Source organism: Hydrogenophaga sp. T2, from assembly GCF_049843535.1.
Taxonomy (GTDB): domain Bacteria; phylum Pseudomonadota; class Gammaproteobacteria; order Burkholderiales; family Burkholderiaceae_C; genus Hydrogenophaga; species Hydrogenophaga crocea.
Genome location: NZ_JBBHZJ010000009.1, coordinates 171895 through 262505 on the forward strand (window position 1 = coordinate 171895; position 90611 = coordinate 262505).

Genomic DNA, 90611 nt, shown 5'->3' on the forward strand with positions numbered 1-90611 from the left:
CGACACGTGGCTTCCACTGCGAGACGACTCCGACGACGATGAGGAAGCAAAGAACACAGGCCTGTTCGAGACGCTATGAAACTTGAACACATCGACGAGCCTCGGCTTCGCTTCCAGAGCGGCGAGCACATCTGTCCGCGACGCGGCATCACGGCGTACGGCGCCTTCGACCGTTCCATGGGAACGAGGCGAACCGATGTCATCGTGGGAAGCGTCGGGAGCGCAACCTGCAACGAGGCGCTAGATCGCTGGGTGACGAGGTGCGCGTCCGAGATTCCCGGGATGGAGAACGCCAGGCAGCCAAACCTCCGCGTCATGTTCCCAGGCATGAACTTGGGACACGGCTTCGATGCGACGCTCAAGTTCAGCCAAGACCTGGCGCGGACGATCAAGACGCGCGAGGTCGATGAGATCGTGGCGATCGCAGATCGGCGGACGCGAGTCACCAAGGCGATCGAGCTGTACTACGAGCACATCAAGTTTCTCGCGCAGAACCGCCCAGTGGATGTCGTGGTCTGCGTCATGCCCGAGGCGCTGTTCAAGGTTATCTCGACCGACGAGCGCGGCCCAGCAGAAGAAACGCTGGAGGCCAGCGTCGAAGTGGCTTCCGAGCTGAACTTCCGTCGTGCGCTGAAGGCGCGGGCCATGCATCTCGGCAAGCCGCTTCAGTTGATCCGTGCAGCTTCGCTTGAAAGCAACAAGCGTGGCCAGCAGGACGATGCCACCAAGGCATGGAACTTCTGCACTGCGCTGTACTACAAGGCCGGACCGCGAGTTCCTTGGAAGCTCCAAACCGATGATCGCCGGCCAAGCTCGTGCGCAGTGGGGATCGCCTTCTACCGAAGCCGCGACCGGCAGGTGCTGAACACGAGCCTGGCGCAGATATTCGATGAACTTGGCAACGGGCTCATCCTGCGAGGTACGCCGGTTGACATGTCACGGGACGATCGCACCCCACACCTCAGTGCCAATCAGGCGTACGACCTGTTGACTGCGGCACTCAACGAGTACCGTGTGGCGCTGCGAGCCTATCCAGCGCGGATCGTAGTCCACAAGTCGTCCAACTTCTCGGCGGACGAGATCGCCGGGCTGACGCGGGCGGCGAACGACCTGAGGATCGACACCGTCGACTTGGTCACCGTGATGGACTCTAAGCTGCGGCTGTTCCGAGAAGGCAACTATCCACCGTACCGTGGCACTCGCATTGCAATGGACGCGGACCGTCACATCCTCTATACGCGCGGGTCGGTTTGGTACTACCAGACCTACACGGGGCTCTACATACCGCAGCCGATCGAGCTTCGAATCGTTCGCTCGGAGGAGTCGCCGTCTTTCATCGCCCGCGAAATCCTGGGCCTGACCAAGATGAACTGGAACAACACGCAGTTCGATGGCAAGTACCCGGTCACGCTTGGGTGCGCGCGCAAGGTGGGCGAGATCATGAAGTACCTAGAAGACGGCGACTCGCCACAGATTCGGTACGGGTTCTACATGTAGTTCGCTGTCCTCCAACCGTGTTGCTGGCCTTGCAGCGGCAACGGCGGGCGCTCCTTTGGCGAAAGGAGCAGGCGGGACAAGTAGATGTGGCGATCGCGGTGACGACGAACCATTTGCGATGCGACGTTTGGAGTCAGTCGCCACACAGAGCGGAACAAGCGAGTCGGTGACGGGTACATCTACGAACCATTTCAGGACTTGGTCCTCAGTGCAGCATGAACGTTGTTCAGCCTCATGCGCCTGGTCGAGAATTCACTTCAGAACACCGATGCGAAGCGGGTCATTGAGGCGATGGAACTAGGCATGCAGCGAGCCAGGTCTTACGCCCGCGAGGCGCGCCATCTCCGGACTCTGATGAACGCTGAAAAGTACTGAGCTGGCTGCGGATGCTGGAAAGCAGGACTCAAACAAATGGGGGGTTCCAAGCGGCGATCAAGGGCCGGTATTAGCGGCAGTGGTCGGTCAGACGCCGAACGGCGAATGACTCAGATCAGTCTGAAGCTGTCACCGCATGAGCATCACTGAGACACCACGGCATACACATAGCCCATTACTGCTCTTCGGCAAGCGCCTTTCGCGTTGTAGTGTCACGAACTGACGATCATGCGGGGCGGACTTCCTCCAGGTCGGCTCTAGACTGACTGCAGACGTTCAACCCGGTGGAGCGCGTGACGGCTGGTGCGTACAAAGGAGACGCTTGTGGTAGGCGCGGGCACACACGTTGTGCTCATTCTCGGCGCCTGTTCCTGAAACGTCCTTCATTAAGCAGTGCTAGACGAAGAGCAAGGCTGTAACGCGCATCGTCGTCGGCGACGACAATCGTTCTTCTCAGCAGACTTCCAGCACCACACGCACCCGATCTCCGCATTCGATCTCGGGGTCGTGCATCGTCCGGGGCTTGAAATGCTCTTCGAACGACTTGGCTGACTTCCACGTCGCCACGTTGACGTAAGTGACGCCGTCACCGCCGATGGGCAGGCTCCTCATCGATTCAGGCAACTCGTTCGAGTTGCTGACCTTCGTCAGTGTCTCCGAGACAAAGTCTGCGTGATCTGGCTTCTCGCGGTTGTATGCCGCGAGGAACGCCGCTTCCTTCTCCGGCCGCACGGAGCGGCGAATCAACACAATCACCACGAAGTTCTCCCTGTCCGCGCGCAGCAGCGCGCTGATGGTCTAGACGATGCGGCCCGCCATAGCAAGCCTCGGCGTTCCCGCTGCGCAGCGCAGCACTACGGCGCTGGCGGCAGGGCATTTACCAGGGCGGCAATCGCGTCTTCGAAGCGCTTCAACGTGTCAGCAGAGAGTTTCGGCACGATCACATGCTGCTGCGCCAGGAAATGCCCTGCAACGCGCCCGTGATCGAACTCCCCGGCAACTCGCTCGATGCGCTTGACGATGCGATCTTGACCCTTGAGATCCTCCATCTTGAGCGATTGCTTCATCGCGCCGTTGTAGATGGCCAGATACTCGTCTGGCTCAAACAGGTCCTCAATGTCGGCGCCCTTGACCTGGCAAAACTGTTCGACGCTGAGAACATTGCTGGCCTTGAGGCGGCCCTGCGCGACGGCGGCGTCGATGCGCTGGCGCTGGGCCTTGCCATCGAGCAGCACCACGATGTCCAGCTTGCCGCCGAGCAGCGCGATGAAAGTCGGAATGTTTGTGGCGCCGCCTGCCGGCAGGAGGCGACAGTTCGTTGGGAATGCCGCGCGGCTGAGCGATCCCAAGTGCGACGAGAAGGCAACCAAGTAGATGAAGTCCGACGTGCCTTCCAGCAGGATATTCCGGTTCCCGATGAACAGGTTCTGCGCAATGTCGTAGCCAAGCGCGGCCTGCAGCGGGAACAGCGTGTCCGGGTCGGACGTGGTGCCGGCGTCGTTGGTTGCGACGGCGCCGAGGTCCGGCCCCTTGTCTTCGATAATGCGCACGCGGCCCAGTGATTCCGTCCGAACCATGAAGGGCGAGTGCGTCGTGTACACCACCTGCCTGCCGCCCGTGAGGTTCGTATCAATGGCGTCGAGCAGGTCCTTCTGCGCCCGCGCGTGCAGGCTGAGGCCCGGTTCATCCAGCAGCAGGATCAGGTTCTTGTCCTTCTGGAACTCGAAGAACGATGCGATGAAAGACACGAACCACCTGAACCCGGTGGAACGGCGGTCGAGGCGGTTGCTGAAATCATGCCGCGTGTCCTCGACTCGGAACTGCAAATAGCGCTCGGTCTGACCGTTCGCCTGCCGCTCGGGCTCGATCTTCACGACGAGCTTCAGGTGTTGGTTCTGCTTCCAGTTGGCTTTCACCATCCGCGTTAGCAAGCTGGAGATTGCCTCCAGTTCAGCATTCGATTGCTCGAAGTCCCAGGTCTCGACGTTTGTCGGCGCCACCTTGGCCAACTTGAGAAAGTCGGCGGCGGCTTGAATTTCCTCGTCCGCCGACGGCGTGGTCAACGCGGGCATCACCTCGCCGGCAAGGCTGTAGCGTCCGCGCAGTTGCGAGTACTGGCTGAAGTAGAAGGTCTTCGGAATCAGGGGACGCAGTATCTTCTCCAGCGCCGCGGTGAGCGACTTAGATCCGTCCAGCACTGACTCAAGCTCGGCCTTGGCCAGCTTTGCCGCTTGGGCATCCGGCGTGGGCTCACCGCTCTCGCTCTTCTCCGCTGTGGCCGCCGTCAACTCCTCCAACAGTTGTTGCGCGTTGTCCGCGCCGGCGACCTTGGGGCCGAGCAGACCGGCATCGATGTGCTGATCGCTGAACCACTTGACGAACCGGGCGTGGTCGATGGGCAGTTGCAGTTGCAAGTCGCCTTCATACTTGCGGAAGGCGGAAAGCTTAGGTGCGCTCAGCACACCTTGCCCGAACTGTCCGTCCAGCGTGGCCATTTCTTCGGCCGAGAGCGTGAACTCCGCGGTGATCGGCACCGCATCGTCGATCTCGCCGGAAATCTCGTGCTGCTTCTTTAGCCAGCGCGGGTAGTCATCCAGCAGGACGAGCGGACAGGGCTTTGCCGGATTCAAGCGATGCAGCGCTTCGATGGTGGATGACTTGCCCGCCTCGTTCTTGCCGACGATGCAGGTGCTGTCGGCTACGTCAATCGGCCCAGAGTCGATGACGTTGCGAAACAGACGGACTTGGAACGACTTCAGGCGCATGGGCGACTCCCTGGCTTCTTGGTCTTGCAGTTCGGCGCGCTGCCCCACCGACCACCCGGCCTGGATGGGGCATCGGAGCGCTTACTTCCTCCTGTTGCCTTTAGGGCGCTGGTAGGGAAGCTTGAGCGACATATTAAGGCTTCGGTCGTCGATAGCTCCTGGGTGGCCGATGTTCTCGTGAGCAGTCACCAGAGGCAATATGTCCGAGCGACCGCACCCGCTGCAGTGCGGACCTTGACGCGCTGCCTAAGCTTCAGTGCTCGGGCGCGTCCCTTGGCCCAAGGCCACGGATGCACGGACTGACCGGTGCATGGTTGGGCTGTAGAACTATCTGTGACCTGAGCGATTGACCACATTGCGGGCAGATGTGGCGATCCGGCTCTATCGGGATCGGCCGGATCCCGCGTTTGAGAGAAAACCCCTCGTGGCCCGCCCGAGAGGGCCACTCCCGGTACTTTTGAGAGCCGAGAGAAATCTCCCAGCCCCCCGCAATCCCGCGCCCCGCCTCGCGTTCACCCAACAAAAAAGCCCCTGCACTGCAGGGGCTCCAGACTCGCTGGCGGAGAGAGAGGGATTCGAACCCTCGATACAGGAGAACCTGTATGCCGGATTTCGAATCCGGTGCATTCGACCACTCTGCCATCTCTCCGTGTCGAAGCCCGCGATTCTAGCAGGCTGAAGACCCGGGTTCGCACGGCCCGCGCACGCCGCTTGCCAGTGCGACAATGCGCCGACTTCCAGCCCCTACATGCTCGTCGACACCCAACCCGCCACGCACCAGCACGCGCCAGCCGCCCCCGAGGTGCGCGACGCCTGGGTCAATGCCCAGCTCATTGGCGTCTTGATGGATCACCTCGGGCCGACGGTGCTGGCCTCGGCGGTCTTCGTGCCGGTGCTGGCCATGCTCATGTACGGCGAGGTCTGGACGCCGGGCCTGGCGCTCTGGGTCCTGGCGATGCTGGCCATGCTGGGCTTTCGCTACCACCTCATCGGCCTGTACCGCCTGCGGCACGACAGCGTCGAAGGCCCGCAGCGGCAGCAGTTCATCGACCGCTACCGCTGGACCTGGCCCGCCGCCGCCGTGCTCTGGAGCGTGCCCGTGGCCCTGAGCTACCTGCAGGCCGATTTCATCACCCAGTTCGCGTGCGCGCTGCTGGTGCTGGGCCAGGGCCTGCTCACGCTCAACGCCTACAGCGCCTACCTGCCGGTCTACCGCACCTACACGCACGGCCTCGCGGGCTCGGTGCTGGTGGGGTTGCTGGTGGGGGCCTTCCTGCACATGCACCAGCCCGACGTGGTGCGCTCCACGGCCATCTTCATGCTGCTGCTGCTGTCGTTCTGGTTCCTGCTGCTCATGGCCGGCGCGCGGCTGCATCAGGTGCACCGATCGAGTTTCGAGCTGCAGTTCTCCAACCAGGAACTGATCGACTCGCTGACCCTGCAGACGCGCGCCTCGCTGCGGGCCGTGTCCACCAAGAACCGTTTCCTGGCCTCGGCCGCGCACGACCTGCGCCAGCCGGTGCACGCGCTGAGCCTGTACGCCGACTGGCTCGCGAGCGAGCCCGAGATGGCGCGCGACATCGCGCCACGCATCCTGCAGTCCACGCGCGCCATCAACGAGCTGTTCGACTCGCTGTTCGACCTCACGCGCATCGATGCCGGCAACTACAAGGTGCGCCTGCAGCACGTGGAAGTGCAGAAGCTGTTCGCCGACCTGCGGCTGCAGTTCGAGCCCGTGGCCTCGGGCAAGCAGCTGCAGCTGCGCACGCGTGCCCACCCGATCACGCTGTGGTCCGATCCGGTGGTGCTGCGCCGCATTCTCGGCAATCTGGTGTCGAACGCCTTGCGCCACACCCAGCGCGGCGGCGTGCTGATCGCCTTGCGCCAGCGCAAGGACATGGTGGTCTTCGAGGTCTGGGACTCGGGCGTGGGCATCGCACGCGAGCACCAGCAGGCGATCTTCCAGGAGTTCTTCCGGGTGTCGCAGCACCAGGGCACCGAGGACAGCCTGGGCTTGGGGCTCACCATCGTGTCCAAGCTCGCGGCGCTCATGGGCTACCAGCTTGCGCTGCAGTCGGAGGCGAACCGCGGCAGCGTGTTCCGCGTGATGCTGCCGGCCTACACGCAGCAGGCGCCGGGCGAACAGCCCCAGCCCACCGTCATCCAGGCCAGCGCGGCCTGAGGCAGCCCCGCGGCCGAATCGCGGGTTCGTTCAGCTCAAAGATCGAGCAGGCCGGCGGTGCGGGCCAGGTGGCTGGCCTGCGAGCGGCTCTTCACGTTGAGGCGGCGGAACAGGCGCCACAGGTGCACCTTCACCGTGTGTTCGCTGATCTGCAGTTGTTCGGCGATGTCGCGGTTGGACAGGCCACGGTCGAGCATGACCAGCAGCTGCTTCTGGCGCTTGGACAGCTTCTCGGGAATGGTGGGGGCGTTCTCGTCCTCGATCTCGTCGGCGAGGAATTCGCGCAGCACCTTGGCGATCTGGGCCGCGCCCGCGGATTTCTCGACGTAGGCATCGGCGCCGGCTTCGCGCGCGAGGTCTTCGTAGTCGGAAGAAGGCGAGGCCGACAGCACGATGAGCGAGGCGTCAGGCAGCATCTGGCGGATCTCGCGCACGCCGGACACGCCGTTGGTGTCGGGCAGCTTGAGGTCCAGGCACACGAGTTCGGGCTCGCCATGTTCGGCGATGGCCTTGCTCACCGAGGCCAGCCGCTCGAGTTCGACGACCTGGGTCGAGGCGCGCAGGCGGCGCAGCAACATGACCACGGCCTCGCGCATCAGCGGATGATCGTCAATGACAAAAATACTCATGTCGCAGGGCGCACTTCATGATTTGGACTGACAGCGCAGCATAAAGGCATAACTGTCGTTTGGCGAGGGCGGCAATCCCCCGAAAGAGGGCGCGCGCTCGGCGAGCCGGGCGTGCAGCGCCGCGGAGCGGGGGATTGTGACCCAATTCAGGTGCCGGCTTCCCGCATTGCCTTGAGCGCAATCGTGACGCCTTCCACATCATCGGGTGCGATCAACTGTTGCGCCATTGCATCGAGCGCAACAGATCCCTCCCGCTGCAGGCGGGCCATGGCCTGGGCGGCGTCGCGCGGCGCGGCGAAGCCGCGGCTTTGCAGCAACACCGCGCCCTTGGCGTCGGTGAGCTTGAAATAGAACTGGCCGTCCTTCTCGCGGTACTGTTTGAAGGCCGGCAGTGCCGCCTTGGCGGCCTTGGCCGGGCCGCCGGACGGCGCGGCCTGGCGGTCGAGCGGGCGCAGGCCCACGGCGTGGCGCAGGCGCTGGGTGAAGGGGGTGGCGATGGCGCGGGCCTTCTCGGCCCCCATGCGCAGGGTCTGTTCGATGCGCGCCGGATCCTGGATCAGCGCGTCGTAGACCGCGCGCAAGGGCGCGATCTCGCGGTCCAGGCGCTCGAACAGCAACTGCTTGGCCTCGCCCCAGGCGATGCCCTCGGCATAGGCCTTGGCCAGGGCGGCGGTTTCGTCGGCGCTCGCGAAGGCCTGGTAGAGCTGGAACAGCGCCGAGCCCTCGGTGGCCTTGGGTTCGCCGGGTGCGCGCGAGTCGGTCACGATGCCCATGATCAGCTTGCGCAGTTGCTCGCGCGGCACGAACAGGGGGATGGTGTTGTCGTAGCTCTTGCTCATCTTGCGGCCGTCCAGGCCGGGCAGCGTGGCGACCTGCTCCTCGATGACCGCCTCCGGCAGCGTGAAGTGCTCGCCATACAGGTGGTTGAAGCTCGAGGCCATGTCGCGCGCCATCTCGATGTGCTGGATCTGGTCGCGCCCCACGGGCACCTGGTGGGCGTTGAACATCAGGATGTCGGCCGCCATCAGCACGGGGTACATGAACAGGCCCGCGGTCACGCCGTCGTCGGGCTCGGCACCGGCTTCGTGGTTCTTGTCGACCGCGGCCTTGTAGGCGTGCGCGCGGTTGAGCAGGCCCTTGCCGGTCACGCAGGTGAGCATCCAAGTGAGCTCGGGGATCTCGGGGATGTCGGACTGGCGGTAGAAGGTGACCTTCTCGGGGTCGAGCCCGCAGGCCAGCCAGGTGGCCGCGATCTCCAGCGTGGAGCGTTGCACGCGCGCCGGGTCGCCGCTGGTCTTGATCAGCGCGTGGTAGTCGGCGAGAAAGTAGAAGCTCTCGACGTTGTCCAGGCGGCTGGCGCGCACGGTGGGCCGGATGGCGCCCACGTAGTTGCCCAGGTGGGGCGTGCCCGAGGTGGTGATGCCGGTGAGGACGCGTTGCGTTTTCATGGGGAGCGGGTTCAGAGCAGGAGCAGTCGCACGGGGGTGAGCAGCCATTCAATGGCGGTGCCCGTGAGGGTCATGAGCGGGCGCAGCCAGTAGTCGCCCACGAGGCCGGTGACCACGAGGGCCAGCACGATGAAAAAACCGTAGGGCTCCACGCGCGACACGGCCACGGCCTGCTTCCAGGGCAGCAGGCCCACGAGGATGCGTCCGCCGTCGAGCGGGGGCAGCGGGAACAGGTTGAAGGCGAACATCACGAGGTTGACCGTGACGCCCGCACGGCCCATGTCGAGCCAGAAGCGTTCGTTCACGCCGAGCGCGATCAGCACATAGACCAGCAGCACCCAGCCGATGGCCTGCACCAGGTTCGAGGCCGGGCCGGCGAGCGCGACCCAGATCATGTCGCGCTTGGGGTTGCGCAGCCGCCCGAAGTTGACCGGTACCGGCTTGGCGTAGCCGAACAGGAACGCGCCCGCCGTTGCGAAGTACAGCAGCAGCGGCATGGCGATGGTGCCCAGCGGATCGATGTGCTTGACCGGGTTGAGCGTGACGCGGCCGAGCTGCCAGGCCGTGGGGTCGCCGAAGTGGCGCGCCACGTAGCCGTGCGCCGCCTCGTGCAGCGTGATGGCGAACAGCACCGGGATGGCGTAGAGGGTGACCGTCTGGACGATGAGGGCGAAATCCATGCGTGGATTGTCCCAGACGCCGGGTCAGAGCCCGAGCGGCGCGAGCGCGCCCTGGCCTTCGCGTACCACCTCGGGCTCGCCGCCCGTGCCCATGGGCACGAGGTCGAGCACGGTGGTGGGTTCGAGCGCGCAGGCGCCGGCGTCGATCACGGCGTCGATGTCGTGCTGCAGCCGCTCGCGGATGGCCTCGGGGTCGTTGAGCGGGTGCTCGTCACCGGGGAGGATCAGCGTGGTGGCCAGCAGCGGCGCGCCGTGCAGCTGCAGCAGGTCGAGCAGCGCGCGGTGCTCGGGCACGCGCAGGCCGATGGTCTTGCGCGACGGGTGGCTCACGCGGCGCGGCACTTCCTTGCTGGCTTCGAGGATGAAGGTGTAGGGGCCGGGCGTGGCGAGCTTGAGCAGGCGGTACTGGCGGTTGTCCACCTTGGCGTAGCTCGCGAGCTCGCTGAGGTCGCGGCACAGCAGCGTGAGGTGGTGCTTGTCGTCGACCTCGCGGATGCGGCGCAGCCGGTCGGCCGCGGCCTTGTCGTCGAGCTGGCAGGCCAGCGCGTAGCTCGAATCGGTGGGCACGGCGATGACGCCGCCGCGCTCGAGCAGCGACACCGCCTGCTTGAGCAGGCGCGGCTGGGGGTTGTCGGGGTGCACGCTGAACAGCTGCGACATGGCTCAATCCTCCGGCGGTGCGATGGGCAGCGAACGGCTGCGGGTGGCGCGCCAGCCGCTCACCGCGCCGCACAACACGATGAGGGCGATGCCGGTGAGCTCCACCGCCCCCGGCACGTGGGCGAACACCAGCCAGCCGAACACCATGGCGAAGGCGATCTGCGCATACAGGTACGGCGACAGGGTGGAGGCCGGCGCACGCTGGAACGCCATGATGAGCATCAGGTGACCCACCGTGCCCATGCTGCCCACGAGCACCAGCAGGCCGAAGGTGCGCGCATCGGGAATGGCCTGCCACACGAAGGGCAGCAGCGCGCTCGACACGAGCGCGCCCACCCAGCCGGTGTAGAGGTGCATGGTCAGCGGGTCTTCGGTGCGGGCCATGCGCGCGGTGAGAATCTGGAACCAGGCGCTCATGAACACCATGGTGAGGGGCAGGATGCTCGCCCAGCCGATGTCCTCGCCCTCGGGCCGCACCACCAGCAGCACGCCCGCGAAACCGCCCGCCACCAGGGCCCATTGCCAGGCCGACACGCGCTCGCGCAGCACGGTGGCGCCCAACAGTGTCACGGCCAGCGGCGTGAACATGAGAATGGCCGTGAACTCGCCCACCGGCATCTGCTGCAGCGCCACCACGCCCATGAGGCTGAGCGAGAGCAACAGCGCGCCGCGCAGCAGCTGGAAGCGCGGGTGCGCGGTGCGCCAGGCGGCGCGCCCGCGCAGCGGCAGCAGCACCGCCGTGGTGGCCACGGCGTGGAACAGGTAGCGGAACCACACGATCATGAGCACCGGCATCACGGCGCCCACCAATTTGACGGTGGTGTCGAGCAGGCCGAAGCAGGCCGTGGCCGCGACCGCCAGGCCGATGCCTGCGAGCGTGCGGGTCGGAAGCAGGGCGGCGGCGGTGTTCATGCTTGGGGGGGCGGCTCAGGCTTCGGGCGCGTCCACGGGCAGGCGCTGCTCGCGCGCCGTGAGCCAGCTCGCACTGGCGCCGCACACCACGATGAGCGCGATGCCCGCGAGCTCGAGCGCGCCCGGCACATGGTGGTAGACCACCCAGCCGCACAGCATGGCGAAGCCGATCTGCGTGTACAGGAACGGCGAGAGCGTCGAGGCCGGCGCCCGCTGGAACGCGAGGATCAGCAGGAAGTGGCCCACGGTGCCCATGAGCCCGACCAGGCACAGCTGCGTGAGCGTGCGGGCGTCGGGCACGGCCTGCCACACGAAGGGCAGCGCCGCGCTGGCCACCAGGGCACCGACCCAGCCGGTGTAGAAGTGCAGGGTCATCGGGTCTTCGGTGCGCGCCATGCGCGCGGTGAGGATCTGGAACCACGCATAGAGGAACACCAGGGTGAGCGGGATCAGCGCGGCCCAGCCCACCACGCCGGCCCCGGGCCGCACCACCAGCAGTGCGCCCGCGAAGCCGCCCGCCACCAGCAGCCAGCGCAGGGGCTTCACGCGCTCGCCCAGGAACAGCGCGGCCAGCAGCGTGACGGCCAGCGGCGTGACCATGACGATGGCGGTGAACTCGCCCACGGGCATGTACTGCACCGCGAGGAAGGACATGCCGCTCACCGAGAGCAGCAACAGGCCGCGCAGCAGCTGGAAGCGCGGGTGTTCGGTGCGCCAGAGCGAACGCCCGCGCAGCGGCAGCATCACGGCCGTGACCGCCACGGCGTGGAAGGCGTAGCGGAACCACACCGCGAGCAGCACCGAGACCACCGCGCCCACCACCTTCACCGTGGTGTCGAGCACCGCGAAGCAGGCGGTGGCCGCGACGAGGAAGCCGATGCCGGCGAGCGCCTGGCCAGGCCGTGGGGCGCTGGCCATCAATGGACCCGCTCGGCCAGCAGCGACCACACCGGCGTCACGCTGCCGGGCAGGTCGGGCAGCTTGCCCAGGTCGGTGTGGCTTTCGTCGGGGCTGTGGAAATCGCTGCCGCGCGAAGCGGCCAGACCGAACTCGGCGCAGAAACCCGCGTACTTGGCGTATTCGGACGTGCTGTGCGCGCCCGTGACCACCTCGCACGCCTGGCCGCCGTGCTGCCTGAACTCGGAGAACAGCGCGTACTCCTCGGTGGGCGTGAACTTGTAGCGGCCCGGGTGGGCGATCACGGCCACGCCGCCCGCGCCCGTGATCCAGCGCACCGCGTCGCCGAGCGCGGCCCAGCGGTGCGGCACGAAGCCGGGCTTGCCTTCGGTGAGGTACTTGCGGAACACCTCGGGTACGTCGCGGCACACGCCGCTGTCGACCAGGTGGCGCGCGAAGTGCGAACGCGAGATCAGGTCGGGGTTGCCCACGTAGCGCAACGCCCCTTCGAATGCGCCCTTGATGCCCACCTGGGCCAGGCCGTCGGCCATTTCGCGTGCGCGCTGCTCGCGCCCGCCGCGCGTGGTGCGCAGGCCATCGAGCAGGGCCGCGTTGCCGGGGTCCATGCCCAGGCCCACGATGTGGACCGTGGTGCCCGCGAAGGTCACCGAGATCTCGACGCCCGTGAGGTAGGGCAGGCCCAGGTCGCGCGCCGCGGCCATGGCGCGGTGCTGACCGCCGAGCTCGTCGTGGTCGGTCAGGGCCCAGAGCTCCACGCCGTTGTCCTTGGCGCGCGCGGCCAGCACCTCGGGTTCGAGCGTGCCGTCCGAGAGGGTGGAATGGCAGTGCAGGTCGGCGTTGAGCAAGGGGTTCACCCGGGCGATTTTAGGTGCCGCGCCATGTCCCCGCTGTCGCCGTTGTCACCGCAGCGGCCCCGCTCAGCCGGTGTTGCGCAGGCCGGCCGCGATGCCGTTGATCGCGATGTGGATGCCGCGGCGCAGCTTGCCGTCGTCGTCGTGCGCGAGCGCGCCCGCGCGGTGGCGGCGGATCAGCTCGACCTGCAGGTGGTGCAGCGGGTCGATGTAGGGGAAGCGGTGCTCGATCGAGCGGCGCAGCGCGGCGTTGCCGGCCAGGCGCTCGGGCTCGCCCGTGATCAGCGCCAGCGCGTCGACGGTGCGCTGCCACTCGGCCTCGATGGCGCTGAACACCTTGCGGCGCAGCGCCTTGTCCTCCACCAGCTCGGCGTAGAGCGAGGCCAGGGCCATGTCGCTCTTGGCCAGCACCATGTCCATGTTGGAGAGCAGGGTGCTGAAGAACGGCCAGTCGCGGTGCATGCGCTTGAGCAGCGCGGCGTGTTTGGGGTCTTCGGCCACGAAGGCCTGCACCGCCGAACCGAAGCCGTACCAGCCGGGCAGCGTGAGCCGGCACTGGCCCCAGCTGAAGCCCCAGGGAATGGCGCGCAGGTCTTCGATGCGGCCCGTGGCCTTGCGGCTCGCGGGGCGCGAGCCGATGTTGAGCTCGGCGATCTCGCGGATCGGCGTGGCGCCGAAGAAGTAATCGGCAAAACGCGGCGTGTCGTAGACCAGGGCGCGGTAGGCCGCCATGCTCGCGCGCGACAGCGCTTCGGCGGCCTTGAGGAAGGCGGGCGAGGCCTCGCGCGTGGGCTGCAGCAGCGTGGCCTCGAGCGTGGCCGCCACCAGGGTTTCGAGGTTGCGCCGGCCGATCTCGGGGTTGGCGTACTTGGCGCCGATCACCTCGCCCTGCTCGGTCAGGCGGATCTGGCCGCGCACCGTGCCGGGGGGCTGCGCGAGGATGGCCTGGTAGCTCGGGCCGCCGCCCCGGCCCACGGTGCCGCCGCGGCCGTGGAACATCCTCAGGCCGATGGCCTTTCCGTTGCCCGCATTGAGCTCGTCGAACAGCTTCACGAGCGCCGTCTCGGCGCGGTAGAGCTCCCAGTTGCTCGTGAAGATGCCGCCGTCCTTGTTGCTGTCGGAGTAGCCGAGCATCACGTCCTGCTCGCCATAGCCGTCGGCCGCACCGCGCTGGACCATGGCGCGCACGCCCGGCAGGTCGTAGTAGGCGCGCAGGATGGGCGCGGCGTTTCGAAGGTCCTCGATGGTCTCGAACAGCGGCACCACGATCAGGTCGGCCACCGCGCCCTGCGCCAGCGTGCCGCGCACCAGGCCGGCTTCTTTCTGCAGCAGCAGCACCTCGAGCAGGTCGCTCACGGTCTCGGTGTGGCTGATGATGGCGTGGCGAATGGCGGCGGCGCCGAAGCGCTCGCGGCCGCTGCGCGCGGTCTCGAAGATCGCGAGCTCGCCCTGCGTGTGCGCGCTGTAGGCGGTGCCGGGCACGCGCAGCGGGCGCACGTCGTTGAGCGCGCGCAGCAGCACGGCGCGCTTGGCGTCCTCGCCGAGTGCGGCGTAATCGGGCTCGATCTGTGCCGCCGCGAGCAGCTCGGCGACCACCGCTTCATGCTGGTCGGAGCTCTGGCGCAGGTCGATGGTGGCGAGGTGGAAGCCGAACACCTCGACCGCGCGGATCAGCGGGCGCAGGCGCGCGTCGATCAGGGCCGCGCCGTGGTGCGCGCGCAGCGAGGCCTCGATGGTGCGCAGGTCGGCGAGGAATTCGGCCGCGTCCGCATAGGCGTTCTGCGGCGCCACCGCGTGGCGCGCGGCCTCGCCGCCCGTGAGTGCCTTGAGCGTGGCGGCCAGGCGCGCATACATGCCGGTGAGCGCGCGGCGGTAGGGCTCGTCCTGGCGGTGGGCGTTGGTGTCGGGCGAGCGCTCGGCCAGGGCCTGCATCTCGGCGCTCGCGCCCACCAGCATGCCCGACATGGACAGCTCGCCACCCAGCAGGTGCACCTGCGTGAGGTGGTGGCGCAGCGCGAGATCGGCCTGGCGCTGCAGCGCAAGCTCCAGCGTGGCCGCGGTGACGTTGGGGTTGCCGTCGCGGTCGCCGCCGATCCACTGGCCCATGCGCAGGAAGGGCGCCACGGGCCGGCCCAGCCCGGCCTCGAGCTCGGCGTACAGGCGCGGGATCTGCGACAGGAAGGTGCTTTCGTAGTGGCTCAGCGCGTTCTCGATCTCGTCGGCCACGCTGAGCTTGGTGAAGCGCAGCAGGCGCGTCTGCCAGAGCTGCGTCACACGCGCGCGCATCTGCGCCTCGATGGCGGCCTGCTCGCGCGGCAGGGCCTGATCGCGCTCGGCCAGCAGCCGCGCGATGTCGCGCTCGGCGTCGAGGATGCTCTTGCGCTGCACCTCGGTGGGGTGGGCCGTGAGCACGGGCGACAGGTGCGCTGCGGCCAGGGTGTGCGCCACGGCATCGGGCGTGAGGCCCGCGGCCTGCAGGCGCTGCAGCGCCAGGCCCAGGCTGCCGGTCTGCAGGCCCCCCGCGCGCTCGTGCACCGCGCGGCGGCGGATGTGGTGGCGGTCTTCGGCCAGGTTGGCGAGGTGGCTGAAATAGGTGAAGGCGCGGATCACGCTCACGGTCTGGTCGGCGCTGAGCGACTTGAGCAGCTTCTTGAGCGCCTTGTCGGCCGCGCGGTCGGCGTCGCGGCGGAAGGCCACCGAGAGCTGGCGGATGCGTTCGATGAGCTCGAAGGCCGCAGCCCCTTCCTGCTCGCGGATCACGTCGCCCAGGATGCGGCCCAGCAGCCGGATGTCTTCGATGAGGGGGCGGTCCTTGTCGTCGCGCCGGGCGGCGCGCGGAATCGTTCGGCTCATGGGGGGCTCGCGCGGCGGCGAGAGGGCGGGGACGAGGGGCGGAGACAGCGGGGCGCATGCTAGCATCGACCGCGAGCCCGCGGGTTCCGAACCGATTACCAACCGCCGGACTCTCACGGGCGCTTGTTCCCGCCAGTGTCTGCATGCCCATGTCCCAGTCCACGCCCCAGGCCATCACCATCGCCACCCGCGAAAGCCGTCTTGCGCTGTGGCAGGCCGAACACGTGAAGGCCCTGCTCGAAGCGCGCGGCCACCGCGTCACCCTGCTGGGCATGACCACGCTGGGCGACCAGATCCTCGACCGCACCCTCTCCAAGGTGGGCGGCAAGGGCCTGTTCGTCAAAGAGCTCGAACTTGCGCTCGAAGACGGCCGCGCCGACATCGCGGTGCACTCGCTCAAGGACGTGCCGATGGAGCTGCCGCCCGGCTTCGCACTGGCCTGCGTGATGGAGCGCGAAGACCCGCGCGACGCCTGGGTCTCGCCGCACTGCGCTGGCCTGGCCGATCTGCCGCCGGGCGCGGTGGTGGGCACCTCGAGCCTGCGCCGCGTGGTGCTGCTGCGCGACGCGCTGCGCACCCTGGGCCGTGGCGACGTGCGCATCGAACCGCTGCGCGGCAACCTCGACACGCGGCTGCGCAAGCTCGACGAAGGCCAGTACCACGCCATCGTGCTCGCGGCCGCGGGCCTCAAGCGCCTGGGCCTGGGCGCGCGCATCCGCGCCATCTTCGAGCCCGAACAATCGCTGCCCGCGGCCGGCCAGGGCGCGCTCGGCATCGAGGTGCGGGCCGACCGCCACGACCTGATCGAGGCCCTGCGCCCGCTGGCCCACCAGGCCACCTGGCTGCGCGTGGCCGCCGAACGCACCGTCTCGCGCGCGCTCGGTGGCAGCTGTTCCATGCCGCTGGCGGCCCATGCCGACTGGCTCGGCGAACGGCTGCGCCTGCGCGGGGCCTGGGGCGAGCCCGAGGGCCAGGCGCCGCTGCTGCGTGCCGAGGCCGTGGCCGAGGTGGCCGACCTGCCCGCTGCCGAGGCCTTGGGCGCGCGCGTGGCCGAGGCGCTGCGCGCCGGCGGTGCCCACGCGCCCGCACAGGAGGCCTGAGCCGTGCCCGCGCCGATCGACGCCCGGGCAGACGCAGGGCGCGTGCAGCGCGTCGTCGTCACGCGGCCCGAGCCCGAGGCCACGCGCTGGGTGCAGGCGTTGCGCGAGCGCGGCTGGACCGCCGACGCCTGGCCGCTGCTGCGCATCGCCGATCCCCACACCGGCCCCGAGCGCGACCGGCTTGCCCACTGGCGCAAGGCCTGGACCTCGCAGGACGCGCTGATGTTCGTGAGCGCGGCCGCGGTGCAGCGCTTCTTCGCCGACACCCTGTCGCCCGACAACGGCAGCACGCGCTTCTGGGCGCCCGGCCCGGGCACGGCGCGCGCGCTGTCGCAGGCGCTGTGGCCGCTGGGCATCGGCGAAGACCGCATCGACATGCCGCCGCGCGAGGCCAGCCAGTTCGACTCCGAACACCTGTGGCCCGTGATCGCCGGGCAGGTGCAGCCAGGCCGGCGCCTGCTCGTGGTGCGCGGCGCGTCCGAAGGCGGCGCCGACGGCAGCCTGCCGGGGCAGGGCCGCGAATGGTTGATCGAGCGCTGCCGCGCGGCCGGCGTCGAGGTGGAGGCCTGCGTGGCCTACCGCCGTGAGCTCATCGAGCCCGGCCCGGCCGACTTTTCGCGGCTGCGTGATTTCACGGGCCGCGGCCAGGTGTGGCTGATCAGCAGCAGCGAGGCCCTGCAGGCGCTGCAGGGCCACTGGCCCCTGGGCGCGCGGGCCGCTGCGCTGGTCACGCACCCGCGCATCGCCGAGGCCGCGCGCCTGCTCGGTTTCGCCGAGGTGGTGCAGGCCCGTCCGGCCCTGGCCGACGTGATGCGCGCCCTAGAATCCTGGAACGGTTCCCCATGAACGCCGCTGTCCCCGATCCCACCCCGTCTTCCTCGGCGCCCGCTGCGGCCCCCGCCGGCCCGGGCCCCGCGGCCGACCGGCCGCGCGCCGCCAATGGCCTCGTGCTCTTCGTGCTGGCCGTGGCGGTGGTGGCGCTGGTGATGTGTGGCCTGCTCTGGCAGCGCCTGGGCTTCACCCAGGAAGAACTCGCGCGGCGCGCGCGCGACGCCGAGGCCCAGGTGGTCGAAGCGCGCACCTTGGCCTCGCAGGCCGAAGCGCTCACCCAGGAGCTGCAGGCCCGCCTGAGCGTGGCCGAGGTGCGTCTGTCCGAGGTGAGCCTGCAGCGCAGCCAGCTCGAAGAACTCATGCTCTCGCTGTCGCGCTCGCGCGACGACAACCTGGTGCAGGACCTCGAGGCCAGCCTGCGCGTGGCCCTGCAGCAGGGTCAGCTCACGGGCAGCGCGCAGCCGCTGATCTCGGCCCTGCAGGCGGCCGACCAGCGCATCGCGCGCGCGGCGCAGCCGCGGTTGAACCCGGTGCAGCGCGCCATCGCGCGCGACATCGACCGCATCCGTGGCGCCGCGCTGGCCGACATCCCCGCGCTCGCGAACCAGCTCGACGAGCTCGTGCGCCAGGTCGACGCCTGGCCCACGGCGAACGCGGTGGGCCAGGCGGCGCCGGCCACGCGCACGCGCGCCGCGGTGGCGCGCGAGCCGGCGGTCGAAGCCGCTGCATCCGGCGCCGGCGACGCGCCGGCCCCGGGGGGGGCCGACGGGACCGCACCCGGCGCCTGGCAGCAGGCCGTCGCGCGCTGGAACGCGTGGTGGTCGGCCACCTGGGAGCACACGTTGCGGCAGGCGCGTGACCTCGTTCGCGTGAGCCGCATCGACCAGCCCGAAGCCGCGCTGCTGGCGCCCGAACAGGCCTTCTTCCTGCGCGAGAACATCAAGCTGCAACTGCTCAACGCGCGCCTGGCGCTGCTGGCGCGGCAGCTGCCCGCGAGCCAGGCCGACGTGCTCGCGGTGGAGAACCTGCTGCGGCGCTACTTCGACACGCGCTCGCCAGCGGTCAACAACGCGCTCGGCAGCCTCGGCCGCCTGCGGCGCGACCTGGTGGCGCAAGACCTGCCGCGCCCCGACGAGACGCTCGCCGCGCTTGCCGCGGCGGCGCGGGGCCGCTGATGCGCTCGCGTCAACGTGGCGCCATGCGCAGCGTGTTCTGGCTGCTGGGCCTCGCGGCGCTGGCGGTGGCGCTCGCACTGCTCGTGGGCAACAACCGCGGCACGGTCACGCTGTTCTGGCCGCCATGGCGCTTCGACGTCTCGTTCAACTTCTTCCTGTTCGCGCTCATCGCGGGCTTCGTGCTGGTCTACGTGGCGCTGCGCGCGCTGGCCGTGGTGCGCGAACTGCCCACGCAGGCGCGGCGCTGGCGCAGCCTGCAGATGGAACGCGCCGTGGTGGGCTGGGTGCTGGACGCGCTCGCCAACCAGCTCGCCGGCCGCTTCGTGCGCGCGCAGGGCGCGGCGCGCAACGCGCTGCAGCACCTGCAGGGCAGCACCAGCAACGACTGGCCGCGGCGCGCGCAGCTCGAGGCGCTGGCCCACCTGCTCGCCGCCGAAAGCGCCCACGCGCTGCAGAACCGCGCCCAGCGCGACGAGCACCTGCAGGCCGCGTTGCGCCCCGAGGTGGCCAAGGCCTCGCCCGAAATGGCCGAGGGCGCGCTGTTGCGCGCCGTGCGTTGGGCCGTGGAAGACCGCGACCCCGAGGCCGCGCGCAGCCGCCTGGCCGAGTTGCCGCAGGGCGCAGCGCGGCGCATCCAGGCCTTGCGCCTGAAGCTGCGCGTGGCGCGCCTGGGCGAAGCCACCGACGAGGCGCTCGAAACCGCGCGCCTGCTCGCCAAGCACCGCGCGTTCTCGCCCGAGGCCGCGGCCAGCATCGTGCGCGGGCTCGCGCTCGACGCGCTGCGCGATGCCCACGATCTCGCCCAGTTGCAGCGCGTGTGGGATGGGCTCGACGACAGCGAACGCGGCGTGCCCGCGGTGGCGCTCGCCGCGGCCGACCGCGCCCATGCGCTGATGGGCCTGGACGCTGCGGGCGACGAGGGTCTGCGGGCCGACACCGCGGCGCGCGTGCGGACCTGGCTCGAACCGTTGTGGGAACAGTTCGGTGCGCTCGAGGCGGGCCAGCAGGCGCGGCTGGCGCGTGTGTTCGAACCCGAGCTCCAGCACCTGGACGCGGCCGGCCTCGCGCGCCTGGAGAACCTGCAGCGCCAGTGGCCGCAGAACCCGCACCTGCAGTACCTGGCCGGCCAGGCCTGCCTGCACCGCCAGCTCTGGGGCAAGGCCGCCCAACTGCTGGGCCAGGCCCGCCACGGGCTCAGCGACACCACGCTGCAGCGCCGCACCTGGCGCGCGCTCGCGCGCCTGGCCGAAGAGCGCGGTGACAGCGCCGCGGCGGGCGAGGCCTGGAAGCAGGCGGCCTTGCTCGACTGAACGGCGGCCGCTGTCGCGGCGGGCGCCTGGCCCGGGGCCGCAGGCCCCATGAAAAAAGCCACCGTGAGGTGGCTTTTTGTCGGGCGCGCAGCGCCGCAGCGCCGCGCGGGCCGGGGCTCAGCGGGTCTCGAACGGCAGCACGACCTGGCTCAGGTCCTTGCGCGTTTCCACCAGCACCAGCGGGCCCTCGTCGAGCACGACCACGGGCTTGGGCTCGCGCGGCACGTGGACGGGCTTGGGCTCGGCAGCGATCGCGGCCTGCGCCTGGGCCACCTTCTCGGTGTCGGAGTTCACCCACTCGAGGCCGCTGGCCGCGGCCACGGCCTGCAGCTCGGGCACGCTGAGCGTGTAGGCCTGCACCGCGGGCATGGCGCGCGCGGTGGTCGGCGCCGCGGGGGCTGCCGGCGCGGGCACGACCGCCGGGGCGACCGGCGCGGGGGCGGCCACGGGCGCCGGGGCGGCGCTCACCGGGACGGGTGCGGCCACCACCGGCGCCGCGGGTGCGGCGGTTGCCGCGGCCGGAGCGGGCATGGTGAAGTAGCTGCGCACGGGCGCTGCGTCCTGCTCGGCCGCGGTGTCGGCCACCTCGGCCATGGGCTGGGTGTCGCCGGCTTCGGCGGGGGCTTCGCCGCCTTCGCGGGCGGGGCGCTCGCGGCGATCGCCACGGCGGTCGCGGCCATAACGGTCGCGGCTGCGGCGCTCGCGCGGGGCTTGCTCGTCAGCGGCCTCGGCACCGCCTTCGGGCGCATTCGACGCCTCGGCCAGGGGCAGTTCGGCGTTCTCGTCGGCGCGCGGGGCGTCCTGGTCCTCGGGGCGGCGGCGCTCACCGTCGCGGCCACGGCCGCGGCCGCCGCGTTCACCACGCTCGCGGCGCGGCGGCTGCTCGGCACCCTCGGCGGCTTCGCCCGCGAGCACGGTCTGGGCCAGTTCGTTCGTGGTGTCGGCGGGAGCGGCCTCGCGGCGCTCGCCGCGGCGTTCACCGCGGCGGCCTTCGCCTTGTCGCTCAGGGCGTGCCTGCTCGCTGCGCTGGCCTTCGGCGCCAGCGTCGCGCGGGGTCGCGCTGTCGCGCTGGCCTTCGCGCTGGCCGTTGCGGCCTTCGGGACGGGCTTCGCCGTTGCGTCGGTTCTCGCCGCGGTTGCCACGCGGCTGGCCTTCGGCGCTGGCGTCGCGCGGGGCCTGGCCTTCGCGCTGGCCGTTGCGGCCTTCGCGGTTGTCGCGGCCCTCGCCACGTTCACCACCGCGCTCGCCACCGCGGCCGCCGCGGCGGCCACGGCCGCCATCGCGGCCGCCTTCACGGCGGCTCTCGGTGCGCGCGCCTTCGCGCGCGGCCGGCGTGGCAGTGGCCGGCGCGGGCGCGGCCGGCGCGGGCGCGACGCCACCACCGAACAGGCCCTTGAGCCAGCCGAAGAAGCCCTTTTCAGCCGGGGCAGCGGCCACCGGGGCCGGGGCGGCCACGGGGGCGGCCACCGGCGCGGGCGCAGGCTGCTCGGGCTTGGGCACGGCCACCGGCGCGGGCGCGTCGGGCAGCACGCCCTTGATCACGGGCTCCTGCTTGTTGGTGCGTTCCTGGCTGCGGCGCGTGAAGCTGGCCACGTCGTCGACTTCCTCGGCGAGCTTGTAGCTCGAGTCGAGGTTGTCCAGGCGCGGGTCGTCGTGCTTGAGGCGCTCGAGCTTGTAGTTGGGGGTGTCGAGCGACTTGTTGGGCACCAGCAAGACGCTGATGCGCTGCTTGAGCTCGATCTTGGTGATCTCGGTGCGCTTCTCGTTGAGCAGGAAGCTGGCGACCTCGACCGGCACCTGCACGAGCACGGCGGCCGTGCTGTCCTTGAGCGACTCTTCCTGGATCACGCGCAGGATCTGCAGGGCCGAGGACTCGGTGTCGCGGATGTGGCCGGAGCCGCCGCAGCGCGGGCAGGGGATGGACGCGCCTTCGTTGAGCGCGGGCTTGAGGCGCTGGCGGCTCATTTCGAGCAGGCCGAACTTGCTGATGGAGGCGAACTGCACGCGGGCGCGGTCCTGGCGCAGCGCGTCGCGCAGGCGGTTCTCGACCTCGCGGCGGTTCTTGCTCTCCTCCATGTCGATGAAGTCGATCACGATCAGGCCGCCGAGGTCGCGCAGGCGGGCCTGGCGGGCCACTTCGTCGGCGGCCTCGAGGTTGGTGCGCGTGGCGGTTTCTTCGATGTCGCCGCCCTTGATGGCGCGCGCCGAGTTCACGTCCACCGCCACCAGGGCTTCGGTCTGGTCGATCACGATCGCGCCGCCGCTGGGCAGCTGCACGATGCGGCTGTACGCGGTCTCGATCTGGTGCTCGATCTGGAAGCGGCTGAACAGCGGCGCGTCGTCGCGGTAGCGCTTCACGCGGTGCCCGTGCTCGGGCATCACGTGGCTCATGAACTGGTGCGCCTGCTCGAAGATGTCATCGGTGTCGATGAGGATCTCGCCGATGTCGCTGTTGAAGTAGTCGCGGATGGCGCGGATCACCAGGCTCGATTCCTGGTAGATCAGGAAGGCGCCCTTGCCCGATTGCGCGGCGCCGTCGATCGCGGTCCAGAGCTTGAGCAGGTAGTTCAGGTCCCACTGCAGCTCGGGCGCTTCGCGGCCGATGCCGGCGGTGCGCGCGATGATGCTCATGCCGTTGGGGTACTCGAGCTGGTCGAGCGCGGCCTTGAGCTCGGCGCGTTCGTCGCCCTCGATGCGGCGCGAGACACCGCCGCCGCGCGGGTTGTTGGGCATCAGCACCACGTAGCGGCCGGCCAGGCTGATGAAGGTGGTGAGGGCGGCGCCCTTGTTGCCGCGCTCTTCCTTCTCGACCTGGACGATGAGCTCCTGGCCTTCCTTGATGACGTCCTGGATGCGCGCCTGCGACGGCGACACATTGCCCTGGAAATACTGGCGCGCGATTTCCTTGAACGGCAGGAAGCCGTGGCGGTCTTCGCCGTAGTCGACGAAGCAGGCTTCGAGCGAGGGCTCGACGCGCGTGACCACCGCCTTGTAGATGTTGCCCTTGCGCTGCTCGCGCCCTTCGATCTCGATCTCGTAGTCGAGCAGTTTCTGCCCGTCCACGATCGCCAGGCGGCGCTCTTCGGCCTGCGTGGCATTGATCAGCATGCGTTTCATGTTGCGTTCCCTTCGTGCTGCACACACGGCGGCGCTCGGGCCGAATTGCCCGGGCCGCCCGTCAGGCCGGGAAGCCGCACACGCAACGAACGCAGGAGGAATTGCCGGAGAGCCGTGACCGGGCGGTGGGTGGCGTCGCGCGCATCGGGCGCAGCGGCACCATGGCCGGGTCGGGCATGGGCGCGTGGAGTCGGATGCAGGGCAAAGGGCCTCGAGGGCCGCCGGCGACCAGGGGTCGGTGGCGGGATCGGGCCGGGTTCTTTGCGGTGTCTCTTCGTCCTCGCTCAGGCCCCGTTGCGGGTGGGCCTGGGCGATCGGGGTATTCCGTTGTCTGTTCGTTGTGGGTCTGCGGATTCCACCTCGGCGTCCACCGGACGGTGGGTGGCTGGCGGTGCAGTGGATCGCACCGGGAGCCGCCCTCGGGCCGGGTGCCTTGGCTGGCCACCTTCCCCCATTGCAGGCTGCCGGCATCCCCGGACCAGCCCGTGCCGCCGTGGCTGCCTTAAACTCCAAGGCAAATCAACCACTTACAGCACACAATGGGCGCCGCGCATTATAGACACGTCCCCACTGGCGTGGTGCGCCCATGAATCCGCCTGCAGCCCCCGCCGTTCGCCACCTCACCGTCGATGAGGAATCCCAGGGGCAACGGCTCGACAACTTCCTCATCCGCGAACTCAAGGGCGTGCCCAAGACGCACGTCTACCGGATCATCCGGTCCGGCGAGGTGCGCCGCAACAAGGGCCGCGTCAGCGCCGACGACCGCCTCAATGCCGGTGACGTGCTGCGCATTCCGCCGATTCGGCTGTCGGCGGCAATCGAGGCCAAGGCCGAAAAGCCGGCGCCGGCGCGCGAATTTCCGGTGGTCTACGAGGACGATGGCCTGTTGGCGATCGACAAGCCGGCCGGCGTGGCGGTGCACGGCGGCAGCGGCGTGAGTTTCGGCGTGATTGAACAATTGCGCAGGGCGCGGCCGGCGGCGCGCCTGCTCGAATTGGTGCACCGGCTCGACCGCGAAACCAGCGGTTTGTTGCTGATTGCAAAGAAGAAAAGCGTGCTGAAGGCCGTTCAGGACCAATTCCGCGAACGCGAAACCGGCAAGACCTACCTCGCGCTGGTGGTGGGCAGCTGGCCGGCGCGCAAGAAGGTCATCGATGTGCCGCTGCACAAGTTCCTGCTGGCCGATGGCGAACGCCGGGTGCGTGCGACCACCGCCGACGACCCCGACGGCATGCGCGCGATCTCGCTGGTGAAAGTGGCGCAGCAATGGCCGGCCGGCGCCGACGGCCGCCCGGCGCTGAGCCTGCTCGAGGTGACCATCAAGACCGGCCGCACCCACCAGATCCGCGTGCACCTCGCGAGCGCGGGCCACCCGATCGTCGGCGATGACAAATACGGTGATTTTGAAATCAATCGTCAATTGGCGCGGGCCGGTTTCAAACGCATGTTCCTGCACGCCTGGCGATTGCACCTGCGCAACCCGCTGACGCAGCAGCCGTTGGCCCTGTCGGCGGAATTGCCACAGGAATTGAAAAGTTGCATTGAGGCGCTGTGATTCGCGAATAGAATGCCGGCGTGCCGGTGAATGGCCGCGGCCAACAACGCCGGGTTGAGCACGAACCCTCCCCCTAGCAGAAGGACCGACCAATGGCAACGTATTCCGAGTTGATGGCGCAGGCGCAAAACCTGATGGCGCAGGCCGAACAAGCGCGCAAGGCCGAACTGGCCAGTGTGATTGCCGATATCAAGGCCAAGATGAAACAATTCGGCATCACGCCGGCCGATCTGGGTGGCGCTGCGCCGGCGGCGGGCGGCAAGCGCGCGGCCAAGCCGGCGTCGGCGCCCAAGTACCGCGGCCCCAACGGCGAGCTCTGGGCCGGCGGCCCGGGCCGCAAGCCGCAGTGGGTGCGCGACGTGCTCGCGGCCGGCAAGAGCCTCGACAGCTACCGCATCTGATCGCCGCCACGGCAATCGCCCCCCAAGGCCCGCCCGCTGGGGGCCTTTTTTTCTGGCGATCGCCCACCCAGGCCCGCTTCCCGCGGGCCTTTTTCATGGGTGCGCGGCGCTGATGGTTATGCTCGCGCGATGCATCAGGTTCTGTTGGTTTGCATGGGCAACATCTGCCGTTCGCCGCTGGCGAGCGCGGTGTTGCAGGCCGAGGTGGCGCGTCGCGGCCTGCAGCAGCAGGTGGGGGTGGATTCGGCCGGCGTCTACGACGGCCACGCCGGTGAAAAAGCCGACAGCCGCGCGCGCAAGCTCGCCCGGGCGCGCGGTTACGAGGCCATCGAACGCGAGCGCGCGCGTGGCGTGACCGCGCAGGATTTCGAGCGCTTCGACCTCATCCTTGCCATGGACCGCAGCAACCTGCAGCGGCTGCAGCAGGTGAGCCCGCCCGAGCACAGGCACAAGCTCCACCTCTACCTGGCCTACGCGGGCCAGGGTGACACCGAGGTGCCCGACCCGTACTACGGGCCGCTCGAGGGGTTCGAGCTCGTGCTCGGGATGTGCGAACGCGCCAGCGGCCCGGTGCTCGAGCGCCTGCTCGGCGCGCCGGTTCAGACCCGGTAGTGGTCGCGGTACCAGCGCACGAAGCGCGTGATGCCTTCGGCCAGCGGCGTGGCTGGCGCAAAACCCACCCAGTCGTGCAGCGCGCGCGTGCTCGCGTAGGTGGCGGGCACGTCGCCGGGCTGCATGGGCAGCAGGCGTTTGGCGGCCTCACGGCCGGTCGCGCGTTCGATGCAGGCGATGAAATCGAGCAGCTGCACCGGGTCGTGGTTGCCGATGTTGAACACGCGGTGCGGCGCGCCGCCCTCGGTCTCGGGCGTGGCGGGCTTGTCGAGCACGCGCAGCACGCCTTCCACGATGTCGTCGATGTAGGTGAAGTCGCGCTTCATGTCGCCGTGGTTGAACACGTCGATGGTGCGGCCTTCGAGCACGGCCTTGGTGAACGAGAAATAGGCCATGTCGGGCCGGCCCCAGGGCCCGTACACCGTGAAGAAGCGCAGGCCCGTGGCGGGCAGCCGATAGAGGTGGCTGTAGGTGTGCGCCATCAGCTCGTTGGCTTTCTTGGTCGCGGCGTACAGGCTCACCGGGTGGTCGACCGGGTCGGTTTCTTCGAACGGCATCTTGGTGTTGCCGCCGTACACGCTGGAGCTGGACGCGTACACCAGATGCTTCAAGCCCTGCGCGCGGCAGCCCTCGAGCACGTGGCCGAAGCCCGTGAGGTTGCTTTCGAGGTAGGCGTGCGGGTTCGTGATCGAGTAGCGCACGCCGGCCTGGGCGGCCAGGTGCACCACGGCGTCGAAGGGCTGGCCGGCGAACAGCGCCTCCATGCCCGCGCGGTCGGCGAGGTCGAGCCGCTGGAAGCGAAAGCCCGGCAGCGCCTGCAGGCGCTCGAGCCGGGCCTGTTTGAGCGCCGGGTCGTAGTAGTCGTTGAGGTTGTCGATGCCGGTGACGGTGTCGCCGCGCCCGGTCAGGCGCAGCGCCGTGTGCATGCCGATGAAGCCGGCGGCGCCGGTGAGCAGGATGTGCATCCCGTGATGGTAGCGGCCAGCCGCCCGCCGACCACGCCCCGCCAGTGGCACCGAGGAACCGGCTTTGCCGGGCCTCAGGTGTCGCCCCCTTGAGGGGGGCGCGCGCAGCGCGGCGGGGGTGGGCCCTTTAGTCTGCCCAGATCACGGGCTTGCCGCTGCGCTCCCAGGCCTCGTAGTGGCGCGCGTACACGTCTTCGATGCGGTTGCGCTTGACCTTGAAGGTCGGCGTGATCATGTCGTTGTCGACCGTCCACGGCGTGCTCACCACCACGATGCACTGCAGCTGCTCGTGCGGGTCGAGCGAGGCGTTGATGCGCTGGCGGTGCTCGGCGAGCGAGCGTTCGTAGGCGCCGCGTTCGTCGAGGCTCTTGAGGCGCTGGGCCGCGTCGGGCGTGAGCATGACGATGCCCAGCGGCTGGCCCAGGTTGGCGCCGGTGACCACGCAGGCCTCGATGCCCTCGTGCATCACGAGCTTGTCCTCGATGGGCGCGGGCGCCACGTACTTTCCCTTGCCGGTCTTGAACAGGTCCTTCACACGGCCCGTGATGCGCAGCAGGCCGCCGGCGTCGATCACGCCCTTGTCGCCGGTCTTGAGCCAGCCGTCGGCGGTGAAGGCCTCCTGGCTCTTCTCGGGTTCCTTGTAGTAGCCGAGCATGAGCGCGCGGCTGTGCATCTGGACCTCGCCGGTCTGCGGGTCGATGCGCTGTTCGACACCCGGGTAGGTCGGGCCCACCGTGCCCTGCTGGTTCTTGCCCGATTCGGTGATGTGCGAGAGCGCGAGGTTCTCCGTCATGCCGTAGCCCTCGTTGATCGGGATGCCCAGCTTCGCGTACCACTGCAGCAGCGCGGGCGGCATGGGCGCGGCGCCGCCCGCGGCGAACTTGCACTGGTCCAGGCCCAGGGCCTTCTGGATCTTCTTGCGCACGATGCCGCCCAGCAGGGGGATGCGCAGCAGCCGGTCGAGCTTGGCCGGCGGCATCTTGGCGTGGATGCCCTGCTGGAATTTCACCCACAGGCGCGGCACCGAGAAGAACACCGTGGGCCGCGCGCGCTGCAGGTCGGCTGCGAAGGTGTCGAGCGATTCGGCGAAGAAGATGTGCATGCCGGTGCGCAGCCAGCCGTGCTCCACGAGCATGCGTTCGACCACGTGGGCCAGCGGCAGGTAGCTGAGCATGCGGTCGTTCTGCGTGAGCGGGATGCGCGCCAGGCCCTTGTCGAGCGCCCAGGCGAAGTTGCCGAAGGTGTGCATCACGCCCTTGGGCATGCCCGTGGTGCCCGAGGTGTAGATCAGCGTGGCGAGATCGTCTTCGGTGCGCACCGGGCGCCCTTGCAGCGGCGCGGTGCGCGCGCAGATCGCGTCCCAGCCTTCGTAGGCCTCGATCGCGTCCACCGGCGAGAGGGGGTAGCTGATGCAGGGCAGGCCAGCGGGCACGCCGGGCTTCATGCCCTCCCAGCCATCGAGCTTGCCCACGAACAGGGCTTTGGATTCGCTGTGCGCGAGGATCTGGCGGATGGTCTCGGGCGCGAGCGTGGGGTAGAGCGGCACCGACACGTAGCCCGCCATCCAGATCGCGAGGTCGCTCATCATCCACCAGGCGCAGTTCTTGGACAGGATGGCCACCTTGCTGCCCGGCGCCCAGCCCTGCGACTGCAGGTGCGCGGCCATGCGGCGCACCTGGTCGGCGATCTGGCCCCAGGTGAAGTCCTGCACCGCGCCCGCGCCCATGGGCTGCGTCAGGGCGATGCGGCCGGGGGCGCTCTGCTCCCAGTGGTACAGGCGTTGCAGGGCCAGCAGCTCGTCGGCGATCTTCGCGCTCATCGGGGTCATCTCCTTGGTTGTCGTCAACCTGTCGAGCCTAGCGAGCCCCCCGGGTTCCCTGCAGTGGGTTTTCCCGTGTCGTCTGCGCTTTGGAGAGCTCTCTCCAGAGCCCTTATGCTGCGGTGCATGAGCGACAACGAACTCCAGATCCTCGAAGGCGTGGCCGGCGAGCCCGGCGCGCAGCCCGTGGCCAGTGTGATCGTGCTGCACGGCCTGGGCGCCGACGGCAACGACTTCGTGCCCATCGCCCAGGCCTTCGACCTCTCCGCCATCGGCCCCGTGCGCTTCGTGTTCCCCACCGCGCCGGTGCGCCCCGTCACCCTCAATGGCGGCTACGCCATGCGCGCCTGGTTCGACATTTTTCCCCCGAGCCCCGACCCGTCCCAGCCGCGCCGCGAAGACGAGCCCGGGCTGCGCGCCTCGCAGCGACAGGTGCAGGCCCTGATCGATCGCGAGGTGGCGCGCGGCGTGCCCGCGCAGCGCATCGTGCTCATGGGGTTTTCACAGGGCTGCGCCATGACGCTGCTCACCGGTCTGCGCGCGCCGCAGCGGCTCGCGGGGCTGGTGGCGCTTTCGGGCTACCTGCCGCTGCCCGGCACCACCGCGGCCGAACGCAGCGCGGCCAACGCCCAGGTGCCGGTGTTCCTGGCCCACGGCGAAGACGACGAGATCGTGGTGCTGCCGCGCGGCGAGGCGGCGCGCGACACGCTGCAGGCCCTGGGCCATGCGGTCGACTGGCACACCTACCCCATGGGCCACAGCGTGTGCCCCGAGGAGGTGGCCGACATCAACCGCTGGTTGCTGCGCGTGCTGGCCGCTGCCGCCTGAGCCAGGCCAGCAGCGGGCCACCGTACAGGATCAGCGCCAGCGCGGCGCCGATCAGGGGCAGGGCGACGAACACCCAGCCGTTGAGGCGCTCGCCCCCGAGCCACACGCCCACCGCAAGCGCCACCACCGGGTTCACGAACGAGTAGCTGCCCGCGAGCGCCGCGCTGGTGTTCTGCAGCAGCCAGAGGTAGGCGTTGAGCGTGACCATGGTGCCCAGCACCACCAGGTAGACCCAGGCCAGCGCCGACACCGCCGAGACCTGCGCGAACTGAAAGCTGCGAGCCCCGGGCTCGAACAGCAGCGCGGCCACCGTGCCCAGCAGGCCGCCGAGCAGCCACTGGGCGGCCGATGCCATGGCCGGTGCGGGCAGCGTGAGCTTGCGCGAGGCGTACGAGCCGACGCTCCAGGCCAGCGGCGCGCCGAAGGCGCACAGCGTGCCGAGCAGGGTGGTGGAGAAATCGCCCTCGAGCGCGAGCAGCAGCGCGCCCGTGGCGCCCAGCACCAGGCCGATCCAGCTCGTGACGGGCACACGTTCGCCGCCCCAGCGCGTCCAGAGCGCGAGCCACATCGGCATGGTGGTGACCACCGTGGCCATCAGGCCCGAGCCGATGCCCGCCTGCTGCGCGAGCACCACCAGCGCCATGGCCGCGAAGGCCATGAGGCCGCCGATCAGCGCGCTCGCGCGCCACTGTGCGGCCGTGGGCCAGGCCAGGCCCTGCCAGCGCGCGATGGCCAGCATGGCCAGGCCCGCGGCGAGGAAACGCACGCCGTTCATGAGCACCGGCGGCAGGGTCTGCATGGCCACGCCGAGCGCGTAATAGGTGGTGCCCCAGACGATGTAGACGATGAGCAGGGCCCCGGCGACCCCGAAACGGTTGAAAATGGACGGCATGCGGCCACCTGGCGTGGAAAATGTCCGGCGAAATGCCGTGGGGCCGTATTTTGATCAGAACTGAGCCAGCATGCAAGCAAATATCCAGCTCGACGACACCGACGCCAGAATTCTTACGGCGCTGAGCGCCGACAGCCGTCGTTCGTACGCCGATGTGGCGGCCGAGGTGGGCCTGTCCACGGCCGCGGTGCACGAGCGCGTGAAGAAGATGCTCGAGCGCGGCGTGATCGAGCGCTTCTCGCTGCGCATCGACCCCGAGCGCGTGGGCCTGCATTTCACCGCCTTCGTGGCCATCCGCAACGACGGCGGCGCGCACTGCCGCGACATCGCACCGCGCCTGCGCGAACTGCCCGAGGTGCTGGAGCTGCACAGCGTGGCCGGCGAGTACGACTTTCTCGCCAAGGTGCGCACCACGCACGCCCGCGGGCTCGAAGACGTGCTCTACCAGATCAAAGCCATTCCGGGCGTGGCGCGCACCACCAGCACCGTGGTGCTCAACACCGAGTTCGAAGAACGCCCGCTGCGTTGGCCCGGCAGCGCGCCCGCGGCCTGAGCCGGTGCCGGTTCAGCCGCCGGCCACCAGCGAGGCCGCCAGGCGGTTGTGCCGCTCCACCAGCGGGCCCAGGTCCACGGTGGTGGGCTGGCCGTCTTTCACGAGCACGCGGCCATGCACCACCACGTGCCGGGCCGCGGGGCTCGCGCACAGGAGCAGCGCGGCCAGCGGATCGTGCACCGCGCCGCCGGCCAGCGCCAGCGTGCCCAGGTCGAACAGCGCGAGGTCGGCGCATCGGCCCGGCTGCAGCGAGCCGATGTCGTCGCGCCCCAGCACGCGCGCGCCGCCGCGCGTGGCCAGCCAGAGCGCGTCGCGCGCGGTCATCTCGGCCGGGCCCAGGTCGCAGCCGAAGAAGCGGCGGCCCGCGCGCTCCTCGGGCGGCTGCATGGCGCGGCCCACGCGCGCGAGCAGCATGGCCTGGCGCGCTTCGTTGAGCAGGTGCGCGGCGTCGTTGCTGGCGCTGCCGTCCACGCCCAGGCCCACGGGCACGCCCGCGTTGCGCATCCGCCGCACCGGCGCGATGCCCGAGGCCAGGCGCATGTTGCTGCAGGGGCAGTGGGCCACGCCGGTGCGCGTGGCCGCGAACAGCGAGATGCCTTCGTCGTCGAGCCGCACGCAGTGCGCGTGCCACACGTCGTCGCCGAGCCAGCCCAGCGCCTGCGCGTACTGCGCGGGCGTCTTGTTGAACTTCTCGCGGCTGTAGGCGAGGTCGTGGTCGTTCTCGGCCAGGTGGGTGTGCAGGCGCACGCCCTGGCCCTTGAACGAGCGCGCGAGCGCGGCGCTCTCGCGCATGAGCGCGGGGCTCACCGAAAACGGCGAGCACGGCGCGAGCGCGACCTGCAGCAGCGCGCCCGGGCGCGGGTCGTGCCAGGCCTCGATCAGGCGCTGGCTGTCGCGAAGGATGTGGGCCTCGTCTTCCACCAGCGCGTCGGGCGGCAGGCCACCCGCGCTCTCGCCCACGCTCATGCTGCCGCGCGTGGCCACGAAGCGCATGCCCACCGCCTGCGCGGCCTCGATGCTGTGATCGAGCCGCGCGCCGTTGGGGAACAGGTAGAGGTGGTCGCTCGACGTGGTGCAGCCCGACAGCAGCAGCTCGGCCATGGCCACCTGGGTGGACACGCCGATCATCTCGGGCGTCAGGCGCGACCAGATCGGGTAGAGCCCGCGCAACCAGCTGAAGAGCTCGGCGTCCTGAACGCCGGGCACGGCGCGCGTGAGGCTCTGGAACATGTGGTGGTGCGTGTTCACGAGGCCGGGCAGCACGATCTGCCCGCGCGCGTCGATCACCTCGTCGGCCCGCTGCAAGGCCGGCGGCAGCTCGGCCGCGGGGCCGATCCACTCGATGAAGCCGTCGCGCGCGAACAGGCTGGCGTCGCGCCATTCGGCGCAGCGCGTGAGGTCGTCGTGGTCGAAGCAGGCGAGGTAGGCGGCGCGGTGGACGAGCAGGGTGGGCATGGCGGGTGGAGCGCAACGAGGGCGCGGCAGACAGCCCGAGCGGGCGGGCCCATTGTGTGGCATGGACGCGTGGCCGCTCCATTGAGCGCCGGTGATGCATTGGTCATCGCGATCGCCGACAGAACGGGCTTCGAGGCCTCAACCGGCCCAGCGCGGGTTCGATACAGCGTGTACATCCACCGCGATGTGAAGCCCATCCATCCATCTGACGGGAGTCCCCATGAGCACACTGCAAGGTTTCTTCACGGCGTTGGCGGTTCTGGTCGCTGCCTCGGCCACCCCGGCCTTGTCCCAGACAGCCGACCCCAAGGCCACGATCGCCGAGCTGGACGGTCGGCTGGCCCAGATCGGTATCCCGCGCATCGAAGGCACGGACAGCGTGGCGGGCAAGGAGGTGCCGGCCATCTACTTCGGTGCGCGCAAGATCAACAACAACTTCGACGTCGTCGATGGGCTGCGCAAGTCGCACCAGGCCACCGCCACCATCTTCGTGAAGGCCGGCGACGAATTCGTGCGCGTGAGCACGAATGTGCTCACGCCCGAAGGCAAGCGCGGCATCGGTACCCAGCTGGCGCGCAACGCGGCGTACGAGGCGTTGGTCAAGGGCCAGGGCTACTGCGGCGTCATCGACGTGCTCGGTACCGCCTTCGACGCCTGCTACAACCCGATCCGCGATGCTGGCGGCAAGGTGATAGGCGCCAGCTACATCGGACACAAGAAGTGAGCGGGAGTCATCCATGAAGGTCCTCAGTTCCCTGAGTCAGTGGTGGGGCCGCATGAGCGTGCGCCGACAGTTGTACGGATCCTTCGCTGGCGTGCTGCTGATGATGGCGGGCGTGGGCCTCGCGGCCATGATGGGCCTGCAGGCGGTCCACACCGAGGCGCTGGCCTTGTCCCGCAAGTGGCTGCAGGGCGTGAGTGGCGTCGCGAACGCGCGTGCACTGCTGGTGGAGCACCGCGACCTCGAGATCAAGCACAGCCTTACCGGCGATGCCAGCTACCACGCCGAATACGAGGCCAAGATGGGCGAAGCGGCCAAGCGACTGCAGGTCCAGTTCGACGCCTACCGCTCGCGTGTGGCCGGAGCCGCCGAAGCCGAACTCGACGCGCGGACCGCCGAAGCCTGGCGCGCCTACCAGAATGCGTCGGCCAAGGTGGTTCAACTGGGCCGCGACCACCAGCAGCAGGACGCCGCCGATGTGGCCGATGGCTTGGCGAGCATGGCGTTCGACGAGGTGATGGCGGCCTTCGATCGCCTGTACGCGCACAATCTGGAGGGCAGCGAGGCCGCCGCCGCCACCATCGAGACGGTCTACGGCACGGCGCGCACCGGAATGCTCTCCCTCCTGGGCGGCGCCCTGGCGGTGAGCCTGCTGCTCGCCACGCTGATCGTGCGTCAGTTGCAGCGCCAGCTCGGGGGCGAGCCCCGCGTGGCAATGGAGCTGGCGCGCGCCGTCGCCGAAGGCCGGCTGGACACACCGATCGTACTGAGGGACGGCGACACCGGCAGCCTGCTTTGCTGGCTCAGGACCATGCAGCACAACCTGGCGCAGGCGGTGGCCGAAGTGCGCCGCTGCTCGGATTCGGTGTCCCATGCCAGCAGCGAAATCGCCGCCGGCAACCACGACCTGTCGGGCCGCACCGAGCGGCAGGCCAGCGAACTGCAGCAGACCGCGGCCACTATGGAGCAGCTCGGCACCACGGTGCACCACAACGCCGACAACGCGCGCCAGGCCTGCCAGCTCGCGCAGGGTGCCTCCGGCGTGGCGGTGCGCGGCGGCGAAGTGGTCGGCCGCGTGGTCGAGACCATGAAGGGCATCAACGAGAGCAGCCGCCGCATTAACGACATCATCGGCGTGATCGACAGCATCGCATTCCAGACCAACATCCTGGCGCTCAACGCCGCGGTGGAGGCCGCGCGCGCGGGCGAGCAGGGGCGGGGCTTTGCGGTGGTGGCCAGCGAAGTGCGCAACCTCGCCAAGCGCAGCGCCGAGGCCGCGAAGGAGATCAAGGCGCTGATCGGCACCAGCGTTCAGCGGGTCGAGCAGGGGTCGGTGCTGGTCGATCAGGCCGGCGCCACCATGCAGGAGGTGGTGGCTGCCATCCGGCGTGTCAACGACATCGTCAACGAGATCAGCGCCGCGAGCGCCGAGCAAAGCCACGGCGTGACCCAGGTCGGCGCTGCCGTCGCGCGCATGGACCAGAGCACGCAGCAGAACGCGGCGCTGGTGGAGCAAAGCGCCACCGCCGCCGACAGCCTGCAACTGCAGGCGACGCAGCTGGTGCAGGCGGTTGCGGTGTTCCGGCTCGCGGCCTGAGCGCGGCAAGGCCTGGCCGCAGGACGGCATGCCGGGCCTGCGTCGACAATGCCGGCTGGTCCGATCGAGCGCGTCGGGCCGACAACCGACCGGAAACATCATCGATATGCGATTGCCCGACGACCCCCGCGCCCTGCTGCGCCACCTCTACGATGCCGCGGTGCGCCGCGCGCTGCCGCTGCACAACACCGCCGCCTTCCTGCCGCCGCCGCCCAAGGGCCGCACGGTGGTGATCGGCGCGGGCAAGGCCGGTGGCGCCATGGCGCAGGCGGTGGAGGCGCTGTGGCCGGCCGATGCGCCGCTGTCGGGGCTGGTGGTCACGCGCTACCACCACATCCCGCCGCGCCCCGCGGGCCTGCCCGAGCGCATCGAGGTGGTCGAGGCCTCGCACCCCGTGCCCGATGCCGCGGGTCTCGCGGCCGCGCAGCGCATCCTGAAGCTCGTGCAGGGCCTCACGGCCGACGACCTGGTGCTGTGCCTGATCTCGGGCGGCGGTTCGGCCCTGCTCACGCTGCCTGCCGATGGCCTCACGCTCGACGACAAGCAGCGCATCAACCGCGAGCTGCTGCTCAGCGGCGCGCACATCGGCGAAATGAACACGGTGCGCAAGCACCTCTCGCGCATCAAGGGCGGCCGGCTCGCCGCTGCCTGCGCGCCCGCGCAGGTGGTCACGCTCACCATCAGCGACGTGCCCGGCGACGACGTGAGCGTGATCGCCAGCGGTCCCACGGTGGCCGACGCCAGCACCTGTGCCGACGCGCTCGCCATCCTCGACCGCTACCGCATCGCCGTGCCCGCGCCGGTGCGCGCGGCGCTCGAACGCGGCGGGCTCGAAACGCCCAAGCCCGGCGATGCGCGCCTCGCGGGCCACCAGACGCACCTGATCGCCACGCCGCAGCAAAGCCTGGAGGCCGCGGCCGAGGCCGCGCGCGCGCTCGGCCTCCAGGCGCACATCCTGAGCGACGAGATCGAAGGCGAGTCGCGCGAGGTCGGCAAGGTGCACGCGGCGCTCGCGCGCTCGGTGGCGCTGGGCCGCAGCAGTTTCGAAGCGCCCTGCGTGATCCTGAGCGGCGGCGAGACCACGGTGACGGTCAAGCCGCGCCCCGACGGCGCGCCCAAGGGCCGCGGTGGCCGCGCGGGCGAGTTCTGCCTGGGCCTGGCCCAGGCCCTGGGCGGCCAGGAACGCGTGTGGGCGCTCGCGGCCGACACCGACGGCATCGACGGCGTGGAGGACAACGCGGGCGCGCTGGTCACGCCCGACACGCTCGCGCGCGCCGCGGCGCTGGGCCACAAGGTCAGCGACCACCTCGAACGCAACGACGCCTATGGCTACTTCGCGGCCATCGGCGACCTGGTGGTGACCGGGCCCACGCACACCAACGTCAACGATTTCCGCGCGCTGCTGATCCTCTGATCGCGACGCGCGGCCCGGGCGACGGGTGGCGGGCCGGCGCGTCGGGCGCTGGAATATGCTGTACATCCATACAGCCTTTTCGGCGCCTGCCATGACCGACACCACCATCCCCGTGGGCCTGCTCAAGGGTCGCGGCGTGAGCTTTCGCCAGCCGCACCGCTTCGAATCCGCGCAGCGCCATCCTTTCGACGACGGCTGGGGCACGCTCGACCAGGCCCAGGCCGAAGAACAGTCCGCGCCCGCCACCAGCGTGAGCTGGGAGGACGCGCGCAGCGCCATCACCACCAACGCCTCGCCCGACATCGGCTTCCTGCACGGGCTCAACCCCTACCGCGGCTGTGAGCACGGCTGCGTGTACTGCTACGCGCGGCCCAGCCACAGCTACCTCAACCTCTCCCCCGGTCTCGATTTCGAGACCCGGCTCATCGCCAAGCGCGGCCTCGCCGAGGTGCTCGCGCGCGAGCTGCAGCGCCCGGGCTACCGGCCCGAACACATCGCCATCGGCACCGTGACCGACGCCTACCAGCCGATCGAGCGCGAACTCAGGCTCACGCGCGCCTGCCTGGAGGTGCTCGCGCGCGCCCAGCACCCGCTGGCCATCGTCACCAAGGGCAGCGGGGTCGAGCGCGACATCGACCTGCTCGCGCCCATGGGCGCGAACGGGCTGGCCGCGGTCTACGTCACCGTGACCACGCTCGATGCCCGGCTCGCGCGCGTGCTCGAACCGCGCGCGGCGGCGCCGCACCGGCGCCTGCGCACCATCCGCACCCTGGCCGAGGCCGGCATCCCCGTGGGCGTGAGCGTGTCGCCGCAGATCCCCTTCCTCAACGAAGACATGGAGCAGGTGCTCGAGGCCGCGCGCGAGGCCGGCGCGCGGCGCGCCTTCTACCAGGTGCTGCGCCTGCCCTGGGAGCTCTCGCCCATCTTCCGCCAGTGGCTCATGCAGCACTGCCCCGATCGCGCGGGCCGCGTGATGGCGCGCATCCAGGACATGCGCGGCGGTCAGGACTACGACAGCGACTTCGGCACCCGCATGAAAGGCAGCGGCCCCTGGGCCGACCTGCTGCGCCAGCGCTTCCACAAGGCCTGCACGCGCCTGGGTTACCAGCAGGAGCGCACGCCCTTCGACACCACGCGCTTCACGCCCGGGGCCTTGTCGGCCCAGGGTCAGCTGTTCTGATCGATCAGCGCGAGCGCGTCGTCGGCCCAGTAGCGCACGGCGTTGTAGTAGCCCTCCCACACGCAGCCGTTGCAGCCGCGGCCACAGCAGGTGGTGGGCTCGGGCGGCGGCGCGCGCAGGGCCTGTTCGAGCGCGATGCCTTCGCGCTGCGCGCGGTGACGCAGGTGCGCGATCAGCGCGTGCGCGGTGGCAAGGTCGGCCGGCATCAGGTCGGCGGCGCGGATGCGGCGGAAGCGCTTTTGCTCGCGGCCTTCGAACCGCCCCGTCTCGTTGAACATGGCCGCGGGCCGCACCCACAGGCCCTGCGCGCCGTAGAGCGCGCGGTACAGCACCAGCGGCTGCAGCGTCTCGCTGCAGCGCACGGTGTCGATCACCTCGTACCAGCCGCCCTTGTAGTGGCGGTACAGGCCCGGCGGGGTCGGGGTCAGCGGGGGCAGATCGTGGTCGGTCACGCGGGGACGGGGGCAGGGGAAGCTGGGGGTATGGGGCGGTCGGGCGCGAGTGTAGGGTGTGGCCAGGCCGGGAGCGTGATGCGTGGGCGCAAGCGGCCTTCGCGCCACGCCGCCTGCCACACGGGCAGCGTGGCGCGCGGGTCGTCGCCCAGCCCGCGCACCACACAGGCCGTTGCTGCGCCCGTGGCCGCGGCCTGCGCCAGTTGCTCGGGCGTCAGGATGCCGCCGATCGCGACCACCGGCAGGCCCGCCATGCGCACCCACCAGGCGAGGTTGTCCAGGCCCTGCGGCGCCCAGGGCATGGCCTTGGTGAGCGTGGGCCACACCGGGCCGCAGGCCACCATCGCGGGCGCCGCGCCGCGCGCGCGGCACAGTTCCCACAGGCTGTGCGAGCTCAGGCCCAGTTGCAGGCCCAGGGCCTGTGCGGCCGCGATGGCCGCACGCTCGGTCTCGTCGAGCGACAACCAGTCTTCCTGCCCCAGGTGCAGCGCGGGCGCGCCGATGGCGAGCGCGCTGCGCCAGTGGTCGTTGACCACCAGCGTGGCGCCGTGGGCCTGCGCGGCGCGCAGCGCCTCGCGCAACTCGGGCACGAGCGCGGGGTGGTCGCGTTCGGCCTTGATGCGCAATTGCACCAGCCTTGCGCCGGCCTCGGCACAGGCGCGCACGCGCGCCGCGCTGTCGACGATGGCGTAGACGCCCGGATCGGGCCGCGCGTCGCGCGGCGGCACCCAGGGGATGCGGCGGTCGCCGCACGAGAGCACAGGCAGGTCGGCCGCACTGGCGTGGTCGGGCAGGCGCGCGAGCACCGCGGCGTCGGCCGCCACCCAGCCCTGCGCCAGCGCGGCCTCGAAGCGCGCCGCGTGGTCGGCAGGCCCGCTGCGCGGGCGCGCGAGCCAGCCTTGCGCGTGCGGCGTGTCGAGCCAGTCGTGCGTGTCGCCCGTGATCACCACGGCCGCGGCGCCGCGCGCGCGCAGCACGCGCGCGAGCATGGGCACGGGCGTGTGGCCCGCGAGCAGGTTCAGCCGCGCGGCGGCTTCGCGCGCGCCGATGCGCAGCACAGGGGCGTGACGCATGGCGGGCCTCATCCGATCAGCAGCGGCCGGCCGGCCACGGGTGTGCTGGCCACGGCCATGTCCTGCGGCGCCATCACGCCGGCCTCGAAGGCCAGGCGGCCCGCGCGCACCGCGTCGCCGAAGGCGCGCGCCATGGCCACCGGGTCGCGCGCCTGAGACACGGCCGAGTTGAGCAGCACGGCGTCGAAGCCGAGCTCGAGCGCCTGCGCCGCGTGCGAGGGCGCGCCGATGCCGGCATCGACCACCAGCGGCACACCAGGCAACCGCGCGCGCAGCGTGCGCAGTGCCCAGGGGTTGAGCAGACCCTGGCCCGAGCCGATCGGCGCGCCCCAGGGCATGAGCAGCTCGCAGCCCGCGTCGAGCAGGCGCTGACAGCTCACGAGGTCGTCGGTGCAGTAGGGGAACACCGCGAAGCCCGCGCGCACGAGCTCGGTCGCGGCCTCGAGCGTGCCCCAGGGGTCGGGCTGCAGCGTGTGTTCGTCGCCCACCACCTCGAGCTTGATCCAGCGCGTGCCATGCAGCTCGCGCGCCATGTGGGCCAGGGCCACGGCTTCGCGCGCGCTGCGGCAGCCCGCGGTGTTGGGCAACAGGCGCAGCCCGCGCGCGCGCAGTTCGGTGAGCAGTTCGGCCAGGAAGCCGTTGTCGCCCGCGGCCGCGAGCGTGCGCCGCAGTCCCACGGTGACCACCGCCGCGCCGCTGGCGGCGATCGCGTCGCGCAGCACCGCGGGCGAGGGATAGCCCGCGCTGCCGATCATGAGGCGGCTGGGCAGGGTCTCGCCGTAGGCGGTCCAGGTGTGGCTGGCGGTGGGCATGCGATCCGGCGCCGGGCCGCCCCAAGCCGGATCAGCCCCCTCGGGGGGCAGCGACGACAAGGAGTGCGGAGCGTGGGGGTTCACGTTCAGCCTCCGACGATGGCTTCAAACGTGACGACCACATCGCCCGCGCGCAGCGGCGTTTGCGCGCGCGCCTCGCGCGGCACGAAACGCGCGTTGAGCGCGGTGGCCACGCGCGCGGGGTTCACGCCCTGCTGGTCGAGCAGGGCCGCGAGGGTGAGGCCCTCGGGGCAGGGCAGCGGGTGGTCGTTGAAGTGCACGGTGGCCTCAGGCGGTTGCGGTGTCATGGGGGTTCTCCAGGCCTGCGGCGGCGAGCGCGTCCTGCACCAGCGCGGGGGCGATCAGCCAGCCGTGGCGGAACAGGCCGTTGAGGCGCAGCAGGCCGCTTTCGTGGTGCACGAAGGGCAGGTGGTCGGTGCGCGCGGGGCGCAGGTGGCTGTCCAGGCGCTCGATGCGCGCCTCGGCGAGTTCGGGCACCAGGCTGTGCGCGGCGCTCAGCAACTCCACGGTGCTGCGCAGGCTCGGCGCCGAGGTGTCTTCGCTTTCGATCTCGCTTGCGCCCACCACGATGCGTCCGCCCGGGCGCGGCACCAGGTAGACGCGGTGGCGCGGGTGCAGCAGGCGCAGCGGCCGCGCCAGTGGCACGCCGGGCGCGTGCAGCCACACGAGTTCGCCGCGCACGCCGCGCAACGCCACCTGTGGCCGCGCGCCCAGGCCGCGCGTGTCCACCGCGAGCTCGCAGCGGTGTTCGCGGCCGTGGCTGTCGCGCAGCCGGCCCGGGTCCACGCTGTCGATGGCGGTGCCCCAATGCCAGCGCACGCCCGGGGCCTGCTCGGCCAGCGCCTGCAGCAGTTCGGCGGGCAGCACCTGGCCTTCGCCGGGCAGGTGCCAGGCCAGCAGGCCGGGCGCGAGCGCGGGTTCGAGCGCGCGCTGCTGCGCCGCGTCGAGCGGCTCGGGGGCCGGGGCTTCGGGCACGGCCGCGATGCGCGCCAGCACGCGCGCGGCCGCGCCGCGGTCGCTGCCGTGCGCGAGCAGCAGGCTGCCCGCTGTGCGCACCAAGGGCTCGGCGCCCCCGAGCGCGGCCCCGATGGCCTGCCAGCGTGGCAGCGAGCGCCAGCCGAGCCGCGCGATGCGCGCATCGGCGTGGTCGAGTTCAGCGATGGGACTGAGCATGCCTGCGGCGCTGAAGCCCGCCGCGCCGGAACGCCGGCCTGGGGAACCCCCACCTGTATGGGCCAGGGGCGGTGGACACGGGCCGTCGGCGGGATCGAACACGCTCACCGAATGCCCGGCATGCGCGAGCCGCCAGGCCATGAGCCGGCCGGCGACACCCGCACCCGCAATGGCGATGCGGCTCATGATTGCCGAAGCGTGTCCACCGGCACGTAGAACGCGCCGCCCGCGGCCTTGAACTCGGCCGACTTCTCGGCCATGCCGCGCTCGGCGTACTCGCGCACGTCCTGCGTGATCTTCATCGAGCAGAACTTGGGGCCGCACATGGAGCAGAAGTGCGCTTCCTTGCTCGAGTCCTTGGGCAGGGTCTCGTCGTGGTAGGCCTCGGCGGTGTCGGGGTCGAGCCCGAGCGCGAACTGGTCGCGCCAGCGGAACTCGAAGCGCGCCTTGCTCATGGCGTCGTCGCGCGCGCGTGCGCCCGGGTGGCCTTTGGCGATGTCGGCCGCGTGGGCCGCGATCTTGTAGGCGATGATGCCCTGCTTGACGTCGTCGCGGTCGGGCAGGCCCAGGTGTTCCTTGGGCGTCACGTAGCACAGCATGGCCGTGCCCATCCAGCCGATCATGGCCGCGCCGATCGCGCTGGCGATGTGGTCGTAGCCCGGCGCGATGTCGATGGTGAGCGGGCCCAGCGTGTAAAAGGGCGCTTCGTGGCAGTGCTTGAGCTGCTCGTCCATGTTGGCCTGGATCAGGTGCATGGGCACGTGGCCGGGGCCTTCGATCATGGTCTGCACATCGTGCTTCCAGGCGATCTGCGTGAGTTCGCCCAGCGTGCGCAGCTCGGCGAACTGGGCCTCGTCGTTGGCGTCGGCGCCGCTGCCGGGGCGCAGGCCGTCGCCGAGCGAGAAGCTCACGTCGTAGGCCTTCATGATCTCGCAGATCTCTTCGAAGTGCGTGTAGAGGAAGTTCTCCCGGTGGTGGGTGATGCACCACTTGGCGAGGATGGAGCCGCCGCGCGAGACGATGCCGGTGCGCCGCTTGGTGGTGAGCGGAATGAAGGGCAGGCGCAGGCCCGCGTGGATGGTGAAGTAGTCCACGCCTTGCTCGGCCTGCTCGATCAGCGTGTCGCGGAACACCGCCCAGCTCAGGTCTTCGGCCACGCCGCCCACTTTTTCGAGCGCCTGGTAGATCGGCACCGTGCCGATGGGCACGGGTGAATTGCGCACGATCCAATCGCGCGTGGTGTGGATGTTCCTGCCCGTGGACAGGTCCATCACCGTGTCGCCGCCCCAGCGGATCGACCACACGAGTTTTTCGACTTCTTCCTCGATGCTCGAGGTGACCGCCGAGTTGCCGATGTTGGCGTTGATCTTCACCCCGAAGTTGCGGCCGATGGCCATGGGCTCGAGCTCGGGGTGGTTGATGTTGGCGGGAATGATCGCGCGCCCGCGTGCCACCTCGTCGCGCACGAACTCGGGCGTGATCCGCTCGGGGATGTGCGCGCCCATCGGGTTGCCGCGCAGGCGCGCCTCGCGCTCGGCGTCGCCCAGGTACTCGTGCATCCAGTCGCGGCGGCCGTTCTCGCGGATCGCCACGTACTCCATCTCGGGCGTCACGATGCCCTGCCGCGCGTAGTGCATCTGGGTCACGTTGCGGCCGGTCCGGGCGCGGCGCGGCGTGCGCTGCAGCGCCGCGGCCTCGGCGCGCAGCGCGGCGAGGCGCTCGGCCGCACTTGAATTCGGGGCCTCGTGCTTCGCACCATCGTCGAGCGCCTGGCGTTCACGGCCCGCGTAGGCCTCGGTGTCGCCGCGGGCGTCGATCCAGGCCGCGCGCACCGGCGCCAGGCCCTGGCGCACGTCGATCTGCGCCGTGGGGTCGGTGTAGGGGCCCGAGGTGTCGTAGACCGTCACGCGCTCGCCGTTGGTGAGCGCGATCTCGCGCATGGGCACGCGCACACCCGGCAGTGAGCCGGGCACGAAAACCTTGGTCGAGGCGGGAAAGGGCTCGCGCGTGAGCGTGAGCAGCGGGGCAAAGGGGTCGGGGGCGTTCATGGCGGTCTCCAGAGGGCGGGCAAACACGGCGGGGTGTCTGCTCCGGAGGACCGCCAACCAGGGCGCGCCACGGGCCCTGCGCCCACCAAGGGCCTGGCCATGACACGCCCGGTATGGGCATGCGCTCTTCTTTCGCCGGTACTAGCCGGATCAAGTTCACGGGTTCGGCTTCACAGCCATCTCAGCGCGGGCCTTTGCAGGCCGGTGCACCCCGGAGCAGCGCGCAGTGTACGCCGCGCTTGCGGGGTGGCGTCAAGTCAGGCCTTGCCGCAGGCCTGCAGGTAGCGCGGCTCGTTCTCGAGCACGTGGCCGCGCAGCAGCGCCGCGGCCTTGTCGGCATCCTGCGCTTCCACGGCGTCGACCAGCACCTGGTGGCTCGACACCGCGTTGCTGATCGGCGAGCGATGCCGCAGCGCGGTGAGCTGGTGGCGCAGCAGTTCGTAGCTCGCGCGCAGGTACTGGTTGTCGCAGCACTCGAAGAAGGCGTGGTGGAAATTCATGTCGATGCGCGCCAGGGCCGGCAGGTCTTTGGCGCGCTCGGCCACCTTCATCTCCTTCACGCACTGCGCCATGCGCTGCAGCAGCGCCTGCGGGTGCGTGGCCATGGCCTCACGCAGCGCCTCGATCTCGACCATGGCGCGGAACTGCAGCAGGTGTGCGAGCTGCTGCGGCGACAGCGTGAACACGAAGGTGCCGCGCTGCGGATGGATCTCGACCAGGCCCTGCGACTGCAGACGCACCAGCGCTTCGCGCACCGGCGTCTTGCTCACGCCCATGCGCGCCGCGAGCTGCGCCTCCGAAACCTGTTCGCCCAGCTTCAGGTCGCCCGTGACGATGGCCTCGCGGATGCGTTCGCCCACCACATCGGTGAGCAGGCGGGGGCGTTGCAGTTCAAGGGCGGCGTTCATGGGGATGAGGCTCGTGAGGCCGCGAGTATAGGGTTATTGCTGATTTGAGATCTGAGATATCAGATACGATAGCCGACACCGCGTCAAGCAGAACAACCCGGAGACACGCCTTGAGCTCCCCGCCTTCCGCCGCGCCCGCGCATCCGCTGGCGCGCGCTTTCCTCGCCGCCAACCGCTGGGCGCTGATCGGCCTTCTCGGTGTGATGGCCGTGCTGGTCATCGGCAATGTGATCACGCGCTACGCGTTCGGCCATTCCTATCCCTGGGTGGAAGAGGCCACGCGCTACATGATGATCTGGGCCGCCTTCCTCGGCGCCGGTCCTGCGCTGCGCGTGGGCGGGCACATCGCGATCGACACCTTGCAGGTGGCGCTGCCGCCCGCGCTGGCGCGCCTGCTGCGCGCCCTCATCGTGCTCATCGTGGCGGCCACGCTGGCCCTGGTGCTGTGGCTGGGCATCGAATACGTGGACTTCGCCTGGTACCAGGAGTCGCCCGTGCTGGGCTGGTCGCTCGGCAAGGTCTACCTCGCGCTGCCGCTGGGCGCGGCGCTGATGCTGGTGCACCTGGCCATGGTGGCGCGGCGCTGGATTGTCCAGGGCGAATGGGAGCGGGTCGAGGGCTTCGACCCCCAGGCCCTCTGAGCACGGAGCACGCACGATGACGACCGTTCTCGGCCTGGTGTTTCTCGCCCTCATGGTGCTGGGCGCACCCATCGCCTTCGCCATGCTCATCGCCGGCCTCGTGGCCGTGTGGCTCAAGCCCGGCCTGAGCGAACTGGTGGTGATGCAGAACCTCTTCAGCGGCCTCGACAGCTTCCCGTTGATGGCCATTCCCTTCTTCATCCTCGCGGCCGAGCTCATGACCGGCGGTGCGCTCACCGACGTGCTGCTCAGGTTCGCCGCGCGGCTCGTGGGCATGCGCCGCGGCGGCCTGGGCCACGCCAACATCCTCACGCTCACCTTCTTCTCGGGCATCAGCGGCTCGGCGCTGGCCGACGCCGCAGGCCCGGGCGCCATGCTGATCAAGATGATGCGCAAGGCCGGCTACCAGGACGCGTACGCGGCCGCGCTCACCGCGAGCACCGCCATTGTGGGACCCATCATCCCGCCCTCGATCATCATGATCGTCTACGCGCTGACCGACACCAGCGTGACCATCACCGGCCTGTTCCTGGCGGGCGTGGTGCCGGGCTTTCTGATCGCGCTCTCGCTCATGGTGGTCAACCACTGGATCAGCGTGAAGCGCGACTACCGATCTTCGCCCGACCTGATCGACCCTGCGCCGCTGCTGCGCCTGTTCTGGCGCGCGCTGCCCGCGCTCATGCTGCCGGTGATCATCCTGGGCGGCATCCACCTGGGCATCTTCACGCCCACCGAGGCTTCGGCCGCCGCGGTGCTCTACGCGCTGATCGTGGGCCGCTACGTGTACGGCACGCTGCGCTGGTCCATGCTGCCCGACATCCTGTTCCGCTCGGCGCTGATGACCGCGTCCATCCTGTTCATCGTCGCGACCTCGGCGGTGTTCGCGTGGGTGCTCACGGTGGGTCAGATCCCGCAGCAGATGGCGGCCTGGATCGCGGGCATGCAGCTCTCGCCGATCGAGCTGCTGATCGCGATCAACGTGCTGTTGCTGCTCGTGGGCATCTTCATCGAGCCGCTGCCGGGCGTGATGATCATGGTGCCCATCCTCGCACCGCTGGCCGAGGCCGCGGGCCTGAACCCGCTGCACTTCGCGATCGTGGTGATCGTGAACCTCACGCTGGGCATGGTCACCCCGCCCGTGGGCGGCCTGCTGTTCGTCACTTCGGCCGTCTCGGGCGTGCGCATGGGCCCCATGGTGCGCGAGATGGCGCCCATGCTGGCGGCGCTGTTCACCGTGCTCGCGCTGCTCACCTTCGTGCCCGCTTTCTCCACCTGGCTGCCCAACCTGCTGGGCTACGCCCACTGACCCTTCCCCCAAGACCCACCACCGCAAGGAGACATCCCGTGAAACTGCACCGCAAGCACTTCCTGACCGCCGTGGCCGCCGCTGCGCTGGCCTTCGGCGCCGGCCCGGCCTTCGCGCAGAAGGTGCTCAAGTACACGCACTTCCAGCCCGCGGGCAACGACCAGCCCAAGCACGCCGCCGCGCTCGCCTTCAAGGAGCACGTGGAGAAGGCCACCAACGGCTCGATCAAGGTCGAGCTCTACCCCGCGGGCCAGCTCGGTCCCGCGCAGCAGGTCATGGAAGGCCTGCGCCTGGGCTCGGTGGAGCTCGCCGTGGTGCACGACGGCGGCATCCCCGGCGTCTACAAGACCTTCAACATCTTCGGCCTGCCCTTTCTGTTCAACGACCACGCGCACGCCTACGCGGTGCTCGACGGCAAGTTCGGCCAGGAGCTGGCAGAAGACATGCGCAAGCGCACGGGCATCCGCCTGATGGGCTACGCGGACAACGGCATCCGGCACTTCACCAACAGCAAGCGCGCCATCCGCACGCCCGAGGACATGAAGGGCCTGAAGATCCGCGTGCAGCCCAGCCCGGTGTTCGTGAAGCTGGTCGAATCGCTGGGCGCGAGCCCGACCGCGATCGATTGGGGCGAGCTGCCCGCTGCGCTCGCGCAGGGCACGGCCGATGGCCAGGAGAACGGCGTCACCAACATCATGGCGGCCAGCCTGTTCCAGCACCAGAAGCACATCACGCTCGACGGCCACGTATACAGCCTGCACGCCTACATGGTGAGCGAGCGCTTCTTCAACGGCCTGAGTGCCGCGGAGAAGCAAGCCGTGACCGAGGGGGTGGACAAGGCCAAGAAGATCCACCGCGACATGACGCGCGCGCAGGACCTCTCGGCCAAGAAGGTGCTGACCGAGAAGGGCATGACGGTGACCGAGCTCACGCCGGCCGAGATCGACCGCTTCCGCAAGGTCGCCCAGCCCGTGGTGCGCGCCTACCTCGAAGCCGAGGTGAGCAAGGAGTGGACCGAGAAGCTGCTGCAGGCCGCGGCGACCACCAAGTGAGCGGGCGTCCGACCCTCGACCGCCTGGTGGTGGCCCTGGACGACGGCTACGCCGCTTACGACCAGGAAGAGGCGCTGCTGGCCGAGGTGGGCGCGCGCTTCGAGCTGCGCCCCTGCCGCCGCAACGAAGACGCGGCCATCGCCTCGGTGGCCGACGCCGACGTGCTGCTGGTGCGCGAGTCGCCGGTGACGCGGCGCGTGCTCGAGGCCGCGCCGCGCTGCCGCGCGGTGATCCGCTACGGCATCGGCGTGGACAACATCGACCAGGCCGCCGCGCGCGAGCGCCGCATTGCGGTGGCCAACGTGCCCGACTACGGCACCGACGAGGTCAGCTCGCAGGCCGTGGCGCTCGCGCTCGCGGTTTCGCGCCGCATCGGCCTGCACGACGCCGAGGTGCGCGCGGGCCGCTGGTCCACCGGCGTGCTGCAGCCCATGTACCGGCTGCGCGGCCGCACCCTGGGCCTGGTGGGCTTCGGCCGCATCGCGCGCATGACGCTGGACAAGCTCGCGGGCTTCGGCTTCGGCCGCGTGCTGGTGCACGACCCCAAGAGCGAGCTGCCCGCGGGCGTGCAGCGCGTGGACATGGACACGCTGTGTGCCGAGGCCGATGTGATCTCGCTGCACGCGCCGCTCAACGAACACACGCGCCACCTGCTCGATGCGCGCCGCATCGGCCTGATGCGGCCCACCGCCATCGTGGTGAACACCGCGCGCGGCGGGCTGGTCGACGCGCAGGCGCTGTACGAAGCGCTGCGCGAGCGCCGCATCCTGGGCGCGGGACTCGATGTGTTCGAGCAGGAGCCGCCGGGCGCGCACCCCATCTTCACGCTGGACAACGTGGTGGTGACCAACCACATGGGCTGGTACAGCGAAGAAGCCATGCGCGAGCTGCAACGCAAGACCGCGCTGGAGGCCGCGCGCGTGCTGCGTGGCGAAGAACCCCTGCACTGGCTCAACCGCTGGTGAATTCCTGAACGACGACTGGAGTGGAAATGGACAAGCAATTGCAGACCCTGATCGACGGCTTCAACCAGGTGGCCGTGGCCTCGGTGGCCGACGCCGTGGACAAGGTCTGTGGCCGCCGTGGCTACATGGCGAGCGACATCAAGCCGCGCATCAACGACAAGCGCATCTGCGGCCCGGCGGCCACGGTGCTCGAAGCGGCCACCGATGAATTCGTACCGCCGCAGCACGCGCTGGACCTGATCGACGAGGCCGAGGCCGGCAGCGTGATCGTGATCAGCATCGAAGGCGGCGAGCCCGATGTGGCGGTGTGGGGCGGGCTGATGACCGCGGGCGCGGTGGCCAATGGCCACGCGGGTGCGGTGCTCGACGGCGGCGTGCGCGACCTCACCGAGATCCGGCGCGACTACGGCTTTCCCGTGTACGCGCGCGACGTGAGCCCCGCCACCACGCTGGGCCGCTATCGCACCGTGGCCTCGCAGGTGCCGGTGCGCGTGGCCGGTGTGATCGTGCACCCGGGCGACATCGTGGTGGGCGACGTGGACGGCGTGGTGGTGGTGCCGCGCGAGCAGGCCGCCGAGGTGCTGCGCGTGGCGCGCGAGATCGACGAGCGCGAGCTCGAGCAGGCCCGACTCATCATCGCCGAGAAGTCGCTGCGCAAGGGCCTTGCCAAATATGGCCGCATCTGAGCCCAAGCCAGCCACGCCCGGGGCCGCGGACATCGTGGCCTACGGCGAGGCCATGGTGGAGTTCAACCAGACCGGCGAGGGCGGCGGGCGTCAGTACCTGCAGGGCTTTGGCGGCGACACCTCGAACTTCGCCATTGCCGCGGCGCGCCAGGGTGCGCGCGTGGCCTACCTGAGCGCGCTCGGCGACGACCCCTACGGCGCGATGCTGCGCCGCCTGTGGGACGAGGAGGGCGTGGACCACACGCACGTGGTCACCGACCCGTCCGCGTTCAGCGCGATCTACTTCGTCACGCACGGCGAGCGCGGCCACCAGTTCAGCTTCTTCCGCACCGGCTCGGCCGCGAGCCGCATGACGCCTGCCACGCTGCCGCGCGCGCCCATCGAGGCCGCGCGCGTGCTGCACCTGTCGGGCATCTCGCTCGCGATCTCGCCGAGCGCCTGCGACACGGGGTACGCGGCGATCGACTGCGCGCGCGCCGCGGGCACCTGGGTGTCGTTCGACACCAACCTGCGCCTGAAGCTGTGGAGCGTGCAGCGCGCGCGCGCCGTCATGAGCGACGTGATCGGCCTGTGCGACATCTGCCTGCCCAGCTACGACGACGTGGTGGCCATCACCGGCCTCACCGAGCCCGACGCGCTGGTGGACCATTGCCTGCGCCTGGGCGCGAAGACCGTGGCGCTCAAGCTCGGCGAGCAGGGGGCGATCGTGGCGAATGCGCACGAGCGCCACCGCATTGCGCCCGCGGCCTGCCGGCCGGTGGACGCCACCGGGGCGGGGGATGCGTTCGGCGGTGCCTTCGTGGCGCGCCTGGTGGCCGGTGACGGCCTGGCCAGTGCGGGGCGTTACGCGGCCACGGTGGCGGCGCTGTCGACCGAGGGCTATGGCGCGGTGGCGCCGATCCCGCGCGCCGCGCAGGTGCGCGCGCTCACACAGGCCGCAAGCCATCCCGCGGCGGATCGACCGCGGTCAGCCGGCTGAGCTTGCGCCGGGCGCCGGGGCTGAGTCGCGCGAACGTGCGCACGACCTCGGCCGTCGACACCGCCTGGGCGTGGTCCGGCAAGGCGGACCGTGCCTGCGCCAGCACCGCCGCATTGCCCAGCACCCAGCCGATGCCGTCCACGATGCCGCGAAGGATGTGGGGCGCGGCCGCCGTGGCGGTGGCGCTCAGGCGCTCGCGGGCGCGCTGTTCGGCTAGGTCATCGAGCGTGAGCAAGCGGCGGCGGATGTCGAGCAGTGTCTGCGCGCTGCTCTCTTTGAGCCGCTGCATGGCCTCGCGGCCCCCGTCCTGTGATCCCGAGTCCTCCAGGTGTTCGTCGATCCGCCTCTGCAAGGCGGCGCACTCGGCTTCCGATTGGCTCAGCCGCCTGTGCTGCCGCTGCTCGGCCGGGGTCAGGAATTCGTGGCTCATGAACAGCCCGCGGTCGACCTGGAAAGCCACGTTCCAGAAGTCGCACATCGCCGCGTCGAGGTACTGGCGCCAGTCGGCGGGCAGATGCCCCGAGTTGCCCACGCGCCGGGCGAGCCGCTCAAGCCCGTCCACCAGTCGCCGGAGCTGGGCGAGCGAGCGAGGGTCGAGGCCTTTGCGTTCACCGGGCGCGAGGTCGATCACGCTCAAGCGCTCAGGGACGCCGTCGCCGTCGCCCTCGGTGAACATGAGGTTGGTCCAGTTGTTGCTGCCGCAGCCGTCGGGGGCGAGGTGGTCGTGCAGGCCCACCAGGGGCCCCACCACGAGCGTGGCGCCGATCGCGCGGCCGATCGCCGGCTTCGCCAGGATGGCGGTGCGCTGCTCCCGGGGCGCATCGCTGATGGACACGCCGCGGATGGCCTCCTGCCGCACGACCACGCCACCCACCTCGAGCGACGACTGGATCTTCTGCAGGGGAGCCAGGCGGTCGGGTGAGGCCTTGGCGGTCTTCAGGCGCTGCACCTGTCGCGGGGTGGGTGCGTCGGACACGTGGTGGCCGAAGCCAAACGGCAGGGCCTGGGCGGCGGTGCTGGCCAGGTGGTCGAGCGCGCCATAGACCTGCAAGGTGGCTCTGGCTTGCGCCGGGTCTTCGACCTTGACGATCTCGTCGACGCGCACCGCTTGCCGCTTGGGCTCGGCCACCTGGAAGGCGGGCGGGGTCTTGGGGTCGCCGGCGTCACGGTGGATGCGTGGAATGCGGGGCGGGTCGTCGGGCGCCCGGCGCGCGCGCGGGGCTTGCAGCAAGGGGCTGGATTCGGAGGATCCGACGAGGCTGGAGGCATCGGACACATCGGATGCATCGGATGCGTCAGTTGCGTCGGATGCCGACCGCTCGGCCGCGCGCGCCGGTGGCTGGGCGCGCGCCTTGGCAAACACGCTCTGCGTCTGCAGCAACTGGGTGCTCACGATCAGGGCACCGCTGGCGCCGTTCTTGGACAGGGCCGCGGTCTGCAAGGGTTTGGCGGCCAGATCGCCCCGGAGTTGCTCGCGCACCGCCTCGCGGTGCCGCTCGTAGGCCATCACGGCATCCACGCGTGACCATTCGAGGCAGAGCTCCTGGCGCAAGAGCTGCAGGTAGCGCCGGGTGTGCGAGCGTTCCTCGAACGTGGGCACCACCGCGTCGATGCCCGCGATCTGGCGCTTGAGCGCGGCGTGGCAGGCCTGGCGCTCGGCGGCGCTTGCCGGCACCGGCTCACGGCTGCGTGGGGTGGACAAAGCGCTGCTGGCCGCGCAGAAGTGGCGGAAGGCGCGCTTGACCGCACGCGGCTCGGGATCGTCGATGCCCAGGGTGTGCAGCAGCGCCTCGCAGTGGCGCTGGGCGCGCGCCTGGCGGTACGCGTGGAGCTCGGTGCGGTAACGCAGGCGGTCGGTCAGGGCCAGCAGCCTGCTGGGCCGGGTCGCCGGGGCGGGTGCCAGCCCGCGTGCGGGCGCGGTCGGCAGCAGGCCCATCGGCGCCCGGCGCGGCACGGGCGCTGCCTTGGTGGGGCCGGGGGCCGGTACGTGGCGGCTGTTGGGTGTCATGGTGGGGCCGATCGGGAACCTGAGGTTGTTCTGGGTTACGTGCTCGACACCCTGGTTCCGCGGTCCGTCGCCCTGCGCCCATTGCCCAGGTTCATCCCCTGCTTGCGGTGGCACAGCGCGGGCCGTTGCGGCACAGTGCGAAGTCCCCGACCCATTTCCTCAGGAGGCGCCCATGAAGAACAACCCCGTCGGCTGGTTCGAGATCTACGTGCAGGACATGCCGCGTGCCCGCGCCTTCTACGAGGCCGTGTTCCAGGGCGCGCTGAGCCCGCTGGCCAGCCCCGAGGGCGATGCGTCGGGCACCGAGATGTGGGCCTTTCCCTCGGGCATGGACACCTACGGTTCGCCGGGCGCGCTCGTGAAGATGCCCGGCTACCCCTCGGGCAGCGGCGGCACGCTGGTGTACTTCTCGTGCGCCGATTGCGCCCAGGAGGCCGGCCGCGCCGGCGCGCACGGCGGCAAGGTCTTCAAGGACAAGTTCTCCATCGGCCCGTACGGCTTCGTCGCGCTGGTGACCGACACCGAAGGCAACCTGATCGGGCTGCATTCCCTGGCCTGAGCGGCCTGCAGGCCGGGCGCGGCGTTCAGTCGAGCAGCGAGCGCAGCACCGGCTGCTGGCTGCGGCGCAGCCGCGTGGTGCGCTGGAAGAACAGGCTGTTGGGGATGCGCAGGTGCGTCGGCTCCTGGCCGTCCACCGGGTCTTCGCGCAGCGTGGTGTAGATCAGGTTGATGTCCATCACCTCACCGGCCAGGCCGGGCTTGTCGCCGCCTTCGAGCAACTCGATGTGGTCGTGCAGGCCGAAGGGGCGCGAGGTGTAGATCAGCACCGCCGAGAAGATGTTGGAGAGCACGCTCCAGGCCGCGAAGAAGGCCACGGCGCCCACGGCCACGAAGCCCGAGAACGCGGTCCAGATCACGGTGGCCGACACACCCACGCGATCGAGGATCCACAGCAGCGCCGCGCCCACGAGCAGCAGCGTCACGAGACGCTTGGTGCCCACGACCAGCTCGAGCGGCACCTGCTTGTCGGCGCTCACGCGCGAGATGAAGCGGTGCAGCAGCGAGCGCAGCAGCAGCATCAGCAGCACGATCAGCGCGATCTGCAGGCCAACGGTGATGAGTTCGATCCAGGGGAGGGCCCAGGCGGGCAGAACGGATTGCATGGGGAGGCGCATGGGGGAGGGCCGGCCGGCCGGGCCGGCGTGCGCAGGGCGCGGTTTGACAGACCCCGGATTGTGGCTCGGGTGGGACTACTGCCGGGGGTAGGCCTTTCGGATGCGGGTCGGTCCGGTGGCCTTGGTGTGGACCCAAGGCCTGTGTGATCACACATAAGTCACGACAGGTGAGTGCACCCGTCAATACCCCAACCCGTGAGGCGCTCCATGCCAATTCACCTGTATACGAACAAAAACCCGCACATCCCGACCCGTGATCTGCCTGGCGGCATGCCGGCCAAACTGGTCCGGGGCGCCAAGGACGTGCTGCAGCACGGCTTGCGCGTCGGCAAGGCCGTGGCTCTGCTGCCGCGCCACTTGAAACAGCAGATCTTCAACGGCGGTCCCAAGCGCTGGATCGACCCCAGCCGCAAGCAGGCGCGCAAAACGATCCAGGCGAATCGCCGGCAATCGAGCACGAAGATCGCCGACCTGCGCGCGATGGTTCAGCGCATCGAGTTCGACCGCCTTGAGGCTCATGCCAAGGCGGCCGGCAGTACCGCGCAAGTGTCGGCGAACCAGGCCTTCCTGGCCGCCGCCGCCAACCTCCGTGAGCTGGCAAACGACGCGACCGAGGTCCGCAGCCTGAGCCGCCCGGCCGACGTGGCCGCCAAGGCCCGGCTGGACGCGGAACTGCTGGCCAACGCCGACCGCATCGAGCGCGCGCACGCCATGCCGCGAACGGTCGATGCGGTGTCGCTGCACGAAGCGACGCTCGATCCGGCGGCCTTGGAGAGCAATGCCCGTTCGGTGAAGCAGGCGCTCGATGCCTACGCGGACGGCCTGAGGGGCTATGCCGCCGACGAGGCGCTCACGGAACAGGACTTTCACGCTGTCACGTTGCGTGTTCTGGAGAACATGCGCCACAAAGGCATGCTTGGCGACGAGCACATCCAGCTGTTCCAGGCCCATTGCCAGAGCCGCGCCAGCGCCCCGGATGCGAAGGACCGCTTCAACCCGGCCCTGCCGCCGCTGCTGGAGCAGTTTCCGCTGATCCGCGCCAACGTCGGAAAAGCCTGGCTCAGCCTTGGCCTGCTGGATCTGGGGGATGGCGTGCACCTGGACGCCGACATGCTCGAGCGCGAAGGCGCGGCCTTCGACAACCTCTTCACGCAGCAAGCGATTGAGGCCTGGTATGCGATGCCGCTGACGGCCAACAAGGCCTGATCGGCCCCGGCCAGCCCGAACGGATTTCAGCCCCCCAGCGCCTTCAGCACTTCCTCGGCCGTGGCCGGCGCGTCCATGGCCTCGGGCCGGCCGCCGGCGCGGGCCACCGCGTCGCGCAGCGCCTCGTACACGCTGATGGCCAGCATGAACGGCGGCTCGCCCACGGCCTTGCTGCCGTGCACGTTGTCTTCGCGGTTGGCCTCGGGCCACAGGTCCACGCGCCAGTGGGGCGGCAGGTCGCCCGCGGTGGGGATCTTGTAGGTGCTGGGCGCGTGGGTTTGCAGCCTGCCCTGGGCGTTCCACACCAGCTGCTCGGTGGTGAGCCAGCCCATGCCCTGGACGAAGCCGCCCTCGATCTGACCGATGTCGAGCGCCGGGTTGATGCTGTGGCCCACGTCGTGCAGGATGTCCACCGCGAGCACGCGGCTCTCGCCGGTGAGCGTGTCGATCGCCACCTCGCTGCAGGCCGCGCCGTAAGCGAAGTAGTAGAAGGGCCGGCCCTTCATGGTCGTCTTGTCGTAGTGGATCTTGGGCGTGCGGTAGAAGCCGTCGCTCCAGAGCTGGATGCGGTTGGCGTAGGCCGCACCCACCACGTCCTCGAAGCGGCGCGTGGTTTTCGGCGTGTGGATCTCGCCGTGCGCGAAGCGCACCGCGCCCGCGCCGCAGCCGTCGAGCCCGGCCACGAAGGCCGCAAGGTTGTCGCGCACGTGGCGCGCGGCGAACTGCGCGGCGCGGCCGTTGAGGTCGGTGCCGCTGCTGGCCGCGGTGGCGCTGGCGTTGGGCACCTTGCTGGTGTCGGCCGCGGTGCAGAGCACGCGCTCGCAGGGCACACCGAGCTCGTCGGCCACGATCTGCGCCACCTTGGTGTTCAGGCCCTGGCCCATCTCGGTGCCGCCGTGGTTCACCATCACGCTGCCGTCGGTGTAGACGTGCACCAGCGCACCGGCCTGGTTGAACAGCGTGGCCGTGAAGCTGATGCCGAACTTCACCGGCGTGAGCGCCATGCCCTTCTTGATCACCGGGCTCCTGGCGTTGAAGGCGTCGATGGCGGCGCGGCGCTCGGCGTAGCGGCTGGTCTGCGCGAGCGTGGTCAACAGCGGCTCGAGGATGTTGTCTTCCACGCGCATGTCGTAGTGCGTGAGGTCGCGCTCGCCGATGCCGTAGAGGTTGCGCAGGCGCACCTGCAGCGGGTCCAGCCCCAGGTGGCGCGCGATGTCGCCCAGGATGCGCTCGATCGCGATCACGCCCTGCGGCCCCCCGAAGCCGCGGAAGGCGGTGTGGCTCTGGGTGTTCGTCTTGCAGCGGAACGAGTCGACCGCCACGTCTTCGAGGAAGTAGGCGTTGTCGCAGTGGAAGATGGCGCGGTCGGCCACCGGGCCCGAGAGGTCGGCGCTGAAGCCGCAGTTGACCAGCATCTGCAGTTGCAGGCCGCAAAGCCGCCCGTCGTCGCCGAAGCCCACGCGGTACTGGTAGGCAAACGGGTGGCGCTTGCCGGTGATCATGAAATCGTCGTCGCGGTCGAGCCGCAGCTTCACGGGCCGACCCAGGTGGTTCGCGGCCACGGCGGCCCACACCGCGAGGTGGCCGGCCTGCGTTTCCTTGCCGCCGAAGCCGCCGCCCATGCGCCGGCATTCCACGGTCACCGCGTGGTTGGCGATGCCCAGCGCGTGCGACACCCAGTGTTGCACCTCGCCCGGGTGCTGGGTGCTGCTGTAGACCCACCACTGGTTCTGCTCGAGCGGCAGCACGTAGGCCACCTGGCCTTCAAGGTAGAAGTGTTCCTGGCCGCCGACCTCGAAGCCGCCTTCGAGCACGTGCTTCGCGCGCCGCAGCGCGGCCTGCGCATCGCCGCGCGCCACGTGCACCGGCGGCAGCACGTAGCTGCGCTGCTCGTGCGCCTCGTGCACCGTGAGCACGGGCGGCAGCGCCTCGATCCGGGGCTTGACGAGCCGGGCGGCGCGGCGCGCGGTCATCACATCGTCGGCCACGATGAGGCCGATCACCTGGCCCATGAACTGCACCGTGTCGCGCGCGAACACCGGCTCGTCGTGCGCGAACGCGGCCAGCACCGGGTCGCCGGGGATCTGCTCGGCGCCCACGAAGCCGCGCACGCCGGGCAGGGCCAGCGCGGCGCTGGTGTCCACGCCGAGCAGGCGGCCGTGCGCCACGGGCGAGCACACCGGCGCGGCGTGCAGGGTGCCGCGCACCTCGGGGATGTCGTCGATGTAGGGGGCGGCGCCGGCCACCTGGGCGCGCGCGCTTTCGTGGGCGCGCGACACGCCCGCGGCCGGGGCTTTCAGGGGCAGGGCTTCGGGGGCGTTCATGCCAGGGCCTCCAGGTCGGGCGCGTCCAGCCGCAGCGCGGCCAGGCCCTGCTGGTCGTGCCAGAGCCGGCGCAGCAGGTTGCCCAGCACCGCGCGGCGGTAGTCGGCGCTCGCGCGCATGTCGCTGATGGGCTGGAATTCGGCGCGCAGCACGGCGGCCGCGGCCATCACGGTGTCGGCGTTCCAGGGCTGGCCGCGCAGCGCGGCCTCGGTCTGGCGCGCACGCACCGGCGTGGCGGCCACGCCGCCGGCGCCGATGGACGCGTCGCGCACCACGCCGCCGTCGATGTGCAGGCGCACGGCCAGGCAGACGGCGGAGATGTCGTCCTCGAAGCGCTTGCTGATTTTTTCGGCGCGCAGGAATTCGCCGGCCGTGGGGCGCGGCACCTTCACCCAGCACAGCAGCTCGTCGGGGCGCATCACGTTCTGGCGGTAGCCGGTGTACAGGTCTTCGAGCCGCAGCTCGCGGTGCGCGATGGCGCGGCGCTTCGCATCCCAGCGCATCAGCACCACGCTCGCGCCCAGCGCAATCAGCAGCGGCATGGAGTCGCCGATGGGCGAGCCGTTGGCCACGTTGCCGCCCAGCGTGCCTGCGTTGCGCACCGGCAGGCCCGCGAAACGGTGGGCAAAGGTGCCGAGCTGGGGCCGTTCGCCCACCAGCGCGGCGTAGGCGTCGGCGAGCGACACGCCGGCGCCGATGGCGATGTGGTGCGGGTAGGTCTCCACGCGGCGCAGCTCGGCCGCGCCGGTCACGTCGAGCAGCTCGGTGTAGGTCTTGTGCTGCTTGGTGATCCACAGACCCACGTCGGTGGTGCCCGCGATCACCTGGGCCTGGGGCCGTGCGGCGCGAGCGCGCAGCAGGGCTTCGAGCGTGGCCGGGCGCTGGTAGCCGCCCTCGGGCGCCGGCCCCAGCGTGCGCAGGCCGCGCAGCACGGCCGCTTCGTCGAGCCGCAGTTCGGGCGGGCAGGGCAGGGCGCCCATGCGTTCGGCCGCGTCGAGGATGGGGCGGTAGCCGGTGCAGCGGCACAGGTTGCCCGAGAGCGCGGCCTGGGCCGTGGCGCGGTCCACGCCCTGGCCGCCGCCGGTGTTCTCGTACAGCGCGTACAGGCTCATCACGAAGCCCGGGGTGCAAAAGCCGCACTGGCTCGCGTGGCACTGCACCAGGGCTTCCTGCACCGGGTGCAGCGCGCCGCCGTCGCCGGCCAGGTCTTCCACGGTGAACACGGCCTGGCCCTGCACCGAGTGCGCGGTCTTGATGCAGGCGTTCACGGCCTTGAGCCGCAGCCGGCCTTCGACCGCCTCGCCCAGCACCACGGTGCAGGCGCCGCAGTCGCCCTCGCCGCAGCCTTCCTTGGTGCCGGTGCAGTGCAGGTCTTCGCGCAACACCTGCAGCAGGGTGCGGTCGGTGGGCACGGCGGGCAGCGTCACGGGCTGGCCGCGGCGCCAGAAGGTGAGGGGTTGACAGGCGGGGTGGCTCATGCGCGCCAGCATACTGGGGAGGGTTCAGGGCATCATATGGGTTTGCATATGTTGCCGATGCCCGCCCCACGATGCCACTGCGCCTGAGACCGTCATGAAATACGGCCCCATGTTCGATCGCATCGACCTGCACCTGATTCGCGTGCTGCACACCGTGCTCACCGAACGCAGCGTGTCGCGCTCGGCCATCAAGCTCGGCATGTACCAGCCCGCGGTGAGCGCCGCGCTCAAGAAGCTGCGCGAGCTCGCGGGCGACCCGCTGCTGGTGCGCTCGGGCGCCGGCATGGTGCCCACCGAGGCCGCGCTGCGCATGATCGAGCCGGCCGCGGCCATCCTGCGCAGCGCCGAGGTGCTGTTCTCCGACGCCCGCGCCTTCGACCCGGCCACCTCGCGCCACACCTTCAGCCTGGCCGCGAGCGACTACCTCGATCCGTTGTTCCTGCCGCAGTTGGTGACGCAGATCAAGGCCGCGGCGCCGCAGTGTGCGATCGACATCCACCCGCTCTCGGGCGACGCCGACTACCGCCACCACCTGGCCCAGGGCACGGTGGACGTGGTGATCGGCAACTGGCCGCAGCCGCCCGACGACCTGCACCTGGGCCGCCTCTTCGGCGACGAGGTGGTGTGCCTGGTGGCCAACCACCACCCCGCGGTGCGCCGCGGCTGGGACGAGGCGGCCTGGCTCGCGGCCGAGCACATTGCGCCCACACCCACCCACCCGGGCGCGCGCGGCTTCATCGACGACCACCTGGCCAGCCAGGGCCTGTCGCGGCGCATCAGCGCGCGCTGCCCGCACTTCGGGCTGATCCCGGCCATGGTGGCCGGCAGCTTGCTGGTGCTCACCACCGGCCGCCAGTACTGCGAGCGCTACACCGGCGTGCTGCCGCTCACCATCCTTGTCCCGCCCCTGAAGTTCCCCCGCATGATGTATTACCAGCTCTGGCACGAACGCACGCACGCCTCGAACGCGGCGCGCTGGCTGCGCGAGCAGATCAAGTCCGTCGCCGCCTCGCTGCGCGCGTCGCCCGCCCCCCGCGCTGCCGAGGCCGCATGACGAATTCCCCCACCCCCCGCCTGCAACTGGAAGGCATCACCAAGCGCTACCCCGGCGTGGTCGCCAACAACGGCGTCTCGCTCACCGTGCAGCCGGGCGAGATCCACGCCGTGCTGGGCGAGAACGGCGCCGGCAAGTCCACGCTGATGAAGGTCATCTACGGCGCGGTCAAACCCGACGAGGGCCGCGTGCTGTTCAACGGCCAGCCCGCGCAGGTGCGCAACCCGCAGGCCGCGCGCGCGCTGGGCATCAGCATGGTGTTCCAGCACTTCAGCCTGTTCGACACGCTCACCGTGGCCGAGAACGTGTGGCTGGGGCTGGACAGGAGCCTGTCGCTGGCCGAGGTCACGGCCCGCATTCGCGCCAAGGGCAACGAGTACGGCCTGCCGATCGACCCCGAACGGCCGGTGCACACGCTGTCGGTGGGCGAGATGCAGCGCGTGGAAATCATCCGCGCGCTGCTCACCCAGCCGCAGCTGCTGATCCTTGACGAGCCGACCTCGGTGCTCACGCCGCAGGCGGTGGAGAAGCTGTTCGGCACGCTGAACCAGCTCGCGCGCGAGGGCTGCAGCATCCTCTACATCAGCCACAAGCTGCACGAGATCCGCGCGCTGTGCACCGCCTGCACGGTGCTGCGTGGCGGCCAGGTCACGGGCGTGTGCGACCCGCGCGAAGAAAGCAACGCCTCGCTCTCGCGGCTGATGATCGGCGCCGAGCCGCCCGAGCTCGAGCACCGGCCGCTGCACGCGGGCGCGCCCGTGCTGCAGGTGCGTGGTCTCACGCTGGCCAGCGACGACCCCTTCGGCACCGCCCTGGCGGACGTCGCCCTCACCGTGCGCGCGGGCGAGGTGGTGGGCATCGCGGGCGTGTCGGGCAACGGCCAGGGCGAGCTGCTGCGCGCGCTCTCGGGCGAAGACATGCGTGCCCCTGCCGGCAGCGTGCAGATGACCGCGGCCGGCGACGGCGCCGCCGCGCAGGACGTGTCGCGACTGCCGCCGGCACGCCGGCGCGCGCTCGGTCTGCACTTCGTGCCCGAGGAGCGCCTGGGCCGCGGCGCCGTGCCCACGCTGTCGCTCGCGCAGAACCTGCTGCTGTCGCGGCGCGACGCGGTGGGCGCGCTCGGCTGGGTGCGCGTGGGCGCGCTCAAGCGCCAGGCGCAGGACATCATCGAGCGCTACAAGGTCAAGGCCAACGGGCCCAACGCGGCGGCCAAGTCGCTGTCGGGCGGCAACCTGCAGAAGTTCATCGTGGGCCGCGAGATCGAGGCGAAACCGCGGCTGCTGATCGTGAGCCAGCCCACCTGGGGCGTGGACGTGGGCGCGGCCGCGCAGATCCGCGGCGAGATGCTGGCGCTGCGCGACGCCGGCTGCGCGGTGCTGGTGGTGAGCGAGGAGCTCGAGGAGCTGTTCGAGATCTGCGACCGCCTGCACGTGATCGCCAAGGGGCGCCTGTCGCCCAGCCTGGACCGCGCCGACGCCACGGTGGAGCGCATCGGCGAATGGATGTCGGGCCTGTGGGACGCCGACCAGAACAACAACCAGGAGACCGCCCATGCTGCGGCTTGAAGTCCGGCCCCAGCCTTCGGCGCTGTGGGGCTACGCGTCGCCGCTGCTGGCGCTGCTCATCACGGTGCTGATCGGCATCGCGCTGTTCGAGGTGCTGGGCAAGGACCCGGTGCGCGGCCTGCAGGTGTTTTTCTGGGAGCCCATCAAGAGCGGCTATGCGATCTCCGAGCTGCTGGTGAAGGCCACGCCGCTGCTCATCATCGCGCTCGGCCTGGCGGTGTGTTTCCGCTCCAACGTGTGGAACATCGGCGCCGAGGGGCAGTACATCATCGGCGCGATCTTCGCGGGCGGCGTGGCGCTCATGGCCAACAAGACCACCGGTGCGTGGATCGTGCCCGCGGTGATCCTCGCGGGCATGGTGGGCGGCATGCTGTGGGCGGGCCTGACGGCGCTGCTGCGCGACCGCTTCAACGCCAACGAGATCCTGGTGAGCCTGATGCTGGTCTACGTGGCGGTGCAGGTGCTCAATTACCTCGTCTACGGCCCCTGGAAAGACCCGGGCGGCTACAACTTCCCGCAGACCAAGACCTTCGAGCGCGTGGCGCAGATGCCGCGCCTCATGGACGGCTCGCGCGTGAACATCGGCCTGCTGTTCGCGCTGCTGGGCGTGGCCGGCGTGTGGCTGTTCCTGTTCCGCACCGTGTCGGGCTACGCGCAGATCGTGGGCGGGCTGGCGCCCATGGCCTCGCGCTACGCGGGCTTCTCGTCGCGCAAGGCGCTGTGGGTGGCGCTGCTGATCTCGGGCGGCGCGGCCGGCCTCGCCGGCGCCTTCGAGGTGGCCGGCCCGATCGGCCAGCTCACGCCCTACGTGCCCGCGGGCTACGGCTTCGCGGCCATCATCGTGGCCTTCGTGGGGCGGCTGCACCCGGTGGGCATCGTGTTCTCGGCCCTGCTCATGAGCATGTTCTACATCGGGGGGGAGCTCGCGCAATCGCGCCTGGGCCTGCCCAAATCGATCACCGGCGTGTTCCAGGGCCTGCTGCTGTTTTCGCTGCTGGCCTGCGACACGCTGATCGCGTACCGCGTGCGCTGGAAGAGGGGTTGAGCATGGAACCGTTTGCACTCCTGCTGGCCGCCACGCTCAACGCGGGCACCGTGCTGGCCATCGCCTCGCTGGGCCTGCTCATCAACGAGAAGGCCGGCATCGTCAACCTGGGCGCCGAGGGCATGATGCTGTGCGCCGCGCTCGCGGGCTTCGCCACCGTGGTGCACACCGGCAGCACCTGGCTGGGCTTTGCCGCGGGCATGGGCGCGGGCGCGCTGCTCGCGGCCGTCTTCGGCGTGCTGGTGATCTGGCTCAACACCAACCAGTACGCCACCGGCCTGGCGCTGAGCCTGTTCGGCGGCGGCTTCTCCGCCTTTGCGGGCGCGCGCTACGTGCAGGAGACCCTGCCCGAGCAGGTGCGCTGGGCCATCCCGGGCCTGGCCGATCTGCCCTTTTTCGGCGCCGCGTTCTTCCGCCACCACCCCATGGTCTACGCCTGCGTGGGCATCGCGCTCGGGCTGATCTGGTTCCTGTACCGCACGCGCGCCGGCCTGGTGCTGCGCAGCGTGGGCGAAAGCCCCGAATCGGCGCACGCGCTGGGCTACCCGGTGCGGCGCATCCGCCTCATGGCGGTGATGGCGGGCGGCGCGCTCTGCGGCCTCGCGGGGGCCTATGTGTCCACGGTGTACACGCCGCTCTGGGTCGAGGGCATGATCGCCGGCAAGGGCTGGATCGCGCTCGCGCTCACCACCTTCGCCACCTGGCGGCCCGCGCGCGTGCTGCTCGGGGCCTACCTGTTCGGCGGCGTCACCATGCTGCAGTTCCACCTGCAGGCCATCGGCGTGCAGGTGCCCAGCCAGTTCCTCACCATGCTGCCCTACGTGGCGACCATCGTGGTGCTGGTGCTGATCTCGCGCAACCCGACCTGGATCCGCGTGAACATGCCTTCCTCGATCGGGAAGCCGTTCTATCCCGGTTCATGAAGCCTTGGCCCCCACGCTCCACCGCTGCGCGGGTCGCTGCCCCCCGAGGGGGCTGATCCGCCTTGGGGCGGCCCGGCGGCGGATCGTTTTTCCTCATTAAGATACTCCCCACCCCTCCCACCTGTCTGAGGACATCCATGACCGACCTGAACAAGAGATCCCTGATGAAGGCCGTGGCGCTGAGCGCCGTGGCCGGTGCCGTGCTGATCGGCTGCGGCAAGAAGGAAGAGGCCGCCGCGCCCGCCGCCCCGGCGCCCGCGCCGGCCGCGGCCGCCAAGCCCGAGCCGCTGAAGATCGCGTTCGCCTACGTGGGCCCGGTGGGCGACGGCGGCTGGACCTTCGCGCACGACAACGGCCGCAAGGCGCTCGAAGCCGAGTTCGGCGACAAGATCAAGACCAGCTTCGTCGAGAGCGTGCCCGAGAGCGCCGACGCCGAGCGCGTGATCCGCGACATGGCGTCCAACGGCAACAAGCTGATCTTCGGCACCACCTTCGGCTACATGGAGCCCATGCTCAAGGTCGCGGCCGACTTCAAGGACGTGAAGTTCGAGCACGCCACCGGCTACAAGACCGCCGAGAACATGCGCACCTACGACAGCCGCACCTATGAAGGCGCGTACATGGCGGGCGTGATCGCGGGCGCGATGACCAAGAGCAACACCCTGGGCGTGGTCGCTTCCATCCCAATCCCCGAGGTGATCCGCAACATCAACAGCTTCACGCTGGGTGCGCAATCGGTGAACCCCAAGGTCAAGACCAAGGTGGTGTGGGTCAACGGCTGGTTCGACCCGCCGAAGGAAACCGAAGCCGCGACCTCGCTGCTCAACGGCGGCGCCGACGTGCTGTTCCAGAACACCGACTCGTCGGCCGTGCTGCAGACCGCCGAGAAGGCCGGCAAGCGCGCCTTCGGCTGGGACTCCGACATGACCGCCTACGGCCCCAAGGCCCACCTGGGTTCGGCCGTGATCAACTGGGGTCCGTACTACATCAAGGCCACCAAGGACGCGCTGGAAGGCACCTGGAGCACGGGCGGCGTGTGGTGGGGCCACAAAGAGGGCGCGATCGACATGGTTTCGATCGCCGACGACGTGCCCGCCGAGGTCAAGGCCAAGATCGACACCATCAAGGCCGGCCTCAAGGACGGCAGCTTCCACCCCTGGACCGGCCCGATCGTGGACCAGTCGGGCAAGGAAGTGCTGGCCAAGGGCGCCAAGGCCGATGACGCCTTCCTGGGCGGCATCAAGTTCTACGTGAAGGGCGTGGAAGGCAAGGTTCCGCAGTAAAAGGGGCTTCCTGCCGCGTTGCAAGAAAGCTGCCTTCGGGCAGCTTTTTTTGTTGGAATGTGCCCATGCTCGAAAAACAACTCTGGCACCCGGTGGTCGACGCACACACCCTGCGCGACGCGCCGCTGGCGGTGAACCTGCTCGGCGAGCCGCTGGTGCTGTGGCGCGACCACGGCGCGGTGCACGCCTGGGCCGACCGCTGCCCGCACCGCGGGGCGCGGCTCTCGCTGGGCCGCGTGCTCACCACGGTGAACGGGCCGCGGCTCGAATGCCCGTACCACGGCTGGCAGTTCGCCGGCGGCGCGGCCGCGGGCCGGTGCCAGCACGTGCCCGCCGCGCCCGATTTCCGCCCGCCCGCGGGCCATGCGGCGCAGGTGTTTGACGCCTGCGAGCGGCACGGCCTGGTGTGGGTGCGGCTGCAGGCCGGCGCCGACGGGGCCCTGGCCGAACCGCCCGCATTCCCCGAGGCCGACGACCCCGCCTGGCGGCGTGTGGTATGCGGGCCCTATGCCGTGGCCACCAGCGCGCCGCGCCTGGTCGAGAACTTCCTCGACCTGAGCCACTTCGGCTTCGTGCACGAAGGCTGGCTGGGCGAGCGCGGCCACGCGCAGGTGCAGACCGGCCAGGTGATCGAAGACGCGCAGGGCCTGCGCGTGGTCCAGGCGCGCGCCTGGCAGCCGCGCGCCTACGCCGAGGCCGAGGGCGGCGCCTGGATCGACTACGCCTACGCCGTGCCGCACCCCTTCGCGGCCGTGCTGCACAAGGACGCGCGCCAGGGCGACCCGGTGCGCAACGCCATCGCGCTGTTCATCCGCCCCGATGGCGATGGCGATGGCGCCTGCACCGCCTGGTTCGTCATGGCCACGCACAGCGACCCCGCGAGCGCCGAGTCCCTGGTGGCTTTCCAGGACGCGGTCTTCGCGCAGGACCGCCCGGTGGTCGAGTCGCAGCAACCCAAGGCCCTGCCCATCGGCCGCACCGCGCCCGTGACCGAGGTGCATGGCCCGGCCGATCGCGTGAGCAGCGCCTACCGCCGTTACCTGCAACGCCTGGGCATCGCCCTGGGCACCCTTTGAGCACACCCATGACCCCCGCCGAACTCGCCGCCCGCCTGCCCAAGGCCGAACTGCACATCCACATCGAAGGCTCGCTCGAACCCGAGCTGATCTTCGCGCTCGCGCAGCGCAACGGCGTGGCGCTGCCCTATGCCAGCGTGGACGCGCTGCGCCAGGCCTATGCCTTCACCGACCTGCAGAGCTTTCTCGACATCTACTACGCGGGCGCGAGCGTGCTGCTGCACGAGGCAGACTTCTTCGACATGGCCTGGGCCTACCTGCAGCGCGCGCACGCCGACCACGTGATCCACGCCGAGATCTTCTTCGACCCGCAGACCCACACCGCGCGCGGCGTGGACATCGGCGTGGTGATCGCGGGCCTGCGGCGCGCCTGCGACAAGGCGCGGACCGAATTCGGCATGACGAGCGCGCTGATCCTGTGCTTCCTGCGCCACCTCAGCGAAGCAGACGCTTTTGCCACGCTGGAGGCCGCGCTGCCTTACCGCGAGCACTTCATCGGCGTGGGTCTCGACTCGAGCGAGGTCGGCCACCCGCCGTCCAAGTTCTCGCGCGTGTTCGCGCGCTGCCGCGAACTCGGCCTGCGCATCGTCGCGCACGCGGGCGAAGAGGGCCCGCCGGCCTACATCCGGGAAGCGCTGGACGATCTCCGGGCCGAGCGCATCGACCACGGCGTGCGCAGCCTCGAAGACCCGGCGCTGGTGGCCGAGCTCGCGCGCCGGCGCACGCCGCTCACCGTGTGCCCGCTGTCCAACCTCAAGCTCTGCGTGGTGAACGATCTGCGCGATCACCCGATGAAGCGCCTGCTCGACGCCGGCCTGTGCGCCACCGTCAACAGCGACGACCCGGCCTACTTCGGCGGCTACCTCAACGCCAACTTCGTGCAGACGGTGCAGGCGCTGGACCTCTCGCGCGAGCAGGTGATCACCCTGGCCCGCAACAGCTTCGAGGCCAGCTTCACCGACGCGGCCACGCGCGCGCGGCACCTGGCGCGGCTGGAGGCGGCGATCGGGTGAGGGGCTGGAACCGGTTCGATTTTTATAGCACCTAGTGCTATAAATACGAACTGGAGCCCTCAAATGGCGATCTACACGACCCGGTGGTTCAACCGCTGGGCGCGCAAGCACGGTCTGGCCGACGTGGCACTTTGCGCTGCGGTTCGCGAGATGCGAGCCGGATTGGTGGACGCCGATCTCGGTGGAGGATTGTTCAAAAAAGCGAATCGCGCGGGATGGGCGAGGCAAGAGTGGCGGCTTGCGCACGCTGGTTGCAACCCGCAGGGAACATCGCTGGATCTTCGTTTTTGGCTTCCCGAAGAATGAGCGAGGCAACATCGATCGGGATGAAGAGGAAGCCTTGAAGAAGTTGGCTGCGCACCTGTTGTCGCTGACCGCACGGGCGGTGGCGAGCGCCTTGCAAGCCGGCGAACTCATGGAAGTGATCTGCGATGCGCAAGACGAAATCGCCCATTCTTGAGGCCGTACACGAAACCGCGAAGGGTTTGCACAAGGCCGGTGCCATGGACCGGATGACGCTGCGCGAGTTTGACCAGCTTTGCCTCACGCCGGTCGCGCCGCTGCGCCCGGAAGAAATCAAACGGATTCGCGAAGGAACACGGGTCAGCCAGGCCGTTTTTGCGCGCCTGCTCAATACCAGCCTGTCGACCGTGCAGAAATGGGAGATCGGCCAAAAACGGCCCACGGGAACGGCTTTGAAGCTCTTGCACCTGGTACAGAGGAAGGGCCTTGAGGCGGTGGCTTGAGCCCCATCGCCTAAAATCCCGGCCCACGCGAGCCGGTGCTTCCCCGGCTCGCGTTTTTTGTTCACCGGAAGCCATGTCGAGGAACACCATGTACAAAAACCTCGCGGCCTGGCGCGCCTTCGCGCCGGCATTGGCCGCCTTGTTTTTCTCCCCCCTGTCGTCGGCCGAACCGGTCACACCGCCGGTGAAGGCCGCGTTCGTCTACGTCACGCCGCTCACGCCCGCGGGCTGGGTGCGTCAGCACGAGCTGGGCCGTCAGGCGGTGCAGGCCGCGCTGGGCGATCGCGTGCAGACCCGCTTCGTCGAGAACGTGCCCGAGGGCGCCGACGCCGAGCGTGTGATCCGCGACCTGGCGCAGCAAGGCCACGACATCATCTTCACGCCCAGCTTCGGCTACATGGAGCCCACGCTCAAGGTGGCGCGCGATTTCCCGAACGTGCGGTTCGAGTCGATCACGGGCTACAAGGCCGCGCCCAACGTGGCCACGGCCAATGCGCGCTACTACGAAGGCCGCTACCTCGCGGGCGTGGCCGCGGGCCGCATGGCCACGCAGGCCGGTTACGTGGCGGGCTTTCCCATTCCCGAGGTGATCCAGGGCATCAACGCCTTCACGCTGGGCATGCGTTCGGTGAACCCGCGCGCCACGGTGAAGGTGGTGTGGCTGGGCGAGTGGTTCAACCCGCCGCGCGAGCGCGACGCCGCCATGACGCTGATGAACCAGGGCGCCGAGGTGCTGGCCTTTCACACCGGCAGCACGGCGGTGATGGTGGCGGCGCAGGAGCGCGGCAGGCTCGCCGTGGCCTACCACTCCGACATGCGCAACCTGGCGCCCGACGCGCAGGTGGTGGCGGTCACGCACCGCTGGGGCGATTACTACACGCGCCGCGTGCAGGCCGTGCTCGACGGCACCTGGCGCAGCGAGCAGGTGTGGGGCGGCGTGGGCGCGGGCTTCATCCGCGTCGAGGGCTTCGGCCGCAAAGTGCCCGAGGCGGTACAGAACGAGGTGAACGCGCGCCAGGCCGACATGGCCGCGGGCAAGCTGCCGGTGTTCGCCGCGCCCGCGGGCCAGCCGCTGCGCGACAACGAGGGCAAGGTCGCCATTCCCGCGGGTCAGCGCCTGAGCGATGCGCAGATCCTCGAGATGAACTGGCTCGCCGAGGGCGTGGTGGGCGGCATCACCCGCTGAGCGCCATGGCCGCCATCCGCGCGGCCGTATGGCGCGCGCGGGGCGGCCCGGTAAGCTCGCCCCCATGAAAGCCTACCGAGCCCGGCTGCTGCGTTTCGACGACGCGAGTGGCCAACCCCTGTACGACGAAGACGGCCTGCTGGTGGTGGGCCCCGACGCCCACGGCCAGGCCGTGGTGCGCGCCGCGGGCGCGCACGCGGCGCTGATCGATCGCTTCCCCGGTGTCGCCGTGGAAGACCTGCGACCGCGGCTGATCGCGCCCGGTTTCGTGGACCTGCACATCCACTACCCGCAGACCGACGTGATCGGCGCGCCCGCCGCGGGCCTGCTGCCCTGGCTCGAGAACTACACCTTCCCGCACGAGTCGCGCTTCCACGAGCCGGCGTACGCGCGCGGCGTGGCCGAGTTCTTCCTCGACGAACTGGCGCGCAATGGCGTCACCACCGCGCTCACCTTCGCCACCTCGCACCCGGCCTCGGTGAACGCCATGTTCGAAGCCGCGCAGGCGCGTGGCCTGCGCTTCATCACCGGCAAGGTGCTGCAGGACCGCCACAGCCCCGACGGCGTGCGCGACCACACCGAACAGAGCCTGATCGACACCGAGGCGCTGATCCGGCGCTGGCACGGCGTGGACCGGCTGGGTTACGCGATCACGCCGCGCTTTGCGCCCACCAGCACGCCGGCGCAGTTGCGCGGCGCGGGCGAACTGGCCGCGAAATACCCGGACGTGTGGATCCAGTCGCACGTGGCCGAGAACGTGGACGAGATCCGCTGGGCCGCCGAGCTGTTTCCCGACAGCGCGAGCTACCTCGGCGTGTACGGCGACTTCGGCCTGCTGCGCGAGCGCGCGGTGTACGCGCACTGCATCCACCTGAGCGCCGCCGACCGCGCGCTGATGGCGCGCACCGGCACGGTGGCGGCCGTGAGCCCCACCAGCAACCAGTTCCTGGGCAGCGGCTTCTTCGACTACGCCGCGGCCGACGCCGCCGGCATGCGCTACGGCCTGGCGAGCGACGTGGGCGGGGGCACCAGCTTCTCGCCGTTTCGCACCATGCTCGCGGCCTACGTGGTGGGCCGCGAGGGCCAGACCAAGCCCGGCCTGAGCCTCACGCCCGCCCAGCTCTGGTGGCAGCACACCGCGGGCGCGGCGCGCGCGCTCGGGCTCGAGGGCGTGGTGGGCAACCTGCTGCCCGGCTGCGAGGCCGACTTCGTGGTGCTGAACCCGCAGGCCACGCCCCTGCTTGCACGCAAGACGGCGCAGGCGCACTCGCTCGACGAACTGCTGTTCGCGCTGATCGTGCTGGGCGATGACCGCGTGGTGGAGCGCGCCGTGATCGCGGGGCGCTAGCCGCGCGCGGCACGGCGCCGCCACCGCCGCCCTCGGCGGTGTTTACGCGAAATTGACGCGCGCCGCCCGATCCGGAATGGAGACTTTACGGCCCTCCGTTGAACACTGAGACCGTGCCCTGGCCCGAGCCCTTCGCTGTGCGAACGGGCGCCGGGACCGGGCGGGTTCTGACGGTGACTGGAGGGTCCGACATGGTGGTGTTTCTTCTTGTGTTCGCGCTGGCGATCGCGCTGGGCTGGCCGCTGGGCCACTACCTCGCCGCGGTCATGCGCGGTGGGCCGATGCGCGGCGACGGCCTGTTCCGCTGGCTCGAGCGGCCCTTGTACGCGCTGCTCGGCACCGACCCCGAACGCGGCATGGACTGGCGTGCTTATGCCGGGGCCTTTCTGCTGAGCAACGCGGTGCTGGGCGCGGTCGTCTGGGTGATCCTCATGACGCAGGCCTGGCTGCCGCTCAATCCCGATGGGGCGCCCAACATGGGCTGGGACCTGGCGCTGCACACCATGGTCTCGTTCCTGACCAACACCAACCAGCAGCACTACGCGGGCCAGGCCCAGCTGTCCTACCTGGCCCAGGCGACGGCCATCGTGGCGCTGCAGGTGGTCACGCCGATGATGGGCCTGGCGCTGGTCGCGGCCACGCTGCGCGGCCTGTTCGGTGGCCGCCACGCCGACGCCCGCCAGGCCGAAGGCGCGCAAGACGCGCAAGACGCGCCGGTGGACCTGGGCAACTACTGGGCCGACGTGATCCGCCCCACGCTGCGCTTCATGCTGCCGCTGTGCCTGGTGTGGTCGGTGCTGCTGACCAGCCAGGGCGTGCCGGCCACGCTCGCGGCGGGCCCGGTGGCGGCGCCGGTCGATGCGGCGGTGGCGATGAAGGAACAGAAGATCCCGCTCGGGCCGGTGGCGCCGATGGTGGCGGTCAAGCAACTGGGCACCAACGGCGGCGGCTGGTACGGCCCGAACAGCGCGATGCCGCTGGAGAACCCCACGCCGCTGTCCAACGGGCTGCAGACGCTCGCCATCGTGCTGATCCCCGTCGCGGTCGCCTTCATGGTCGGCCCCTTCACGGGGCGGCGCAAGTTCGCCGCGCTGGTGTTCGGCACCATGCTCGCGATGTCGCTGCTGTCGGCCGGCCTGGCGCTGTGGTCCGAGGCGCACTCGGCGACCGCGCAGGACATCGCGCTGATGGAGGGCAAGGAGGTGCGCATCGGCGCCGATGCCTCGGCCCTGTGGGCCGCGGTCACGACGCAGACGTCCAACGGCTCGGTCAACAGCATGCACGACTCGCTCGCACCGCTGACCGGCCTGGTCGCCATCGCCAACATGCTGATCAACGCGATCTGGGGCGGCATCGGCTGCGGCTTGCAGCAGTTCATCGTCTACCTGCTGCTCGGCGTGTTCCTGGCGGGCCTGATGACAGGGCGCACGCCCGAGCTGTTCGGCCGCAAGATCGAGGCGCCCGAGGTGAAGCTGCTCGCCGTGCTGGTGCTGCTGCAGCCGCTGGTGCTGCTGGGCCTGACCGCTTTCACGCTCTCGGTGCCGGCCATCACGGGCAACTCCAACCCCGGCTTCCACGCCATCAGCCAGGTGTTCTACGAGTACGCCTCGGCCTTCGCCAACAACGGCTCGGGCTTCGAGGGCCTGGGCGACGGCACGGTGTGGTGGAACCTGTCGTGCGCGGCCGTGCTCGCGCTCGGCCGCTACCCCGCGCTGATCGTTCCGCTGGCCATCGCCGCGCGGCTCGCGCGCAAGCGCCAGGCCCCGGAAAACGCGGGCACCTTGCAGATCGAAACCCCCACCTTCGCGCTCGCGCTGATCGCCGTCATCGCCATCCTGACGCTGCTGCAGTTCATGCCGGTGCTGGTGCTGGGCCCGGTGGCCGATCACCTGAGCCTGGTCGCGCGTTGAGGAGAACCGCCATGAACGACACCAAGCCCCTCCAGCATTCCCTTCCCGCGCCGCGGCGCGAGGCCCATGGCCTGCAGACGGCCATGGTCGACGCGGTGCGCAAGCTCGCGCCACAGCACATGGTCAGGAACCCGGTCATGGCCGTGGTCTGGCTCGGCACGCTGCTCACCGCCGCGGCCACACTCGCGGGCTGGGCGCAGCCGGGCTTCGGCTGGGCCGTGACCGGCATCCTGCTCATCACCGTGCTGTTCGGCAATTTCGCCGAGGCGCTGGCCGAATCGCGCGGGCGCGGGCAGGCGGCCTCGCTGCGGCGCGCGCGCCAGGACCTGATGGCCCGGCGGCTGGACCCGGCCGGGCGCGAGACCGGCGTGCCCGCAGCCGAACTGCGCCCTGGCGATCTCGTGGTGATCGAAGAAGGCCAGCCGGTGCCGGCCGACGGCGAGATCGTCGAAGGCCTGGCCACCATCAACGAGGCCGCGGTGACCGGCGAGTCCGCGCCGGTGCTGCGCGAGGCGGGCACAGACCGCTCGGGCGTGATCGGCGGCACGCAGGTGCTGTCCGACCGCATCGTGGTGCGCGTGACCGCCGAGCCCGGCCACAGCTTCCTCGACCGCATGATCGCGCTGGTGGAGGGCTCGAACCGGCAGAAGACGCCCAACGAGATCGCGCTGGGCATCCTGCTCGGGGTGATGACGCTGAGCTTCCTGATCGTGGTCGTGACGCTGCCCTTCATCGCCGGCTTCGTCGGCGTGCCGGTCAACGTGGTGCTGCTGGTTGCCCTGCTGGTGTGCCTGATCCCGACCACCATCGGCGGCCTGCTGCCCGCCATCGGCATCGCGGGCATGAACCGCGCGCTGCAGGCGAATGTGCTGGCCAAGTCGGGCAAGGCGGTGGAGGTGGCCGGCGACGTGGACGTGCTGCTGCTGGACAAGACCGGCACCATCACCCATGGCGACCGCCAGGCCACCGCCTTCCATGCGCTGGCCGGCGTGGAGGCCGCGCAGCTGCGCCAGGCCGCCCTGCTGGCCTCGCTGGCCGACCCGACGCCCGAGGGCAAGTCCATCGTGCGGCTGGCGCGCGGCAAGGACGAAACGCTCGACGGGCCGCCGGGCGCGCACTTCGTGCCGTTCTCGGCGCAGACGCGCATGTCGGGCGTGGACCTGCCCGGGGGCCGCAGCATCCGCAAGGGCGCGATGGACGCCATCGCGCGTCACGTGCAGGCCCTGGGCGGCGCCGTCCCCACCGAGCTCGAGGTGCGCGCGAGCAGCGTGGCGCGCAAGGGCGCGACGCCGCTGGTGGTCAGCGACGGCCGCCACGTGCTCGGCGTCATCGAGCTGTCCGACGTGATCAAGCACGGCCTCAAGGAGCGCTTTGCGCGGCTGCGCGCCATGGGCGTGAAGACCGTGATGATCACGGGCGACAACCCGCTCACGGCGGCCCACATCGCGGCCGAGGCCGGGGTGGACGACTACATCGCCGAGGCCCGGCCCGAGGACAAGCTCGCGCGCATCCGCGCCGAGCAGGCCGGCGGGCGGCTGGTGGCCATGGTGGGCGACGGCACCAACGATGCGCCCGCGCTGGCCCAGGCCGACGTGGGCCTGGCGATGAACGCCGGCACGCAGGCCGCCAAGGAGGCGGGCAACATGGTCGACCTCGACAGCGACCCGGCCAAGCTGCTCGCGGTGGTGGAGATCGGCAAGCAGCAGCTCATCACGCGCGGCGCGCTGACCACCTTCTCGCTGGCCAACGACGTGTCCAAGTACTTCGCGATCCTGCCGGCGCTGTTCGCGGCCGCGATCCCGCAGATGGCCGCGCTCGACGTGATGCGGCTCGGCAGCCCGGCCAGCGCGGTGCTGTCGGCGCTGATCTTCAACGCCATCGTCATTCCGCTGCTGATCCCGCTGGCGCTGCGCGGCGTGCGCTTCAAGCCGTCGGGCGCGACACAGCTGCTGCGCAACAACATGCTGGTCTACGGCGTCGGCGGTGTGGTGCTGCCCTTCATCGCGATCAAGCTGATCGACCTTGCCCTGTCTGCCCTGTTCACGCTTTGAGGAGCCGACCATGTCGTCGCACAACATCTCTTCCGATCGCGGCCTGTTGCGCGGCGCCGTCGGCCTCGCCATCGTGTCGCTGCTGGGTTTCGGCGGGCTCTATGCGCTGGTCGGGGTCGGCCTCGGGCAGGCGCTGTTCCCGCATGCGGCCAACGGCAGCCTGATCGTGCGCGGCGGCCAGGTGCTGGGCTCGTCGCTGGTGGCGCAGCCCTTCGGCGATGCGCGCTACTTCCAGCCGCGCCCCTCGGCCGCCGGCTTCAACCCCATGGCCGCCTCGGGCAGCAACCAGGCGCGCACCCACCCCGAGCTGCGCCAGCGCATCGACGAAACGCGTGCGGCCGTGGCCGCGCGCGAGGGCGTCGATGCGGCCGCCGTGCCGGGCGAGCTCGTCACGCAATCGGGCGGCGGGCTCGACCCGCACATCGGCCCGGCGGCCGCGGCGATCCAGGTGGCGCGCGTGGCGCGCGCCCGCGGGCTGGGCCCCGAGGCGGTGCAAGCCCTGGTCGATCGGCACACCGAGCCGCGCCAACTGGGCCTGCTGGGCGAGCCGCGCATCAACGTGCTCGAACTCAACCTGGCGCTCGACGCCCTTCACCCATAATCGATCGCGATCAGACCGAAGCGGGCCATGGGCGCCGAACAGACCGAACAAGCCGACGCCCTGCTGGGCGAACTGCAGCGCCAGACCGCCGGGCGCCTGACCGTGTTCCTGGGCGCGGCGCCCGGCGTCGGCAAGACCTACGCCATGCTGGCGCGGGCGCGCGAACTGCACCGCCAGGGTGTCGACGTGGTGATCGGCATCGTGGAAACGCACGGCCGCAGCGAGACGCAGGGCCTGGTCGAGGGCCTGCCGCTGCTGCCGCGCAGGCAGCTGGTCTACCAGGGCCGTGTGCTCGAAGAGATGGACCTCGACGGCCTGCTGGCGCGCAAGCCGGCGATCGCGCTGGTCGACGAACTCGCGCACCGCAACGCGCCCGGCAGCCGCCATGAACGCCGCTGGCAGGACGTGGAGGAACTGCTCGACGCGGGCATCGACGTCTACACCACGGTCAACATCCAGCACCTGGAAAGCCTCAACGACGTGGTGCACCAGATCACGGGCGTGCGCGTCAGCGAAACCGTGCCCGACGCGGTATTCGAGCGCCTGCGCGACATCCGCCTCGTCGACCTGCCCGCGCGCGAGCTGATCGAGCGCCTGAACCAGGGCAAGGTGTACCTGCCCGAGCAGGCGGCCCAGGCGCTGCAGGCGTTCTTCTCGCCCTCGAACCTGACCGCCTTGCGCGAACTGGCGATGCAGACCGTCGCCGAGCACGTGGACGCCGACCTGCGCGAGACGCGCACCGCGCGCGGGCTCGAAGGCCTCCCGCTGCAGCGCCACGTGCTGATCGCCATCGACGGCCGCGGCCACTCGGAGTATCTGGTGCGCGCCGGCGCGCGCATGGCCGAACGCCGCGGCGCGCCCTGGTCGGTGGTGACGGTCGAGACCGGCCGCCAGGCCGACGCCGCGCTGCTGGAGATCGACAAGGCCTTTGCGCTCGCGCGCAACCTCGGCGGCGAGACCGAAGTGCTTCACAACACCGACGTCACCCAGGCCATCCTCGACGCGGCGGCGGTGCGCAGCGCGCGCTCCATCGTCATCGGGCGCACGCGCGAGCGGCCCATCGCGCGCATCTTCAACCGCACCCTGACGCAGCAGCTGCTGCAGCGGGGCGCACGCTACGAACTCACCATCGTCGGCACCCCGCTGGCGCGGCAGCGCGCACAGCGGCTGCCCGGCCTTTCGCATGAGGGCCTGTGGCGCCGGGAAGCCTGGCTGATCGCGGGCGCGAGCGTGGTCGCCACGGGCACGGCGGCCCTGGCCGAGGCCCTGCTCGATCTGCAGGACCTCTCGCTGATCTTCCTGGTCGCCGTGACGCTCGTGGCCTCGCGCACGCGCATGACCTCGGCCGTGATCACCGCCGTGTTGTGCTTTCTCGCCTACAACTTTTTCTTCATCGAGCCCCGGCTCACCTTGCTGATCAGCGCGCAGCGCGGGGTCGCCACCGTGCTGCTCTTCCTCGCGGCGGCCCTGATCGCGGGTCGGCTGGCCTCGCGGCTGCGCATGCAGGTGGTGGCGCTGCGCGCGTCGAACGCGCACGCCACGGCGATGCAGAGCCTGGGCCGGCAACTGGCCCAGGCCGCCGACCTCGGACAGGTCATCACGGCGGGCTCGTCGGTGCTGCGCTCGACCCTGCAGGCCGAGGCCTGGATCCGCATCGGCGAGCAGAGCGGCCCGGCCGCCGCGGACACGCCGCTCAGCGACAAGGACCGCACGGCTGCCGACTGGACGCAGCAGAACGGCCAGGCCAGCGGGCGTTACACCGACACGCTTTCGAGCGCCGCGTGGTGGTTCCTGCCGCTGGGCGCGGACAAGGAAGCGCTCGGTGTGGTCGGCCTGCGGTTTCCGGCGGCCATGGGGCGGCTGTCCTTTGAGCAGCGCCGGCTGGCCGAGCGCATGGTGGAAGACATCGGCCAGGCCGCCCTGCGCACGCGCCTGGTGTCCGAGCTCGAGGCGGCGCGCGTCTCGGGCGAGACCGAGCGGCTGCGCTCGGCGCTGCTGTCGTCGGTGTCGCACGACCTGCGCTCGCCGCTGTCATCCATCATCGGCGCGGCGGACAGCCTGATGCGCTACGGCAAGGACATGGGACCGGCCGACCGGCACAGCCTGCTCGAGACCATCCATGTGGAAGGCGAGCGGCTGGACCGCTACATCCAGAACCTGCTCGACATGACCCGGCTCGGCCAGCAGGGCCTCACGCTCACGCGCGACTGGATCGGCATCGACGAGCTCGTGGGCTCGGCCTCGCGGCGCCTGCAGCGCTACGAGCCGGCGGTCCGCATCGAGCACGACATCGAGCCCGGCCTGCCCCCGATCCACGTGCATCCCGCGCTCATCGAACAGGCCTTGTTCAACGTGATGGAAAACGCCGCCAAGTTCTCGCCGCCGGGCGAAGCGGTGCGGGTCCGGGTCCGCCGCACCGACGACGGCCGGCTTCGCGTCGACATCTCGGACCGCGGGCCCGGCATTCCCGAGCCGGAACGCCGACGCATCTTCGACATGTTCTACAGCGTGGAGCGCGGCGACCGGGGCAAGAACGGCACCGGCCTCGGACTCACCATCGTGCAGGGCATCGTGGGCGCGCACATGGGCAGCGTCGAAGCGCTGCCGGGGCCCGAGGGCCTGGGCACCACCGTTCGCCTGAGCCTGCCCTGGGGCAGTTACCCAACCACCGAAAGCCCGGCCCATGACAGCAACGCCAGCTGATGCCGCGACGGCCGCGCCGCCCGCACGCATCCTCATCGTGGATGACGAGCCCCAGATCCGCAAGTTCGTCGACATCAGCCTGCGCTCGCAAGGCTATGCCACGCTGCTGGCCGCCACCGGCCAGGAGGGTCTGACCGCGCTGGCCAGCAAGGGGGCCGATCTGGTCGTGCTCGATCTGGGCCTGCCCGACCGCGACGGCCGGCAGGTGCTCGCGGAACTGCGGCAGTGGTCCGATGTGCCCGTGATCGTGCTCACGGTGCGTGCCGACGAGGCCGAGAAGGTCGCGCTGCTCGATGGCGGGGCCAACGACTACATGACCAAGCCTTTCGGGGTGGACGAGCTGATGGCGCGCATCCGCGCTTCGCTGCGCAGTGCCCGGCCCGGCCGCGAGGCGGCGGCCGTGCTCGACGACGGTCACCTGCGCATCGACCTCGCGGGCCGCGAGGTCCACCTCGATGGCCAGCCCGTGGCGCTCAGCCGCAAGGAATTCGCCTTGCTCGCGCTGCTGGCCGGTCAGCCCGGGCGGCTGATCACGCAAGGCCAGATCCTCAAGGCGCTGTGGGGCCCCACGCACGCCGATGACGCCCACTACCTGCGCATCCTGGTGTCCAAGCTCAGGCACAAGCTCGGCGACGACGCCTCGATGCCGCGCTACCTCATCACCGAGCCTGGCGTGGGCCTGCGCTTCGTTTTCACGGACAAGCCCGGCGTGCGTCAGCTGTAGCTCAGCGCGCGCGCCTTGCCCCAGAACACGCGGTACATGAACAGCGTGTAGACCACGATCACCGGCAGCGTGATGGCCACGCCCACGAAGATGATGGTGAGCGAATTCGTGGCGGCCGCGGCCTGCCACACCGTGAGGCGACCGATCACGATGTCGGGGAAGATGCTGTAGGCCAGGCCGAAGAAGGCCAGCACGAAGATCAGCACCGTGTTCACGAACACCAGCCAGCCGTAGCCCGCGGTCACCAGTGCCGGCCGCGTGACCACCCAGTGCACCGCGAAGAAGGCGGCCGCGCACATCAGCGGCACCGGGAACAGCGCGAAGATCTCGGGCACGCCGAACCACTTGCCGACCACCGCGGGGTTCACCAGCGGCGTGGCCGCCGAGATCGCCACCAGCGCCAGGCCCATGGGCCAGATCACCCGCCGCGCCCACTGCACCGCCTGCTGCTGCAACGCGCCATCGGTCTTCATGATGAGCCAGCCCGCGCCCAGCAGCACGTAGGCCGCGGGCAGCGTGAGCGCGATGCCCAGGCTGAACATCAGGCCCAGGCCGCCGTTGTCGAAGCCGGTGATGTAGCTGCCCAGCATCCAGCCCTGCGCCATGGTGGCCATGAGCGAGCCCACGAAGAAGGCGCCGTTCCAGAACGGCAGGTAGCGCGTGGGCGCCTTCACGCGGAAGTCGAAGGCCACGCCGCGCAGGATCAGACCGATCAGCATCACCGCCACCGGCAGGTACAGCGCCTGCAGCACCAGGCCATGCGCCTTCGGGAAGGCCACCAGCAGCACGCCCACGCCCAGCACCAGCCAGGTTTCGTTGGCGTCCCAGAAGGGACCGATGCTGCTGATCATCACGTCCTTTTGCAGCGCGTCGCGGCCCAGCGGCAGCAGCAGGCCCACGCCGAGGTCGTAGCCGTCGAGCACCACGTAGGCGAGCAGGGTCAGGCCCATCACGGCCATGAAGAACAGGGGGAGGAATTCGGCCCAGGTCATGCGGCACCTCCGCAGGGCCGCCCCAAGGAGGTGGGCGCCCCCTCGGGGGGCAGCGACGACACGGCGTGCGGAGCGTGGAGGCTCATGATCACACCCCCGCCTTGCCGAGTTCACCCGCGGGCGCTTCGGGCGCGTGTTTCACCGGGTGCTCGGCCATGTACTTGAGCACGCCCACGTAGGTCACGAGCAGCAGGCCGTAGACGATGCAGTAGGCCGTGAGCGTGAGCGCCACGTTGGCCGGCGCGATGCGCGTGGCCACGTCGGCCGTGTGCAGCAGTCCGTAGACGATGTAGGGCTGGCGGCCGATCTCGGTGACGTACCAGCCGGCGAGCGTGGCGACCCAGCCCGAAAAGGTCATGGCCGCGAGCGTCCACAGCAGCGGACGCGGCAGCGTGGTCTCGGCGGCGCGGCGCTGCGGCCAGAGCTTCCAGGCGGTCCACGCGGCCACCAGCAGCATCAGCATGCCCATGCCCACCATCACACGGAAGGCGTAGAACACCGGCGCCACCGGCGGGTGCGCCTTGGGAAAGTCGGCGATGCCCTTGAGCTCGCCATCCCATTCGTGCGTGAGGATCAGGCTCGCGAGCTTGGGCACCTGGATCGCGAAATGCGTCTTGCCGGCGGCCTCGTCGGGAAAGCCGAACACGGTCAGCGGCGCGCCGCGCTCGGTTTCCCAGATGCCTTCGATGGCCGCGACCTTGGCCGGCTGGTGCTCGAGCGTGTTGAGGCCGTGCAGGTCGCCCACGAAGATCTGCAGCGGGATCACCAGCAGGGCCGCAAAGCCCGCGGTGCGCAGCGCCTTGTGGGTGCCGCGCGTGGCGCTGCCCTTGAGCAGCTGCCAGGCGCACAGGCCCGCGATCAGGAAGGACGCGGTGAGCGCCGAGGCCAGCAGCTTGTGCGCGAGCCGGTAGGGGAACGAGGGGTTGAAGACGATGGCGAACCAGTCGGCCGCGATGAACTCGCCGTTGACGATCTGGTAGCCCGCGGGCGTCTGCATCCACGAGTTCAGGCTCAGGATCCAGAACGCCGATAGCGTGGTGCCCAGCGCCACCAGCGTGGTGGCGATCAGGTGCACGCGCTCGCTCACGCGGCCCCGGCCGAACAGCATGATGCCCAGGAAGCTGGCCTCGAGGAAGAAGGCGGTGAGCACCTCGTAGCCGAGCAGCGGGCCCGCGATGTTGCCGGCCTTCTCCATGAAACCCGGCCAGTTGGTGCCGAACTGGAAGCTCATGACGATGCCCGAGACCACGCCGAGTGCGAAGGTCAGCGCGAACACCTTGGTCCAGAAGTAATAGGCCTGTTCCCAGGCCTCGTCGCGCGTCTGCACGAAGCGGATGCGGAAGAACAGCAGGAACCAGCACAGCGCGATGGTGATGGTGGGGAACAGGATGTGGAAGCTGATGTTCAGCGCGAACTGGATGCGCGAGAGCAGCAGGGTGTCGAGGTCCATGGGGTTCTCCTGGGGGGCTCAGGCCGCGTTCTTGTCGGTGCGCGCGGCGCCTTTGCCGGTGAGCCGGTCCTTGAGTTCGAGCACGCGCGTCACCGTAGCGCCCATGCCCATGAGTTGCAAGGCCGTCTCGGGGGCGAGCTTCTGCACGTCGTCGAACCAGGTCATGAGCCGGTCGATGAGGTCGTGCATCTCGCGCATGCGCTGCTGCGCGTGGCGCTCGGCCTCGGTCTTGGGCGTGTCGAGCAGCGCGGTGCGCAGCATGGACAGCGTGGGTTCGATCTCACGGCGGCGGCGCTCCTCGGCCAGCACGCGGAAGATTTCCCAGACATCGGCCGGGGCCTCGAAGAACTCGCGCCGGTCGCCCGCGAAGTGGCGCAGGCGCACCAGCCGCCAGGCCTGCAGTTCCTTCAGCCCCATGCTCACGTTGGAGCGCGAGAACTCCAGGGTTTCGGCGATCTGGTCCGCGCACAGGGGCTCGGGCGAGAGGTAGAGCAGGGCATAGATCTGCCCTACGGTTCGGTTGATGCCCCAACGGCTGCCCATTTCGCCGAAGTGGGCGACGAACTCGCGGTTGAGCGCAGGAAGGTGGTCTTGTAGCGGCATGGCCGGCACTGTAGCCGCATCCGTCTGAAATTTCAGTAATTACTGAAATTTCAGGATGCGCTGCAGGGGCATGCCGAACGGGGCTGGGGCAGACTGCGGGGCCTGTCCACCCCCATTGCTGCCATGGCCACCCTCCAAGCCCCTGCCGATCCCGAATCGAACCCGCGCGTGAAGGCCGTGTTCGACGACATCCGCGCCACGCGCAAGACCGACTTCGTGAACAACCTCTGGCGCACCCTGGCCTTCGATGCCGACCTGCTCGAGCGCACCTGGGCCGAGGTGAAGGCGGTGATGGCCACGCCCGGCGCGCTGGACCCGCTCACCCGGGAGCTGATCTACATCGCGGTGTCCATCGCCAACAGCTGCGGCTACTGTGTGCACTCGCACACCGCGGCCGCGCGTGCCAAGGGCATGAGCGACGCCCAGCACGCCGAGCTGCTGGCCATCGTGTCGCTGGCCGCCAAGACCAATCACCTGGTCACGGGGCTGCAGGTGCCGCTCGACCCGGTCTTCGACGCGAACCGGCCCTGAGCGTGGCGCAGAGCGACCGCCTCACTTGGTGAGGATCAGCTTGTTCTGCGCGGTGAGGCTGAGGCGGTAGACCTGGCCGGCGTGCTCGATGTAGACCTCGCGCCGTCCGCCGCTGAGCTCGGCGTACGGCACGCGTGGGGCCGGCGCTGGCGCCGCTGCGGCGGGCGTGGCGAGGGTGGAGGGGGGCGGGGCGTTCGGGTTCACGGCCCCAGTATAAACACAAATGCGAACTATTCTCATCGGTTCGGCACAGCGGCAGCGTCCGGGTGTGCGGCCCTGCCTACAATCGCCGCCCATGAGCATCAAGAGCGACAAGTGGATCCGCCGCATGGCCGAACAGCACGGCCTGATCGAACCCTTCGAGCCCGGCCAGGTCCGCCAGGTCGAAGGCCGCAAGGTGATCAGCTACGGCACCTCGAGCTACGGCTACGACATCCGCTGCGCGCCCGAATTCAAGGTGTTCACCAACATCCACAGCACGGTGGTGGACCCGAAGAACTTCGACGAGAAGAGCTTCGTGGACATCAACGCCGACGTCTGCATCATCCCGCCCAACAGCTTCGCGCTGGCGCGCACGCTCGAGTACTTCCGCATCCCGCGCAACGTGCTCACCATCTGCCTGGGCAAGAGCACCTACGCGCGCTGCGGCATCATCGTCAACGTCACGCCCTTCGAGCCCGAGTGGGAAGGCTACGTGACGCTGGAGTTTTCCAACACCACGCCGCTGCCCGCCAAGATCTACGCGGGCGAAGGCTGCGCGCAGGTGCTGTTCTTCGAAAGCGACGAGGTCTGCGACGTGTCGTACAAGGACCGCGGCGGCAAGTACCAGGGCCAGGTGGGTGTGACCCTGCCCAAGGCCTGAGCCCGGCCCGGCCGCGCGGGCGGCCCTTCGTCACAGGAGCCGCACGATGAAATGGGAAAACAACCGCGAGTCCGACCAGATCGAAGACCGGCGTGATTCGCCCGGCGGCTTCGGCGGCGGGCCCCGCCTGGGCGGCGGCCGCGGCATCGGCCTGGGCACCATCGTGGTGGCGCTGGTGGCGGGCTGGATCTTCGGTATCAACCCGCTCACCATCCTGGGCGCGCTCGAAGGCGGCGGTCTGCCGGCGCCCGCGCCGGTCGAAGCGCCCGCGGCCCGCACCGGTACCCCGGGCGACGACATGGGCCGCTTCGTGGCCGCGGTGCTCGGCGGCACCGAAGACGCCTGGGACGGCATCTTCCGCGCGGCCGGCGCGCAGTACCAGAAGCCGCGCCTGGTGCTGTTTCGCGGCGCCACGCCCACGGCCTGCGGCACCGGACAGGCCGCCATGGGGCCCTTCTACTGCCCGGGCGACCAGAAGGTCTACATCGACCTGAGCTTCTACGACACCCTGCGCCGCCAGCTCGGCGCGCCCGGCGATTTCGCGCAGGCCTACGTGATCGCGCACGAGGTGGGCCACCACGTGCAGAACCTCATGGGCATCACCGACCAGATGGAGCGCCAGCGCGCGCGGCTGAGCCAGCGCGAATACAACGCGCTGTCGGTGCGGCTCGAGCTGCAGGCCGACTGCTTCGCGGGCATCTGGGCCCACCACAACCACCAGAGCGGCAACGTGATCGAGCCGGGCGACGTGGAGGAGGCGCTGAACGCCGCCGCGGCCATCGGCGACGACGCGCTGCAGCGCCAGAGCCAGGGCCACGTGGTGCCCGACAGCTTCACCCACGGCACCAGCGAGCAGCGCCAGCGCTGGTTCCGCACCGGTCTGGACACGGGCGATGTGCGCGCCTGTGACACCTTCAAAACCGCCCGCCTGTAGCGGCTTTCGCCCCGGATTCGGCCCCGGCGGGGTCGGATGCGACAATAGCGGGCTAATTCTGTGGTCTGCCCTGGCTTTGCCGGGGTGGGTCACCCGACCCTGATATGACCCAAAGCTTCTCCGAACTCAACCTCGCGCCGGCGCTTGCGAGGGCCGTGGCCGACATGGGCTACGAGACCATGACGCCGATCCAGGCCCAGGCGATCCCGCAGGTGCTCACGGGCCGCGACGTGATGGGCGCGGCCCAGACCGGCACCGGCAAGACCGCCGCCTTCAGCCTGCCGCTGCTGCAGCGCCTGCTGCGCCACGAAAACGCCTCCACCTCGCCGGCCCGCCACCCGGTGCGTGCGCTGGTGCTGCTGCCCACGCGCGAGCTGGCCGACCAGGTGGCCGAGCAGATCAAGCTCTACGCCAAACACACGCTGCTGCGCAGCACCGTGGTGTTCGGCGGCATGGACATGAAGCCGCAGACGCTCGAGCTCAAGAAGGGCGTCGAGGTGCTGGTGGCCACGCCGGGCCGGCTGCTCGACCACATCGAGGCCAAGAACTGCGTGTTGAACCAGGTCGAGTACGTGGTGCTCGACGAGGCCGACCGCATGCTCGACATCGGCTTCCTGCCCGACCTGCAGCGCATCCTGAGCTACCTGCCCAAGCAGCGCACCACGCTGCTGTTCTCGGCCACCTTCTCGCCCGAGATCAAGCGCCTGGCCAACAGCTACCTGCAGAACCCCATCACCGTCGAGGTGGCGCGCTCGAATGCCACGGCCTCCACGGTCGAGCAGCATTTCTACCGTGTCGATGACGACGACAAGCGCGGCGTGCTGCGCCAGATCCTGCGCGAGCGCGACCTCAAGCAGGCCTTCGTGTTCGTCAACAGCAAACTCGGTTGTGCGCGCCTGGCGCGTTCGCTCGAGCGCGACGGCCTCAACACCGCGGCGCTGCACGGCGACAAGAGCCAGGACGAGCGCCTGAAGGCGCTCGACGCCTTCAAGCAGGGCAACGTGAACCTGCTGGTGTGCACCGACGTGGCCGCGCGTGGCCTCGACATCAAGGACGTGCCCGCGGTGTTCAACTTCGACATCCCGTTCAACGCCGAGGACTACGTGCACCGCATCGGCCGCACCGGCCGCGCAGGGGCTTCGGGCCTGGCGGTGTCGTTCGTCTCGGGCAAAGACGCGCGGCTCGTCGGCGACCTCGAAAAGCTGCTGGGCAAGAAGCTCGAGATCGAGGCGATCGAGCTCGAGGCCGAGCGCCGCCCCAGCGGCCGCTTCAACGACGGCCAGCGCGCCTGGCGCGACGAGTCGGCGCGCGAACCGCGTGAGCCCCGCGAGCCGCGCGCCGCCCGCCCGCACCCGGCCCCGCGGGCGCCCCGCGCCCCGGCCGACCCCTTGTTCGACCAGCCCTACGAGGCCAAGGCCGCCAGCGACGCGCCGCCCGCCTGGGAAACCGCGCAGCGCAGCGCCGCCCCGCGCGGCCTGTCGCCCAACATCAAGACGCGCCGCAAGGTGGCCGCGCTGTTCAAGGCGCCCGCGCCCGCGCCGGCCGAGAACGGCTGACGCGCCGCCGCCGGCTCAGTCGCCGCCCGGCGCCTGTGCCTGCGGGCAGCGCTGTTCGAAGAGCTCCACCGCGTCGCCATGCAGGCGCACCGCGGTGAGGCAGCCGCCCCAGACGCAGCCGGTGTCCAGCGCCATCAGCGTGGGCGTCATGAGCCGGCCCAGCGTGGACCAGTGGCCGAAGGCCACCGGCACCTCGGCCGTGCGGCGGCCGGGCACGGCGTACCAGGGCATGAAGCCCTCGGGCGGGGTGGACGCAGCGCTCTTGGTCTTGAACTCCATCTCGCCCTCGGCGCTGCAAAAGCGCAGCCGCGTGAAGGCGTTGACGATCACGCGCAGGCGGTCGTCGCCTTCGAGCGTGGGCGTCCAGCGCGCGGGCGTGTTGCCGTACATGGCGTGCAGAAAGGCCGACCAGTCGGCGCTTTGCAGCACCGTTTCCACCTCGTGCGCGAGCTCGAGCGCGTCGGCCGCGCTCCACTGGGGCAGCACGCCCGCGTGCACCAGCAGCCAGCCGCGCTCCATGAGCGCGAGCGGACGCTGGCGCAGCCAGTCGAGCAGGGCGGTGCGGTCGGGGGCGTTGAGGAGGTCATCGAGGGTGTCGCTGCGGTGCGGCGGGCGCACGCCCTGCGACACCGCAAGCAGGTGCAGGTCGTGGTTGCCGAGCAGGGTCTGCGCGCTGCCGCCCAGCGCCATCAGCCGGCGCACCGCGGCGAGCGAATCGGGCCCGCGGTTGACGAGGTCGCCGAGCACCACCAGGCGGTCGCGGCTGGGTGAAAAGCCCACGGTGTCGAGTAGACGGCCGAGCGCGCCGTCACAGCCTTGCACATCGCCGATCAGATACAGTGCCATGCTCCGATTATGGATTTCGTCCTCATCGCCTTCCTGACGCTGCTCAATGGCGCTTTCGCCATGTCCGAGCTGGCGCTCGCCTCGAGCCGCCGCGCGCGCCTGGGGGCCATGGCCGAGGACGGCGACAAGGGCGCGGCCACCGCGCTGCAACTGCTCGAACACCCCACGCAGTTCCTGTCGTCGGTGCAGGTGGGCATCACCTCCATCGGCATGCTCAACGGCATCGTGGGCGAGGCGGCTTTCAGCGACGACCTGGGCCGCTGGTTCCTGAGCCTGGGCCTGGACCCGCGCGTGGCCGGCGTGCTCGCCACGGCACTCGTGGTCACGGCCATCACCTTCATCACCATCGTGTTCGGCGAGCTGGTGCCCAAGCGCATCGGCCAGCTCTACCCCGAGACCGTGGCGCGCTGGGTGTCGCGCCCCATGGCCGCCGTGGCCCAGGGCGCCAAGCCCTTCGTGTGGCTGCTCACGCACACCACGCAGTGGGTGCTCAAGCTGCTGCGGGTGGACAACAGCGCGGCCCAGGTGGTCACCGAAGAAGAGATCAAGGCCAGCCTGGCCGAGGGCGTGGACGCCGGCATCATCGAGGCGCAGGAACACCGCATGGTGCGCAACGTGTTCGGGCTCGACGACCGACAGCTCAACTCCATCATGCTGCCCGCGTCCGAGATCGAATGGCTGGACGCGCGCGACAGCATCGACGAGGCGTTGCGCAAGGCCGGCGCGAGCGGGCATTCGTGGTACCCGGTGTGCCGCAATGGCCTCGAAGACGTGGTGGGCGTGATCCACGTGCCGCAGCTGCTCGCGCTGCAGCAGCGCGGCGAGCCCGGGACCGTGGGCGAGCATGCGCAGCCCGCGGTGTTCGTGCCCGAAACCCTCAGCGGCATGGAGCTGCTCGACCAGTTCCGCGCGCGCGCCACGCGGCTGGTGTTCGTGGTCGACGAGTACGGCGTGGTGCAGGGCCTGCTCACGCCGCGCGACATGCTCGAGGCCATCACGGGCGAGCTCTCGCCCGAGCAGCCGGTCGACGCCTGGGCGCGGCCGCGCGAGGACGGCGCCTGGGAGATCGACGGCGCGATGCCGGTGGCCGAGCTCAAGTCGCGGCTCGACATCGACGGTTTCCCCGACGAAGACAAGGGCCGCTACGCCACCGTGGCCGGCCTCATGCACTCCATGGCGGGCACACTGCTGCAGCGGGGTGAGTTCGTCGACGGTGCGGGCTGGCGCTTCGAGGTGGTCGCGCTCGACGGCCGCCGCATCGACCGCGTGCTCGTGACGCGCCTCGCGCCGCCGGCCGACGACGCGCCGCCGGCCGAGAGCGACGGCTGATCGCTCAGTCCAGGCCCCACCACGCGGGCAACAGCGCGCGCACCTCGGGGTCGGCAAAACGGCGATCGAGCAGCAGCAGCGCGCCGCGGTCCTCGGGCGTGCGGATCAGCCGGCCCGCGGCCTGCACCACCTTGTGCAGACCCGGCACCAGGTAGGTGTCGCGCCAGCCCGAAGCGCCCTGGCGTTCGAGCCGTTCGCGCAGCGCCTCGGTGAGCGGCTCGGGCGGCGGCAGGCCCAGCGTGGCCACGCTCACACCCACCAGCCGGTCACCGGGCAGGTCGATGCCTTCGGCGAACACGCCGCCCAGCACCGCGAAGCCCAGGCCCTGGCCGCCCGGCGCGAAACGCGCGAGAAAGGCCTCGCGCGCGCCGTCGTCCATGGCGCGCGACTGCGCCCACACCGGCACCTCGGGCGCGGCGGCCCGGAACGCGGCCAGCGCCTGTTCGAGGTAATCGAAGCTGCTGAAGAAGGCGAGGTGGTTGCCCGGCGTGGCGCGCACGTGCGCCACCAGCTCGTCCACCAGCCGCGGCAGCGTGCGCGCGCGGTCGGCCCAGCGCGTGGACAGGCCGTGCGCGATGCGCAGGCGCAACTGTGCCGCGCTGAAGGGCGAAGGCACGTCGATGTGCGCCGTGTGCGCGTCCAGACCCAGCAGCCGCTGCGCGTGGTCCAGCGGGGCGAGCGTGGCCGAAAACAGCGTGGCCGCGTGGGCGCCGGCCCAGCGCGGCTGCAGCAGCTCGGCCGGCAGCAGACAGCGCAGGGCCAGGCGCGGGCGCGGCCGGCCGCGGCGCGCGGGCGTACCGGCGCTGCGCTCGAACACCGAATGCGGTCCGAAGCGCTCGGCCACGCGCAGGAAGTGCAGCACGTCGAACAGCCAGGGCTGCAGCGGCAGGCCGGCCTCGGGGTGTTGCGCCATGAAGTCGCCGAGCGCGCTCAGGTGGCGCTGCAGCGTGCTCACGAAGCCGTCGGGCGGGTCGTCGTCGAGCTGCGTGCCGCCCGACCAGTCGCGCGCCAGCGCGCCCCAGGCGCGGTGCACGCTGTTCATGGACGCGGCGAGCGCGCGCGGCGCCTGCGCGCGGCTGGCCGCGAAGCGCAGCGGGTCGAGCTCGGCGCTGTGCATCTGGCGCGCGCGCTCGACCAGGTTGTGGGCTTCGTCGAGCAGCAGCTGCACGCGCCAGCCCTCGGCCTGGGCCATGGCCCAGGCCTGGGCATTGAGGTCGAACCAGTGGTTCACGTCGCCCACCACCACGTCGCTCCAGCGCTGCATCTCCTGCGCGAGGTAGTAGGGGCAGATGCCGTGCGCGAGCGCCACGGCGCGCAGCGCCTCGCGATCGAGCAGGCCGCGCTGCACCGCGGCCGCGCGCGCCGCGCCCAGGCGGTCGTAGAAGCCGCGCGCGAGCGGGCACGAGTCGCCGTGGCAGGCCTTGTCGGGGTGTTCGCAGGCCTTGTCGCGCGCGAGGCGTTCGAGCACACGCAGCGGCTGCGCGCGCAGGCGGCGCAGGCCGTCGAGCGCGACCGCGCGCGTGGTGCCCTTGGGCGTGAGCACCAGCAGTTGATCGCTGTCGGCCAGCGGCATGGCGCGCAGCGCACCGAACAGCGTGGCCGCGGTCTTGCCGATGCCTGTGGGTGCCTGGGCGAGCAGGTGGCGGCCCGCGCGCTGGGCGCGGAACACGGCCTCGGTGAGCGCACGCTGGCCGCTGCGGTAGCCGTCGAAGGGAAAGGGCAGTTGCGCGAGCGCGGCGTTGCGCGCGCGGCGGTGGGCCTGTTCCTGCAGTGCCCACGCGCGGTAGCGCTCGCACAGCGCCTGCGTGTGGGTGGCGAGGGCGTCGCGCGTGTGGCGCTCCACCAGCACGGTCTCGCGGCCGCTGTCGATGTCGAAGTACACCAGCGCCACCTCGATCGCATCGAGCGCGTCGGCTTCGCAGAGCAGCCAGCCGTACACGCGGGCCTGCGCCCAGTGCAGCGCGCGCTGGTTGTCGGCGATCAGCGCCGGATCGCCGCGGTGGGTCTTGATTTCCTCGACGCGCGGCGCCTGCGGGTCGTAGCCGTCGGCGCGGCCCTGCAGCCACAGCCCTGCGCAGGCCGCGGCCAGCGTGCGCTCGCGCTGGTAGGGCGCGGCGCGGCGCGCTGTCACGGTGGCGTGGCCTTCCATGCCGGCGAGCGCGCTGGGCGCGGGCGTGAAGCGGTGGTCGAGGTCGCCCGTGCGCGCCGCGAACGCACACAGGCTGCGGACGCCCACGCGGGGCGGTTCGGGCGGGCGCGGTGCGGTGTCGGCGGTCACGGAGCGGGGCATCATACGGGCCCCATGGACGCCTTGCCCCTGACCCGGCGCCACCACCAGCGCCTGCGCGACATGCACCGCTCGGCCGGCTGGCCCTGCCACGATGCCATCGAGATCGACCTGCTGGCCGCGGGTTATCTCGAGCGCCGGTTCGGCCCGCAGGGCCACGAAACCCTGCGGGTGACCGACGCCGGCATCGCGCTGCTCGCGCGGGCGCAGCAGCGCAACCGCGCGCAGCGCGACGCACACGAGCGGCTTGTGGCACGCGTGGCGCAGGCGCAGGTGCGCGAGGGCCGGCTCGCCTGGTGCGGCCTGTCGTTGCGCGCGCCGCTGCCGCGCGACGATGGCGGCCAGGACTGGGCGCTCGCGAACCCCGACGTGTTCTCGATCCGCCGCAGCTCGCGCGCCGACTGGTTGGAGCCCGTGGTGCACGAGATCAAGGTGAGTCGCGCCGACCTGCGCGCCGATCTGCGCCAGCCCGCCAAGCGCGCGGCCTACCTCGGCATGGCGGGCGCGGTGTGGTACGTGCTGGGCCGCGATGCGCGCGGCCGCGCCATCGGCGCCGCCGACGACGTGCCCGCCGAATGCGGCGTCATGGCCGAGTGCGATGAAGGCCTGCGTGTGCTGCGCGAGGCGCCGCGGCGCCCGGTGCCGGCCTTGCCGCTGCACGTCTGGCTGGCGCTGGCCCAGGCCACACCCACACCGCCCGACGAGCCGGCCCAGGCCTGGCTGTGAGCCCGCCGGCGCGGCCCCGGGCCTGAGGCGCGCGGCACGCCGTGCGGCTCGTCCATGTGGCCGAGTGCGCGGGGATTCGTGCCTTCGCAGTATCGGCAGCGCCCGGCCCGCGGCCGACCATCTGGCCCCACCCGCCCGGGCACACCGGGTACCCGTATCAAGCAGGGGCCTTGCCATGAAGCGCATTCCTCTCCCCGCCTTGTTCGCGATCAAGCTGATCGTTCTGGCCTTGGTCTGGTCACTGGGCAGCGGCCACCGGGCCGATGCCTCCGCGCAGGCCGAGGTCGCGCGTCTGCAGGCCCACAACGCCGATGGCAACGACCTCTTCGGCGGCGCGCTGGCGCTCTCGCGCGACGGCCGCGTGCTGGTGGTGGGCGCCGACCTCGAGGCCGGCCGCGGCGAAGACGGCGACGACAACAGCCTGCCCGGTGCGGGCGCGGTCTATGTGTTCGAACGCAACAGCGAAGACCGCTGGGTCGAGACCGCCTACCTCAAGGCCCCCGTGCCCACGGCCGGCGGTGCGTTCGGCTTCGCGGTCGCGCTCGCGGCCGATGGCCAGACCCTCGCGGTCGGCGCGCCCTTCGAGCCCAGCGACGGCATCGGCAGCGTGCACCTGTTCCACCGCATTGGCACGCGGTGGTCGCACGGCGAACGCCTGCGCGCCCCGCAAGGCGCGCAGCGTTTCGGCATCGGGCTCGAGCTGTCGGCCACCGGGTCCGAACTCGCCGTGGCCGCCACCGGCCCGCAGCGCAGCCTGCAGGCCCATGTGTTCGGCTGGCGCGCGGGGCGCTGGAGCGCCCAGGGCGTGCTCGAACACCCTGCGCGGGGCGACGCCTCGGCCAGCCCGCGCCTGGCGCTGTCGGGCCAGGGGCGCCGGCTGGCGCTGGCCAGCACCGGCGATGCGCGCGTGCAGGTGTTCGACGCCACCGCCACGGGCTGGGCGGCCGGCGCGCTGATCGACCGCCCGTTTGCGGGCCGCGACGAACCCGCCGCCTCCGTGCAGTCGGTGCTGCTGTCGAACGACGGCCGCACGCTGGCGGTGAGCGGCACCACGGGCTGCATCGGCGTGCACGTGGACGAAGCGGCGCAGGCCTGGCGAGCCCAGGCGCGGCTGCAGGCCGCACCGGGTGGCGTGTCGCTGGGCCACGGCATGGCGCTGTCGGCCGACGGCCAGGCGCTGGTCGTGAACGCCGCGGACAACGTGCCGCACGTCTACCGCTTCCAGCGCCACGCCGGCGCCTGGTACGCCTTGCCCGGCGTCACCGAACCCGATGGCCGCGAGGGCCTGTTCGGTTCGTCGCTGGCCCTGTCCGCCGACGGCCGCTGGCTCGCGGTGGGCGCTCGCCTGGAGGCGGGCGAGGCCCGCTGGCCCTGGACACGGCCTGCGGGGCCGGGCGCGGGCTCGGTGCATGTCTACGCACCCGGTTGAACGAACGATGTTGAAGGAGAAGAGACCTTGAACCCTTGGCTGTTGGCCCCTTGTTTGGGGGCGGTGTTGTTGGCGGGTTGTGGGGGAGGCGGCACGGACAGCCCCAAGGCGCCTGCACCGGCGCCCGCACCTGCGCCTGCGCCCGCACCTGCGCCTGCACCTGCACCTGCACCTGCGCCTGCACCTGCACCTGCACCTGCACCTGCACCTGCACCTGCACCTGCACCTGCACCTGC

General features: G+C 70.4%; 80 protein-coding genes, 1 tRNA gene, 1 pseudogene and 1 riboswitch (1 of these 83 running past the window's edge). Of the genes and pseudogenes, 48 read left to right on the forward strand and 34 right to left on the reverse strand.

What is annotated here, in order from left to right:
- Positions 1-79: the final stretch of an SMEK domain-containing protein gene (locus WDZ95_RS19665; protein ID WP_425780959.1), read on the forward strand. The gene continues 1382 nt to the left of window position 1, outside the view; 79 of the gene's 1461 nt are visible here — the last part of the coding sequence; its start codon lies beyond the left edge, outside the window; it ends in the stop codon at positions 77-79.
- On the forward strand, positions 76-1497 hold the full coding sequence (locus WDZ95_RS19670) for an argonaute/piwi family protein (protein WP_425780961.1): 1422 nt from the start codon (positions 76-78) through the stop codon (positions 1495-1497). The genes WDZ95_RS19665 and WDZ95_RS19670 overlap by 4 nt, the downstream gene beginning before the upstream one ends.
- 828 nt (positions 1498-2325) lie before the next feature.
- On the opposite strand, the gene WDZ95_RS19675 is transcribed toward WDZ95_RS19670, so the two are convergent.
- The 3 genes from WDZ95_RS19675 to WDZ95_RS19685 all read right to left on the reverse strand — a co-directional run bounded on the left by WDZ95_RS19675 (position 2326) and on the right by WDZ95_RS19685 (position 5286).
- Positions 2326-2631 carry a hypothetical protein gene (locus WDZ95_RS19675; RefSeq protein ID WP_425780963.1) on the reverse strand — a complete coding sequence of 102 codons (306 nt, stop codon included), beginning with the start codon at positions 2629-2631 and terminating at the stop codon, positions 2326-2328.
- 95 nt (positions 2632-2726) lie between these two features.
- Complete coding sequence (locus tag WDZ95_RS19680) at positions 2727-4637, reverse strand: ATP-dependent nuclease (protein ID WP_425780965.1); 1911 nt, start codon at positions 4635-4637, stop codon at positions 2727-2729.
- Positions 4638-5194: 557 nt separating this feature from the next.
- Positions 5195-5286, reverse strand: a tRNA-Ser gene (locus WDZ95_RS19685).
- A 99-nt stretch (positions 5287-5385) separates the two neighbouring features.
- Here WDZ95_RS19685 and WDZ95_RS19690 point away from each other — a divergent pair.
- Positions 5386-6819 (forward strand): sensor histidine kinase, encoded by a 1434-nt coding sequence (locus tag WDZ95_RS19690; protein ID WP_425780967.1) that lies wholly within the window; start codon positions 5386-5388, stop codon positions 6817-6819.
- A 35-nt stretch (positions 6820-6854) separates the two neighbouring features.
- Here the strand turns inward: WDZ95_RS19690 and WDZ95_RS19695 are convergent, their stop codons facing one another.
- The 8 genes from WDZ95_RS19695 to ppc all read right to left on the reverse strand — a co-directional run bounded on the left by WDZ95_RS19695 (position 6855) and on the right by ppc (position 15770).
- Positions 6855-7448, reverse strand: coding sequence for a LuxR C-terminal-related transcriptional regulator (locus WDZ95_RS19695; protein WP_166223321.1), 594 nt, complete (start codon positions 7446-7448; stop codon positions 6855-6857).
- A gap of 146 nt (positions 7449-7594) precedes the next feature.
- Entirely contained in the window at positions 7595-8896 is a 1302-nt protein-coding gene (locus WDZ95_RS19700; RefSeq protein ID WP_425780970.1) for a tryptophan--tRNA ligase, read from the reverse strand.
- Between the two features lie 11 nt (positions 8897-8907).
- Positions 8908-9576, reverse strand: a complete 669-nt coding sequence (locus WDZ95_RS19705; RefSeq protein ID WP_425780972.1) for a site-2 protease family protein — start codon at positions 9574-9576, stop codon at positions 8908-8910.
- A 24-nt stretch (positions 9577-9600) separates the two neighbouring features.
- Complete coding sequence (locus tag WDZ95_RS19710; protein ID WP_425780974.1) at positions 9601-10236, reverse strand: L-threonylcarbamoyladenylate synthase; 636 nt, start codon at positions 10234-10236, stop codon at positions 9601-9603.
- Positions 10237-10239: 3 nt separating this feature from the next.
- Complete coding sequence (locus tag WDZ95_RS19715) at positions 10240-11148, reverse strand: DMT family transporter (RefSeq protein WP_425780976.1); 909 nt, start codon at positions 11146-11148, stop codon at positions 10240-10242.
- Positions 11149-11163: 15 nt separating this feature from the next.
- The gene (locus WDZ95_RS19720) at positions 11164-12069 is read right to left on the reverse strand and encodes a DMT family transporter (RefSeq protein WP_425780978.1); all 906 of its coding nucleotides are present in this window, start codon (positions 12067-12069) and stop codon (positions 11164-11166) included.
- Complete coding sequence (locus tag WDZ95_RS19725; protein WP_425780980.1) at positions 12066-12920, reverse strand: 3',5'-nucleoside bisphosphate phosphatase; 855 nt, start codon at positions 12918-12920, stop codon at positions 12066-12068. The genes WDZ95_RS19720 and WDZ95_RS19725 overlap by 4 nt, the downstream gene beginning before the upstream one ends.
- Before the next feature lie 63 nt (positions 12921-12983).
- Complete coding sequence (gene ppc, locus WDZ95_RS19730) at positions 12984-15770, reverse strand: phosphoenolpyruvate carboxylase (protein ID WP_425780982.1); 2787 nt, start codon at positions 15768-15770, stop codon at positions 12984-12986.
- Between the two features lie 149 nt (positions 15771-15919).
- Here ppc and hemC point away from each other — a divergent pair, with 149 nt between their 5' ends.
- Genes hemC through WDZ95_RS19750 form a run of 4 tightly spaced genes read left to right on the forward strand, consistent with a single transcriptional unit; the run spans position 15920 to position 20186 of the window.
- Positions 15920-16870: a hydroxymethylbilane synthase gene (hemC, locus tag WDZ95_RS19735; RefSeq protein ID WP_425780984.1), complete on the forward strand. Its 951-nt coding sequence runs from the start codon at positions 15920-15922 to the stop codon at positions 16868-16870.
- A gap of 3 nt (positions 16871-16873) precedes the next feature.
- Complete coding sequence (locus tag WDZ95_RS19740) at positions 16874-17716, forward strand: uroporphyrinogen-III synthase (RefSeq protein WP_240936473.1); 843 nt, start codon at positions 16874-16876, stop codon at positions 17714-17716.
- Positions 17713-18876, forward strand: a complete 1164-nt coding sequence (locus WDZ95_RS19745) for a uroporphyrinogen-III C-methyltransferase (RefSeq protein WP_425780986.1) — start codon at positions 17713-17715, stop codon at positions 18874-18876. Before WDZ95_RS19740 ends, WDZ95_RS19745 begins: the two co-directional genes overlap by 4 nt.
- 23 nt (positions 18877-18899) lie before the next feature.
- Positions 18900-20186, forward strand: coding sequence for a heme biosynthesis HemY N-terminal domain-containing protein (locus WDZ95_RS19750; RefSeq protein WP_425781095.1), 1287 nt, complete (start codon positions 18900-18902; stop codon positions 20184-20186).
- A gap of 117 nt (positions 20187-20303) precedes the next feature.
- Here WDZ95_RS19750 and WDZ95_RS19755 read toward each other — a convergent pair whose 3' ends face one another.
- Positions 20304-23303, reverse strand: a complete 3000-nt coding sequence (locus WDZ95_RS19755) for an Rne/Rng family ribonuclease (protein ID WP_425780988.1) — start codon at positions 23301-23303, stop codon at positions 20304-20306.
- 586 nt (positions 23304-23889) lie between these two features.
- Between WDZ95_RS19755 and WDZ95_RS19760 the strand changes: the two genes are divergently transcribed.
- The 3 genes from WDZ95_RS19760 to WDZ95_RS19770 all read left to right on the forward strand — a co-directional run bounded on the left by WDZ95_RS19760 (position 23890) and on the right by WDZ95_RS19770 (position 25871).
- Positions 23890-24858: an RluA family pseudouridine synthase gene (locus WDZ95_RS19760; protein WP_425780990.1), complete on the forward strand. Its 969-nt coding sequence runs from the start codon at positions 23890-23892 to the stop codon at positions 24856-24858.
- A 92-nt stretch (positions 24859-24950) separates the two neighbouring features.
- Entirely contained in the window at positions 24951-25259 is a 309-nt protein-coding gene (locus WDZ95_RS19765; RefSeq protein ID WP_425780992.1) for an H-NS family nucleoid-associated regulatory protein, read from the forward strand.
- Positions 25260-25388: 129 nt separating this feature from the next.
- Positions 25389-25871, forward strand: a complete 483-nt coding sequence (locus tag WDZ95_RS19770; RefSeq protein WP_425780994.1) for a low molecular weight protein-tyrosine-phosphatase — start codon at positions 25389-25391, stop codon at positions 25869-25871.
- On the opposite strand, the gene WDZ95_RS19775 is transcribed toward WDZ95_RS19770, so the two are convergent.
- Positions 25859-26836: an NAD-dependent epimerase gene (locus tag WDZ95_RS19775; protein WP_425780996.1), complete on the reverse strand. Its 978-nt coding sequence runs from the start codon at positions 26834-26836 to the stop codon at positions 25859-25861. The two genes, WDZ95_RS19770 and WDZ95_RS19775, sit on opposite strands and share 13 nt — an antisense overlap.
- A 127-nt stretch (positions 26837-26963) precedes the next feature.
- The gene (locus WDZ95_RS19780) at positions 26964-28655 is read right to left on the reverse strand and encodes an AMP-binding protein (protein ID WP_287470055.1); all 1692 of its coding nucleotides are present in this window, start codon (positions 28653-28655) and stop codon (positions 26964-26966) included.
- A 126-nt stretch (positions 28656-28781) separates the two neighbouring features.
- Between WDZ95_RS19780 and WDZ95_RS19785 the strand changes: the two genes are divergently transcribed.
- Positions 28782-29483 carry an alpha/beta hydrolase gene (locus WDZ95_RS19785; RefSeq protein WP_425780998.1) on the forward strand — a complete coding sequence of 234 codons (702 nt, stop codon included), beginning with the start codon at positions 28782-28784 and terminating at the stop codon, positions 29481-29483.
- Here WDZ95_RS19785 and WDZ95_RS19790 read toward each other — a convergent pair.
- The gene (locus WDZ95_RS19790; protein ID WP_425781000.1) at positions 29443-30375 is read right to left on the reverse strand and encodes an EamA family transporter; all 933 of its coding nucleotides are present in this window, start codon (positions 30373-30375) and stop codon (positions 29443-29445) included. The genes WDZ95_RS19785 and WDZ95_RS19790 overlap by 41 nt on opposite strands.
- 70 nt (positions 30376-30445) lie before the next feature.
- Between WDZ95_RS19790 and WDZ95_RS19795 the strand changes: the two genes are divergently transcribed.
- Positions 30446-30928 (forward strand): Lrp/AsnC family transcriptional regulator, encoded by a 483-nt coding sequence (locus WDZ95_RS19795; RefSeq protein WP_287470057.1) that lies wholly within the window; start codon positions 30446-30448, stop codon positions 30926-30928.
- A gap of 12 nt (positions 30929-30940) precedes the next feature.
- Here WDZ95_RS19795 and WDZ95_RS19800 read toward each other — a convergent pair whose 3' ends face one another.
- Positions 30941-32383 (reverse strand): 8-oxoguanine deaminase, encoded by a 1443-nt coding sequence (locus WDZ95_RS19800; RefSeq protein WP_425781002.1) that lies wholly within the window; start codon positions 32381-32383, stop codon positions 30941-30943.
- Between the two features lie 220 nt (positions 32384-32603).
- Between WDZ95_RS19800 and WDZ95_RS19805 the strand changes: the two genes are divergently transcribed.
- The 4 genes from WDZ95_RS19805 (at position 32604) to WDZ95_RS19820 (ending at position 37295) form a co-directional block, all read left to right on the forward strand.
- Complete coding sequence (locus tag WDZ95_RS19805) at positions 32604-33107, forward strand: Cache 3/Cache 2 fusion domain-containing protein (RefSeq protein WP_425781004.1); 504 nt, start codon at positions 32604-32606, stop codon at positions 33105-33107.
- A gap of 13 nt (positions 33108-33120) precedes the next feature.
- The gene (locus WDZ95_RS19810) at positions 33121-34701 is read left to right on the forward strand and encodes a methyl-accepting chemotaxis protein (RefSeq protein ID WP_425781006.1); all 1581 of its coding nucleotides are present in this window, start codon (positions 33121-33123) and stop codon (positions 34699-34701) included.
- 106 nt (positions 34702-34807) lie between these two features.
- The gene (locus WDZ95_RS19815) at positions 34808-36115 is read left to right on the forward strand and encodes a glycerate kinase type-2 family protein (RefSeq protein ID WP_425781008.1); all 1308 of its coding nucleotides are present in this window, start codon (positions 34808-34810) and stop codon (positions 36113-36115) included.
- A 91-nt stretch (positions 36116-36206) separates the two neighbouring features.
- Entirely contained in the window at positions 36207-37295 is a 1089-nt protein-coding gene (locus WDZ95_RS19820) for a PA0069 family radical SAM protein (RefSeq protein ID WP_425781010.1), read from the forward strand.
- Here the strand turns inward: WDZ95_RS19820 and WDZ95_RS19825 are convergent.
- The 8 genes and pseudogenes from WDZ95_RS19825 to WDZ95_RS19860 form a co-directional block, all read right to left on the reverse strand.
- The gene (locus WDZ95_RS19825; RefSeq protein WP_425781097.1) at positions 37283-37501 is read right to left on the reverse strand and encodes an oxidoreductase-like domain-containing protein; all 219 of its coding nucleotides are present in this window, start codon (positions 37499-37501) and stop codon (positions 37283-37285) included. The two genes, WDZ95_RS19820 and WDZ95_RS19825, sit on opposite strands and share 13 nt — an antisense overlap.
- An 18-nt stretch (positions 37502-37519) precedes the next feature.
- Positions 37520-37747: pseudogene (locus tag WDZ95_RS19830) on the reverse strand (DUF1653 domain-containing protein); the annotation flags it as partial.
- Positions 37744-38820, reverse strand: coding sequence for a thiamine phosphate synthase (locus WDZ95_RS19835; RefSeq protein ID WP_425781012.1), 1077 nt, complete (start codon positions 38818-38820; stop codon positions 37744-37746). The pseudogene WDZ95_RS19830 and the gene WDZ95_RS19835, both read right to left, overlap by 4 nt.
- An 8-nt stretch (positions 38821-38828) precedes the next feature.
- Entirely contained in the window at positions 38829-39632 is an 804-nt protein-coding gene (locus tag WDZ95_RS19840; RefSeq protein ID WP_425781014.1) for a thiazole synthase, read from the reverse strand.
- A gap of 86 nt (positions 39633-39718) precedes the next feature.
- Positions 39719-39940: a sulfur carrier protein ThiS gene (thiS, locus tag WDZ95_RS19845; RefSeq protein ID WP_425781016.1), complete on the reverse strand. Its 222-nt coding sequence runs from the start codon at positions 39938-39940 to the stop codon at positions 39719-39721.
- The gene (locus tag WDZ95_RS19850) at positions 39921-41012 is read right to left on the reverse strand and encodes an FAD-dependent oxidoreductase (protein ID WP_425781018.1); all 1092 of its coding nucleotides are present in this window, start codon (positions 41010-41012) and stop codon (positions 39921-39923) included. The genes thiS and WDZ95_RS19850 overlap by 20 nt, the downstream gene beginning before the upstream one ends.
- The gene (thiC, locus tag WDZ95_RS19855; RefSeq protein ID WP_425781020.1) at positions 41009-42874 is read right to left on the reverse strand and encodes a phosphomethylpyrimidine synthase ThiC; all 1866 of its coding nucleotides are present in this window, start codon (positions 42872-42874) and stop codon (positions 41009-41011) included. The genes WDZ95_RS19850 and thiC overlap by 4 nt, the downstream gene beginning before the upstream one ends.
- Positions 42875-42984: 110 nt before the next feature.
- Positions 42985-43098, reverse strand: a riboswitch (TPP riboswitch).
- A 33-nt stretch (positions 43099-43131) separates the two neighbouring features.
- Positions 43132-43782 (reverse strand): GntR family transcriptional regulator, encoded by a 651-nt coding sequence (locus WDZ95_RS19860; protein ID WP_425781022.1) that lies wholly within the window; start codon positions 43780-43782, stop codon positions 43132-43134.
- A 110-nt stretch (positions 43783-43892) separates the two neighbouring features.
- Here WDZ95_RS19860 and WDZ95_RS19865 point away from each other — a divergent pair, with 110 nt between their 5' ends.
- From WDZ95_RS19865 to WDZ95_RS19890, 6 genes are read left to right on the forward strand one after another with little or no spacing between them, the layout of a single operon-like run.
- Positions 43893-44423 carry a TRAP transporter small permease gene (locus WDZ95_RS19865; protein WP_240936474.1) on the forward strand — a complete coding sequence of 177 codons (531 nt, stop codon included), beginning with the start codon at positions 43893-43895 and terminating at the stop codon, positions 44421-44423.
- Between the two features lie 16 nt (positions 44424-44439).
- Positions 44440-45729 (forward strand): TRAP transporter large permease, encoded by a 1290-nt coding sequence (locus WDZ95_RS19870; protein WP_166223399.1) that lies wholly within the window; start codon positions 44440-44442, stop codon positions 45727-45729.
- Between the two features lie 38 nt (positions 45730-45767).
- Positions 45768-46781: a DctP family TRAP transporter solute-binding subunit gene (locus WDZ95_RS19875; protein ID WP_240936475.1), complete on the forward strand. Its 1014-nt coding sequence runs from the start codon at positions 45768-45770 to the stop codon at positions 46779-46781.
- Positions 46778-47746 (forward strand): C-terminal binding protein, encoded by a 969-nt coding sequence (locus tag WDZ95_RS19880; protein WP_425781025.1) that lies wholly within the window; start codon positions 46778-46780, stop codon positions 47744-47746. Before WDZ95_RS19875 ends, WDZ95_RS19880 begins: the two co-directional genes overlap by 4 nt.
- Positions 47747-47772: 26 nt before the next feature.
- Complete coding sequence (locus tag WDZ95_RS19885) at positions 47773-48432, forward strand: RraA family protein (protein WP_166223405.1); 660 nt, start codon at positions 47773-47775, stop codon at positions 48430-48432.
- Positions 48419-49411, forward strand: a complete 993-nt coding sequence (locus tag WDZ95_RS19890) for a sugar kinase (RefSeq protein WP_425781028.1) — start codon at positions 48419-48421, stop codon at positions 49409-49411. The genes WDZ95_RS19885 and WDZ95_RS19890 overlap by 14 nt, the downstream gene beginning before the upstream one ends.
- On the opposite strand, the gene WDZ95_RS19895 is transcribed toward WDZ95_RS19890, so the two are convergent.
- On the reverse strand, positions 49359-51419 hold the full coding sequence (locus tag WDZ95_RS19895) for a hypothetical protein (protein WP_425781029.1): 2061 nt from the start codon (positions 51417-51419) through the stop codon (positions 49359-49361). The two genes, WDZ95_RS19890 and WDZ95_RS19895, sit on opposite strands and share 53 nt — an antisense overlap.
- 172 nt (positions 51420-51591) lie before the next feature.
- Here WDZ95_RS19895 and WDZ95_RS19900 point away from each other — a divergent pair, with 172 nt between their 5' ends.
- Positions 51592-51978, forward strand: a complete 387-nt coding sequence (locus WDZ95_RS19900) for a VOC family protein (RefSeq protein WP_425781031.1) — start codon at positions 51592-51594, stop codon at positions 51976-51978.
- A gap of 25 nt (positions 51979-52003) precedes the next feature.
- Here the strand turns inward: WDZ95_RS19900 and WDZ95_RS19905 are convergent, their stop codons facing one another.
- On the reverse strand, positions 52004-52582 hold the full coding sequence (locus WDZ95_RS19905) for a mechanosensitive ion channel domain-containing protein (protein ID WP_205710706.1): 579 nt from the start codon (positions 52580-52582) through the stop codon (positions 52004-52006).
- A gap of 219 nt (positions 52583-52801) precedes the next feature.
- Here WDZ95_RS19905 and WDZ95_RS19910 point away from each other — a divergent pair, with 219 nt between their 5' ends.
- On the forward strand, positions 52802-53800 hold the full coding sequence (locus tag WDZ95_RS19910; RefSeq protein WP_425781034.1) for a hypothetical protein: 999 nt from the start codon (positions 52802-52804) through the stop codon (positions 53798-53800).
- 26 nt (positions 53801-53826) lie between these two features.
- Here WDZ95_RS19910 and xdhB read toward each other — a convergent pair whose 3' ends face one another.
- Both xdhB and xdhA read right to left on the reverse strand, forming a co-directional pair.
- Entirely contained in the window at positions 53827-56124 is a 2298-nt protein-coding gene (gene xdhB, locus WDZ95_RS19915; protein ID WP_425781036.1) for a xanthine dehydrogenase molybdopterin binding subunit, read from the reverse strand.
- On the reverse strand, positions 56121-57602 hold the full coding sequence (gene xdhA / locus WDZ95_RS19920) for a xanthine dehydrogenase small subunit (protein ID WP_425781038.1): 1482 nt from the start codon (positions 57600-57602) through the stop codon (positions 56121-56123). The genes xdhB and xdhA overlap by 4 nt, the downstream gene beginning before the upstream one ends.
- 94 nt (positions 57603-57696) lie before the next feature.
- Between xdhA and WDZ95_RS19925 the strand changes: the two genes are divergently transcribed.
- From WDZ95_RS19925 to WDZ95_RS20005, 17 genes are all read left to right on the forward strand, one after another.
- Entirely contained in the window at positions 57697-58656 is a 960-nt protein-coding gene (locus WDZ95_RS19925) for a LysR family transcriptional regulator (RefSeq protein ID WP_166223434.1), read from the forward strand.
- Entirely contained in the window at positions 58653-60221 is a 1569-nt protein-coding gene (locus tag WDZ95_RS19930; RefSeq protein WP_425781041.1) for an ABC transporter ATP-binding protein, read from the forward strand. The genes WDZ95_RS19925 and WDZ95_RS19930 overlap by 4 nt, the downstream gene beginning before the upstream one ends.
- The gene (locus tag WDZ95_RS19935; RefSeq protein ID WP_425781043.1) at positions 60208-61266 is read left to right on the forward strand and encodes an ABC transporter permease; all 1059 of its coding nucleotides are present in this window, start codon (positions 60208-60210) and stop codon (positions 61264-61266) included. The genes WDZ95_RS19930 and WDZ95_RS19935 overlap by 14 nt, the downstream gene beginning before the upstream one ends.
- Positions 61267-61268: 2 nt before the next feature.
- Entirely contained in the window at positions 61269-62189 is a 921-nt protein-coding gene (locus WDZ95_RS19940; RefSeq protein WP_166223444.1) for an ABC transporter permease, read from the forward strand.
- A gap of 137 nt (positions 62190-62326) precedes the next feature.
- Entirely contained in the window at positions 62327-63472 is a 1146-nt protein-coding gene (locus WDZ95_RS19945; protein ID WP_166223447.1) for a BMP family ABC transporter substrate-binding protein, read from the forward strand.
- Positions 63473-63537: 65 nt separating this feature from the next.
- Complete coding sequence (locus tag WDZ95_RS19950) at positions 63538-64548, forward strand: Rieske 2Fe-2S domain-containing protein (RefSeq protein ID WP_425781046.1); 1011 nt, start codon at positions 63538-63540, stop codon at positions 64546-64548.
- Between the two features lie 8 nt (positions 64549-64556).
- Positions 64557-65561, forward strand: a complete 1005-nt coding sequence (locus WDZ95_RS19955; protein ID WP_425781048.1) for an adenosine deaminase — start codon at positions 64557-64559, stop codon at positions 65559-65561.
- Between the two features lie 63 nt (positions 65562-65624).
- Complete coding sequence (locus WDZ95_RS19960; RefSeq protein WP_425781050.1) at positions 65625-65867, forward strand: type II toxin-antitoxin system RelE/ParE family toxin; 243 nt, start codon at positions 65625-65627, stop codon at positions 65865-65867.
- Positions 65800-66021, forward strand: a complete 222-nt coding sequence (locus WDZ95_RS19965; RefSeq protein WP_425781052.1) for a type II toxin-antitoxin system RelE/ParE family toxin — start codon at positions 65800-65802, stop codon at positions 66019-66021. Before WDZ95_RS19960 ends, WDZ95_RS19965 begins: the two co-directional genes overlap by 68 nt.
- A complete protein-coding gene (locus WDZ95_RS19970; protein WP_425781054.1) occupies positions 65993-66307 on the forward strand; it encodes a helix-turn-helix domain-containing protein in 315 nt (104 codons plus the stop codon). The genes WDZ95_RS19965 and WDZ95_RS19970 overlap by 29 nt, the downstream gene beginning before the upstream one ends.
- Before the next feature lie 88 nt (positions 66308-66395).
- Positions 66396-67493 carry a BMP family ABC transporter substrate-binding protein gene (locus tag WDZ95_RS19975; protein WP_425781056.1) on the forward strand — a complete coding sequence of 366 codons (1098 nt, stop codon included), beginning with the start codon at positions 66396-66398 and terminating at the stop codon, positions 67491-67493.
- Between the two features lie 64 nt (positions 67494-67557).
- Complete coding sequence (guaD, locus tag WDZ95_RS19980) at positions 67558-68841, forward strand: guanine deaminase (RefSeq protein WP_425781058.1); 1284 nt, start codon at positions 67558-67560, stop codon at positions 68839-68841.
- A 191-nt stretch (positions 68842-69032) separates the two neighbouring features.
- Complete coding sequence (kdpA, locus tag WDZ95_RS19985) at positions 69033-70751, forward strand: potassium-transporting ATPase subunit KdpA (protein WP_425781060.1); 1719 nt, start codon at positions 69033-69035, stop codon at positions 70749-70751.
- 83 nt (positions 70752-70834) lie between these two features.
- Positions 70835-72802: a potassium-transporting ATPase subunit KdpB gene (gene kdpB, locus WDZ95_RS19990; RefSeq protein WP_425781099.1), complete on the forward strand. Its 1968-nt coding sequence runs from the start codon at positions 70835-70837 to the stop codon at positions 72800-72802.
- A gap of 10 nt (positions 72803-72812) precedes the next feature.
- Complete coding sequence (kdpC, locus tag WDZ95_RS19995; RefSeq protein WP_425781062.1) at positions 72813-73403, forward strand: potassium-transporting ATPase subunit KdpC; 591 nt, start codon at positions 72813-72815, stop codon at positions 73401-73403.
- 27 nt (positions 73404-73430) lie between these two features.
- Positions 73431-76106 carry an ATP-binding protein gene (locus WDZ95_RS20000; RefSeq protein WP_425781064.1) on the forward strand — a complete coding sequence of 892 codons (2676 nt, stop codon included), beginning with the start codon at positions 73431-73433 and terminating at the stop codon, positions 76104-76106.
- Complete coding sequence (locus tag WDZ95_RS20005; RefSeq protein ID WP_425781066.1) at positions 76087-76830, forward strand: response regulator; 744 nt, start codon at positions 76087-76089, stop codon at positions 76828-76830. Before WDZ95_RS20000 ends, WDZ95_RS20005 begins: the two co-directional genes overlap by 20 nt.
- Here the strand turns inward: WDZ95_RS20005 and WDZ95_RS20010 are convergent.
- The 3 genes from WDZ95_RS20010 to WDZ95_RS20020 form a co-directional block, all read right to left on the reverse strand.
- The gene (locus tag WDZ95_RS20010; RefSeq protein ID WP_425781068.1) at positions 76821-77822 is read right to left on the reverse strand and encodes a cytochrome d ubiquinol oxidase subunit II; all 1002 of its coding nucleotides are present in this window, start codon (positions 77820-77822) and stop codon (positions 76821-76823) included. The genes WDZ95_RS20005 and WDZ95_RS20010 overlap by 10 nt on opposite strands.
- Before the next feature lie 88 nt (positions 77823-77910).
- A complete protein-coding gene (locus WDZ95_RS20015; protein WP_425781070.1) occupies positions 77911-79272 on the reverse strand; it encodes a cytochrome ubiquinol oxidase subunit I in 1362 nt (453 codons plus the stop codon).
- 18 nt (positions 79273-79290) lie between these two features.
- A complete protein-coding gene (locus tag WDZ95_RS20020; protein WP_166223486.1) occupies positions 79291-79875 on the reverse strand; it encodes a GbsR/MarR family transcriptional regulator in 585 nt (194 codons plus the stop codon).
- A gap of 123 nt (positions 79876-79998) precedes the next feature.
- Between WDZ95_RS20020 and WDZ95_RS20025 the strand changes: the two genes are divergently transcribed.
- Entirely contained in the window at positions 79999-80406 is a 408-nt protein-coding gene (locus tag WDZ95_RS20025) for a carboxymuconolactone decarboxylase family protein (RefSeq protein ID WP_425781072.1), read from the forward strand.
- 21 nt (positions 80407-80427) lie between these two features.
- On the opposite strand, the gene hemP is transcribed toward WDZ95_RS20025, so the two are convergent.
- Positions 80428-80610 (reverse strand): hemin uptake protein HemP, encoded by a 183-nt coding sequence (hemP, locus tag WDZ95_RS20030; RefSeq protein WP_240936476.1) that lies wholly within the window; start codon positions 80608-80610, stop codon positions 80428-80430.
- A 91-nt stretch (positions 80611-80701) separates the two neighbouring features.
- Between hemP and dcd the strand changes: the two genes are divergently transcribed.
- From dcd to WDZ95_RS20045, 3 genes are all read left to right on the forward strand, one after another.
- Positions 80702-81268 (forward strand): dCTP deaminase, encoded by a 567-nt coding sequence (gene dcd, locus WDZ95_RS20035; RefSeq protein ID WP_166223495.1) that lies wholly within the window; start codon positions 80702-80704, stop codon positions 81266-81268.
- Between the two features lie 46 nt (positions 81269-81314).
- Entirely contained in the window at positions 81315-82202 is an 888-nt protein-coding gene (gene ypfJ, locus WDZ95_RS20040; protein ID WP_425781075.1) for a KPN_02809 family neutral zinc metallopeptidase, read from the forward strand.
- 104 nt (positions 82203-82306) lie between these two features.
- A complete protein-coding gene (locus WDZ95_RS20045) occupies positions 82307-83758 on the forward strand; it encodes a DEAD/DEAH box helicase (protein WP_425781077.1) in 1452 nt (483 codons plus the stop codon).
- 15 nt (positions 83759-83773) lie between these two features.
- On the opposite strand, the gene WDZ95_RS20050 is transcribed toward WDZ95_RS20045, so the two are convergent.
- Entirely contained in the window at positions 83774-84604 is an 831-nt protein-coding gene (locus WDZ95_RS20050; protein ID WP_425781078.1) for a symmetrical bis(5'-nucleosyl)-tetraphosphatase, read from the reverse strand.
- A 9-nt stretch (positions 84605-84613) separates the two neighbouring features.
- On the opposite strand from WDZ95_RS20050, the gene WDZ95_RS20055 reads away from it, so the two are divergent.
- Positions 84614-85933, forward strand: coding sequence for a hemolysin family protein (locus WDZ95_RS20055; protein WP_425781080.1), 1320 nt, complete (start codon positions 84614-84616; stop codon positions 85931-85933).
- Positions 85934-85937: 4 nt separating this feature from the next.
- Here the strand turns inward: WDZ95_RS20055 and WDZ95_RS20060 are convergent, their stop codons facing one another.
- A complete protein-coding gene (locus WDZ95_RS20060; RefSeq protein WP_425781082.1) occupies positions 85938-88226 on the reverse strand; it encodes an ATP-dependent DNA helicase in 2289 nt (762 codons plus the stop codon).
- Between the two features lie 9 nt (positions 88227-88235).
- Between WDZ95_RS20060 and WDZ95_RS20065 the strand changes: the two genes are divergently transcribed.
- The gene (locus tag WDZ95_RS20065; RefSeq protein WP_425781084.1) at positions 88236-88946 is read left to right on the forward strand and encodes a hypothetical protein; all 711 of its coding nucleotides are present in this window, start codon (positions 88236-88238) and stop codon (positions 88944-88946) included.
- Positions 88947-89121: 175 nt separating this feature from the next.
- A complete protein-coding gene (locus WDZ95_RS20070) occupies positions 89122-90375 on the forward strand; it encodes a hypothetical protein (protein WP_425781085.1) in 1254 nt (417 codons plus the stop codon).
- Positions 90376-90611: the final 236 nt, after the last annotated feature.

Bases quoted from the DNA above. Each gene is read 5' to 3' on its own strand.
- WDZ95_RS20060 (WP_425781082.1), bottom strand. From the start codon at position 88,226: ATGATGCCCCGCTCCGTGACCGCCGACACCGCACCGCGCCCGCCCGAA.
- WDZ95_RS19815 (WP_425781008.1), top strand. From the start codon at position 34,808: ATGCGATTGCCCGACGACCCCCGCGCCCTGCTGCGCCACCTCTACGAT.
- WDZ95_RS20010 (WP_425781068.1), bottom strand. From the start codon at position 77,822: ATGACCTGGGCCGAATTCCTCCCCCTGTTCTTCATGGCCGTGATGGGC.
- WDZ95_RS20070 (WP_425781085.1), top strand. From the start codon at position 89,122: ATGAAGCGCATTCCTCTCCCCGCCTTGTTCGCGATCAAGCTGATCGTT.
- WDZ95_RS19695 (WP_166223321.1), bottom strand. From the start codon at position 7,448: ATGAGTATTTTTGTCATTGACGATCATCCGCTGATGCGCGAGGCCGTG.
- xdhB (WP_425781036.1), bottom strand. From the start codon at position 56,124: ATGAACGCCCCCGAAGCCCTGCCCCTGAAAGCCCCGGCCGCGGGCGTG.
- WDZ95_RS20045 (WP_425781077.1), top strand. From the start codon at position 82,307: ATGACCCAAAGCTTCTCCGAACTCAACCTCGCGCCGGCGCTTGCGAGG.
- WDZ95_RS20055 (WP_425781080.1), top strand. From the start codon at position 84,614: ATGGATTTCGTCCTCATCGCCTTCCTGACGCTGCTCAATGGCGCTTTC.
- WDZ95_RS19800 (WP_425781002.1), bottom strand. From the start codon at position 32,383: ATGCCCACCCTGCTCGTCCACCGCGCCGCCTACCTCGCCTGCTTCGAC.
- thiC (WP_425781020.1), bottom strand. From the start codon at position 42,874: ATGAACGCCCCCGACCCCTTTGCCCCGCTGCTCACGCTCACGCGCGAG.
- xdhA (WP_425781038.1), bottom strand. From the start codon at position 57,602: ATGAGCCACCCCGCCTGTCAACCCCTCACCTTCTGGCGCCGCGGCCAG.
- WDZ95_RS19760 (WP_425780990.1), top strand. From the start codon at position 23,890: ATGAATCCGCCTGCAGCCCCCGCCGTTCGCCACCTCACCGTCGATGAG.
- WDZ95_RS19900 (WP_425781031.1), top strand. From the start codon at position 51,592: ATGAAGAACAACCCCGTCGGCTGGTTCGAGATCTACGTGCAGGACATG.
- ypfJ (WP_425781075.1), top strand. From the start codon at position 81,315: ATGAAATGGGAAAACAACCGCGAGTCCGACCAGATCGAAGACCGGCGT.
- WDZ95_RS20020 (WP_166223486.1), bottom strand. From the start codon at position 79,875: ATGCCGCTACAAGACCACCTTCCTGCGCTCAACCGCGAGTTCGTCGCC.
- WDZ95_RS19670 (WP_425780961.1), top strand. From the start codon at position 76: ATGAAACTTGAACACATCGACGAGCCTCGGCTTCGCTTCCAGAGCGGC.
- WDZ95_RS19765 (WP_425780992.1), top strand. From the start codon at position 24,951: ATGGCAACGTATTCCGAGTTGATGGCGCAGGCGCAAAACCTGATGGCG.
- dcd (WP_166223495.1), top strand. From the start codon at position 80,702: ATGAGCATCAAGAGCGACAAGTGGATCCGCCGCATGGCCGAACAGCAC.
- WDZ95_RS19785 (WP_425780998.1), top strand. From the start codon at position 28,782: ATGAGCGACAACGAACTCCAGATCCTCGAAGGCGTGGCCGGCGAGCCC.
- ppc (WP_425780982.1), bottom strand. From the start codon at position 15,770: ATGAGCCGAACGATTCCGCGCGCCGCCCGGCGCGACGACAAGGACCGC.
- WDZ95_RS19890 (WP_425781028.1), top strand. From the start codon at position 48,419: ATGGCCGCATCTGAGCCCAAGCCAGCCACGCCCGGGGCCGCGGACATC.
- WDZ95_RS19790 (WP_425781000.1), bottom strand. From the start codon at position 30,375: ATGCCGTCCATTTTCAACCGTTTCGGGGTCGCCGGGGCCCTGCTCATC.
- WDZ95_RS19745 (WP_425780986.1), top strand. From the start codon at position 17,713: ATGAACGCCGCTGTCCCCGATCCCACCCCGTCTTCCTCGGCGCCCGCT.
- WDZ95_RS19825 (WP_425781097.1), bottom strand. From the start codon at position 37,501: ATGCCGGCCGACCTTGCCACCGCGCACGCGCTGATCGCGCACCTGCGT.
- WDZ95_RS19835 (WP_425781012.1), bottom strand. From the start codon at position 38,820: ATGCGTCACGCCCCTGTGCTGCGCATCGGCGCGCGCGAAGCCGCCGCG.
- WDZ95_RS19910 (WP_425781034.1), top strand. From the start codon at position 52,802: ATGCCAATTCACCTGTATACGAACAAAAACCCGCACATCCCGACCCGT.
- WDZ95_RS19810 (WP_425781006.1), top strand. From the start codon at position 33,121: ATGAAGGTCCTCAGTTCCCTGAGTCAGTGGTGGGGCCGCATGAGCGTG.
- WDZ95_RS19710 (WP_425780974.1), bottom strand. From the start codon at position 10,236: ATGTCGCAGCTGTTCAGCGTGCACCCCGACAACCCCCAGCCGCGCCTG.
- WDZ95_RS19940 (WP_166223444.1), top strand. From the start codon at position 61,269: ATGGAACCGTTTGCACTCCTGCTGGCCGCCACGCTCAACGCGGGCACC.
- WDZ95_RS19955 (WP_425781048.1), top strand. From the start codon at position 64,557: ATGACCCCCGCCGAACTCGCCGCCCGCCTGCCCAAGGCCGAACTGCAC.
- kdpC (WP_425781062.1), top strand. From the start codon at position 72,813: ATGTCGTCGCACAACATCTCTTCCGATCGCGGCCTGTTGCGCGGCGCC.
- WDZ95_RS19975 (WP_425781056.1), top strand. From the start codon at position 66,396: ATGTACAAAAACCTCGCGGCCTGGCGCGCCTTCGCGCCGGCATTGGCC.
- kdpA (WP_425781060.1), top strand. From the start codon at position 69,033: ATGGTGGTGTTTCTTCTTGTGTTCGCGCTGGCGATCGCGCTGGGCTGG.
- WDZ95_RS19935 (WP_425781043.1), top strand. From the start codon at position 60,208: ATGCTGCGGCTTGAAGTCCGGCCCCAGCCTTCGGCGCTGTGGGGCTAC.
- kdpB (WP_425781099.1), top strand. From the start codon at position 70,835: ATGGTCGACGCGGTGCGCAAGCTCGCGCCACAGCACATGGTCAGGAAC.
- WDZ95_RS19905 (WP_205710706.1), bottom strand. From the start codon at position 52,582: ATGCAATCCGTTCTGCCCGCCTGGGCCCTCCCCTGGATCGAACTCATC.
- WDZ95_RS19820 (WP_425781010.1), top strand. From the start codon at position 36,207: ATGACCGACACCACCATCCCCGTGGGCCTGCTCAAGGGTCGCGGCGTG.
- WDZ95_RS19885 (WP_166223405.1), top strand. From the start codon at position 47,773: ATGGACAAGCAATTGCAGACCCTGATCGACGGCTTCAACCAGGTGGCC.
- WDZ95_RS19700 (WP_425780970.1), bottom strand. From the start codon at position 8,896: ATGAAAACGCAACGCGTCCTCACCGGCATCACCACCTCGGGCACGCCC.
- WDZ95_RS19870 (WP_166223399.1), top strand. From the start codon at position 44,440: ATGACGACCGTTCTCGGCCTGGTGTTTCTCGCCCTCATGGTGCTGGGC.
- WDZ95_RS20050 (WP_425781078.1), bottom strand. From the start codon at position 84,604: ATGGCACTGTATCTGATCGGCGATGTGCAAGGCTGTGACGGCGCGCTC.
- WDZ95_RS19925 (WP_166223434.1), top strand. From the start codon at position 57,697: ATGAAATACGGCCCCATGTTCGATCGCATCGACCTGCACCTGATTCGC.
- WDZ95_RS19715 (WP_425780976.1), bottom strand. From the start codon at position 11,148: ATGAACACCGCCGCCGCCCTGCTTCCGACCCGCACGCTCGCAGGCATC.
- WDZ95_RS19705 (WP_425780972.1), bottom strand. From the start codon at position 9,576: ATGGATTTCGCCCTCATCGTCCAGACGGTCACCCTCTACGCCATCCCG.
- WDZ95_RS19805 (WP_425781004.1), top strand. From the start codon at position 32,604: ATGAGCACACTGCAAGGTTTCTTCACGGCGTTGGCGGTTCTGGTCGCT.
- WDZ95_RS19690 (WP_425780967.1), top strand. From the start codon at position 5,386: ATGCTCGTCGACACCCAACCCGCCACGCACCAGCACGCGCCAGCCGCC.
- hemC (WP_425780984.1), top strand. From the start codon at position 15,920: ATGTCCCAGTCCACGCCCCAGGCCATCACCATCGCCACCCGCGAAAGC.
- WDZ95_RS19860 (WP_425781022.1), bottom strand. From the start codon at position 43,782: ATGAACGCCGCCCTTGAACTGCAACGCCCCCGCCTGCTCACCGATGTG.
- WDZ95_RS20025 (WP_425781072.1), top strand. From the start codon at position 79,999: ATGGCCACCCTCCAAGCCCCTGCCGATCCCGAATCGAACCCGCGCGTG.
- WDZ95_RS20005 (WP_425781066.1), top strand. From the start codon at position 76,087: ATGACAGCAACGCCAGCTGATGCCGCGACGGCCGCGCCGCCCGCACGC.
- WDZ95_RS19780 (WP_287470055.1), bottom strand. From the start codon at position 28,655: ATGAGCGCGAAGATCGCCGACGAGCTGCTGGCCCTGCAACGCCTGTAC.
- WDZ95_RS20000 (WP_425781064.1), top strand. From the start codon at position 73,431: ATGGGCGCCGAACAGACCGAACAAGCCGACGCCCTGCTGGGCGAACTG.
- WDZ95_RS19945 (WP_166223447.1), top strand. From the start codon at position 62,327: ATGACCGACCTGAACAAGAGATCCCTGATGAAGGCCGTGGCGCTGAGC.
- WDZ95_RS19950 (WP_425781046.1), top strand. From the start codon at position 63,538: ATGCTCGAAAAACAACTCTGGCACCCGGTGGTCGACGCACACACCCTG.
- WDZ95_RS19960 (WP_425781050.1), top strand. From the start codon at position 65,625: ATGGCGATCTACACGACCCGGTGGTTCAACCGCTGGGCGCGCAAGCAC.
- WDZ95_RS19795 (WP_287470057.1), top strand. From the start codon at position 30,446: ATGCAAGCAAATATCCAGCTCGACGACACCGACGCCAGAATTCTTACG.
- WDZ95_RS19755 (WP_425780988.1), bottom strand. From the start codon at position 23,303: ATGAAACGCATGCTGATCAATGCCACGCAGGCCGAAGAGCGCCGCCTG.
- WDZ95_RS20065 (WP_425781084.1), top strand. From the start codon at position 88,236: ATGGACGCCTTGCCCCTGACCCGGCGCCACCACCAGCGCCTGCGCGAC.
- WDZ95_RS19770 (WP_425780994.1), top strand. From the start codon at position 25,389: ATGCATCAGGTTCTGTTGGTTTGCATGGGCAACATCTGCCGTTCGCCG.
- guaD (WP_425781058.1), top strand. From the start codon at position 67,558: ATGAAAGCCTACCGAGCCCGGCTGCTGCGTTTCGACGACGCGAGTGGC.
- WDZ95_RS19840 (WP_425781014.1), bottom strand. From the start codon at position 39,632: ATGCCCACCGCCAGCCACACCTGGACCGCCTACGGCGAGACCCTGCCC.
- WDZ95_RS19970 (WP_425781054.1), top strand. From the start codon at position 65,993: ATGCGCAAGACGAAATCGCCCATTCTTGAGGCCGTACACGAAACCGCG.
- WDZ95_RS19895 (WP_425781029.1), bottom strand. From the start codon at position 51,419: ATGACACCCAACAGCCGCCACGTACCGGCCCCCGGCCCCACCAAGGCA.
- WDZ95_RS19850 (WP_425781018.1), bottom strand. From the start codon at position 41,012: ATGAGCCGCATCGCCATTGCGGGTGCGGGTGTCGCCGGCCGGCTCATG.
- WDZ95_RS20015 (WP_425781070.1), bottom strand. From the start codon at position 79,272: ATGGACCTCGACACCCTGCTGCTCTCGCGCATCCAGTTCGCGCTGAAC.
- WDZ95_RS19775 (WP_425780996.1), bottom strand. From the start codon at position 26,836: ATGCACATCCTGCTCACCGGCGCCGCCGGCTTCATCGGCATGCACACG.
- thiS (WP_425781016.1), bottom strand. From the start codon at position 39,940: ATGACACCGCAACCGCCTGAGGCCACCGTGCACTTCAACGACCACCCG.
- WDZ95_RS19680 (WP_425780965.1), bottom strand. From the start codon at position 4,637: ATGCGCCTGAAGTCGTTCCAAGTCCGTCTGTTTCGCAACGTCATCGAC.
- WDZ95_RS19750 (WP_425781095.1), top strand. From the start codon at position 18,900: ATGCGCAGCGTGTTCTGGCTGCTGGGCCTCGCGGCGCTGGCGGTGGCG.
- WDZ95_RS19930 (WP_425781041.1), top strand. From the start codon at position 58,653: ATGACGAATTCCCCCACCCCCCGCCTGCAACTGGAAGGCATCACCAAG.